The organism is Butyricimonas muris (assembly GCF_046365375.1).
GTDB classification, from domain to species: Bacteria; Bacteroidota; Bacteroidia; order Bacteroidales; family Marinifilaceae; genus Butyricimonas; species Butyricimonas muris.
The window spans coordinates 1-115,343 of record NZ_JBKEIT010000007.1; the positions used below are offsets into that span (position 1 = coordinate 1).

The following is a 115,343-nucleotide window of genomic DNA, read 5'->3' on the forward strand; positions in this document are numbered from 1 at the left end:
CGCACGGGATTATTACTAAATATCTATGGTGATTATTCACTGCAAGGTGGTATATAAATACCTAAATTAAACCGTGTTAGCAGAGAATAAAACAATTCTTTGCTAACACGGTTTAATTTACATTCTCTTTTTCGAATTATTCTTGAAGATATTTATCCGCGATTTTTTTCCAGCGGGCTTTTTGTGCGTCAGTGCCTCGGGTAGTAAGTTGCGACAAATAGTAATTTAATAACCGTTTGTCTGCTTTTACTTTTGGCATCTCTTTCTCGCAAGTAGCCAGAAAACGATCGACATTGCCATTCTTTACCGCTCTACCGATAGCCACAAGCCCGAGCAATGATTTCTCGTTGCTTAGTTTCAAACTTTTCACTTCTTTCGTGATCTCGTCAAATCGGGTTGCTTTGATTGCCTGTCCTTTCGTGGCAAGGATTTCCATGAGTTCCCGTTGTAAATCTTTGCTCAGTCTTGTATCAACAACTTCTTTTCCTGTTGTAGCGTTGAATTTTGCCCGGTTGGCCAACAGGAATTTCTCCGCGTCGGAACCTTTTGGGCTAAGTTCTTTTCTGTCAAAGATAAACCAATAGTCGGGAGATACTTTCTCTTCGTCACTCAAGGTTACAAACAATTCATTTGCCACGTCTTTCGCTGCCGGATCATACAGGTTGAGTAATGTTTGGGCGTAAGAAGCCAGAAATGCTTTGTCCCGGTTTCCTTCATTGTATTTGGTAATGGAAGTTCCGAGAGCTTTTTCATCATCGAAAGATTCTTCTACCCGCTTGATAAATTCTTCACCTTCACCGCCGCCTACAAGTTTGTGGCGGATACTTCCGTCCGGGTTCACGATGACAAAAGTCGGGTAGGCTCTGACACCGAATTTCTTGCCTAATTCCGGACCTTCACCTTTCTCCATGTCATATTTCACGCAAATGAAATTCTTGTTGAAGAAATCACCCACATTCTCTTGTGTGAATACCTTGTTTGCCATGTATTGGCAGGGACCGCACCAGCTGGTATAGCAGTCGATAAAGAGCCTCTTCCGTTGTTGTTTCGCTTTCTCCAAGGCTTGTTCATAAGTCAATTCTTGGAAATATATTCCCGTGTGAGCGGCAATTTTGAAACCCTCGAAAACTGTTTCCAGATACGCTTTTTCTCTTCCGGGAGCGGCATTCTCGATGAATTTATTTCCTAAAGCCGCGATACGGCCGGCTTGCTCTTTCGTTGCTTTGGGTTTGAGCGTGGTGAGAGCTGAAACGATAGACCATACATCGTTGCCGGAATCTTCTCGTGAAGCCAACGAGATGACATTCTCTACATCCCCGTTCACGGCGGCCTCGATCAAGTCAAGTTTTGCCGTTAATTGGTCTTTCTTTTCCAAGTCGAGGTTAGCTAATTCCTGACGGATTTGATTCAGTTGAGCGGCAGGCTCTTTTGCTCCGCGACGCATGGTATTGTCGATAGCTCTGCTATAATTATTATATAGGTATGAATCCACCTTCTCTTTACCGATATTTTTTCTAAAAGTGGCGACATTATTCACGACAAGTTTGAAATTGTCAGAACCGTAACCGTCATTTTCCATGATCGGCCAATATTCTTTTTTCATTTTGTCCTTATCTTTTAGAACGGCATTTAGTTTTTCGCTTACTTCCGTGCTTTTGGCTTTGTCATAGGCGTCAAGTAAGGCAATCTGATAAGCGATAAGTTGTTTCTTGTTCATTTTCCCCTTCTCGTACAACTTGTTCAAGTAGTCGAGAGAGGTTTTCTCATTCAATCCTTTTTCAATTCGGGCGATAAAATCGTCAACCTCGCCACCGCCAACGACAGTATGTTGCATCGTTCCGTCGGGGCGAATAATAAAGAAAGTCGGGTAGGCTCTGACGCCGAATCTTTTTGCCAGTTCGGGACCTTCACCCTTCTCCATGTCAAATTTCACGCAGACGAATTTCGGGTTGAAATATTCTCCCGCTTTCTCTTGTGGAAAAACATTTTCAGTCATGTACTTGCATGGACCACACCACGTCGTGTAGCAATCCATGAAGATGAGTTTATTCTCCGCTTTAGCTTTCGCCAAGGCTTCGTCGAATGTAAGATGCTTGAAGTTCACCCCCTGTCCGAAAACAGTAAAGCTGAACATTAATAAGGTAATAATTGAGATAAGGCTTTTCATAAAATCAATTTAAATTATTGGTAAATGAATTTACAAGGTAGGAAAGAATGCTAAATGCTGTTATCGTTTTGAATGGTATTAACTTATTTTTAAAACAAGAGGAGGTATATCTCATTGTTATAACATTTCTTTAACAAGATCATCTTTGATATGATTTTCAACAAATATTTACCCCCTCCGCTCTCTCCCGAAGATGGGGGAGGGCGGAGGGGGTAAGTATTTGCCGAACTGCAGTTATTTGGACATTTTTTGAATCAGGGCATCCCAGCGGGCTTTTTGGGCATCCGTGGCCTTATCTTTATAGAGAAATTCAAGAATTTTCTTCGGTGTTTGTGCAAAATTCATTTGAGGGAACTCTTGTTCGCAGGTGGCAATGACATGATCAATATCGTTTTTCGTTATAGCCTTCGCGATATTAATAAGACCGAGAAGGTGGCGTTCGTTTTCTAGTTTCAAGGATTTCACTTCTTTCTCGATTTCGTTTAATGTTTTCATATCCTTGTTGGGGATTTTATTGCTGAAAATGAGGTTGAAGATGTATTGGTATTCGAGATAAAAACGGCGCTCAATGGCTTTTTTACCCTGTACTTCCATGAATTTTTCCCTGTTAGCCAATAAGTATTTCCCGGCGACGGATCCCCGGGGACTGCGTTCCACGACTTCAAAAATCCACCAGTAATCGGGAGATAATTTTTCTTCGTCATTTAAGACTTGCATCAAATCGTCGATAACGGAGGAAGTTTTCAAATCCGATGCCTTGATTAAAGATTCGGTGTACTTGATCAGGAATGCCTTATCCCGCTTGCCTTGAGCGTATTTCTTGTTTAAACTGCCAAGAGCCTCGTTTTCATCAAAACTCTCTTCGATTCTTTGAATAAATTCGTCGACAGACCTCGAGCCCCCTACCACCTTGTGGATAACACTTCCGTCAGGATTCAGGATCATGAATGTCGGGTAGTATCGCACCTCGTATTTCTTCGCCAATTCCGGTCCTTCCCCCTTTTCCAGATCATATTTCACGCAAATAAATTTCTCGTTGAAATAATCCCCCGCCTTCTTTTGCGGGAAAACAGCGTTGAGCATCATCTTGCAAGGACCGCACCACGAAGTGTAGCAATCCATAAACACGATTTTGTTTTCAGCCTTTGCTCTTGCCAGTGCCTCGTTAAAAGAGATGTCTTGAAAATGAACCCCTTCTTGGCAAAAAGAAGGAATACCGAGCATCATAAAGGCAAATAGTAAAAAGAGATTTTTCATGATTCTATCGTTTAATGTTATTCATGTGTATAAATTACATGCCTACGACAGAATAATTCTCTTTTTGGGTGACAATAATCCTGTTTTATTTTTCTAAATATTTTGGAGAACGATATTACTTCTTCGTTGCAAAAAACTTGCGGTGAAAAAGCAATAGCATTAGCACGCCTATCGTGATATACGAGTCTGCCAAGTTGAATACCGGACGGAAGAACACGAAAAACTTGTTGCCCCAGAACGGAACCCACTCGGGCAGAAAGCCCTCGTAAAGCGGGAAATAAAGCATATCGACCACTTTCCCGTGCAGGAACGAGGAATAACCTCCGCCCTTCGGGAATAAAGTAGCCACTTGGGAGTAGCTGTCATTGAATATCATCCCGTAGAACATACTGTCGATGATGTTTCCCACGGCACCGCAGAAAATAAGCCCGAAAGACAGAATCACTCCGGTCGGGGCTTTTTGTTTGATCAGGTGTCTCAAGTACCATGCGATGCCGACAACGGCAACTAAGCGGAATACGCTTAAAACGGTTTTGCCCCATTTGCCGCCCCCGAGTTCCATCCCGAAAGCCATCCCGTTATTCTCTATAAAGTGGATTTTGAACCAGTCCCCGAAGACACTGAATTCATCCCCGATCATCATGTGCGTTTTAATCCAAATCTTCACGACTTGATCGATGATCAAAAGGGCGATAATAAAAATAATTAGCTTTTTCCCCGTGCTCATTCTTGTAAAATATTAAAAAAGCGACTCTCGATCGCTTGTAACGATCAAGAGTCTTGTCCCATTTTGGCGTCCATGCTCAACGTGGCGTGGGGCACGGCGCGTAATCTTTCTTTCGAGATCAACTTCCCGGTTACCCGGCAAATTCCGTATGTCTTGTTCTCAATTCTAACCAATGCAGCTTCCAAATGCGCGATAAATTTCGCCTGCCTTTGGGCTAAACGTCCGGCTTCCTCTTTCGAGAGCACGGATGCACCCTCTTCCAATACCTTGAAAGTGGGGGATGTGTCGGCAATGTCATTCCCGTCGCTTCCGGAGATCGAGGCTTTCAAAACCTCGTAATCTCTTTTCGCCTTTTCGAGTTTCTCAAGAATCAATTCTTTGAATTCCTGCAACTCTTCGTCCGAATATCTGGTCTTCTCTGACATAGTTGTAAAGTTTTTGTCTAAGTTAATAAAAAAATCCGTTCTGCAACCTTCCTGCTGCTAAAATATCCGTTTTTACTCGTTATAGCCCTCGGAAGTTACATTTTTTGAATCTTTATGAAAGTATGTATATCGTCGATTTCGATGATCTGCACATCTTCATCGGCTTTGTCTGCCAGCGTAACGTTCTCTGCCAGAACCTGACTGGCGATATACTCCTTGAAATTCTCCACGGCATCGTTAATGTCTTTATGCTTGCCGATTTGAAGATCTATTTTGTCCGTCACGTTGAAATCTTTTTCCTTTCTCAGATTCTGAATCCGGTTGATCAACTCTCTGGCGATACCTTCCTCGCGCAATTCTTTCGTGATGTTGATATCCAGAGCCACCGTCAAGCGTCCCTCGTTAGCAACCAGCCAGCCCGGGATATCTTCCGACATGATTTCCACGTCGTTCAGTGTCAATTCCAGGCTCTCCGTGCCTACTTGCAAAGAGTAAGTACCCTGTTTTTCAAAATTATAGATATCATTCTGGTCCATTTCTGCCACGAGAGCGGAAATCTGCTTCATGTACTTGCCGTATTTCGGGCCTAAAGTCTTGAAGTTCGGTTTGATCTTCTTGATCAATATCCCGGCGGTATCGGTTATGTACTCGATCTCTTTCACGTTCACTTCCGACAGGATGATATTTTTCACGGCATCCAATTGCGCGGTCATCCCCTCGTCCAAAATCGGGATCAACAACTTGCAAAGCGGTTGGCGGACGCGGATTTGAACTTTCCTTCTCAACCCGAGTACCATGGAGGATATCTGTTGAGCCATATCCATCCGTTCTTCCAGTTGCTTGTCTATCATCGTGTCGTTAGCGACGGGGAAATCCGTGAGGTGAACGCTTGTCGTGTAACGTCCGGTGACACTGTTCAAATCCTTGAACAGGCGATCCATGTAGAACGGCGCGATGGGTGACGACAGGATAGCCACGGTTTCCAAGCAGGTGTACAGTGTCTGGTAAGCCGACAACTTGTCCGTGGTTTGTTCCCCTCCCCAGTAACGTTTCCGGGAAAGACGCACGTACCAGTTCGACAGGTTCTCGATCACGAAATTCTGTATAGCACGTCCGGCTCTGGTCGGTTCGTAACTCTCGTAAGCCTCGGTAACTTCCTTGATCAAGCTATTGAGTAAAGAAAGTATCCAGCGGTCGATCTCCGGTCTTTCGTTGAACGGAACTTCCGGCTCGGCATACGTGAAGTTGTCGATGTTGGCGTACAAGGCAAAGAAACTGTACGTGTTGTACAACGTACCGAAAAATTTGCGCTTCACTTCTTCCACCCCGGCGATGTCGAATTTCAAGTTATCCCACGGTTGTGCGTTAGTAATCATGTACCAGCGCAAGGGATCGGAACCCTGTTTCTCGATCGTGTCGAAGGGGTCGATGGCGTTGCCCAACCGTTTCGACATCTTGTTTCCTTTGGCATCCAGTACCAGCCCGTTGGAGATGATATTCTTGAACGCCACGGAATCGAACACCATGGTGGCGATAGCGTGAAGCGTGAAGAACCATCCGCGGGTTTGATCCACTCCCTCGGCGATAAAGTCGGCAGGGAATTTGATATGATTGTCTATCAACTCTTTGTTCTCGAACGGGTAGTGCACCTGCGCGTAGGGCATGGCTCCCGAGTCGAACCAAACGTCGATCAGGTCTTTCTCGCGGTACATCGGTTGTCCCGTGGGCGATACCAGTATAATGTCATCCACGTACGGGCGATGCAAATCTATTTTATCGTAATTCTCTTTCGAGTAATCTCCTGCTTTGAAATCTTTGAACGGGTTTTCCTTCATCACGCCCGCTTGTACGGCTTTCTCCATTTCTTCCATTAATTCCTGTACCGAACCGATGCATATTTTCTCGGTTCCGTCCTCGCTTACCCATATCGGGAGCGGGGTACCCCAGTAACGGGAACGGGAAAGATTCCAGTCCACGAGGTTTTCCAACCATTTGCCGAAACGCCCTTCACCCGTGCTTGCGGGTTTCCAGTTGATCGTTTTGTTCAGTTCGATCATCCGGTCGCGTACCGCCGTGGTCTTGATAAACCAAGAATCCAGCGGGTAGTAAAGCACCGGTTTATCCGTGCGCCAGCAATGCGGGTAGTTATGCTCGTGTTTTTCTACCTTGAACGCTTTGTTCTCCCGTTTCAACAGGATACTCAGGTCTATATCCAGCGTGGGATCGTTGTCCGTTAATTCCGGGTCGTACGCGTTTTTCACGAAGCGTCCGGCGAACTCCCCGTACAAGTCGATATTCACGTTGTTTTTCAAGAAATCGGGGTCGATTTCACTCGGCAGGAACAAACGTCCCCGCTTATCAACCATCGGTTGTTTGTTACCTTCCTTGTCGATCAGCATCAAAGGAGCGATGCCTGCCACTTTGGCAACCCGGTCGTCGTCCGCACCGAAAGTCGGGGCGATATGCACGATACCGGTACCGTCCTCCGTGCTCACGTAATCACCCAAGATTACGCGGAATGCGTCGCCCATGGGTGTCATCCACGGTAACAATTGCTCGTAACGGATGCCCTCGAGTTCCGGTCCTTGATATTCGGCAACAATCTCGTAAGGAATAAGTTTATCTCCCTCCTTGTAATCACCTAGGGCAATATCCTCCGCTTTCTTGTTAAAGTAAGCGCTGAAGCGGTCTTTCGCCAAAATAAGGGTTACAGGGCGGAATGTATACGGGTTGTAAGTTTTCACTTCCACGTACGTGATAGCGGGACCTACAGCCAATGCCGTGTTGGACGGTAACGTCCACGGGGTAGTTGTCCACGCGGTGAAGTACACTTCGTCGCTATGTGCGAACAGCTTTTCCGATTTCTCGTCCCGTACCACTTTGAATTGTGCTACGCACGTGGTGTCCTTCACGTCCCGATAGCATCCCGGTTGGTTCAGTTCGTGCGTGCTCAACCCGGTTCCTGCCGCCGGGGAGTAAGGTTGTATGGTGTATCCCTTGTAAAGGAATCCTTTTTCGTACAGTTGTTTCAACAGGTACCACAAGGTTTCGATATACCGGTTGTCGTAGGTGATGTACGGGTCTTCCATGTTTACCCAGTATCCCATCTTGTCGGTTAAGTCTTCCCACTCGCGGGTGAATTTCATCACGTCCGCACGACATTCTTTGTTGTAGTCTGCCACCGATATGGTTTTCCCGATATTCTCTTTCGTGATACCGAGTTTCTTTTCCACGCCCAATTCAACCGGAAGCCCGTGGGTATCCCATCCCGCTTTCCGTTCAACGAGAAATCCTTGTAAAGTTTTGTACCTGCAAATAATATCTTTAATCGTCCGTGCCATTACGTGGTGAATACCCGGCATACCGTTTGCCGAAGGGGGACCTTCAAAAAAGACAAACGAGGGATGCCCCTCTCTAATCTTCAAGCTCTCCTCGAACGTGTGTTGAGCTTTCCACTCTTTCAGGACGTCTTTGTTTACCTGAGAGAGATCCAATCCTTTGTACTCTTGGAATTTTTTGTCCATCGTGACTCCTAACTTTTTAGATATTATTATTGCACGTTTAAAAAATCAAGTTGCAAATATACCATTTTATTTAGAAAGTAGAAATACTGATAGGAATTGATGTCTTTTTTTACTCGATCGCGATATCGACACGTGCAATTTTCTTTTTTCGGGTGATTCACGAGAGATTATTCTCTAATAGTCTGGAATACAGTAATGAATCCCGTATCAATAGTGTATCACTTCCGGTTCACTTCCGTGTAAAACGCTATTAGTTCCCTATTAAAACGCTATTAAAACCCTATACTATAATAGCGTTCTTATAGTGAATTAAAAGGACTACTAAAGTTTTATAAGTACTATTCATCCGAAAGTGATACGGAATTGATACTGCATTTATAACTGTATTGGAGAGGTTTTCCCTGTTAATTCAGTATCTATAGCCCTAGTGTGTCATTTTATCTTCCATGGAAGATAAAATGTCATAATTCATTGTTTTTATTTTCTATAAGGATAAAATGTGCGTGAAAAGTTTTTTATGGTATCAAAATGGCGTATTTTGTAGTTTCTGGCGTTAATCAAATGTTGGGATGAAACTATTTGTAATAGCTGTTGTTTTGAGTGCTTTGTTTGATTTAACAAACGTTATGAGGGTGTCAAAAATCATTTTCTATTAAAGTTAGGATGAACAATGATGTTGCTTTCTTGAGACTTAATGTATCCATAATCAGTATTCTGGTTTATTGAAGAATATTACAATTCCGCTTGCGGGAAGAATTGGAAAATAAGTGTCGGGAGCTGTTTTTTCGTGTTTTGCCCGATTTGAATCAAGGGTTTGAAATGGGTGGGGTATTTTTGTACCATCGGGTAGACGGTGACGTACCCGTGGCGGAACCAACGGTCGATGATGACGTGCGAGAGGTTTTTTTCTTTGAACGTGTTGAGCAGGTCTTCCGGGGTGGCGTATTGCGGGAAACTGGTTGATTTCCGACCTCCCGAGAAGAGGTAGAATAATTCCGGTTTGCGACAGGCGATGCGGGCGTCTTCCGGTAAGTTCTTTTTGCACCAGTTGATGGCGTATATGTATTCTACGAAAGCGGCGTCGGCAATTTTTTCGTTCCAAACTTTATACGTGGCGAAATTTTGCTGTGGTTTTAGGGCTTTGGCGTAATGCGGGAACAGGAAAAGGGATACGATGAGGACCATTCCCCCGGTGGGGATTAGACGTGTGAATTTTGTTTCCGGCATTTTCTTCACAAGCAAGCGCAATCCTTCCACGCAGCCGTTCAGGAACAGGAAGATGAACAACGGAATGATGCCGATGAAGTAACGGTGTCCGGCGTATTGTTCCGGCCAGACCATGAGTACTGCCATGGTGATGCCGATGTACAGGAAGAGCAGGAGTTTCATGTGGGGTAAGGCTATTAATCCCAGAATCATGAGAATGACGATGCATGTGCCTTTGATGAGGTCTGTTCGGGTTACTTTTTGGTCAAATGCGGGTTCGTCGGAGATGACGGCAGTGGGTATCCATTTCCCGATGTAGCTGACGAGATTGTTTTGCACGCGTTCTGTCCAGTCGGAGAATGTTTCCATGGTTTGCCCCTTGGGCTTTTTCTTGAAGTCTTTGAGGTAATCGCTTTGAGTCACCCCGATGCTTTTGTTTCTGAAATCCCACGCGGTTTTAGCCCCGGCGAAAGTGGCAATAATGATGCATAGAGTGAGCAGGTTGCTTGTTAGAGCTCGTTTGTTGAGATGAATGATTTGCGCGTCGCTGTTCTCCCGTTTGCTTTTTAGCCATTCGAGGGCTTTTTGTCCGCAAACGAGCAGCATGTAGAGTATGGCGGCGATAATGATGGATGTTCCCATGGTGCGGACGAAGTAGATGTAATTCAGCCCGATGATAATTCCCGCGAAATAGAGTATTTGCCGGCGGGGACGGTCTTTGCTGAAAAGGCGGTCCGTGTCGAGAAGGCTGAAGAGGTAGAGTACTCCCATTGTCAGGAAGGTGAACAACATTTCGCTCATCACGATGGTCGAGTAGCGCAACATGGCTTGCTGCATGCAGCATAACAGGCAGGTCAGTAATGCCAGAAGCAAATTGCCTGAAATCCTTTTCGTCAGGAAGAAAAGAAGCAGGATGGATAAGCCGAAAAGAACGCCGTTCGCTATTTTCAGTGCCGTGTAGGATTTGAAAAACAGCAGGATAAGTGCCGTGAATAACGGGTAACCCGGGGGAAAGTGCGAGTGGGGGCTTTCTTCAAGGAACATGATGTTGGTGTATCCCTGCCCGGAGGCGAGGGCTTTGCCGAGGGCGTAGTAGTACACGTTGTCACCGTTTAAGTCCGGTTTGAAGTCAAATATTTGTATGTAGTTGAAGACGAATACACAGGTGATGATACCTAAACAGTAATATATTAACGTTCGGGGTTGTATGTTTTTGAATATATTCATGATTGTGGTGTTTATTCGATTGAATGTTTGTTCGCGAACCGTATTTTTACCAGCACCCAGATGGCTATCAACCCGTCTTTCCAGTTGATTTTTTTGCCTTCCTCGATGCTACGGGGATAGTAACGGATAGGGAGTTCCGGTATTTTGTATCCCCGGCGGCAGACGATTGCCGTGACCTCGGGGCAGAACTCGAAGCCCGTGGATTTTAAGGGGATGGAACGCAATAGTCCCGAGTCGAACATCTTGTAGCAGGTCGGCTCGTCCGTGAGGTGTTGCCCGTACAGCAGGTTCGTCACTAGGGAGAGGAGCCGTCCGCCAAGGTAGAAGCTCTGGTAGGAGTGTTTGTTCGTTTTGTTCAGGAAGCGTGAACCGTAAATGACTTTTCCGTCGTTCTCTATCATCCATTCCAGTAGCGGGTTGTAATCTTCGGGGTTGTATTCAAGGTCAGCGTCCTGAATGATTGTCCAATTGCCCGTGATTTTTTGGATTCCCGCTCGAATTGCAGCTCCTTTTCCTTGATTGTGCGGCTGTTTGTGATAAACGAAAGTGCAGTCCGGGTAAGTTTCTGTAAAACGCAGGATTTCTTCTTCCGTGTTATCTTTGGAACAATCGTTTACAACAATAATTTCTTTACGAATATCATGGACGAGGCGGGTATGATGTACTTTTTCCAGTAACCGGAATATGGTACTCGCTTCGTTGTACGCGGGGATGATGATGGACAAGGTCTGTTGTTTCATGAACGAGAGTGAATTGGTTCCGACATATGGTTTCTCAACACGAATTGGGCGGTTGTCCGGCTTCGTTGTTCCACAAGTGACGGGCGGTCGCCTATGATTTCCCGGATGGCGTCTTCCGTGTAGTGGCGTATGGTTATCAGTTTGACATCCTGATTGTAACGTACCTCGAATTCTTCTTGCAATTGTTGCAGAAATTCATTGAAGATGGCCGTGTTGCAGTCTATGCAGAACGAGAAGCTGATGGCGGAGTTTTGCATCAGGTTCAGCTTGAGTTTGTATCGCGCAAGTATGGCAAAGATGTGACTGAGTTTTTCTTCGGCGATGAAGGAAAAATCTCTTGGAGTGAGGGTTAGCAGGCATTGATTCCCCTTGTTGATGTATATGGGGGGGAGTTTCAGGTGCTCGTCTATTTCCTCGATGATTGTTCCGCTTGATTCCGGGTGCAAGAATGATTTTACATACAGGGGAATTTGTTTGTTCTGTATCGGTTTTATGGTTTTCGGGTGAATGACTTTTGCCCCGAAGTGGGATAGCTCGATGGCTTCTTTGTACGACATTTTGCTGATGACTTGTGCCTTGTCGTATTCTTTCGGGTCGGCATTCATTACTCCCGGTACGTCTTTCCAGATGGTGACATCCTCGGCGTTCAGCAGGTTGGCAAGTAATGCCGCCGTGTAATCGGAGCCCTCGCGTCCCAGCGTGGTGGTTTGGTTGGTACGGGTTCCGGCGATGAAGCCTTGGGTGACGTAGATGGTGGTATTTTTAAAATCGAAAGCCTCTTCGCAGAGCTGCCCGGAGAGTTCAAGGTCGATGTTGCCGTTCCGGTAGTTCTGGTCGGTTTTCAAGTATTTGCGTATGTCGATGAACAGGTTGTCGATATCTTTCAGCCTTAAATAATGGGAAATAATCGTGGTCGAGATGAGTTCCCCGAAGCTGATGATACGGTCGTACTCGTAGTCGTAGCACAGGGAAGATTCGGTATTCAAGATGTTTCCGAGGGAGGTGAATAATTCGTCCAGATTTTTGTAGACCGGAGCATTCAGGGGAAATAACGAGTTGACGATGTCGAGGTGAAAGTTTTTCAATTCTTCCATGATAGCCACTGTTTTACTATCCCGGTGGAAATAAGCATTGCATAGTGTTTCCAACAAATTGGTCGTTTTGCCCATTGCGGAAACGACCACGATGAGTTGCCCGTGTTGCCCGCGGACAATAGAGGATAGATTTTTAACTCCTTCGGCATCTTTCACGGATGCTCCCCCGAACTTGAATACCTTCATGTAATTTCGTGATTTTAAGATTGCGAAACAAAGGTATGTTTTTAAATGAAAAAATGCAATGGAAAGAAAAGTCCATTGTTATGAAATGGACTTTATGAATTGGTAGGAGTAAATGTGAATAAAATTTGACTGAGCTTTAGGATATAAATGTAAAAAATATTAATATATTTGCAAAATACGCTACGATAAAATTCAACCATATATAATGGGGAGTAATATGAAAAATTCAATTCTAATTTTGATTTTGAGTATATTTAGTGTACAAGGTATTGCTAAAAATATACAACATGAATATTCTGTTTCTAGTGATACTCTGAAACTGAAATATAACAGTATTGACTTTATTGGAACTTGGGTTTCAAAAGTAGCTACAAATGATACCGTGGAGATTACACTTGTGAAGAAAGTGATGTACGCGAAAAAGATGAACCAATATTTCGAGGCTATCGTGGGATCTGTTAAACGGATAAAAAATGGTCATATTGTTTTTTATAGAGAAATTAAAGAGAACAATATTGTAGAAGAATCCGGCATTCCGTTAGTGGGTGGAGCATATAGACCTGATGAACTGATATTCACGTATTGGGAAGGAGAACAATCTAACAACAATGGTCTTGCATATCTAACAAGAAAAGATAGCAATAATGCTACTTGGATACTAAAATCTACTCGGGAAAAACAAGGTCTTGACAAGTTCCAAATACCCGGTCTACTAAATTTTACAAGGAAATAATAGTATGTTTAAATAAGATTGACATGGAATTCTTCCGGGTACATGAAAGGTGTTTTTCTTCCATGAATAAATGAAGGCTGTGCATACTGCCTTTCGTCTCGGATTTTATTTCGAGAGGGATGATATTCGTCTAAAAACAGTAATGTTTCCCCGGGATGATCGGTGTTTCGTAATAGAGAGAAAGGTGATCACAGATTTGGTGAGGATTCAGGTTGCCTTCAAAGAAAGTTCTGACTGCTTTTTCACTCTCGAAATTGACTTCTACAAAATGAGAGAACTTTTTTGATAATTCTCTGATCGTGGAAGATTTGCCAACTTGTCTGGCACCCCTTAGAAGCAAGGGTTTCCTTTGTGTGGAATTTTTCTATTCTTCAAGGGTTGTATCGATGGTTCTTTTTATGTATCTCATATTAGTTTTATTTCGAGTGTGTTGCATTAAATCCAAGGTAATAATCATTAATTTTTGCATTAAATCCAAGGTTATTGAAGGTTGGAGATGTTGTCGAGAGAAGTGTTTGAATGTTATAATAATATTAAATCACGGGGAGTTACGTGAAGTATCAGAGAATTAAATTGTATATTCGCGAACGTTTGCCGCTGGATAGTAGGCGGTGGGACACGAGTTCGTGGTGGAGGAATGAATTAAATTCGATTATATATAAACGTGAAATTTAAACAGATGAAGAGAGTTTTAATTGTTTTAGTTGCTTTACTTTCAACGTCAATCGTGCGGGCGGATGAAGGTATGTGGCTGTTGTCCCTGCTCGGGAAAAATATTGAGCAGATGCAGGCACAAGGGTGTAAATTGACGGCGGAAGATATTTATTCCGTGAACAAGGCGTCGTTGAAAGATGCTATCGTGGGTTTGGGTAACGCCGGACGCCCGTTTTGGCATTTCTGTTCGGGTGAGATTATTTCCGACAAGGGATTGGTCTTGACGAACCACCATTGTGGTTTTGGTGTGATTCAAAAGCACTCCACGGTGGAGCATGATTACTTGTCTAACGGTTTCTGGGCATATGATATGAAAGATGAGTTGCCGAATCCCGGGATCACGGCTTCTATCTTGCAACGCATGGAAGATGTTACTGACAAGGTGAATGCCGTTTTGAAAGACGATATGACAGAGGCACAACGTGCTGAGGTTATTGGTGCGGTTTCAAAACAGATTGCGGCGGAAGCCGTGAAAGGTACTAACCTGCAGGCGCAAGTTATCGATATGTTCGAGGGAAATCAATTCTTTTTGTTGGTGTACAAGATTTATCAGGATGTTCGTTTGGTGGGAGCTCCGCCACAGAGCATGGGTAAATTCGGTGGTGACACGGACAACTGGGTATGGCCCCGTCATACTGCCGATTTCTGTATGATGCGTGTCTATACCGGACCGGACGGAGAACCTGCTCCTTATTCTCAGAATAATATTCCCTTGAAACCGAAACATCATTTACCTGTTTCCGCTAAAGGCGTACAGGACGGTGATTTCGCCATGATCATGGGATTCCCCGGAACGACGGATCGTTTCCTGACTTCTTTCGGTCTGAAAGAAACGATGGATGTAACGAACGATATCCGTTATAAAGTGCGTACAGAGAAATTGCGCGTGATGAAAGAAGGAATGGATGCAGATCCGAAAACCCGTATCCAATACGCTTCTAAATATGCATCGTGCGCGAATTACTGGAAATATTCTCACGAGCAGAATATCGCTTTGAAGAACTTGAACACCATGGGTGAGAAGGAGAAGATCGAGCGTGAATTTACAACTTGGATGAATGCCGAGTCTGCTCGTAAAGCTAAATATGGTAATGCTTTGACTTTGATTAAGGAAGGTTATGAAGCTATGCATCCTTACAACGAGGCTATGTCTTATATGCAGGAAGCCGGTCTTCAGGGTGCGGAGAGTCCGTTGTTTGCCGTTCGCGTGACGAACACGCTGAAAGCGTATTTCGACGAGAAAACTCCGGAGATGATTAAAGGACGCATGATGGATGCGATTAAGGATAACGCGACAGAGTTTTTCAAGGATTATAACAAGGATGTTGAGAAGAATTTGATCGCTACAATGCTGAAGATGTACAGCGATAACGTGGCTGAAGAATGGCACCCGGAAGTGATCAAAATGATCAACAAGAAATACAAGGGTAATTACGATAAGTTTGCCAAGGAGGTATCAGAGAAATCAATATTTACCGATCAGGCTCGTTTTGACGCCTTTTTGGCAAAACCCGATATGAAGAAGTTGGAGAAGGACCCGGGATATGTTATGGGTAACTCTTTGTTTGAGACTTACCAGAAATTGGGTGGTTTGACACAAGAGATGCGGACGAATATCGCTAAAGGTGACCGTCTGTTCGTGAAAGGATTGATGGAGATGCAACCTGACAAAGTATGGGCGCCGAACGCTAATTCCACGATTCGTTTGACTTACGGTAACGTGAAGAGCTATAAACCGAAGGATGCCGTATTCTATGATTATTACACCACTTTAACGGGTGTGATGGAAAAAGAAGGTCCGAAAGGCGGAGAGTTCGAGGTTCCGCAGAAGTTGAAAGATTTGTATTATGCAAAGAATTTCGGTCGCTACGGTGCTGACAATATTTCTGTGAACTTTATCACGAATAACGATATCACGGGTGGTAACTCCGGTTCTCCGGTGATCAATGCTTACGGTGAGTTGATTGGTACCGCTTTCGACGGGAACTCTGAAGCTATGTCTGGTGATATCGATTTCGAGGAAAATTTGCAAAGATGTATCAATCTGGATACGCGATATATGTTGTTTATTGTAGACAAGATGGCTAATGCCCAGAACTTGATCAATGAAATGACGATTGTGTACTAATTGAGTTTGAAAGTTTATAAAGTTCATAAGGTTTATAAAGTAACGGGTGTCCTTCGGACTATGCTTATCGGCAACTCAAGTTGCCGTAGACAAAGCGCCCCGCAGGGGTCCAATACTTTATAAACCTTATGAACTTTATAAACTTTATAAACTATAATACTTCATGAACTTTTCTTTTTGAACCATTCTTGCAGGGATTCCATGATGTAGTAGAAGTTGGGCATAAAGAGTGTGCCGACGAGGGATGTCATTAACATACCGTAGAATACTGCGGTGCCGAGAGAGATTCGGCTGGCCGCACCTGCTCCGGTGGAAATGATCAAGGGGAATACACCGAGGATGAAGGCGAATGAGGTCATCAAAATCGGGCGTAAACGTACCCGTCCGGCCTCCAGAGCCGCTTCGCTGATCGGCTTTCCCGCGGCACGATAGTCCCGGGCGAATTCCACGATTAGGATGGCATTTTTTGCCGTGAGAGCAATCAGCAGGATGATACCAATCTGGGTGTAGACGCTGATCGGCAAATTCATTATAAGGCATCCGATGACAACGCCCAAAAGGGCAATAGGCAATCCCATGACAACGGCGAAAGGTGATGTCCAGCTCTCGTATTGAGCGGCAAGAATAAGGAATGCCACGAGGATGGCGAGAATGAATATTGCGGTGGTGGTTGAACCGGCACTTTCTTCCTGATAGGACAGGCCTGTCCACTCGTACCCGAACGTGTTGCCTAATTCTTCTTTGACGACTTGCTCCATGGCGGTAAGGGCTTGACCGGAACTGTATCCCGCTGCTGCCGAGCCGGATATGGAAGCTGCCGCGTAGGTGTTGTACTTGGGTAGTAATTCTGTGCCTAGACGTTGTTCCACGGTGGTAAAGGCGGAGAATGGAACCATGTTGCCTTGTGTGTTTTTCACGTTGAGGAACAACACATCATCGATGACTTCACGGGTGGAAGGCAGGCCTTGGAGATTTACTTGAAAAGTACGTCCGTATTTCACGAAGTTGTTGACGTAGATAGAACCGATGTATGCCGACAATGCGCTGAATACGTCACTGATGGGGATTTGCATTAATTCCACTTTGTCCCGGTCTATGTTCAGGTAATATTGCGGAACACTGGCACTGAACGTGGAGCGGAGCATGGCAAGTCCGGGGTATCGGTTGCCGGCATCGACAAGATGATCCGTGGCTTGTTGCAGGGCTGCCGAACCGTAATTATTGATGTCTTCCAGCATGAGTTGGAAGCCGCTGCTTTCTCCTAACCCGGGTATGGGTGGCGGGGATACGGCATAACTCTGTGCCTCGGGGATTTCCACGTAAGCGAGTTCGTTGAAACGGGTAGTGATGGCATCGACTCCGAGGGCTTTTGCTTTACGTTTGTCCCAGTTTTCGAGCATCACGAAAATGGATGCCGCGTTGGAACTTTGAGCGTTGTCCATCATGGAGAAGCCATTGATGGTGATATAGGTTCGCACCCCGTCGATGTCTTTTAATATGGCTCCGGCTTTGGCAGATGCCTCTTCCGTGCGGGAGAGGGAAGCCCCGTCGGGGAGTTGCATGGAGACGAGGAAATATCCCTGATCTTCGTTCGGAACGAAAGTGGTCGGTCTGTACATGAAGCCCAAGAAGGCAAGTACGGACAAAACGATAAAGATAAACATCGCCAGAGCCGATTTGCGGATAAAGCCCCGTACTACCCACATGTACCCGTTACTGGTCTTTTCGAAGAATTTATTGAATCCCTTGAAAAGGAAGAAACGGGATGGTTTTGCCGGTTTCAAGAATAGCGCGCAAAGGGCGGGGCTAAGAGTCAGGGCGTTGAATCCGCTGATCACGGTAGCGGCGGCAATCGTGAGGGCAAACTGTTTGTAGAGCGAACCGGTGATTCCCCCGATAAATGCCGTGGGAATGAACACGGCGAGCAAAACGAGTATAATGCCGACAATGGCGCCTGAAACCTCTTTCATGGCTTGGGTGACGGCTGCCCGCATATCGGTGTATTTCCCGGTTTCTATCAGTCGGTAGCTATTCTCGACGATGATAATGGCGTCGTCGACTACCAGTCCGATGGCGAGTACCAGTCCGAAAAGAGTCAGCGTGTTGATCGAGAAACCGAGTATGTTCATGAAGGCAAAGGTTCCGACAAGCGAGACGGGGATTGCTATCAACGGGATCAACATCGCCCGCCAGTTTTGCAAGAACAGTAGTATAACGATGAGCACGAGCAGGAATGCGGTACCTAAAGTTTTGTATATCTCTTTGATGGAGGCGTGAATAAATTCCGTGGTGTCGAGTGTGATGTTGAGGTTTACTCCGTCGGGGAGGTAGGACGAGAGGGTGTTTACCCGTGCTTTGATTCGTTGGGAAACGTCGATGGCGTTGGCACCCGGAAGCTGATAAATGGCGATGGCGGCGACAGCACCACCTTTCAACGTGGCACTGGCACTGTATGACTGGCTGCCAAGTTCCACCGTGGCGACATCTTTTACCCGGAGGTATTTCCCGCCGGGGAGAGCTTTGATTATGATATTGCCGAATTCTTCTTCATTGACAAGTAATCCTTGCGTTTCGAGGGTATATTGGAAAGCTACCGGGCTTGCCAAAGGGGGGGCGCCTACTGAGCCGGGAGCTACCTGTATGTTCTGGCTTTCGATAGCGGAAATGATTTCTTCCGGACTGACATCCCGGATAGCGAGTAAATTCGGGTCCAGCCATACGCGCATACTGTAATTGCCGGCACCGAAGGAACCGACACTTCCCACCCCTTTGATTCGGCTTAATTCGTTGACGAGGTTTAACTCCGCGTAGTTGGAGAGGTATAGGGCATCATAGCTCGGGTTGTCCGAGGTCAGGGTGAGGAACATGACCACGTTGGTAGATTCTTTCGTGGTCGTGATACCCAGTTTGGTGACTTCCTGCGGGAGTGCGCTTTGGGCTATGTTTACCCGGTTTTGCACGAGGACGGTTGCCATGTCGAGGTCGGTACCGACTTCAAACGTGACCGTGAGTTTGTATATTCCCGCGCTGGACGAGGTGGACGACATGTATAACATCCCTTCCACCCCGTTCACTTGTTGTTCGATCGGGGTTGCCACCATCTGCGCTATGGTCGTGGCGTTGGCTCCCGGGTATTGTGCCTCCACGACTACCGTCGGCGGCGTGATCGTGGGGTATTGTTCCACGGGTAATGAGCTCAAGGAGATCACTCCTGCCACCACGATAAGGATGGAAAGGACTGTGGCGAATATAGGGCGGTTGATGAAAAACTTGGACATCATAAAGATTGAATTTTAGATTTATGATTTTGGATTTATGATTTACGATTTAAGGAGTCGGCAACGTTGGGTTTCGTGTGGCTGGAATCTAAAATTGTAAATCTAAAATCTAAAATTTTAAAATGGGTTTAATTTTCATTCCCGGACGGATGTTGATGAGGGCTTTGGTCACGTAGCGGTCTTCGGTGGTGATGCCGCTGATGATTTCCCGCATGCCGTCAGGGGTTAGGGTTCCGACTTTTACTTGACGAAATTCCACGGTATCGTCGGGGGTGACGAGGTAGATGTAACGTCCTCCTTGGTTGGTACTGATGGAAGCCTCGGGAATGACGATGGCTTTCGGTACACTCTTGTAAGGTACGACAACTTTCACGTACATTCCGCTCAACAAATCCCCGTTCGGGTTTCTGGCTATTGCCCGTACGGTGATGGTTCCCGTGGAGAGGTCGACGTTGGGCGACCGGTAATCGAGAGAGGCAATCCATGTTTTTTCGGGATTGTTCACGTCTTGTATCGTGACGGGTAGTGCCGACGGACTGTTTTGGGGTAATTGCATGAAATCGGCGTATGCCATATTGAAATAAAGGTACATCTGGTTGTCCTTGTATATGGTTGCCAGTGCCGAATTGTTGGCGTCGGTTCCTACCATATTACCGGGATCGACCATGTTACGGGATATCCGTCCCGTGAAAGGAGCTTTTACCGTGCAATAGGATAGGTCTATATTGGCGGAACTCAATTGTGCCCGCGCATCCTCGTAGGCGGCAACCGCTTCCCCGTAATCCGATTGGGATTGCAGGTAGTCTATTTCGCTGATAGCCTTATTTTTCACGGCTTCTTTCATGCGTTCGTAGGATGCCTTGGCGTATGCCAGTTTGGATTTGCAACTTTCTACATTCGCTTCGGCTTGGGCAACCTTGTCTTTGTAAGGTTGAGGTTCTATCACGAAAAGAGTTTGTCCTTCCCGTACCCGCTGACCGGGGGTGAAGTTGTACGAATCGAGATACCCAGATACGCGGGCAACTAGATTGACGGTCTGTTCCGCTTCCATATACCCCGGGTATTCAAACGTGTAAACCACGGTACGGAATCCCGGATGAGCGACCTCCACCGAGGGAGCCTGAGGTGTTTCTTTTTTTTGCTTGGAATCCCCACATCCCGTTAAAAAGATGATCGGAATAAAGAAGATAAAACTGGATACTTTCATAATAAATATGTATGTTAGTTCGTGTAAATGAAATCTAAAATTATTCCACAGGCCATCCTCCGCCAAGAGCCTGATAGAGTTCTATCAAGTAACGGAGTGACGCTGCCCGCGCTTCCACGAGGGAATTTTCGTAATTCAGCAGGCTCAATTGTGACGTGAGCACATTCTGGTAGCTTGTCAGACCGTTTTTATATTGTTCTATCGCCAGATCCTGTGTTAATTGTGATTGCTGGTAAGCATCGTTCAGGGCGGAGATTTGCGAGAGGGATTTGTTGTAAGTTACCAGCGCGTTGTCCACTTCCTGTAAGGCGGTGAGCAAGGTCTGGTTGTACGAGTTGATCTCTTCATCCAATTGGATTTGTGCTGATTTCTTGGATTCCACGAGGTTACGACCGCTGAATATCGTCCACTTGATAGAGGGTGCAATTTGCCATATCATGTTTTCCTTGTCCGTGAAGTGTTCGAAGTTCTCGGAAGCGTAACCGATGTAACCTGTCACGAGAAATTTCGGCCACCAGTCGGCACGGCTTGCCCCGACAGCCTCGGCCAGTCCGTCGATAGTTCTCTCTGCCGAACGTACATCCGGTCGTTGGCGGATCAGGTTCGCGGGAATCCCGACGGCTGCCGCTCTCGGGTTTTCCGGGAGCGGGTGTGTTCTGAACAGGGAATCCCGAATCTGAACGGAATGTTCCCCGATCAATACCCCGATCAGGTTTATTTGTTGCGCGATAGTTGATTCGATACCCGGAAGGGATGCTTTTGTTTGCAGGTAAAGACTTTTTGCCTGAGCCACGTCGAGCCGGGATGCGAGTCCCACATTTAGTTTGGATTCCGTGAGTTCCATGACCTGTTTTTGGGATTCGATATTCCTTTGAGTCACTTCGAGTTGCTTCTGGGCGCAACGCAGATTGACGTATGCCGTGGACAACTGGGCGGCAAGTGATACCATAACTCCCCGGTAGTCTTCTTGGGCGGCGAGATAGAACTCTTTCTGTGAGGAACTTTCTTTACGGATTCGTCCGAAAACGTCGAGTTCCCAGTTCAAATTGACCGTGGCGCTTCCCACCCGTTCGATGATGTTTTTCTTGTCGGCGCTAAGACTGCTCTTTTCCGGCGCGTAACTACCCGAGAAGTAGATGGTCGGGTAATAAGGACTCCGGTCTACCCGTAATTTGGCTTTAGCCAGTTCTATTTTGCGGATCGCGTTACGGACGTCGTAGTTTTTGATTACCGCTTTGTCAATCAGCGTGTCGAGTATGGGATCTCTGAACAGTTTCCACCATTCGTCGTTCGAGGGAAGTGTCTGTTGCAGGTTCGGGGCATTGCTAGTCCTTTTGTAAGGTTTGTTGACTTGTGGCGGGGCAGCTTTCCCCGCCAAAGTTATAAGTGTGAAAATAATAAATGACAGGATACATCCTGTCCTCGTCATAGCAGCCAGTCTCATAGTGTATAAATTGTGTTAGTCTATTTTCTACTAACTGCTATACGAGAATAAGGAAAAAATGTTAGAACCCGAAATTCATTTCGTCTGTAACAATAACTACTTGGGCGGACGGAGCGTTAAGTATTTTTCGCTCGATTTCCGTTGCCGGGCGTATTTGAATAATTTGCATCGGGTCGACGTTGAATGTTCTCGTGAGTCGATTGTTGACGAGTAATGACGGTTCGGACAGTTTCTCCGGATTGACCGTAAATTCCTGATTTTTGTATTTGTATTTCAAGACGCCGTTGGAATAGCTGATGAATTGTCCTGATTTTTTCAGGGTGTTGATAATCACGTGGGACTTCTTCGCGTTGCCCGGTTCGGTGACCATAATCACGTTGGCGATTTCCTCCGGTATCCCGTTTTTCAAGCTGTCGGCGGCATATTCTACCCCGTCGATCAAGTACGCGAGTTCCGAATTGGTAGCGTTTACTTTGATACGGGTTTTACCGTTCTCGCGGATGACTTCCAGACCGTTGGAAATAGATTCGGACATGCCGTCCATCCCGTTGAACATGCTGCCCATGTTGCGGAATGCCTCTTCTGCACGTTTCATCATATCTTCCATGCTGCCCATATTCCCGAATCGTTCCCGCAGGGTTCCGAAAGGATCTTCGCCGAAGAGCGAATCTCTCTTAACCCCGAATCTCTCTTCCATCCGTTTGAGCAGGTCCATCGGGTTGCCCATCCTCTCGGCGAAAGAACTGCCTTCGGCGGGAGTGTTGATGTATGCCAGTCTGTCAAGTCCTTTCACATTGAGAGCCGCAGCGATCTCATCCACATTATCCAAGTCGATATTTCCCTTTAATTCAATCACGGAGAGCTGTTCTCTTTCTTCGTTCCATAATACTAATGCCGTGATCTGCTCGTTGTTCTGTGTCACGTACAGACGCTCCTGACCGTATACGCCTTGATGGCTGCGTACGAGAGTGTACTTGGACTCGTTTTCCATGATCGGGATTAGTCTTTGGTTGATTTCTTCGACTACTTTAGGGGTTGCCCGTTTTTTGTCAACGTACATCACGTTGATTTCTTTCATGTTATTCAAGGCTTCTTCCGCGGCGATAGACATATCGCTTTGTTTATACAGTTTATAAAGCGATGGGGTTAGCATCGTCACGGTTATGCCTTCCTTGTTACGGAACGCTTTCATCTCTTTGCCTACCTGCGCTTGCAGGGGAAAAACGATGACAAGGCTTACTATACACGTTAATAAACATCTGATCTTCATAACCTGATAATTTTATTGTTATACTGGCACATTCTTTTTTAACCGACAGTAAATTTAATGGAATAACCCGTTCATTATTCCCGGCTTAACGTTATTTACAAAAGTTATACCATTGGGCGAGAAATTTTATACCTTTGAAGCCGAAAACAGATTGTAAATTGTAAATTTTAAATTTTAAATTGAAGATACTCTTGATATTCAATCTAAAATCTAAAATTTAAAATCTAAAATAATATGTTGGGGTATAATTTCGGGATTATCGCTTATCGCGGCGCTATTGGTATTGCTTCTCTGTTTAACGAGAAAGCGGCTTTGTGGGTGAAGGGAAGAAAGGGAATATGGAAACGGATGGAAGCGGCAGGACGGGAAAAAGGACGATTGGTGTGGTTTCATGCCTCCTCGCTCGGGGAGTTTGAGCAAGGACGTCCGGTGATCGAGAAGTTGAAAGAGAGAGAGCCTTACACGAAGATATTGTTGACTTTTTTCTCCCCCTCGGGTTACGAGATTCGGAAGAATTATCCCGGGGCGGATTATATATTCTATTTGCCGACGGATACCCCGGCAAATGCCCGTCGCTTTATGAAGATATGGCATCCCGATGCTGCCGTGTTCGTGAAATACGAGTACTGGTATAATTATCTCCGGGAGTTGCACGAACGTGAAGTGCCGACTTATTTGATATCTGCTATCTTCCGCCGGGAGCAGCCTTTTTTCAAAAAGTGGGGCGGACTGTACCGCCGGATGTTACGTTTCTTTACCCGCCTTTACGTGCAGGACGAGGAATCCGTTAAGTTGCTCGCCTCTATCGGGATTACCCACGTGCAACAGACGGGAGATACCCGTTTTGATCGCGTAAAACAGATCGCGGATGCGGCAAAACGAATCGAGAAAGTGGAAGCGTTCTGTAATGACCGCCGTGCCGTGGTTTGCGGAAGTACATGGCCGGGGGACGAGGAGATTATCATGGATTATATCAATAAACAGGAAGGGGGCTTTAAATGGATTATTGTGCCTCACGAGATCGGGGAGGGGCATATCCGTGATATTCTGAACAAGTGTCATAAACCCGCGGCACGTTACACGGATGAAAATGCCGATGTGACGAAATGTCAAGTACTTGTGGTCGATACTATCGGGGTGCTGTCGTCTATATACCGGTATGGTTCCATTTCCTATATCGGCGGCGGTTTCGGTAAGGGTATCCACAACACGTTGGAAGCTGCGATATACGGAATCCCGGTGATTTTCGGTCCCAAGTATCATAAATTCAAAGAAGCGGTAGACTTGATTGATTGCGGGGGAGCGTTCTCGATCAAGGATAAGGAACAATTCACGTCCTTGCTCGACTCGTTAATAAATAGCCCGGCTATCGCTGAGGCAGCCGGGCAAAGTGCTTTAAGGTTTGTCAATAAACAATTGGGCGCTACGGATGCGATTATTCGCCAGTTAGTAGAATAGGACTTCTTCTTCCGCTTCATTTTCCACTTCGACACCCTTGATCCATGCTTTCAAGGTCTTTAGGATGGCGTCGCGGGTAAGGTTTTCGAAGTCTTTGATACGGCATTTGTGATCCATATCCGCTTTTATGTATTTGGCACACTTGGTATTCTTTTTCAAGTCAACGGCGGTAGCACTCCATGGGTCTATTCCCCCGTAGATAAAGAGCATATTTTCCGCTTTTGTTTGTAGCCAGTTATTTATGTCATGTAATTGTTTCGTGTTGAAAGGCGTATTCTCGTATCCCTTGGGCATAGCGAAGTCAAAGGTGATTATGTTGTCCTTTTCTTCTTTGAAATATTTTTTGAAGGGCTTGATGTTGTACGCGTACATGCCCGTTTCGGTCAGTGCGGCGTAATAGAAGGCTTGTAAATTTTCAATGGATTTGTCATCAAAGAAATCGGGCGAGGATACTCTCACTAGATAGTTGAATATTTTGTTATAGTCCTCTTCTTCCAGTTGGGGCATATCGTTGATATTATTTCCCCATTGCCAGAATGCAAACGGGAATTCTAGAATTGTGAGTTTCAATGCCCGCTCTGCGTCACCGACTTTACGGAATGAATATGCTTTGGTACGAGTTAATTGCTCCATGAGCGGCATGAGTTTATCCAAGTTTTCAAAACATCTCTTTTGAAAATCAAAAATTTGCCATTTGGTTTCTTTACCGCCACCTTCGAGCAAATGTCTGTTTTCCGGGGTATCGCCGAGTTTAGAAAGGAATTTCTCTAAACGGGGGTCCACTTTCTCTAGGTTAATCGGGGCAACATAAGGTACGCTGACTTCCACGTCCTCCGGGTAGAAGTAACGGTGGTAGACGGTGGTCTGTCCGCCTTTGCTGATACCGGTTGATATCCATCTCGTGTCGGGGTATACCTTTTGGCGCAAACTTTGGATGATCTCGTGTTGGTCGGTAGCCGCTTGTTTCAGCGTCAAGTCCGACCAAGGAGTTTCCCCGGCGGGCTTGCTGTTGTTGAAGAAACGGTGTTCTATCGTGAGTTGGTTTGTCTTGAATAATTGCGATAACTCGCTTTCGGTGGGAGAATATATCCCGTATCCTTCCAAGATTGCCACCATGGGCGCTTTGAAGTCCCGATGCCCGAGCAACACCCGTTGTTTGAATGTGCCTTTCGCGGGATTGTTATGGTCGATCGGTTGTTCGTACCAAAACTCGTAATATTCGCTATAGGGAGGAACTTTTAATTCCCGTATATCGGATATCTCTTTGATTTGCTGTAATTTCTGTAATAACGGCCCGTTCGCGAATAACGTTCCGCATGCTAATAATAGGGATACAACAAGTGTAAATACATATTTCATAGGTCAGCTCTTTATTTTTCAGTCTGCAAGGTATGAATTTTATATGAAAAAGATACCTTTGTTACACTATTTAAAAATTAAAAGAATATGAAAAGAATTTTGTTATTAATCGCGTTATCCTTGTGTTTGTGGAGTGTCGCGGAGGCAAAAGCTCCTCAGACCCAACCTTCAAAAGAATATGTAGAGACGTTGAAAAAGATGATCACCGTTTCCGGCGGTGATGCTACGTTCAAAATGGTCGTTCCGCAAATGTTTGCCATGATGAAGCAACAATTGCCGAATGTACCCGAGGAATTTTGGAAAACAGCCGAGGCGGAAATTATGAAAACCATCATGGACGATGTTGTCGGTATGTTGGCTCCGGTTTATTCGAAACACCTGACACAGGCTGATTTGGAAGGTATTATCAAATTCTATGAAACACCCGTGGGTAAGAAAATGGCTGCCGCACAACCGGGAATCATGTCCGAAAGTATGAAAGTAGGGCAACAATGGGGAATGCAGATCGCGATGAAGATACAGGGGATGTTGAAGGAGAAAGGGTATATGTGATTTACGATTTTAAATTTTAGATTTAAGATTGAGGGCTGTCCGCCGCCGGTTCTTGTTTATAAAGAAAGCCGGTGACGGACAGAGTTTTTATCTATTCTTCGCCCCACATGAATACGCTTCTTGCTCCGCTTTTAAAGATAACATGTTTTATTTTACCCATGTCGTTCTTTGTTTTATATAGAACATTGCTTTTCCAGATTCCTACATCTGTTGCGTCAATAAGGTAAAATATTCCATTGTCCAGACCGACGCCTATTCTGTCGCCGTTCATGGCAACTGCGATTGAAGTGATGCTATGCCCTTCAAAGTCAATGTCGAAAAGGTGTGCTTTTCCGGTTTTATCATTCATATCTCTCCAGTATAATTTCTCTTGATTGGCTCCTGCTGAAAAGAAGAAATAAGGAGTTTTTCGGGAAATGGCGAAAACATTATTTCCGTTCAACATATCTCCGTCCGGGAAAGGTATTTCGTAGTCGGGAGCGATGTTGATTGCTCCTGTATACCATACAGCACCTATGCCGAAATTCTGCATATAGTATTGGTTTTCAGTTCTGTCATACAAAATTGAAAATACGCTGTTTTCATAGTCAGCCCAAGGATCCGGGTTTTCATAGCTTGCCGCAAATACAATTTCCCGTGTCATATTATTAAGGTCGGAAAAATCGTCGGGATAATCTTTATGCGAGATAACGGTGGGTTCCCCGCATAATTTGGGTTCGTAATCCGTATCCATGCAGGCTAAATAGCGATGATTGAGTTCGTCAAACATGAGTATACATTTGCTATTCAAATATAAGGTCGGGATGAAATGGCTGATACGCATGCCGCCGCTTGCCCGCATAGGTTCCGCCATGAAGCGTCCCGAATGATATTCTTTTGGGACATCATTCCGACGACTGTATACATTTCCGTCTTCGGAAAGCAAGTAACCGCATATTTCGGGATAAAGGGCATCCTTAGGTACGAAATTGGCGGGATATGTTTCTCCAAGGAATTCCAGCTCCGTGTCAACAGCCTTCGTGAGGGCACTACCGTCTAATTCCACGGAACCGGATTTTTGTAACACTAGGATCTCTCCAATGGACGAATAGTTTGAGCTCCAATGTTCGAGTAATTTTATCGGTTCGGAGCCAAGAGCGGTTCCGTTGACATTTTTGTAGACATCGGTTTCTTCTCCGTATACGATTTCAATAAGATTGCCATCGTCATCCTCTTTCTTTTGTTCTTTGACATAGGAGAGGTAGGATTTGTTATCTTTTTCCGATAATATAAGCCAACCGGCTTGATATGTGCCGGAAACATTTACCATGAATTCTGCCGTGTATTTCATACCCGTGCTGTTATCTTCCACGCGGAAATAACAACGCCGGTTTCCGACAAATTCTTTGAAACTTTCGATATGGAGTTCGGGAGAGGTACTATCTATAACCACACCGTTGACAATCCATTCGTAACTTAAACTTACATTGACGCTATCGAGAGAGAAAGATAATTCGGGAGTTATGTTCAAGGGATCTCCATAGTTAATACTGTTGCTCCATGCGATATTATCTATCGTGATTTTGTTCAGTTCTGAATAGCTATAATTACCTTTATCATCCATACATCCTAAAATCAGGACAGACAATGATAAAATCCAAATATATATCTTTTTCATAGTCTTATTTTTATTTATCCAATTACAGTTACAGTCATCGGTCGACCGTCTTCATCTAAAACGGGACCTATTTCAGGGTCTTCCGCGCACTTTTGCAGGTAGTATTTGAATTGTAGTGCCAATGCCCGTTTTTCGGGCGATTCAAGATTGGACCAATCAGAAACTTTCGTGACGCTCATGAGTGTTTCGTACTTGAGATCAGAATACTTGCCGAGATAAACTTTTTCAATGTCAGAATCCCACCATTCGGGACGAGAGGGAATGGCTGTAAAAATAATTACGGCTTTCCGGTATAATTTCGGTCCCGGGGTATAAGCGTCGGATGCATCCAGATTCACGACGAGCTTAAATCTTTTGTCATCCAGTTTGGGCGTGTAATTCAAGAATAGTTGTGTGGAATCTTTCTGGTGTCCGGCGTGGAATACGGCATCTGTCGGGAGGTCGTAATCTTCTTCTGCCGCGGTTGACAAATCTTTATCCACGGAGAATTTGACAGGTACATCCTTTGTAAAGATATCCCCTCCGGATTCGAGTTTTAACCACACGGGTACTTTATCCTGCCCGGGATAGAAAAAGAATGACATTTCAATACTATCCGAGGTGTAGCTGTTGCGGAAATAGATGTAATGCCCGCCTTCATAATAGGGTGATTCTTCTTCTGTACAACTGCATATCGTGAACAGACAAATGAGTATTACAAGATATTTTTTCATAATCGGTAATTTTATGAATTAGATATTTTCACTGGCGGGAACGGGTAATACGAACTTGGCGGTGATTGCCGGGTTTGTCTTGCCATCCCAAATAGGAAGATTATAATATTTATACAGGAAGAAAAGTTGTCCTTCGCTCATTAACTCTCGTCTTGCGTCTAAAAGCATCGTTTCGATAAATTGACTTTCGGATAATTCAGGAAGAGGTTTTCCGTTACCGCGTTCTTCTCGCAATTCGGCCAGTAATGCTTTTGCTTCATCCACTTTTTTGTGTTGCAAAAAATATTCGCAAGCGATATAATACATTTCGGCTTTTCTTATGACGGGAATGAGCGGACCGTTATCTCTTTCTTTAGAAGGGTCTTCATAACCTACATATTTGGCTGAAATCCGGGTACCTTTGGCTATTTCCGTTGTCATTTTTGAATAGCGGCGGTCGGTAGTTTCGCCTTCGAATAAATCTTCTACATTCCGGATTTTCAGATAACCGTTTTCACCTGTCCATGGTTTAAATGTCTCGGTAACATTTTTGTTGAAAAAAGCCAGAATGATATCTTCCCTACTTTTGGAGTTTCCGTCATAACTTGAACTATATGACGGATATTCCAATCCTTCGAAATCTAGTAAGTATTTCGCTTCTTCATACGCCTTGTCAATTTGTCCGGAGTACATGTAGACTCTTGCCAGTAACGCGGTTACGTTCATGTAATTCATGCGTGTCCCGCGATAACTCCAGAAAATACCTCTTTCTTGGAAATAATTTGCTTTCCCTACTCTATAAAAAGCGTCTTGTATAGCTTTTATATTATCCGGCAGCGTGTCGAATTTAGCCGTTAAGTCTTGGGCTTTTTCCAAATCTTCGATAACTAATTTTAAAAAGTCATCTACCGAAAGTTTAGGACTCCGAATTTCGGGGTACGAGGTGCAGTAGGGAATATATGTTCCGGAAGCTCCTGCCTTGGGCGCCGGGGCAAACAATCTGAGCAGGTCGAAGTGCATAAATCCGCGTAAGGCTAGAGCCTCTCCCAAGATCATATTCTTTTCTTCTTCTTTATACTCGAAGATAGATGGGCTTGCGTGTTCTATGTTTGTGATTACGTTGTTGCAATTCGCTATGCAGTTGTACATGGATTCCCATATTTTAGTAATAACGGGTTTGACGGCACTATGTTCAAATGCGTAATTTTGGGCTTGAACCAGTTCACCACCGTTTAATGTTATTGCTTTTGGATCATATAGTTGTCCGAGGCAATCCATGAATCCCCACGTCATATTTTTACCGTAAAGATCTTCTGTTGAAAGATTCTGGTATATGCCTAGTAAAGCACTTCTGAAACCGTTCCCGTTTTCAAACAATTGACTCTCTTTTATCTGGTCTGAAGCCGATACATCCAGCCAGTTGTCGCAACCGGAGAATCCTATTAGGCAAAGGGCGATATATATTATTTTTTTCATGGTCATGTATTTTATTAGATTAAAGTCCGATTTTTAATGAGAATCCCATGTTATAAGCGAAAGGATAAGAAAGTCCTCTCTCCTGCTTTATTGAAGAAACATGCATCAAATCATTCATGTTGAATTCAACACGTAACGTTTTTAAACGGGCTTTTTTCATCCATGCATGCTCGCTGAAATCGTATCCTAGTGTGAGTGAAGTCAGTTCCAGCCAATTATCGTCCTGCACGAAGCGGGAAACCGGTCTTGTTGTTTCACTGTAATCTTTGATGCTTTTGTATTTTGCGATATCCCCGATTTCATGCCAACGGTCATACAATACGCGTTTATCCGCGTTATAATATTGCAGGTTGACATTCTCAACTTTTGAAACCAACGTGGAGTTGTAGCTTTGTGCCCCGAATTGGAATTTGAATGAAGTGAATAAGGTAAAACCTTTATAACGTAAATTTAAACCGAAATTACCTTCCGCATCGGGTTCCGTATCTCCCAGTACGATTTGGTTTTCTGCCGTGTAGTCGTAAGTGATGCTACCGTCTCTGTTCAATAGCATATCCTTTCCGTTTGTCGGATCGATTCCAAGAGATTGCATTCCCCAGATAGCTGTCAGTGATTGACCTTCTTCGTATTTTAACAAGGGTTTCATCAATTCTTCGTCCGGGGTAGAATAATAATCGTCATAGTGTGAGTTCACCTTGTCGTTGTATTCCTGCAATGCGTTTGATATCTTTTTCAATTTACCTTTGTTGTGCGAAAGATTTAAAAACACAGAGGCAGCCCAATCTTTCGTTCTGACAAAATCACTTCTTACATCAATTTCAAATCCTTTGTTTTCAAGCTTTCCGAGATTTTCTTTGTAAGAATTGAAACCGGCAGAAGAAGGAATAGTAACATCATTTACCATATCTACCGTCTGTTTGTTATACCACGATGCTTTCGCGTAGAAAAGTCCGTCAAATAGCTCAAATTCGATACCAAGGTCTAAAGAATTTGTTTTTTGCCACACCAGATTTTGGTTTCCTAAAGCGATGAGGGAAACTCCGTACCCGGAACTGTACCAATTGTCAAGATTGGCTAGATAACGGGTAGATGCCTCGTAAGGAGCAAAATTAGCAGTACCTAATTGCCCGTAATTACTTCGGATTTTTAATAGGGTGAGGACTTTGTTCCCTTTTAAAAAATCGTAATTATGAATGTTTATGGCTGCACCACCGGAATAGAAAGAACCCCATCTTTTCTTGTCTCCGAATTCCGAGGAACCATCCAGACGATACGTCAAGTCAAGAGCGTATATGTTATTGTAGTCATAGTTTACAGAAGCGAGGAAACCGATATTCCGGGTTGCGTTGTCCGCGAAAGTGGGCTTCTGATAGATTTCTTTTGCATAGGCCGGAGATACCAGATCGCTGGAAGGGAATCCCCTGTATTCGCTTCTTTCCGAATCTGTTTCTTGAGCTCTGGCGTTATAAGTTAATGTAGCGTTTATATTGTGTTTATGTAATTGACGGTTGTAAATTAACATAACGGATAGATCCCAACTTAAGAAATTCCCTCTGGATCTTGTTAATGAACCTCTTAATAAATTGTACGGGTCACTTGAATTTTGGGATTTTTGAGACAGGGGATCCACGAAAACGTCAGATTTTGTCCATTGTTTGGTTACGCCGAAAGTACCTTTTATTTGTAGTCCGTCAATAATATACCAGTTGATACCTACATTATCTTGTAATTCATTATAGGACGATCTGTCATAGTTGCCAAGAGTGGCCTCGTATAGAGGATTGGTTTTATCAAAATCTCCCCATTTGAGTGTTTTACTATAATTGCCGTAGGAATCTTTCATTTCGTTATAGGGTAACTGTCTCGTGTAATCTGCAAAGTTCCCGTAAGGAGATTCTTTGGATTTGTTGGATTTGTAGGCTATATAGTTTTTAATCTGTAGATCCTTATATCTATAATCCAAGGTTAGTCCGGCTCCCATATTATCCCGGAAAGATCCTTTCATAACTCCGTCATTGTTGTTGTAGGAAAGATCCAGCCCGAAACGAATACTTTCCACACCACCTTGAATGTATATGCTGTGTTTGTGGCTGAAGGAGTTACGGAGAGGTTGACCGATCCAGTAGGTGTCAACTCCCCGGGCAACGTCTTCCAGTTTCTGGTAATACGTGTTTTGTGCCGAAAGTTCGTCATAGTATCCGGCAAGCCGTTCTGCTTCCAGTTTTTCTGCCGCATTCATAAGATTATAGTCGGACAGGTCGGGAATGGCGAGGGTGCCGACCATGGAATAATCTACACGGATCTCACCCGGCTTGGGGGCTACCGTTGTGATTACAATCACTCCGTTGGCAGCGCGGGAACCGTACATGGCGGTTGCGGCAGCGTCTTTGAGGATCGTGATACTTTCAATTCTTTCCGGGTCCATGTCGTACACTTTCTCTGCCGTTACTTCGAAGCCGTCCATGATGAAAGTAGGAGTGTTCGGGTTATTTTCTAACGCTTGTTTATCCAGTGCTTTTGTCCCGATACTGGAACGTCCGCGAATGTAAAACTCGGGAACTTTGTTCGGGTTGGAACCCCATTCATTGTTTTTGATGATTCGTAATGAAGGATCGTAGGTAGACAGTGCGGCGATAACGTTTCGTTTGGACACTTTCAAGATATCTTCTTTCTTCAATTGTACGGCACTTCCCGTGAAACTTGATTTTTTGATGTTGGAATATCCCGTAACAATAACTTCGTCCAAACTTTCCTCTTTTTCTTTCAAAACAATTCTGAAGGTTGTCTTGTTACCGGCTTGGACCTCTTGAGTTTCCATGCCGACATAGGTGAAAACGAGCGTAAGATCTTTCAAGTTGGCGGGAATGGTCATTTTGAACAGACCTTTTGCATCGGTACTCGTTCCGATAGTAGTTCCTTTGATCATGACGGTAACACCCGGGATGGAGTCGCCCTTGACGTCTACAACGACACCTTTTATCTCTTTCGCTTTCTCCTCTTCTTTGGTGCGGTTGGTCAACACGAACACATTATCCACGATCTTGTATGTCAGGCTTGTACCTTCCAGACATTTATTCAAAACCTCTTCCAGTGTTTTGTCTGTCATTTCCAAGTCAAACTTTTTATCCGACCTGACTTGTTCGTGATTGTAGAGAATCTCGCATCCGACCACGTTTGTCAGATATTCCAGCGCGTGGAGTAACGTTACGTTTTTCAGGTTGACCGTCACTACTTTGTGCTGTTGTCCGTACAGGTTTTCCCCGGAGATGGACAAGGTAACGAAAAGTTGCAGGCAAAGAATTAGCAGCCCCTTGCATAGCAACTGTTTTAGATGACACTCTTTTTCCATGTTTGCTATTGTTATGTTTGTAATTAAATTAGATAGGGACGAGAGACTGTTTTTCGGGTCTCTCGTCCTGTTATTTGTCAATCTTTTTTGAGAGCTTGGTTGATTTGATGCAGTAGTAAAGCGTAATGATTACGGGTTTCGGTATTACCCGTGTTCTTGGCTTTTTCCAATTGTTGTTTGGTCTTCATCAAAACATTGTAATACACGTGCGCGATACTTGGAAAGTCCGCTTTTACCCGTCTTTGGAATCCAACGCCTTGCACCGGTTCCGGGCTGTCGGCAGATAATTTTGCTTGTTCCGGGACATAACCGTAGAGTTGGAACATCTTTTGATCCAGCCATTGATCCAGCGTCAAGTTATTCGTGATATTCATACTGCCTCTTGCCTTGCCTTTTCCGGCATCCAGTTTGGATTCTTTGATTAGGCTCTTCACGAAAGTCAATTGTGCTTCCCGTTCCCGGCTTTTCAGCGTGACACCTTTTTGTGTGGGTTTCCAAATGTAATCGTATATATCCTGCAAGTACTCCTCTTCCGTGTATGGATCTTCTGATTTCGAGATGCATAGCCCTAAGCCGGAAGCGTTGCTGATAAGATTGCTGATCAGTGTTTGCTGGAAAAGCACTCCGGGATTACCGATAATCGGGATATTTTTGAGCATTTCTTTGTTATCCAGCCACGACATATCTTCCTGTAATTGCAACAGAAATTGTAAAGCCCGCTTTTGTTCTGCTTTCGGTACGGACTGGTAAGTCGGTCGCGGATCGCCCTCGTATTTCTCGTTCAGGTAGATACCACCGATGATAGGAGTGACGTGTCCCATGTAGGTTCTGAATTGATTCAGAATGGCATAATACATCTGATTTCTGAAAGAGAGGTCAGTGTCCGACGCTGCAACCCATTCGTTCAAGTTTTCCATGACGTATCTTAAATTCTTCAAACCGTAGGTGGCGGACTTGATGGCATCGTCACCCAAGTCTTCTTCCAAGGCACTCGGATCATACCGGGACATGATTTGCTGTTTCCCGTACCTGTAAATAGGATCTCCGGCTTTTTCACTGATCCATCTGTCCAGCGTCGGAACTTCCTCTTCTGCGGTTTTCGCCTCGGGGATAGGCTTGTAAATCCATTTTATGGCGTAGTAATCATATTGTCCGATGATAGGCGGTGTGAGTTTTACCCCTTTTTCCAAGTCCCCCGGTTGTGCCACGTAATTGAAGCGGGCATAATCCATGATGGAAGGAGTCGTGCCGTATTTCTGCGTGAAGGTGGCGGAACGCAAAGAGTCCGTGGGGAAGGCATTAGAGGATGCCATATTGTGCATCAACCCGAAACAGTGTCCCACTTCATGACGTGCGACGTAGCGGATGGCGTCACCCATGACCTCTTCCGGCAAGGTGATCTGCCTTACGCTCGGGTCTACGGCTGCCGTTTGCAACATTCTCCACGTGTAAAGAAGACTCACGAGATTGTGATAGATGTACACGGAAGCGTTCAGAATCTCCCCGCTTCTCGGGTCTACCCAAGAGGGACCCATGGCGTTTTCCACGGGAATGGGAGCATAACGGATACAGGTGTATTTAATATTGTTCGGGTCAAATTCGGGATCGTCAACGGGGAACATTTTGGTCTGTACGACATTCTTTAATCCGATTTCTTCGAAAGCACGGTTCCAGTCTTCCACTCCCATGCGGATGTATTTCATCCACATTTGCGGGAAATTCGGGTCGATGTAGAAGATAATCGGTTGTTTTACATCTACAAGCTCTCCTCTCTTGTAGGCTTCCATGTCCTTGGGTTCAACTCTCCAGCGGTGGGCGTAGTAAACGACGTCCGAACCATTGTCGTCATTCGTGAATTTCATTTTCCCCGTGTAGAAAACCCCGATGCGCGGGTCTAGAATCCGGGGTTGCATCGGTTTCTCCGGCAATAGGATTAAGGAGCGTTTCACGAGGGCGGAGAACGGTTTGTCCGTTTGGTACTCGAACATGCCGAGGGCTCTCATGGTTACCCCGAAGGAAAGGTGACTGCTGATTGATACGTTGTCTTCAAAAGCCATGATATCGCCGATAAACGAACGGTCTTTTTTGAAGTTCGTGATACGCTGAATCCAGCCGCCGTAGGTACTCGCGCTGTACGGGTCGAAAGGATCGATCTCGTATAAATCACTTACGAGGAAGTCTGTCACGTCGAACACGACCGCCGATTTATCATTATTCCAGCATTTGACCGGGAACATTTTCGCGATAGCACCGATATTTCCTTTGTCGATGGCTTCTTGAATGTTTTTGTCCTTGGCGTTGGTGACCGAAGCGTTGTAAACATAGCGCATTTGTACGTTCGTGTCTATTTTGGTGAAGTAGATATGCAGGGGTCTGTGCGGCTTCTGTCCCACCAGTGCTTCCGTGTTGTCGCTAATCTCCTCGACGGTCGAACCGAGTAACATTTCCTTCCCGAATAACGAGAACGGAAATTCAAAATAGACCTTGCCGTCGATTTTGTGTAACGTGATCAAGCCCTTTACCGTCTTGCACGCGGGTGTATTGAACAGTTTGTCGTATTCGCTTTGCTTCTTCTGTTCTGTTTTATTCTCTTTCTTCTTTCTCGTTGCGGCTTGCGTACCGAGTGTCGGTATCAAGAAGCAAATGATGAGAAGAGTCATTATCTTGTTCATATCAATTTTTTTTATCATTACTAAAAAGGTTACAGGCTATTTCATCGCTTTGTCAATCCGACGCAACAATAATTGGTAATGATTTCTGGTTTCCAGCGAGGGATGATTTATGTTCTTTTCCAACAGGTTCTTGGTTTTTAGCAACATCCCGTAATAGATGTGTGACACGGAAGGCGAAGTCGTGTAATTAACGGCTTGCAGGAACCCGAATCCGCTGACCTCTCCGTTGTCGTTAGCTTCTTGAGGAGCGGCATATTCAAGTGCGGCGTGTCCGTAATCCTCGATGCTTTTTTGTTTGATATATTCGGGAACTTCGATCGCTTTGAAGGCGTCTGTAATCCCGATCATGATGCTGCCGCCGGAACCGGAACCGCTACTTTTGCTGATTAACGCGGAAACGAAAGCGTCTTGTAACTTACGATCTGCCACTTGGGTTTTTCCGCCTTTTAGTGTTGTAGCCCACACGAAGTTATAAATCTCGTTCAGGTATTCTTCCGGGGTATAGGGATCTTTATCTGTTTTTGCCACGCAGAGGGGGAGTTTGCTTACCCCGTCCACGATGCGGGAAACTACTTCGGATTGGATGTCCGAACTCGGGGAACCGATAAGCGTGAAATTCTTCAACAAATCTTTATTTTCGATCCAGTCGATATCTCTCACTTGTGCCATCATGAATTGTAATGCCCGTTTTTGTTTCTCTTTCGGCACGGCTTCATAGCTCGGACGAGGATCTCCCTCGTATCTTTCCGTCAGGTAAATACCGCCGATATTGGCATACACGTGATTCAAGTATCTCACGTATTGTTGTACTATCTCGTTGTACAAAGAGAATCTGTGCTTGTAGTCTTTGTCGCTGTCGGTAAACCAGTTATTCAAGTTCGACAGGATGTATTTCAAATTCTTGATACCGTATTCGGACGCGATCATGGCGTCGTCGCCTAAATCTTCGGACAGAGAGCTAGGGTCATAATGTGTCCAGATTTGTTGTTTGCCGTACCTGTACATCGGGTCATCGGCTTTTTCGCGCACCCATTGGTTTAATGTTGTCGTTTCCTCTTCGGGAGAGTTGGCGTCTAAAAGCGGAGAATAACTCCATTTGATGAGGAAATAATCGTATTCTCCCAGAATCGGCGGGGTTAATTTCACGCCTCTTTCTTTATCGCCGGGTTGTGCGACATAATTGAAACGGGCGTAGTCCATGATGGATGCCGTGGTACCGTACCTTTGTGTAAATTCGGGATCTCTCAGTTTTTCGACCGGAATGGAAGCCGAGGCTGCCATGTTGTGCATGAAACCAAGACAGTGCCCCACTTCATGACGGCTCGCGTATCGAATGGCCTCACCCATAACTTGCTCGGGGAGAATCTTGTAACGTACATCCGGATCAGCCGCGGCGGTATGGATAAAGCGCCAGTTGTACAGTAAGCTGATCAAGTTGTGATAGATATATACCGATGCGTTAATGATTTCTCCTGTTCTGGGGTCTGTCCATGACGGTCCCATCGCGTTAGCCATCCATGTCGGGGCATAACGTACGCAGGAATATTTCAAGTTGTCCGGGTCAAATTCCGGATCGTCTTTCGGGAAATCCTTGGCGATGATAGCTTTTTTAAAACCGATTTTTTCAAATGCCAGATTCCAGTCCTCTACTGCCATGTGGATGTATTTTTTCCACATATCCGGGAAATTATCGTCGATGTAGAAAACAATCGGCTTTTTCGGTTCCACGAGTTGTCCTTTTTTGAAGGCGATCTCGTCCGATGGTTCCAGTCTCCAACGGTTGGCGTAAAAAACATTAACAGCCTTGTTGTCGGTGTTCGTGTATTGGATTTTAATGGTCGGGAATATTCCTACTCGCGGATCCGCGATACGGGGTCTCGCTGGGATTTCCGGCAAGAGTACGATACTCCGGGTTGCTACTACCGTAAGCGGTTTTTTGTATTCGTAGTAGTTCTGTCCTCCGCGGATATCACACTCGTAAGAGAGGTGGCTCCTCACGAGGACATTATCCTCGAATGCCTTGATTTCCCCGAGGAAAGATTTGTCTTGCTGGAAGCGGCTGCTTCTGACCAGATATCCCCCGTAAGTATTGGCACCGTAATCATCGATCGGTTCGAGGTCTTTGTTATCACCCACGAACAATTTGGTGATATCGAAGACCACCGCCGTGCTGTCCGGATTGTAGGCTTCAACCTTGTAAACCCCGATAATAGCCCCGATGTTGGCTTTCTCGATGGCATTGGCTATGTTTTTATCTTCAGAGCGTGTGATCGAGTAATTGAAAATTTGCCTTAATTGAATCGTGGAATCGATCATGGTAAATTGTATGTGCAACGGCTCTTTGGGTTTTTGTCCCACGATGGCATCCCCGTTATCACTGATTTCCGTTACGGTCGATCCCAGTAACATGTCTTTTCCCAAAAGTTGAAGGGGAAGTTCAAAATACAATTTATTATCGACCCGATGTAAATTGATGAGTCCTTTTGCTTGTGTGTGGTCTTTTTTAAAGAGCTTGTCGTAAGCACTTTCTTTTTTGACAGGAGTTTTTGCCGTTTCTTTCTTTTTCTTTCTGGCAGAAGCCTCTGTTTCAGTTAAGAACGCTACTGTGAAAAAACAGAGCAATAATAACAATTTGTACTTCATGGTAATTTTTTTAAGTTTTTACATACGTGTGATTTATGCACACAACACCCGAATTGATTCGTGTTTCGAATCAATAAATAATTAATAATAAGCTATTTAATTTGTATTATTATATCCTCATAATAGTCACTGTTCGATCTTTTACCTCAAATTTTACATCAGCGGTCAGTTCCAACACGCGGAATGCTTTTGTGATATCGGCATATTTGGGAATGAAACCCGTGAAGTGGTAATCTTTAATGGTTTGATTCGTGTAGAACAGGTTCACATCATACCACCTTGCCAATTTCATCATGACGACCTCCAGCCGTTCGTTGGAGAAATAAAATTTATCATTTTTCCACGATATGGCGTTTCTGGCGTTTGTTTTTTTGATGCTGATGTCGTCCCCGCTTATTTCGAGGGCTTCGTCGGGTTTCAGTTTATAGTTTTTGTTTGCTTTTTTAACTTGTACACTACCTTCCAGCAACACGACCCGCGACACGTCATCATCCTTGTAGTTGGATATATTGAAACTTGTACCGAGTACCTGTACGGCAAAATCTTTTCCTTCCACGATAAACGGGTGTCGCTCATCCCGACTGACTTCAAAATAGGCTTCTCCCTCGAGATACACCCGGCGTTCGGATCGCGTGAAAGTAACCGGATACCGGAGTTTGGAATCGGAATTTAGATGTACTTTCGTCCCGTCCGCCAGCATGACGCTGTATTCTCCCCCTCTGCCGATAACCAAGGTATGGATATTATCAGTTTGGGCGGTTGTATTCTCGGGTGTTCCGGTTTGGTAATATAACGTGGCAGAATCATTCCGGTATTTTGTCCCGGAATTATCCGTTAATTCAAGTTGGCAGTTCTTGTGCAATTGTATCTCTTCCCGGTTCGACACGATGAGGGTGGCTTTGCCCACTCCCGGTTGAATCGGTTTCATGGCAACTACATCTTTTGGCTTTATTTCCGTGCGGCTTTCTATCCGGTAAATAAAATAGGTACCGAGAAGAAGGAGAATGGTTGCCGCGTACCCGAAATAGCGGGATACGCGTCTTCGGGGAAAGGAAGTCACGTGTTTCCATGCCTTGTCCGTGTCAATCGTTTGTTTCAATCGATATTGTTCCAGTATATAGTTTTCGTTTTGTATACGAACGTATAATTCTTGGTTTTTATTCGATTGTTTCAACCAATTGGCGAGAAAGAGTTTTTCTTCTTCCGTGATTTCCTGCCTCATCTGTTTCAAGATCAGTTCGGAAATTTTCTGTATGTCGGATTCTTTTCTCATTTTATGGCGTCTTTTATCCTTAAGACAAAAGAATTGAACCCGCGGGTGACAGAGGGTATTATTTTTTCGAAGATTTTTAAAAACAAGGAAAAATAATGACTAATAAGGGGAACAAGTCTTTTAAATTTTCTTTCAAGAATTTGCGTGCTCTCAGGCGTTGGGTTTTCACCGTGTTTTCTGAGATCTGAAGGGTTTCGGCAACTTTACAAACCTCCATACCGTCGATGTAGCTTAGTTTGAAGACCTTCCGGCATTCTTCCGGAAGTTTCTCGATGGTACTGAATATTTCTTCCATAATCTCGCTTTCGATTCGCTGAAGCAGGTAACTGTTTTCTTCATAGACTTCTTGCTCGAAGTCTTTCATTTTTTCAGTGATATATGCTTGATGCTTCAAGTGATTAATACAAGCGTTATGTACCGAACTGTAAAGGTAGGCTTTGAGTGAGTTTATTTTGTTTATTTTCACCTTTTTATGTAACAAGGTAATGAAAACATTTTGAACGATATCCTCGGCCTCGTCAAAATTATTCAAGATGCGGTTGGCAAAAAGACATAACGCGGGATAAAACGTGGTAAACAGTTGTTTGCTACGTTCATCTGTCGAGAATAAATGCATGTTAGTCTCTTCCTCCATCTCTTTTTGTCTTTTTAATCTTCATTGTTCACATACCATCCCTACATTTGAGACAAATAATATTCACCCGCGGGTGACAACGGTTAAATATTTTTTTCAAAATCGCCTGTCAGAGTCTTGCCTTATAAATTGAAACAATCATTCGGGGCAAAGTTAGAATATTTTGGGATATATCTCTATTTTTGTGTTTTCAAACGGACAGCATGAGCAATTGGTTACGGAAATACGGGCGGCATTACTCGGAAACGGTTAAGATAGGCGTGCCTATCGTGTTGGGACAGCTAGGGGTTGTCGTGGTCGGGTTGGTGGATAATATTATGGTGGGACATTTCAGTACGGCTGATCTGGCGGCTTCCTCGTTCGTGAATAGCGTGTTCAATATCCCGATTCTTTTCGGCTTGGGTTTCTCATACGGGTTGACTCCTTTGATCGGGCAATTTTTCGGTCGGGGGAATAAGTTCCGGGTAGGCGGTCTTTTGCGCAACAGTCTGTTGGCTAATTTGATGATCGGGGTGTTGCTCTCGTTGATCATGGGAGTGGTTTTCTTGAATGTTCATCGCATGGGACAGCCGGAAGAGTTACTGCCGCTCATTCGGCCTTATTTCCTGTTACAGTTAGCCTCGTTGGTTTTCGTGATGATGTTCAACAGCTTCAAGCAATTTGCCGACGGCATCACGGACACGAAGACTTCCATGTGGATCATGCTCTCCGCCAACGTGCTGAATATTATCGGGAACACGATTCTGATTTACGGGACTTTCGGGCTTCCGGCACTCGGCTTAACGGGAGCGGGAATATCCACGCTGGCATCCCGGGTATTCATGTTTGTCGCGTTCGCCGTCTTGTTTTTCCGGCGTTTGTCCTATCGTCGTTATTTGGTGGGGTATCGTCGGACAGCGTATAATTCGGGAGACTTGCGGGTGCTGAATCGTATGGGAATCATGGTCGGTTTGCAAATGGGGATGGAAACAGCGTTATTCAGCATCAGCGGGGTAATGATCGGTTGGCTGGGCACGGTCGCTTTGGCGGCGCATCAGGTGGTAGCCTCTATATCCACCCTTGGATTTATGGTGTATTATGGTGTCGGGTCTGCGGTTTCGATACGGGTAAGTAACTTTTACGGTAGGGGAGATATCGCGAGCGTGAAACGGGCAACCATGGCGGGAATCCACTTGTTAGCTTTGTTGGCTTTGACCGTTTCCATATTCTTCCTGTCGGTACGGGGACATATTGGACTGGTATATACTTCATCGGGAGAGGTGGTAGACTTGGTTGCCGTGTTGATGGTGATCCTCGTTTTTTACCAATTCGGCGACAGTCTGCAAATTATCTTTGCCAATGCCCTGCGAGGCGTTTCGGATGTGACTTCTATGGCTGTCATTTCCTTTATCGGCTACTTCGTGGTCGCTTTGCCCGTTTCTTACATTTGCGGCTTCGTTCTGGATTGGGGTATTGAAGGGGTTTGGACGGGTTATCCTCTCGGGCTCACCCTGACCGGCATTATGCTCTGTTGTCGTTTTTATTACTTTATCAGGAAGAAAAATTTGAAACCTTTTTCCCCAACCTCTCCCTGATTTCCTTGTACCCTTTCTGTTTATCCGAGAAATGTACCGTGTTAATGCCGAGAGCCTGTGCGGCTTTGACATTCGCGGCAAGATCATCTATGAATAGTGATTCTTCCGGTTTCAAGTGATATCGTTTCAATATCAACTCGTAAATCTCCCTGTCTGGTTTAACCATGTGTTCTATCGCCGAGATAATCTGCCCGTCGAAATAGTTGAACACTTCCCGCGTCTTGAGATACTCGTAAAAGTCGAGCGACATATTGGATAGACAATACAGTTTGTAGCCTTGCGCGGACAATAGCCTGATTAACGCTTCTGTTTCGGGAATCGGTACCAGCGAGCGTTTCACGTGTTCCACGAAAGCATCACATTCTTTGGCGGATATTCCGGTGAGCACGGATACTTTGTTCACGAGTTCTTCTCGCTCGAGAATTCCTTTGTCGAATTGAGTCCAATAGTCTTTGAAGAATCCCTTGTTTTTGATGTTCATGATCAACATCGGATTCCCTTTAAATGAGTCGATTACTCGTTCACCGTTCCATTCGACTACCACTCCTCCTAAATCAAAAATAATGTTTTTCATAATCGGCTTATATTTTATTTTACTTTAGAAATCAACAATTATGCCAACAGAGGGAAGTAATGTCCCCGTGTCATTTTTTATATATCGCATCAGGTAGTGCCCCGGACGATCGGGGTCTACCCGGTAGCTTCCGTTCGCGTCCTCTTCCGGGACAAGGAGATCGGGGCTTTTCGTCTTGTGGTTGTATATATTTTGTATGTCGGCATACAAGATAAGCGACCATTTCTTGAAATAGAAGCTCCGGTCAACCCGAATATCCAGTTGATGGAACGAGGATGCCCGTTCGCTATTAAAACGAGAGTAATCGAGATAAGGTTGCTTCTTGGCATCCCACGCTACGATCAGTGAACTTGTTTCTCGGTCGTAGGGAGTGAAGGGAGCCCCATTTGTGTACCTCCATTTCATGCCGACATCCCAAAGCCCCAGTTTGCGGGTGGCGGTGAGCGAAAAGATATGACGGTTGTCCCAGCTACTGGGGATATACTTGGATGTCGGGCGCAAGTTGTGATCCATCTGTTTGAATTCCGAGTAAAAATAGGTATAGGCGGCAGAAGCCACGATGCCGAAAAATTCTTGTGTGCGTATCATGAGCTCCACCCCGTATGCCCGTCCCTCGCCGAGCGACTTCACGGGTTCGTCACCCACGGCAACGTAATCCGTCCCCTTGTTGGCAAGCACGATGCTGTCGGCGAGCGACACGGGATACTTGTCGTAGGTCTTGTAGAAACCTTCCAGCGTGATCTGTGTCCGGGTGCCGGGACGGTACTCTATTCCCGCCGCGTATTGGTTCGTGGCGATATATTTCACCCCGTTCCGTTTATTGACGAACTCCCCGTTTTCGTCCGCGTACCCCATGGTCGTGTAGGAAGGCAATTGATAGTAACGCCCCGTACTCGCGTTGACGAACCATTCCGGCGTGAGCGAGTAGGACAGGGAGAGGCGGGGGGAGAACTGTTTCAACGGGTTGCTCATGCCCGACGTGTAACTGTTCCCGTCTACCCGTGCCCCGAACGACAGGGAAAGGCGTTCGAGGAAAAAACTTTTACTGGCTTGCCCGAACAGCGACCATTTGAAAAACTCGAAATTCCGGTCGTAGCGGATGTTTTGTAACTCTCCTCGCGTGTAGAGTTCCCTTTGTGTCTTGTTCTTGTAGGTGGCGTACTCGATGCCTGCCCCGAAATTCAGTTTCACGTTTTGCTTCGTCAGGCGATTGTGCTCGAAGCGGAATTTATTTTCCGTTTCTCCCGAGGTATAGTCCACCAGTTTCGGTTGACTCTTGTCGTTCCGGCTATACTTCTCGATTTCGTTTTGCAGCGTGCTCCGGCTGAGCACGAAAAGATGATTCCAACGCTTCCCGTAATACTTGTACGTGGCACCCAGCGTGTAACTCCATTGCACGCTTTCCGGCAAATAATCGAGCAGGTATTTCTGGTCATCGTCGGGATCTTTCATGTTTTTATTCAAATTATTCACGTCGTAAGCCCCGATACCCAGAATCGTCAATTCGCTTTTGGGGGAAAGATTCGTTGTCGTCTTGAACTGTACGTCATTGTACACCGGGAGAAAAGGCAACCCGATCATGTCGAACAGGAACTTGAGATAACTCCTTCGCGCGGACATGATAAAGGTCGTTTTCGGGGCGAGCGGACCGTCGAGCGATACCCCGAAATCGGTAGCCCCCAGAGTTCCCCGTACTTTTATTTTATCCGGATTCCCGGATATTTGTTTGAAGTCGAGCAACGAACTCATCAAGTTTCCCCGGTCTGCCGGAAAAGCACCGGAATAAAAGTTCACCTCTTTCACGAAATCAATATTCACGATACTGACCACGCCACCGGAAGCCCCTTGCGTGGCGAAGTGGTTCAAGTTCGGTAATTCCACGTCGTCCAAGTAGAAACGATTCTCGCTCGGACCACCGCCCCGCACGATAAAGTCATTGCGGAAAGCCGGGGATGAAAGCACGCCGGGCATGGATTGCAGCACTTTCGATATATCCCGGTTCCCGCCGGGGTTCTTCTCGATCTCGGCAATCCCGATGCGCTGCAAAGACATCGGGCTCACCGCCGTTTTGCGGAAGGGATCGGCTTTCACTGTCACTTGTTCAAGGCTTACGGAACTCTCCTCCAGCTCCACGTTCACCGTGCGCTCGGAAGCCGTGTTAACCATAAATTCTTCCGATAGCTTCGTGTTATACCCGACACTGCTCACTTCCAGTCGATTGAATCCTAACGGCACATTTTCTATCCGGAAATACCCGTTCTCGTCGGCCGCCGTCCCTATGGTCGTTTTCCAGATCACCACGTTGGCAAAAGGAACCGGTTCATTATTTTTACTGTCAAATACGCGCCCCTTCACGATTCCCTTTTGCTGCGCGTGCGCCATCACGGGGACAAGAAATAATAGGGCAAGAATAAATCGAATAACTGCTTTCATCTGTTTAAATATCGTTATCGCGAATGTAGTTAAAATACATCGACTTATACTATATCTTGCCCCGTTTTCATCGAAAAACCGAATCCTGCCGTATACCGGGCTGAAAAATATTATGACATTTTTTCGTAAAAAAAACGTCATAATATTTGGAGTTTGACAGAAAAGCACTACTTTTGTCCCCGTCTTCAAGCCCAGGTGGCGGAATTGGTAGACGCGCTGGACTCAAAATCCAGTGTCCCTTAAAGACGTGCGGGTTCGATTCCCGCCCTGGGTACAAAAAAATCGAAAGAAAACCCTCTGAATCGAATGATTGAGAGGGTTTTTCTTTTGTGGAAAACTTTGAAAAAGAATGTATTAACGGTATTCGGAAGGGAGTATGGCAATTGGTATAAAAAAAGAGGTTCGTGATTTGACAGCCGGCAATATATCTCTTGGATTATTATGGTTTGCCGTCCCCATGATACTGGGCAATCTATTACAACAATTATATAATATCGCGGATACCCTGATCGTGGGGCAATTCCTCGGGGCAAATGCTTTGGCGGCGGTGGGTTCCGCGTACGCCTTGATGATCTTCTTGACTTCGGTACTTTTAGGGTTGTGCATGGGAAGCGGGGTAGTCTTTTCGCTTCAGTACGGTTCGGGAAATAAGGAAGCGATGAAACGTAGTGCTTTTGTTGCCTTGGTATTGATAGGGGCTGTCACTTTGTTGTTGAATATTATCGCTTTTGTTTGGATTGATCCTATCATGAGATTGTTGCAGGTGCCGGAAGACGTGTACCCGTTGATGCGGGAATATCTGTGGATTATCTTTTGGGGGATAGGTTTCACTTTTATTTATAATTATTATGCTTGCCTGTTGCGTGCCATCGGTAACTCGGTTGTGCCGTTATGGTTCTTGGCTGTCGCTGTTGTGTTGAATATTGTTCTTGACTTGTTGTTTATTCTTTTGTTTGGCTGGGGTGTTCGCGGTGCGGCATGGGCTACCGTCGTCGCTCAAGCCGTGTCGGGAGTCGGGCTCTGTCTTTACGCGATAAAGAAATTCCCGGAATTTCGAATCCGCCGTCAGGATATGCGGATGAAATGGGCGACAGTAAAGGAGATTGCCGTTTATTCCTCGTTGACCTGCGTGCAGCAATCCGTGATGAATTTCGGTATTCTGATGGTGCAAGGTTTAATCAATAGTTTCGGGATCGCTGTCATGGCGGCATTCGCCGCGGCGGTGAAAATTGATTCGTTCGCGTATATGCCCGTTCAGGATTTTGGTAACGCTTTTTCAACTTTCATCGCTCAAAACTTTGGAGCAGGGAAGACGAAGCGTATCCGGGAGGGAATCCGTGTGGCGGTCATTTCGACAATGTTGTTCTGTCTTTTTATTTCCTTGCTCGTGTTCATTTTCGCCCGTCCTCTGATGCTTATTTTTGTTCCCGCGACAGAGTCCGAGATTATCGCGATCGGGGTTCAATACCTGCGTGTCGAGGGGGCTTTCTATTGTGGCATCGGCTGTCTGTTCTTGTTATACGGTTTCTATCGGGGGATAAGAAAGCCGGGAATGTCCGTAGTCTTAACGGTCATTTCGCTGGGAACCCGTGTCGTCTTGGCTTATGTCTTGTCTGCGATTCCGGCAATAGGAGTGGTGGGTATCTGGTGGGCGGTGCCTGTCGGCTGGTTCTTGGCTGATATTGTCGGGATGTGGTACTATCGTAAATGTTTTCACTTGAAATTTCGCGATGTTTCTTTGGAGTGAAAATAGTGAACTTGGAGAAGATTCAATGAAATAAGATATTCTGGATAGTGCTGATGTAGGTTTACTAAAGTTTACGGTAAACTTTTTCAGGACGGGATAACGTGAAGACTCGATGTAAATCAAGAGAGAACACGTGGAGATAAGGGAGTAATAAGGGAACAAAGACGTTTCACCTTCGATACAAAGACGTTTCAAAGACGTTCACGAGCGTCTTTGAACCGGCTTTGTACCGGCTTTGAAGCGGTTTTGTCCCCTATTCTTGACGGGTACACCCCGAAAAATCAGCGGGTTTTGTTTTAAAGAAGATTTTGTGCTCTTGATAAATCTCTTGCGTGTTTCTTAAATAAGTGTAATAATTGTATCCCTATCCCCATTGTGAGCATACGTTCTTTTTTATTTGCCAATAAGTTTTGAGTCCAGTTAAGTAATCCTCCATCACCTATTTCATGTTCTACCCCATTAATAATAATCTTAGCTTTAATTCTAATGCCGTAGTAATAATTATTGTGTGAATCTAATTTGGCAATACGAATATCCAAACCGCTATTTTTATTATAAAATAAGGTATCTGATACCAATTGACTTTTTTCATCATATCCTTTACAGGGTATAATTTCAAAGAATATATTTTCAAACCCAAAGACTTCTTTGCAGACCTTCTGTGTTATGGCTAAATGTTTATGTAATTCAGTTCTTTCAAATTCAAAACTACCCGTATCCATACCGCACGAAATTAGGCACAAAAGAGGAAAATGAGGTGTAAAATTTGGGTTTGAGAAAACCTGAGTTCTTATAACTCTTGATACATTACCAAAATTATATGTTTTCTCAGACAGTTCATTACTTTTCTTTAATGAAGCATAATGCAAAGCTATTGCATTTGTTGGGTCGGACTGAACTTCCGTGTTTCTTAGTGCTGTAAGAACTTTTTTTTGATTTACTGTTGCCATTACACTACTTGTACCTAATTGAGTAACAGGAGATAACTCAATTAATTCATAGTTGTTATTCGCAATTATTTTACAGCATTCCAATTCTTCCTCTTTAAATTCCAGAAAATCTAATTGTGCAGGTTTAGCCAATTTGTTTTTACTGTATTTACTCAATAAGGAAGATGGTGTTTCTTTTGTGGTACGCCTGTCAAACACCTCTAATAGCAAAGAGTTTAACTCTGAACCACTCAATTTATCGGACAGTATATCAACTATTTCATTTAGATTACACCTGCTAATTATATGTTTTATTGCTTCATCTTTCATATATTCATAATGCTATATATGTATTCATTAAATATTCGTCCTTCTTTTATGACGGACAATTTAACAATTGCCTCTTTCTCAAATCCAATTTTCTCTAATACCCTCATTGATGCGACATTATATTCAAAAATATTTGCATATACTCTATTGATGCCTAATTGATTAAAAGCTATTGCAACTAATTGTTTAACTGCTTCTGTTGCATATCCATTTCTCCAATATTGTTCGCCAATCCAGTATCCTATTTCTGCATTAATTCTATAAACATCATTTTGAGGGATTAAACTACAACAACCGACAAACTCATTTTCAGCATAGATACCGAAAACATCTCCTAATGCCCCCTGTTGTAGCTAATTCAATAAAAGCAACGGCATCATCATGAGTGTATGGATGAGGAAATATGTCACGTAAGTTTATAGCAATCTTATAGTTATTTGCTAATTCACATATTATATGAGGTGACACATGTTCAATTTTACGTAATTCTACCATATCAATACATTTATTTTCTCACAAAGATATGCCTATTTGTGAGATGATTAAGTGTAAAAGTGAATCAAAATTCATCGAATTGCATTTTGCACTTAAAATTTGAGCATGATAGCGTATTTTACAAAGAAAGAAATATTTTATTCAGCAACACAATTAGATTATTATTTATATCTTTGTAATAGAGTTATTTGAAGCGATGGAAAAACTCAGTAGACCAAAGTAGTTTGCTCATTTCTATATCGTTACCCATTGTTATACTCTTCTTCTTCAAAAATCTATTATTCAATAGATTACAATCACATTTCTTGTTTCTCTGAACACAACTGTAATAATTGAAAATGCAAAATTGAAAATTATGAGAGAGGTATATGTATTGATTTTTGGACTGTTGCTGTTGGTACAGGCAGGATGTCATGACGTGACGGTCGGGTACTTGGAAACGAGGGATGCCGTGTATCAATCGGACAGTATGATCGTTAAAGCGGAACTTGACCCCGATTGGGACGCGAGGCAGATAGAGTTTCAAATACCGTGGCAAAGCACTTCCATCGAGGGGGTGCAAGGAACCGCACCAATTCACTACTCCATCAAGAGTATAAATAGCGCTCATCCCGAGGTTGCCGATCAATTCACGATGCAAGGAAAAAGCATTATCGAGTTGCCGTGGAATCACACCGTACCACCCGGGCGGTACGTGATTAATATTCGGGTGTCGAACGAAGGATACACTTACGCTCTTGATTCGGTATTCACGGTGGTCGTGAAATAATGTAGGTAAACGGGGGAGTCGAAAGGCTCCCTCTTTCCTTTTATGATTTAAATTATCAAGATGTGAAGGAAAATTTATAACTTTACAGTTAAAATGTTTATAGTGAGATGAATGATAATATGGAAAGAGGTAAAATGAAAGGTTGTTTTGTGCTGATTTTGTTACTTTGTGTGATGAAGCCGGTTTGGGGACATTCGGATCTGATAATGACAAACAAATACGGGAACGTGGAGGTGTGGTATCAATTTGGTTTTAATCGACACGAGGAAAGGTTTAAGGCTCTAATTATCGGTCAGTTGGTGGAGATGCTTTCAAGAGAAATGGATTATAAACAGCCGATTATTTTAAGTTTTAAACATAGTTACGTGGACGATATTGTTCCCCGGTATAAACTTCAGTGCAGACGAGGAAGTACGGGTGATACCCTTTTGTTTAACTTGGAGGCGAAAACGTATAACGCGACGAAAACGCTTCAGCTGATAGAATATGGAATAAAGAACAAGGAAAGTGTTTTTAGGGAACAACGAGACACTACATTTGAGACTCGTTACTGGGGACCTCATACTGAAACTTCTTTGGACAGGGCGAAAATAGATAAGGTTCTGAACCGGAAAGTTTCTTTTTTGGTGAATAAGGTGTTAGCGAATAAGATATACAGGCCGAAAGATGATCATGATAAGGTATCAGAGGGATTCATGTATTATTATCAAAATAATAAATATCATATTTTTTATAAGAAATGGGATGGGAGTGGGCGTGTGTTGCTGGAATTGGATAATATATACCAATTCGGGCAGCTTGTCTATCCTGCTTTTGTATTAAGTAGTAGATGTGGGGTGATTTTTGATACGGATTCGACATTTTATGTGTTGACGAGGGATAATATGTCCAAGGAGGAGGATGCTCGTTATTTTATTTCAAAACGACATACGGTGACGGGGGTGAAAGATGTGCATGAACCGTTTCATTTGGTTGAAATCGGGGAGAGGAATGTTATTATCGGTGTACGGCAATTTTTCAAGCCTGAACGAAATCTCCTTTACCGGGCAAAAGATGATTATTTGATTCAGAATTTGGATACCTTTGTTGACAAGTTTAAAGAAGTTGATAAGTAAAGAAATCCGGAAAACTATTGGATATGGGAAATTTGTTTACGATGCTAACCGTTCGGGCGGATTACGGGCAAAACGCTTTGGTGATTTTGGATCAGACGTGCTTGCCGAACCGGGAGGTTTATCTGGCGTTGAAGACGGCGGAGGAGATTTGGGAGGCGATTTATTCGTTGAAAGTACGGGGAGCCCCGGCTATCGGGGTGGCAGCGGCTTACGGGATTGCCGTGTTGATGCAGGGAGTGGAGGTGACGGATTTCGAGAGTTTCTATCGGGAGTTCGTGAAGGTAAAGAAGTATCTGGCGTCCTCTCGTCCCACGGCGGTGAATTTGTTTATGGCGTTAGACCGGATGGAAGCCCGGTTATTGCGGCATCGGGAAGAAGGGGTGAAGGACTGGAAGCGGGTATTGCGGGAGGAGGCAGAGGCTGTCCGGGAGGAAGACGCTGCGGCTTGCAAGCGAATCGGGGAGTGGGGGTTGTCGTTGCTGCGCCCGGGGATGGGGTTGCTCACGCATTGTAACGCGGGGCATTTGGCGGTGTCCGAGTACGGGACGGCTTTGGCGCCGATTTACTTGGGACAAGAACGGGGATATGCCTTTTCCGTGTTTGCCGATGAGACTCGCCCTCTATTGCAGGGAGCCCGATTGACGGCTTACGAGTTGCAGAAGGCCGGGGTGGATGTCACTTTGATTTGTGATAATATGGCTTCAACGGTGATGAAGCAGGGGCGGGTGCAGGCCGTGCTGGTGGGGTGTGACCGGGTGGCAGCCAACGGGGATACGGCGAACAAGATCGGTACTTCGGGGGTAGCGGTATTGGCGAAATATTACGGTATCCCGTTTTACGTGTTAGGACCTACTTCAACGATAGACATGGGATGTCCCGCGGGTGAACAGATCGAGATCGAGGAGCGTGCCCGCGAGGAGGTGACGGAGAAATGGTATGCCCGGAGAATGGCGCCCGAAGGCGTGAAGGTGTATAACCCGGCTTTTGACGTGACTTCCGCTGATTTGATCACGGCGATTATCACGGAGCGGGGGATTGCTTATCCGCCTTTCGGGGAGACGTTAAGGATGTGGAAAGAAAAGACATTTTGGCATAATAATTAGTGTTTTTAAAGACAAAATGGCAGACGTGGGGGCACGGGGAAGTGTTTCTCGAAATGGAAAAATCCCCGATACTTCTTTTATTTCTTGATTATCAGCGAGATGTAGCGTTTGTTGATTTCATATTTCAATCGTGAAACTTTTGGGCGTGAGTTTCGGTATATACTTTGTAATTTCTAACGCAGAAAGGAGTGATTGAGACTATGAACATGAATAATTATACAATTAAGTCGCAAGAGGCGGTGCAGGCAGCAGTGCAGCTGGCGCAGGAAAAAGGTCAACAGGCGATCGAGACGGGTCACTTGTTGAAGGGGATACTGGAGAAGGGCGAAAATATCACCACTTTTATTTTTAATAAATTGGGTATTAATAGCCGGAATGTTGTCGCGGCGTTAGACCGTATCGTGGATGCTTACCCGAAGGTATCGGGAGGTTCCCCCTATTTGTCCGACGAGGCGAACAAGGTGCTGGAGAAAGCCGCGAAGCTGGCGGGAGAGATGGGTGACCAATATGTTTCATTGGAGCATATTCTTTTAGGCTTGTTGTCGGTGAAAGATCCTGTGTCCGGTATGTTGAAGGACGCGGGTATGACCGAGAAAGAAACCCGGGAAGCGATCAACGAGTTGCGGAAGGGGTCGAAAGTAAATTCCCAATCGGCGGAGGATAATTACGATGCCTTGGGAAGGTACGCTATCAATTTGAATGAACGTGCCCGAAACGGGAAACTCGACCCGGTGATCGGGCGGGATGACGAGATACGCCGGGTGTTGCAGATATTGTCGCGGAGAACGAAGAATAACCCGATTCTGATTGGTGAACCGGGTGTGGGTAAGACCGCTATTGCCGAGGGATTGGCGCAACGTATCGTGAACGGGGATGTGCCCTCGAATCTGGCATCCAAGAATATTTATTCTTTGGATATGGGTGCCTTGATTGCCGGGGCAAAATATAAAGGGGAGTTCGAGGAGCGATTGAAAGCCGTGGTTAACGAAGTGTTGTCTTCCGAGGGGGAAATTATACTGTTTATCGACGAGATACATACTTTGGTCGGCGCGGGAAAATCCGACGGAGCCATGGATGCGGCGAATATACTGAAACCGGCATTGGCAAGAGGTGATTTGCGGGCGATAGGTGCGACGACGCTGAACGAGTACCAGAAGTATTTCGAGCAGGACAAGGCGTTGGAGCGCCGGTTCCAGAAGGTGATGATTGACGAGCCGGACGTGATGAGCGCGATCAGTATTATGCGTGGCTTGAAAGAGCGTTACGAGAATCACCATAAAGTGCGGATCACGGATGACGCGATTATTGCTTCCGTGGAGTTGTCGCACAGGTATATTTCCGATCGTTTTTTGCCCGATAAGGCGATTGACTTAGTGGACGAGGCGGCTGCCCGTCTGCGGTTGGAGATGAATTCCGTGCCGGAAGAGATTGACGAGTTGGATCGTAAGATCAAGCAGTTGGAGATCGAGAAAGAGGCGATCAAGCGGGATGGCAAAAGTAAGAAATTGGACGAGATTCAGAAGGAATTGGCGGATTTGAACCAAGAACGCACGAAATTGCGTGCTCAATGGGAGTCCGAGCGATCCTTGATTGATGAGATACAGAAGAATAAGGACGCGATAGAGCAGTACAAGTTCGAGGCTAGTCGTGCTGAACGCGAAGGCGATTACGGTAAAGTTGCCGAGTTGCGTTACGGTAAAATCAAGCAGGCGGAGGCGAGAATCGAGGAGGTAAAAGCCAAGCTGGCGGATATGAAGCACGGGGAATCGCTGATCCGGGAAGAGGTGACGGAGGATGATATTGCCGCCGTGGTTTCTAAATGGACGGGGATTCCGGTGAGCCGCATGATGCAGAGTGAAAGGCAGAAGTTATTGCATCTGGAGGATGAATTGCACAAGAGGGTGGTTGGTCAGGAAATGGCGATCGCGGCATTAGCTGATGCGGTACGACGGAATCGTGCCGGGTTGCAGGATGCCAAACGACCGATCGGTTCATTTATCTTTTTGGGAACGACGGGTGTCGGAAAAACCGAGTTGGCGAAGGCATTGGCGGAGTTCCTGTTTGACGACGAGTCATTGATGACCCGTATAGATATGTCCGAGTACCAAGAACGTCATTCCGTGTCCCGGTTGATCGGGGCGCCTCCCGGATACGTGGGATATGACGAGGGCGGACAGTTGACGGAAGCTGTTCGGCGGAAACCGTATTCCGTGGTGTTGCTCGACGAGATCGAGAAGGCGCACCCGGACGTGTTCAATATCTTGTTGCAAGTGTTGGATGACGGTCGTTTGACAGATAATAAAGGTCGGGTGGTCGATTTCAAGAATACGATTATCATCATGACTTCAAATATCGGCGCGCATATTATTCAGGATAAACTGAAAGGTATTGACGAGAATAACCGGGATGAGGTGTTAGAGAAGACAAATCGCGAGGTTTACGAGATGCTGAAACAGACGATTCGTCCCGAGTTTCTGAATCGTATTGACGAGATCGTGATGTTTGCCCCGTTGAAGAAGTCCGAGATAGTGGATATCGTGCGTTTGCAGTTTAACGGAGTCAAGAAGATGCTGGGGAATAACGGTATCGCTATCGAGATTTCGGATAAAGCCGTGGAATGGCTTGCCGAAGCCGGATATGATCCGCAATTCGGTGCCCGCCCCGTGAAACGGGTGATACAGCGTACTTTGCTGAATGAGTTGTCCAAGCAAATATTGGCGGAGGAGGTGTCGCGGGACAGCCGTATCGTGGTAGACGTGAAGGATGACAAAATTGTCTTTGAGAATAAGTAAATTATGATACATGTAATGCAGAAGCTTGTAGCCTGATGGTTGCAGGCTTTTGTTTTGGCTGAAATTCTAAGTAATTTTGTTGGTATCTATTTGAATATAAAAGAATGGAGTAGGACGAAAAACTCAAGTATTTATAGCCGAATGCGTTTATTCCCGTGTTCTGCATGGTATTGTCGATGGTGTTGATAATTATTGGAGTGTTGTTTTTGAGATATGGACGTCCTCGGAGTTCCTCTTGGATATGAACACTTTCCTAACGAAGTATCTTTGGAATAACAGCAGTAATTGGTGTCAATGTTGTGTTTGTACTTCGGGTATGTTTAGGAAAGCTCGGGAGAAAGTATGGTACGTAGATTAGCAAGAAAACGGATAGGCAAGATTTGGATACAACAAAGATGGCGGTAAACAAGCAGGAAGAAGGAGAAAAGTCGTCAATGTAGAAACAAAAGAGGGACGTTCCGGTGTAATGGGTAGTTGGGGTTGGATCGTGGGCTTTATAGCTGTAATTGTGATTACATTTGTGGTAGGCGTATATTTTGTAAAGAATTAGTCATTTTTGCAAAATACGAACAAGTTGGAATTAAGTGTTTTTTGTTTTAGAAAATATTTTTTAGATTTGTGTGAAAATTGATTGTATTAATTTTTGTTGAAATATTAATTAAGGATATAAATAAACAGAATATGTTTTCAAGATATGCTAGTATTTTATTTTGCATAGGATTTTTATTCTATGCTAGTTGTGCTTATGAGAAGACACAATCTAGTTATAGTGAAAGAAATGATCGAGTATCATATTATACTTGTTTATATACAGACTCTACATTTCTAGAAAGTGAAGGAAATTTAGAATATCCTTGGGTTATGGATAGACAATTGGGCGTGTACATGGCTGCCCATAAACGGATGACAAGACATTTGAGATTTGATGATACATTGATATGGAATTTTTCTAGTAACGACGTAAAAGTATCTGAAAATATTTATGAGTATATAACAGGATGTTGGCAATATGATAATGAATTATTGAAATCAGGAAAGTTTACTTTGAGATTACTACCTTATGGTTATGCGATGATTAAGATATGTCAATAGTAAATAATTAAAAAATTAAGTAATGAATAAGATTCTTTTATTTCTATGTTTTATTCTTTTATCATGTAGGGGAGAAATAAAACAAATTGAGTGTACAACACCTATTGGCGAATTGTTATTCAGTGAGAGTATGATTGAATGGGGAATAATAAATATGGAGAATAAATATCTAAGAAAAATTAATGTTTATAACCCTACAAAGAAAGATATTTATTTTAAAGTATTAAAAGAACATCCTGAAATAACAGTCTTGCGATGGTGTGGCGGTTCATTACTTTCTGCAGAAGAAGTTTTTTTATTACCAAAACATGGAATTGACTCGCTATTCGTTTCTTTTTATGGGCGTGATACTTCTCTTTTTGGACAATATCATGAAGCTATACATTTTGAAACTAATGGCGAAATTCTTGTAACAGGGTTACAAATGGATGGTGTTATTATTGAAAATTTTAATCAAGATTCATTTATTGCTCCTCCTTGTATATCGATAGAAAGAGATACATTTGAATTTAATCTTTTCCAAGGTAACAATGAATTGATAAAAATTCCTGTGAGAATTAAGAATATAGGAGATAAAGATCTTGTAATTAGAAAAATAGAGTCTACTTGTGGATGTGCGACCCCAAAGATTGAGAATCGACTAATAGCCAATGGACAATATACTACACTGCATATTGATTACCAACCTCAAGCACAAATTGGTTCGTCCGTTCAAAAAATACGTCTTATCACAAATGATCCACGGACACCTTTAAAAATGATTGTTATTAAAAGTCATGTTAAATCTAAAAATTAGTTTTAATGAAAACATTATCTACTTACTTTTTTTCTGGTATAATATTACTTGGATTAATTATGTTGTTAATAGGATGTAATGAATCAATGGAACAACAAAAAATTTCTTATGCTACTTTATATGCTGATTCTGTTTATTTGGGTTTCGAGGGTGATTTGAATAATCCCCGTGTAATAGATGAACATTTAGACGTGTATCTCCTTGCTCACCAGAGAATGTTAAATCATTTGAAATTTAATAACAATTTATTGTCTTGGGATGTTCAAGATGGTGCAGATTTGAAAATATCAGATAATATATATAATTATTTAATAGATTGTTGGAATCAAGAAAATCAATTGCTACAATCTGGAAAATATCAACTTGAACTAACTTCTATTGGATATAAAATTTTACTACGAGAAAAAAATATTCAATCAAGAGCACCGTGGCGTCCTGTTACAGTATATAAAGGTGAAATCCATTTCAATGATAATTTTATGTTTTGTTATACGTTACATGCTAATTATTATAATTTTGAATATACATCGGAATTTTTTAATTTTGCAAGCTCTCAATTAAAAAAAGATGGTTATGGTATTGCCTCACTTCAAGGAATCAAAAATAAAGAGAATAACCTGTATGATGCATATTATATTTCTAATTGTTGTCCAGATGAACCTGGTGATGAATTCAAGTGTCACTCAAATCAAATAATAGGGCCATACCAGAATATAATCGAAAATGAAACTACACATGTGGTAGAATATATAGGTGCTGTAAAAAATCCATACCATAAACATATTACTGCATTTATTTTGCATTATATTTCAGATACTGAACAATAAAACTCCCCGATAGATTGTTACTGGGCTTCTTGTTAAAGCAACATAGCTAACAAGAAATAGCGATGTTTTCTTTAGTATGTCGCTAATACATTAATAACAGATGAGGAAGATTAGCATGAAAATCTCTCCCATTTTTAATTTTCATTTAAATTTTTGTATATTCCGTGGAGGGATAGATATTACCTTAGATAAAGAGAGAAAATTGGTTATAAAGTTATGACCGTTCCTAAATACGTTCCTATAAAATCAAAAACCTCTGATTTCAGAAGGTTTTTGGTGTAAAATGTACTCGAGGCGGGACTTGAACCCGCACAGCCGCAATGGCCACGGGATTTTAAGTCCCGCGTGTCTACCGATTCCACCACTCGAGCAACTTGGAGCGAAAAACGGGACTCGAACCCGCGACCCTAACCTTGGCAAGGTTATGCTCTACCAACTGAGCTATTTTCGCATAATTGCTTGCAAAATTTGACAGGAACGCTTTCCATTTTTGCGATTGCAAATATAGGGCAATTTTTAATACGTGCAAAAGGTTTTAGGAGAAAATGCGGCAGATTTTTTTAATTGATTTCTTAAAATCTGTTATTCATGGAGTTATTCGGGGATGAGATGAAGAGTTGTGATGATTTTTTTCTTGAATTGATTGTTCTCGGGAGTAGAATGATTATATTTGTCGAGTTTTTAAGACAAAAACAATGTCAGGTACAGGAAGCAAAAGAGGAAAAGGTTCATATTTTGTTTCCACGATCAGTATTTCTCTAGTGCTGATCGTGGTGGGTATGCTTGTGTTTATTTTGTTGAATGCCCGGTTAATATCAGATCACGTGAGGCGGAATATCGGCTTTGCCGTTATCGTGAAAGACAACACGAATGAGGCGGAGATCAAGCGGGTGCAGAAGATTTTGGATACCCGTCCTTTTGTTTATTCTTCCACTTATATCACGAAGGAACAAGCGGCGAAATCCTTTAAAAAGGAGATGGGTGAGGATTTCGAGGCAATACTGGGAGGAAATCCCTTGTTGCCGTCAATAGAGATCAGGTTGAATCCCGAATACGCGAATAATGATTCGTTGGCTGTGATCGAGAAGGGGTTAGCCCGGTTTGATATTATCCACGAGGTATATTATCAGAAATCCATGATAGAGAGTATAAACGAGAATATTCATCGCATTACTTTGCTGTTTTTGATCGTGGGTGCCGTGTTGGTGTTGATCTCGTTCACGTTGATTCGTAACACGATTCATTTGGCGGTGTATTCCCAGCGATTGTTGATCAAGACAATGCAATTGGTCGGGGCGACGCCGTTCTTTATTTGCAAGCCTTTCGTGTATGGCAGCATGTGGCGGGGATTCTTTGGTGCGTTGATTGCTAACCTGATTTTATTGGGAGCTATATTTGTCGTGCAGGAGAAAGTGAGTAAAGTGATTAATATCATGCACATGGATGTTATTGTTGTTATGGTCGGATTCGTGATGCTTTCCGGGGTGCTGTTGTCGTTCTTCTCGGCATGGTTCTCGGTGCGGCGGTATTTGAACAAGGATTTGAACACGTTGTACGCGTAAATTAAAATAAAGTATATGGCAAGAATTTTAAACGAAAAAAAAGACGGATTCCCTATCCCGAAAGAAAATTACAAGATGATTCTTATCGGATTCGGTATTGTTGTAGTCGGATTCCTGTTGATGATGGGTGGGGGAGCGGATTCTCCCGAAACGTTTAATTACGATATCTTTAGTTTCAGAAGAATCACGTTAGCCCCGATCGTTGTGCTGTTCGGTTTCGGTTTCGTGTTTTGGGCAATCATGCGGAAGTCCAAGGAAAAAGAGGAGAAATAGTATTAATATAAATTGAGTATTGAGTGTGCGTGCATTTTCAATTTTCAATTTTCAATTTTTAATTAATAAATGGAGTGGTTTCAGGCATTGGTTCTTGGAGTGATCCAAGGATTGACAGAATTTTTACCGGTAAGCAGTTCCGGACATTTGCAGATATTTAGTGCCTTATTTGGCTTACAGGGAGAGGAGAATCTGACGTTTGCCGTGGCGGTGCACGCGGCAACGGTTTGCAGTACGATCGTGGTCTTGTGGAAAGAGGTTTCAATACTTTTCAAAGGATTCTTTACTTTCAAGTATAACGATGAGATGGCCTACGTGTTGAAGATTTTTCTTTCAATGATTCCGGTGGCTATCGTGGGTTTTTGTTTTAAAGATTACGTGGAAGAGCTATTCGGTTCCGGGTTATTGGTTGTCGGTTGCATGTTGTTGGTGACCGCTTTGTTGTTGGCATTTGCTTATTATGCCAAACCGCGAGTGAAGGAGAAAATATCATTTATGGATGCTTTCGTGATCGGAATCGCTCAGGCTTGTGCCGTGTTGCCGGGTTTATCCCGTTCCGGTTCGACGATTGCCACGGGTATCCTGTTGGGAAATAAAAAAGAAGCGGTGGCGAAATTCTCCTTTTTAATGGTGTTAATCCCTATTCTGGGAGAGGCATTTCTTGATTTGATGAAAGGCGGATTCAGTGCTTCTCAAAGCGGAATCTCCACGGTTTCTTTGCTGGTAGGGTTTGTTGCCGCTTTCGTGTCGGGATGCATTGCATGCCGTTGGATGATCAATATCGTGAAGAAGGGTAAATTGATCTGGTTTGCGATTTATTGCGCGATTGCCGGTATATTGACGATTGTATTGGGATAATGAAGGAGTGGGGAAATATACGTTTTAGAGAGGGAGATGATTTTCGGGCGGGGGCTGTCCTTGTGGTGGATAAACCGTTGCGTTGGACGTCTTTCGATGTGGTAAACAAGATTCGCATCTGCCTGCGTAAAGGGTACGGGAAAATCAAGGTGGGACATGCGGGGACGCTGGACCCATTGGCGACGGGAGTTGTGATTGTTTGCGTGGGGAGAGAAACAAAGAATATAGAGGAGTACATGGGGCAGGAGAAGGAGTATGTAGCGGAAATAACTTTCGGGCACACGACGCCTTCTTATGATTTGGAAACATCTTTTGATGCGGAATTTCCGTATACACATGTCAATCGGGAATGTCTGGAGCAAGCTGTTCGTCAGTTTGTCGGGGAGATAGAACAATTCCCACCTTCTTATTCGGCGGTTCGTGTCGACGGGGTCCGTGCTTACGAGATGGCTCGCAGGGGGGACGAGGTTGAAATGAAAAGCCGGAAAGTGACCGTGAGGGAGATTGAAATATTGAAAGTGGAGTTTCCAATAGTGGAGCTTCGGATTGTTTGCAGCAAGGGGACTTATATCCGTTCTTTGGCACACGATTTGGGTAAAGCTTGCGGGAGCGGCTCGCATCTTTCCGCTTTAAGAAGGACTCGTGTAGGGGACTTTCGGGTGGAAGACGGATTTAAAATGGATGAAATTATTGGAATTTTAGGAGAAAATTTGTAATTTAGCAGGATTTGGTTAATATATAAAATTGTTCAACATGAAACTATCAAAGTTTAAATATAAGTTGCCACCGGAGTTAATCGCTTTGCATCCGGCTAAGAATCGGGATGAGGCTCGTTTAATGGTATTGGATCGAAAAACCGGAAAGATTGAACACAAGATTTTCAAGGATGTGATTGATTATTTCGATGAAAAAGACGTGTTCGTGTTTAACGACTCCAAGGTATTCCCGGCTCGGCTATATGGAAACAAGGAAAAGACAGGTGCGGAGATTGAAGTATTCCTGTTGAGAGAGTTGAACCCGGAATTACGTATCTGGGATGTACTGGTTGATCCGGCGCGGAAGATTCGTATCGGTAATAAGCTGTACTTCGGGGAAGACGATAGTATGGTGGCAGAGGTGATTGACAATACAACTTCCCGCGGGAGAACTTTGCGTTTTTTGTATGACGGGGAGTATGACGAGTTCAAAAAGGAGTTGTACGCGTTGGGTGAAACTCCGCTTCCCCGGTTTATCAACCGGAAGGTGGAGCCGGAGGATGCCGAGAACTACCAGACTATTTTTGCCAAGAACGAGGGGGCTGTTGCCGCTCCCACTGCCGGGATGCATTTTAGCCGCGAGTTGATGAAACGTATGGAGATCAGAGGTATTGATTTCGCTTATATCACGTTGCATGTAGGTTTGGGTAATTTCCGGGAAGTGGATGTCGAGGATTTGACAAAGCATAAGATGGACTCGGAGCAAATTATCGTGGGGCCGGAAACCGTGAAGATCGTGAATGACGCGAAAGACGAGAAGCATAAAATATGTGCCGTGGGAACAACTGTCGTGCGTACTCTGGAGAGTTGCGTGACGACGAAAGGACGGTTGACGGAGTTTGACGGCTGGACGAATAAATTTATATTTCCGCCGTATGATTTCAGCGTGCCGGATGCGTTTATTTCCAATTTCCATTTGCCTTATTCTACTTTGTTGATGATGGTAGCCGCTTTCGGGGGATATGAACACGTGATGGAGGCTTACGATGTTGCTGTCAAGGAGAAGTATAGATTCGGCACGTATGGAGATGCCATGTTGATTATATGATAAGGTATATATAGACAAATAGAAAGACGGTGTGCTGAAAGGTATGCCGTTTTTTTGATAAAGAGGAAAAAATTTGGAAGCAAAGGAGTTATTGAAACTTTTTCAGGCACATCCTGTTGTCCGGAAGATTACCCGGCGTTTGAGCGAACGCCCGGGAATAAAGATAAAACTGGAAAACGGGATCGGGTCGATTGTTTCGTTTGTTGCCGCTAGTGTCGAGCAGGAGATGAAGAGTCTTCAATTGTTCGTGATGAACGATAAGGAGGAGGCAGCCTATTTTTATAATGACCTGTTGACTTTTTTTGACGAGGAGAACGTGCGTTTCTTGCCTTCTTCTTATCGTCGGGTCGGTAATTTCGAGGATAAGGATAATGATTCTATTCTGGTTCGCACGGAAGTATTGAATGCTTTAACGGCAAAGCAGGTGAGCATGGTGGTGACTTACACGGAGGCATTGGCTGAAAAAGTGGTCAGTAAGACCGTGCTCGCGGATATGTCGATGCCGGTTGCCAAGGGGGAGAAATTATCTATTTCTTTTCTTGAATCTTTGCTTTCCGAGTACGGGTTTGAGCGGAGTGATTTCGTGTATGAACCCGGGCAGTTTTCAATCCGGGGAAGTATCGTGGATGTCTACTCGTTCGCGGAGGAACGCCCCGTGCGAATAGATTTTTTCGGGGACGAGGTTGAAAGTATTCGTTATTTTGACGTGGAAACGCAGTTGTCGGAGCAATTGATCGAACGGGTGGTGATTGTTCCCGATTTGAGCGAGGCGACGGGGAAGGACGAGAGCGTGGGTTTGATGGAATTTTTGGGGAAGGATACCACGTGGTGGATGAAAAATTCGTTGTTGGTTCATGATCGGATTAACACGTTGAGGGAGGAAGATGCCGGGAATGTGTTGATTGATGCCGGAGATTTGTTTCACTCGATCGAGAGCAACAGCGTGATCGAATGGGGGCCGGAACTCTATTTCCGGGGAGATGTACTTCGTCTGGAGGCAGAGGTGCAACCCGCGGTGAACAAGCAGTTTGATTTGCTGGCGGAACATTTGTCGGATAAGCAACAGAATGGTTATTCCATTTATCTTTGTTCGACGAATGACATGCAGTTGCAGCGATTGAGGGATATATTCTCGGATAAAGGGTATGCGGTTAATTTTGTCCCGGTGGACGGTACGGTACACGAGGGATTTAGTGATGCCGATGTCAAGATATGCGTGTACACGGAACACCAGATTTTCGACCGTTACCAGAAATATCGTTTGAAGACCACCCAGATACGCAAGGGACGGGAAGCGATCACGATCAGTGAATTGCAAAACCTGCATCCCGGTGATTACGTGGTTCATATAGATCATGGAATCGGACGGTTCGGGGGATTGACAAAAATAAATAATGACGGTAGGGAGCAGGAGGCAATACGCTTGGTGTACAAGAATAACGCCGAGTTGTACGTGAGCCTGCACTCCTTGCATAAGATTTCCAAATACAAGGGGAAGGACGGCGAGCCGCCTGCCGTGAGTAAATTAGGCGGCGAGGCATGGAATAAGCTGAAACAGCGTACGAAATCAAGGGTGAAGGATATTGCCCGGGAATTGATCGCTTTGTACGCTAAACGTCGTAGAGAGGAGGCTTATGCTTTTTCAAAAGACAGTTTTTTGCAGGATGAACTGGAGGCTTCTTTCATGTACGAGGAGACTCCCGACCAGATGAAGGCGATTCAGGCGGTGAAGGAGGATATGGAGAAACCTCACGTTATGGATCGTCTGGTGTGCGGGGATGTCGGCTTCGGGAAGACGGAAGTTGCTATCCGGGCGGCATTTAAGGCGGTCGCGGACAGTAAGCAGGTGGCGGTACTTGTGCCGACGACCGTGTTGGCTTATCAACATTACAATACTTTTAAAAAGCGTTTGGAGGGAATGCCTTGTCGGGTGGAGTATATCAGCCGGATGAAGAAGAGCGCGGATATCAAACGGATTTTGAAAGATCTGGAAGCGGGGAAAGTGGATATTATTATAGGAACTCATCGTCTTACAAGTCTGGACGTGAAGTTTAAAGACCTTGGACTGTTGGTCGTGGACGAGGAACAGAAGTTCGGGGTAGCGGTGAAAGAGAAGTTGAAGCGTTTGAAATTGAACGTGGATACGATTACCATGACGGCAACGCCAATCCCGCGTACGTTGCAATTCTCGTTGATGGGTGCCCGGGATATGTCGATTATACGGACTCCGCCGCCTAACCGCTATCCGATCGTGACGGAATTGCACCGGTTTGACGAGAAGATTATCAAAGATGCTATAACGTACGAGGTGAGCCGTGGCGGACAGGTCTTTTTTATTCATAACCGGGTGGATAATATTCGGGATATACAATATATGATTCATCGTTTGATCCCGGGTATTAAAAGTTGCGTGGGGCACGGGCAGATGAGTGGCGAGGAGTTGGAAACCGTGATGCACGATTTTATCCGGGGGGATTACGATGTGCTGATAGCGACGACTATTATAGAGTCGGGATTAGATATCCCGAATGCAAATACGATTATTATTAATCAGGCACAAAACTATGGGTTGAGTGACTTGCATCAATTACGCGGACGGGTAGGGCGTTCTAACCGGAAGGCCTTTTGCTACTTGTTGGCCCCGCCTTTGGAGTTGGTGAACGCGGACGCCCGAAGGCGGTTGAAAGCTATCGAGGATTATAGCGGGTTGGGAAGCGGCTTCAATATTGCCATGCAGGATTTGGATATCCGCGGGGCGGGAAATATATTGGGTGGCGAACAATCGGGTTTTATAGCGGAAATCGGTTACGAGGCTTACCAACGTATTCTGAACGAGGCATTGTTGGAGTTGCGGGATGAGGAATTTCCGGAATTGCAGAAAGAGCAGGCTGACGAGCCGACGGCTTTCACGACGGATTGCGTGATTGACACGGATTTCGCATTGTTGATACCGGATACTTACGTGGAAAACGTGAGCGAGAGGATTCGTTTATACCGGGAGTTGGATAATATCACGGACGAGAGTGCCTTACAGCGTTTCGAGATCGAGATGCGGGATCGGTTCGGGGAAATACCTTCAAAGGTTAGCGGGTTAGTCGAGGTTGTGCGGATTCGTCAGAAATGTGTCGATTTGGGTATAGAGCGTCTGATGGTGAAGAATAATAAAATGGTCGTTTATTTTATCAGTGATCAAGATTCTCCGTTCTATGCTTCGCCGGTTTTCAGTGAATTGCTTAAATTCGTGCAGAAACAGGTTATTTCTTGCAAGATGAGTGAAAAGAATGATAAATTGAGTCTGATTTTCACGGATATAAAGGATATTAATAAAGTGTCGGCGATTATCCGGGAGGTTTGGGAGTACGTTTATGAAAGTTGAAAGTGATAAACTATAAAATGGAAAATTAGTGAATCTGATCGTTGATATAGGAAATACGCGTACCAAATACGCCGTTTATGATGACGGGGATTGGGTTGTTTGCGGCATGGGCGTGCCGGAAGCATACGAATTGGCGTCCGCTTATTTGCACCGGGGGCAGGAAGTGAATATGATCTTGTCGAGCACGGGATCAATATCCGAAGAAGTACGGGAGCATTTGAAGAGCGTTTCTACTTTTTTCTGCGAGATGTCGCCGGAAATGGATTTACCGATCAGATTGGGATACGATACGCCGAAGACTTTAGGCGTAGACCGGATTGCCGGGTGCGTGGGAGGTGTCGTGTTATTTCCGGGAAAGGAATTATTGATTATCGATTCGGGAACGGCTATCACGTATGATTTCGTGAGCGCGGATGGGGAATTTCGAGGTGGGAATATTTCCCCGGGGTTGGGGATTCGTTTCCGTGCCTTGAACGAGTTCACTGTGAGTCTGCCGTTGGTGAAATGTGATGTGAATCACGGCTATATAGGGAAAAATACACATGATGCCATCTTGAACGGCGTGATGAATGGTACACTTTTTGAAATAAGAGGTTATATAGATGAGATTTACCGTGATAATCCCGATGCTGTGGTGATTATTACTGGGGGAGGAAGTGAATATTTGAAAAAAACACTGAATAGATCCGTCTTTTTTGAGGATAAACTGGTAAACTTAGGTTTAAACAGAGTTTTAGAATATCAAAAACGGTTAATAGGCAGTGAAAAATTAAGGATAGATTTCCGTATTTGAAAAATAGTGGTAATTTTGCAAACGTGTTCAAGTTGGAACACATGCTGTGATGAAAAATACTAATTCGAACTATAACTTAAAATAAAGGGATGACCATGAAAAAAATTGCTGTACTGGCATTAGGAATGTGCTTATTCACTATCGGGACGAAGGCGCAAACGTTGGAGTCTAAATTTGGGCTGGATAGCGCGAATACCATTTTGAATGCCTCTCTTTACACTGAATATTTTAAACAGAAAAATTACGAGGAGGCTTTAGCCCCTTGGAGATACGTGTTTTTGAACGCTCCGGCATTCCAGTTGAATACTTATGTACGCGGTGAGGCAATCATAGAGTATATGATTAGAAAAACCAAGAAGAAGGAGTACGTGGATACTTTAATGATGGTTTTTGATCGCCGTAACCAATACATGAAGAACAATCCTAACAACAGGGAAGGAATTGTATTGGGGAAAAAAGGTATGGCCCAATTTAAATATGCTAATGGCGACATAAACATGATTAAAGATGCTTTCCACAATATGATGAAATCATACGAGTTGGAAGGAAATGATGTTCCGCCTAAGCAAGTTCACATGACTTTTCAAGTCGCTTGTGATTTAGCCAAGGAAAATCAATTGACAAAGGATGATTTTATTAACCTGTATATTGATTTTGCCGATTTCGTGGATAAGCAAGCCAGTTCGGGAGAAAAAGGTTGTGATGATTATCTGGTATGTAAGGCGAATCTGGAAGCCATGTTTATTGATTCCGGATTGGCAGACTGCATGACTTTGAACGACTTGTTGGTTAAAAAGTACGAGGCAAACAAAGATAGTCTGAGTGTATTGAAAGATATTTACAAGTTACTGAAAAAGCAAGACTGTACGGATTTACCGTTGTATGCGACTATCGCGGAAAGTATCTACCACAAGGAGCCGAGTGCTGAAGCCGCATACGGTTTGGCTGTTATGTTCTATCGTAAGAATGATATTCCCAAATTCGAACAATACTTGAAAGAAGCAATTGACAAAACAGATAACGAAACGGATCGTGCCGATTATAATTTGAATCTGGCTCAGGTGTATCTGTCTACCAAAAGAGATTACCAGCAAGCAAAGAAATATGCTTTGGCAGCTTTGAAGAGTAATCCGAACTTGGGACAGGCTTATCTGACTATCGGTTTGGCTTATGCTTCTGCCAGCAACAATTACGAGGGAGATGAATTTGAGAAACGTACTGTATTCTGGGCTGCTGTTGATAAATTCGTTAAGGCAAAACAAGTTGATCCTTCAGTTGCAGAAAAGGCGAATGAGTTTATTTCCAAGTATTCTATTTATTTCCCGTCGAAAGAAGATGCATTCTTCCGTTCTATCACGGCAGGTGCTAATGTGAAAGTGGGCGGTTGGATTAATGAAACAACGACAGCTAGATTTAAAGAATAATATATGATATTTCGATATCGTGCTTTAGGAATAATGATAAGAAGCATTACCGCCCTTGCTTTGGGGGCGGTAATGCTTTTCTCGTGCAAAACGGACATCAAGGAGGTCAACGCTATCAATACACGGGCGGGATTGCCCGAAATGTCCGGGGAAAACATGGAATTGTTTTATTCCGATTCCGCACGACTGAAATATCGGGTAACGACACCGCTTTATAACAAGTATAACGAGGAAAACAAGAAATATGACGAATTTCCGAAAGGGATTCATGCCGAGTTGTACGAGAAAGACGGAACGATGATCGGTTCCATCACTTCGAAATATGCGAAGAAATTGGAAGAGGAGATGTTGTGGGAATTGCGCGATGATGTTGTCGTGATTAATGATAAGGGTGAGAAGTTGGAGACGGAGCTTCTTTATTGGGATATGAAGAAGGAGATCGTTTACTCCGACCGCTATTCCCGCTTAACGGCGGACGAGAATATTATCGAGGGGAACAACGGATTCAAGTCCGACCAATCGTTACGGAATCCGGTCTTTAATAAAGTGACCGGGGTAATTGTAGAAAAACAACAGCCTTAAATGTCAGTATTAGTAGCTATATTAATTTGTCTGGTGTTGTCTGCTTTCTTCTCTGGAATGGAGATTGCATTCATGGCATCCAATAAGTTGCTTATAGAGATTGATAAATCGAATAAGGGTATCACGCAGAAGGTGATAGACCTTTTTATATCCAATTCAGGAATGTATATTACCACGATACTGGTGGGTAATAACGTGGTAATGGTCGTGTATGGTATTTTTATGTCCGATTACCTTGATCCTCGTTTGGAAAGTTATGGTATTTCACTGGGATTGAGATTGATACTGGTAACCTTAATCTCTACTTTAATTATGTTGGTATCGGGCGAGTTTTTGCCTAAAGCGGTGTTCAGGTTGCGTCCGAATTTGTTTCTTCGTGTTTTTGCAGTACCTGTATTTATCTTTTATATCCTGTTTTTCCCGATTTCTTATTTCTCGGTATGGTTCGGGGGACTGTTGTTGCGGATATTTACGGGGCGTAAATTGGCGAAAGAGGAGAATCGTGCTTTCGGCAAGATAGACTTGAATAATCTGATAGAGGAGGGGGAAACTGCCGGCGTGGAGAACGAGGATGAACATGATATCAAGTTGTTCCGTAACGCCTTGGATTTCTCGGAAATCAAGTTACGGGAATGTATCGTGCCGCGTCCGGATATCGTGGCTTTGCCCATAGACAGCAGTCTGGACGAGTTGCGGAACCGATTCGTGGAAACAGGGCTTTCCCGGATATTGATTTATCGGGATTCTATTGATAACGTGATTGGTTACGTGCATTCCTCGGCACTGTTTCATCACCCGGAAACCGTGAAGAAAGCGGTGAGTAAGATCCTGATTGTGCCCGAAACCATGTCGGCATTGAGATTATTGAATCTTTTCACGAAGGAGCAGAAAAGTGTAGCCGTGGTCGTGGATGAATTTGGGATTACAGCCGGAATGGTGACGATAGAGGATATCATGGAAGAAATTTTCGGGGAGATAGAGGATGAACACGATCGTTTGAATTTGAAAGAAGAGCAATTAAGTCCGAATGAATTTATCTTTTCCGGTCGTTTGGAAGTGGATTACTTGAATGAAAAGTATGATTTGGAACTGCCGGAAGACGAGGAATACGAAACGTTAGCCGGATTGATCCTGTATTATAACGAGGATATTCCTGAAGAAGGAGAACAAATAGAGATCGAAAATGCCGTGTACGAGATATTGAGCGTAAAGAGTGCGCGGATTGAAGAAGTGAAAGTAACCGTATAAAGTACAGATATAAAAAAGGAGCTTTTCTAAAGCTCCTTTTTTGTATGTTTCAGCATATCATCAAAATGCCGGATATTGTCTTCATGCTCCCGATGACAAATCATGAGTACGTCTTTGTTTTCGGCAATGATAATATTCTCGATGCCTTCGATAATCACTTTCTTGTCGCGGGGGACATTAACGATACACCCTTTGGAATCCGTGAATAGCACGTGTTCGCTATTGGATACGTTATCGTTTTCGTCTTTCGGGCTGATTTCGTGGAACGAATGCCATGTTCCCACGTCAGACCAACCGAATTCCCCTTTCATAACATATACTTTCGAAGATTTTTCCATGATGCCGAAGTCGATAGAAATATTCCGGCACTGGCTGTAAATATGTGATATGTTCTCTTGTGAATCCGGATTCTCCGCGTTCTTGTATTCTTGCTCAAACAGCAGGTAAATGTCTTCCAAGTAAGTTTTAAATTCCCCGATAATATCTTTTACTTTCCACACGAATATTCCGGCATTCCACAGGAAGTCCCCGGATTCCAAAAAGACTTTTGCAAGTTCGATATCCGGTTTCTCGGTGAAAGTCTTTACTTTGGAAATGAATTCGGAGAATTTGTTTTTTTTGATCTGAATGTAACCGTACCCGGTTTCCGGTCTGGTGGGTTTGATACCGATTGTAAGTAAGCCCCCGAATTGCTCGATAAAGGAGAGTCCTTTCTGGATATTATCAATATACACGAGGTCATTACTGATAAAATGGTCGGAAGGGACAACAACCATATTGGCGTTCGGGTTAATACGGGCTATCCGGTAGGCAGCGTAAGCGATACACGGGGCAGTATTTTTACCAAACGGTTCTTTGAGGATATTTTCGGTTGGAATCTCCGGGATCTGTTCTTTGGTCAGGTCTTCATAGGCTACACCCGTTACGATGAAGATGTTTTGGGTATCAAAGATCTGGTTTGCTCGTTCGAATGTTTGGCGAAGGAAGCTTTTCCCAACGTTCAGAATGTCACAAAATTGTTTCGGGCAAGCCTTGGTACTCACGGGCCAAAAGCGTTTTCCCAATCCTCCGGCCATAATAACGCAATACGAGTTCTTGTTCATTTCTAGTTATAAGTTTAAAATTAAATTTCATCTTATTGTTGTCGAAATTAGTAATAAATCCGTGAATAATTTCTATTTTTACGATAAAATTTGAAGAAGGAGGTTCAGGAGGGTCTTATATAAGGAGTTAATGCCGATGAAAGCTTTAAATAGGATAGGGGAGTACATATTATTTATGGGGCGAATTTTTACCAAGCCCGAAAAGAAGAGGGTGTACCTGAAGGAATTAGTCAACGAGTTGGAAAAACTGGGACTGAATTCAATCGTGTTGGTCGCTATTATTTCTTTTTTTATCGGGGTCGTGTTGACATTGCAGACGGCCTACAATATGTCCAGTCCTTTGCTTCCCCGTTACTTGATTGGATACTTGACGCGGGAAACTTTGTTACTGGAGTTTTCCTCCACGATCGTGAGTTTGATACTAGCGGGAAAGATCGGGAGTAATATCGCTTCCGAGATCGGGAGTATGAAGATTACGGAACAGATAGAGGCACTAGAAGTGATGGGAGTGAATACCGTGTCTTATCTCGTGGGACCTAAAATCGCGGCGGCATTGGTGGTGAATCCGATACTTTATATATTCAGTGTTTTTATCGGGATTATCGGGGGTATCGCTTCAGGTATCGCTACCGGGGTTGTCAATTACGATGACTATATTCACGGGTTGCATTTCTCGTTTAATCCTTATTACGTGACTTATTCCATTATTAAAACGTTGTTCTTCGCCGTGATATTTACTTCTATACCGGCATTTTACGGGTATAGCGTGCAAGGCGGAGCCTTGGAAGTCGGTAAGGCAAGCACGAAAGCGGTAGTAGATAGTAGTATCGCCATCTTGCTTGTGAACGTGATATTAACCAAAATATTGTTGTAATGATACAGGCGGAAGGAGTATGTAAATCATTTGATAAAAAAGAGGTATTGTCGGATATCAGTGCCGTGTTCGAGCCGGGTAAGGTGAATATGATCATCGGGAAGAGCGGTTCGGGGAAGACGGTGTTGTTGAAATCTTTGATTGGTCTGCATACCATTGATGCCGGAAGGATCTTGTATGACGATCGGGATATCACGGTGATGAATTCCAAACAGTTGAAAGAAATCAGGAAAGAGTTGGGAGTCGTGTTTCAAGGAGGGGCGTTGTTTGACTCGCTAACCGTGTTGGAAAACGTGAAGTTCCCGCTGAATCTGTTCTCTGCAATGTCGGAAAAGGAAAAGATAGAACGCGCTATATTTTGTTTGAAGCGTGTGAATCTGGAGAACGTGGAAAATTTGTACCCGGCAGAGATCAGTGGTGGTATGAAGAAACGGGTTGCCATAGCGAGAGCTATCGTGTTGCAGCCGAAGTATTTGTTCTGTGATGAGCCTAATTCCGGGTTAGACCCTTTGACATCGATCGTGATCGATAACTTGTTATCGGAGATCACGCACGAGTATAATATGACAACTGTAATCAACACGCATGATATGAACTCGGTATTCGAGATCGGGGAGAAAGTCTTGTTTATCCACGAGGGACATAAGGAATGGGAAGGTACAAACGAGAACATTATGTACTCTGATAACAAGGCGCTGAACGAATTTCTCTTCTCTTCGAAACTAAACAAAATGGTACGGGAAAAATTAAGACGAAAATGCTAAAAATAAAGAGAGATATGAAGCATATTGTATGGGTATTCATGATTGCCGTTTCTGTAATCGCCTGTTCGAAAGAGGTAGCGTTGAATAAAAACCAGTTTACGGCTCTGTTGATAGATATGCATATGGCAGACGGGGCATTGGAAGTAGCCAAATTCGAACGTCGTAATGAAAAAGATAATTATTTGTACTATAACGATTTGTTCAAGAAATACGGGATTACCCGTGCGGATTTCGATTCCTGCCTGAATTATTACACGAGAAATTCCACGGAATTCAACAGGATATACGACGCCGTTATCGACACACTTAGTCGGCGGCAGACTCAGAAGATGCGCTTGTTGAGCCAGTTCACCAAAAATGACACGGTGAATTTATTCCCGGGCTACACGATGATTGTTGCCGATACCCTACGACCGGACTCCACCCGTGTCGGGGCGCCCAAGAAAGATTCAATCGTTTACGGGGAGCGGGTAGTGGAAGCGGACACGGTGCATTTCGATAAACGGAATCAATTCATATTGATTGAGGTGGATAGTATTGTCCCCGGCATGTATCATTTCTTCACGACATTAAAATGGAATAAGCGCGTGCAGGGCAGAAGTGCCAAGATAGAATCTTATTTTCTTTCTGCCGGTAGCGATACGCTGAAAGTGATGGATGTCCCTGTTTCCACGTATGATACTATCCGGAGTCGGGAATATAAATGGGAACATTACGTGAAGGATTCCATGTACAATAAATTGGTTATAAAGATTGTAGATACCAAGGATGTTAAAAACGCGAAAGTAAAAACCAAGGAAATTGACGGTTGGGTGACGAAAACCCGCTTGAACCGGGTGTACGTGGGGGACAACAAAAAGAAACAATTGGAAGAGGAATACAAGCAGAGAGAAGAGATGATGAAGGCGGCTTCCAAAGCCAATTTGCCCAAACGGGAAAGACCGAATGCAAGAAAATGAAAAGATGAATCTCAGAAAAATAGCAGCTAATTATATATTGTTACCCGGTTTTGAATTAACGCGTAACGGGTACGTGGTGTTGGAAGAGGGGCAGGTCACGGATGTCGTGGACACCGGGGGAGAAATAAAAGAAATACCGTGTCTTGAGTTTTACGGGGGAATGATTGTAGCCGATTTTGTCCGGGATGAAGTCGAGTGGCAGGAGGGTGATGATATACCGGCAAAGATAAAGGATTGTTATTCTCGTAAAAGCGGCAAAGGTTTGGCGATTATCCAAGGAGCGGACTTCGCTCGTTTCTCGTGGTTGAAAGACACCCGAATCAATCCATTAAGATAAGTTTAAATCAAAATAGATGAAGGATGAATAAATTCGTATTGACCATTACTTTTTTATTAGCAGGCTTCATGATACAGGCGGGACCGCTTTGGATGCGTTACCCGAAGATTTCGCCTGACGGGAAGCAGATTGTGTTTAGTTACAAAGGGGATATTTACGTCGTGTCCTCGGATGGCGGGGAGGCTAGACAGTTGACCACTCATCCGGCACATGAATCCCATCCCGTTTGGTCGCCTGACGGGAAGCAGATAGCCTTCACGAGCGACCGTTTCGGGAATTTCGATATTTTCGTGATGCCTGCCCGCGGTGGAGAGGCTCGTCGGGTTACGACTAATTCCTCGCGCGAGATACCTTATACCTTTACCCCCGACGGGAAAGAGATTGTTTACGGGGCGCAACTTCAAGACCCGGCACAAAGTGCCCTGTTCCCCAGTGGCTCGTTGACAGAGCTATATGCCATTCCGGTTGAAGGGGGACGTCCCCGTCAAGTGTTGGCAACCCCGGCGGAAGCGGTCTGTTTCTCGAAATCCGGTGATATGTTCTTGTATCATGATTGCAAGGGTGGGGAGAATGAATGGCGGAAACACCATACCTCTTCGATTACCCGGGATATTTATCGTTATGATATAAAAAGCGGTAAACACACGCGGCTGATAGAACGGGCGGGTGAAGACCGTTCCCCCGTCTTGTCACCCGACCGGCAAACCGTCTACTTCCTGAGCGAAAGGGGTGGTTCTTTCAACGTGTATTCTTTCCCTCTGGCTAATCCTGCCGATGTGAAAGCGGTGACATCTTTTAAAACGCATCCGGTTCGTTTCCTGAGTATTGCCGACAACGGTCGTCTTTGTTTCGGGTACGACGGCGAGATATACGTGAAGGATGTTCAAGGAAATCCCAAGAAAGTGAAAGTCGATATTATTGGCGACGAGGGAAAGAATAATGTTGCTTCTTTGCGCTTTACCTCAGGTGCGACAAGCGCGGCGGTATCCCCGGACGGGAAACAGGTGGCGATGATTATTCGGGGCAACGTGTTCGTGACTTCGTCCGATTACACGACCACTAAGCAGGTCACGGATACCCCGGAGCAGGAGAAATGGTTGAGTTTCGCCCCGGACAACCGGACGATAGCTTATGCCAGCGAACGGGATGGAGTCTGGAATATCTACACTGCCAAGATAGCCCGTGACGGGGAAGCTAATTTCCCCAACGCGACGTTGATAGAGGAAGAGGCCTTGTTGCCCGCTTCGACAAAAGAGCGTTTTGCCCCGCAATTCTCCCCGGACGGCAAAGAATTGGCGTTTATCGAAGACCGCACGAAACTGATGGTGATGGACGTGAAGACCAAGAAGGTCAGACAAGTTGCGGACGATAAATACCAGTACCGCACGGGTGACGGTTTCACTTACACGTGGTCGCCCGACGGCAAGTGGTTTGCCGTGGAGATTATCGGTAATCGGCATGACCCGTATAGTGATATCGCTATCGTGAAAGCGGACGGGAGTGGCGAAACGATTAACTTGACGAATAGCGGTTATTTTGACAGTAATCCCCGTTGGGTACTGGACGGGAATGCCATCCTTTTTGCCAGCGAGCGTTACGGGATGCGTAATCACGCTTCATGGGGTTCGTTGCAGGATGTGATGATTGTCTTCATGAATCAGGAGGCTTACGACAAATTCCGTTTGAGCAAAGAGAGTTACGAGTTGATGAAAGAGGAGGAGAAGTTGTTGGCGGCAGCCGGGGCGAAAGAGAAGAAAGAGGATAAAAAGGAGGATGCCAAAGCAGACAAAAAAGAGAAGAAAGATATTGTCGTGGAACTGAAAGGCATTGAAGACCGGGTGATGCGGCTGACACCGAATTCATCCTCTCTGGGTGATGCTATTTTGAACAAAGCGGGGGACAAATTGTATTATATGTCGTCTTTCGAGGGCGGGTATGATTTGTGGGTGAGCGACCTGCGGGCAAGAAGTACGCGTGTCATGCACAAGTTGAACAGCGGTTGGGCTTCCCTCGAAACGGATAAGGACGGCAAAGACTTGTTCTTGTTGGGTAGCCGGGGAATGCAAAAAATCAATCTGGCTTCCGAGAAGAGGACGCCTGTTTCTTACGTTGCCGAGATGAAAATGGACTTGGCGGCAGAGCGGGCGTATATGTTCAACCGGGTACGCCTTCAAGAGGCAAAGCGTTTTTACGTGAAGGATATGCACGGCGTGGATTGGGCGAAAATGACGAAGGAGTACGAGAAGTTTTTACCGTATATTAATAACAACTACGATTTCTCGGAAATGTTGAGCGAATTGTTGGGAGAGTTGAACGTGTCGCACACGGGTTCCGGTTATTTTGCCCGTTTGGAGGGTGACGCCACGGCAGAACTGGGATTGTTCCTGAGCACGGATTACAGGAAAGACGGTTTGCTGATTGACGAGGTGATAGAGAAAGGACCTTTCGATAATGCCCGTTCCAAGGTAAAAGCCGGGATGATTATCGAGAAAATAGATGGCGAGGAAGTGAAAGCGGGTGAGGATTATTATCCTTTGCTGAATAACAAGTCGGGCAAGCGTACGTTGGTGTCAGTCTATGACCCTGCAACGAAAACCCGTTGGGATGAGATTGTTATCCCGATTAATAAATCCACTCTCAACGCTTTGCTTTACAGGCGTTGGGTGAAACAGCGGGCTGCCGATGTGGATCGCCTTTCGGGCGGACGGTTGGGATACGTGCATATTTCCAGCATGGACGACCCGAGTTTCCGTTCCGTGTATTCCGATATCCTCGGTAAATACAATGACCGGGAAGGTATTGTCATAGATACGCGCTTTAACGGGGGCGGACGCCTGCACGAGGATATCGAAATCCTGTTCAGCGGTAAGAAATATTTCACGCAAGTGGTTCGCGGTCGGGAGGCTTGTGACATGCCGAGTCGTCGTTGGAACAAACCGTCAATCATGCTGACTTGCGAGGCGAATTACTCGAACGCGCACGGCACGCCTTGGGTGTACAAGCACCAAGGCTTGGGACGCGTAGTGGGAATGCCTGTCCCCGGAACGATGACCAGCGTGTCATGGGAATTTCTGCAAGACCCCACGCTGTATTTCGGTATCCCTATCGTGGGCTATCGTCTCCCTGACGGAAGTTATCTCGAGAACCAACAATTGGAACCGGACGTGAAGATTGCCAATTCACCGGAAAAGATTATCAAGGGTGAAGACGAGCAGTTGAAGAAAGCGGTGGAAGAGTTGTTGAAAGATATTGACAGTAAGAAATAAAAATAGAGCGGCAGACCAAAGGGATAAAGGTCTGCCGCTTCTTTTTACAGGAGAGGTCTAATCTCTCCGTCTTGCATGATGAATAATGATTTATGGTCGTTTAGTTCAGAATATAAAGGGTAAGCCGCATGTCTACGCTTGCTTAAATGATTCACCGCTTCCGGGGTGAACCGTATTTTTGTACCCTCGGGGAGATAAACCGTGATATCCACGTTCTGCGCTCTCCATTTACTGTTCAATTGGGCGTAATTGTCGAATCGTAACGTGTCGTTGGTGTACTTGTAATCGAAAGTAATGTCTTCCTTTTGCGGGTTGTTCTCGTGCGTGGAGTACCGGATGACAATACTTGCCGTGTTGCCGTGCGAGGGGCGGATGGCAAAGTAGGGAGAGAACAAATTACCCTCGTGCAGTTGAAGCACTCCTCTGTTCCGGTAGAAGTCCTTAGGTACGATATGTCGTTTATCCACTTGAATCGTGAGCGTTTCACATTTGCCCGGCTGAATAGTTTCCTCGTAAGTGTTCGTGCGGGGAGTCCATGTCGTTCCCTCGCTGATGGCGACGATAATAAGCAATGTCAGACTGGCAAGCCATAAGCCTAGGGCAGAAAAGGCGATCGCCTTGTTGTTGCTCTTGAAGGAGAACAACAATTTGATCGCCGTGAAAATGATCATGATTATAGGAATTCCAAAAAGGAAAAGTATGCCGATTTTGCCCAATATAAGACTGGCGGGCGAGAGTGCGTAAGTTATTCCCATGTAACTTTCTCCCCACGGGAACCAATGAGGTAAGAACAAGGCGGAGAGCAGGCAAAATAAGAAAAATATACCCCCGCAAAAAAGTCCTATCCCGATGATGATAGCGAGCACCTTCCCCACGATGAGCATCGCGTCCGAGAAGCCTTCGCCGACACGGTTAGCGTATTTGGCACCTTTGCCGTGTTTGACTTCTTGATATTCTTCCTTGATAGAACGCTCTATATTGGAAACATTGATGTCCTCTCCTTTCATTTCCAGTTTTTGCTTGGATGTTTTTGCCTTGGGCACGGCAATCCACAGGATAATGTACACGATAAAGAATATCCCGTAATAGAACGTCATGATGATAAAACATACCCGAAGCAGCAGGGGCGATATACCCCAGTAAGCTGCCATTCCCCCGGCAACACCCCCGAACACGCGATTGTCCGGATCCCGGTATAGTTTTTTGGTTTGCTTTGGTGTTGCGGGCTTTTGTGGTTCTTCGTCTTCATCTATGATATCATTCGGGGCGCCCATGGTGGCAATCACTTGTTCCACGTCGTCGATGGTAACCACTTCCCGGTATTGTCCTTTCAGGTATTCCGTGAACAATTCCCCGATACGGTTCTCGATATCTTCCATGATCTCGTTGCCGTCTTCTTCACGGGAGTAATGCGTCTTGAGCGTGTTGATGTATGTTTGCAATTTATCCAGGGCATCATCATCAATGTGGAAAATCTTCCCGCTTAGATTGATTGTATAAGTCTTTTTCATGATTTAAAATTTAGTTGTTAGGGTTTTCCTTGATACTGTCCACGGCGGAGGTCAGTTCATTCCAAGAGTTTTCCAGTTCTTTGAGAAATTCCCGTCCTTTTTCCGTGATACTGTAATACTTGCGGGGTGGACCTTGTTGTGATTCTTCCCAGCGATATGAAAGCAAACCCGTGTTTTTTAAACGGGTCAACAAGGGATATATCGTGCCTTCGACAACGATCATCCGGGAGGATTTCAACCTGCTGATGATGTCCGGAACGTAAGCGTCCCTTTGCGAGATTATCAGCAAGATACAATACTCCAGAATCCCTTTTCTCATTTGAGCCTGCGTGTTCTCGATATTCATATCTTGATTTGTTTAGTTTTGCATGGCAAAGATATAAATAAAAAATAGTATTATGCAATACATAGTACTATAAAAATATCGATTATTTTTTTGTCATGACAAACGTTTTCGTTGATTTTCCCTGAAAATAAGGCGATAAACTGAATATTATCATTTAACTTTGCTCTCCGTTTAGAAGTTGAAAACAAGAATAAATAAAATAGATATGAAAAAAGTATTATTGATGATATTGGATGGTTGGGGTATTGGTAAGCACGACCATTCAGACGCTATCGGGAGTACTCCCACGCCGAATATCACGGGATTGGCGAGCCGGAATCCTCGTTCGTTACTTTACACGAGCGGAGAAAATGTAGGTTTGCCGGACGGGCAAATGGGAAATTCCGAGGTGGGGCATTTGAATATCGGTGCGGGACGGGTTGTCTATCAAGACTTGGTGAAAATCAACCGGGCTTGCCGTGACCATTCGATAGCTCAAAATCCGGAGATCGTGAAAGCGTTCACTTACGCTCGCGAGAACGGGAAGCAGATGCATTTCATGGGTTTGGTATCCAATGGGGGCGTGCACAGTTCCTTGGATCACCTTTTTGCCCTTTGTGATTTGGCAAAAGAGTTTGGGGTGGAGAAGACTTTCGTTCATTGTTTTATGGACGGGCGCGACACCGATCCCAAGAGCGGGAAAGGTTTTATCGAGGAACTGGAGAATCACACGAAACAATCCGGCGGGCGAATCGCTTCTATCATCGGGCGCTATTACGCCATGGACAGGGACAAACGTTGGGAACGCGTGAAAGAGGCTTACGATTTGATCGTGAAAGGCGTGGGAACCCCGGCAACCGATCCCGCGGCAGCCATGCAGGCTTCCTATGACGCGGGCGTAACCGACGAGTTCGTGAAACCGATTGTGTGCGTTGACGAGGCGGGTAAACCGTTAGGCACGATACAAGAGGGTGATGCCGTGATCTTCTTTAACTTCCGCAACGATCGGGCAAAGGAGTTGACCATCGTGTTGACTCAGGAAGATATGCCGGAATACGGTATGAAAACCCTGCCGTTGCATTATTGCACGATGACTCCTTACGATGCTAAATTCAAGGGATTGCATATCCTTTTTGATAAAGACAACGTGGTGAACACGATCGGGGAATATATATCCGCTCAAGGGTTGAAGCAATTGCGCATCGCCGAAACGGAGAAATACGCGCACGTGACCTTCTTCCTCAATGGCGGGCGGGAGGAACCTTTCGAGGGAGAATCCCGTATTCTGGTGCCTTCTCCCAAGGTGGCGACTTATGACCTGCAACCCGAGATGTCCGCTCCTGCCGTGACGGAGAAGATCGTGGAGGTGTTAAACCAAGGAGAGGTTGATTTCATTTGTTTGAATTACGCTAACGGCGACATGGTGGGACACACGGGAGTGTACGAGGCAATACAAAAAGCTGTTGCCACGGTGGATGAATGCGTGGGAAAAACAGTTGCCGCCGCCCGTGCCAACGGCTACGACGTGCTTATCATTGCCGACCACGGGAATGCCGACAATGCCGTGAACGAGGATGGGACGCCCAACACGGCACACTCGCTGAACCCCGTGCCGTGCATCTGGGTGACCGATTCGAAATGCGACCATTTGCGGGATGGAGTGTTGGCAGATGTTGCACCCACCGTGCTGGCTATCATGGGACTTCCCCAGCCTAAGGAAATGACGGGTAAATCCTTATTAGTTTAAGTATATCGAATTCCATTTTTGCAACTAGTGGAAGGGGAGGTAAGTTAGCGTATGTGTTGACTGCCTCCCTTGTTTATTTTCAGTCGGTACGTTGACCGATAGGGTGTTTTTTCTCCTTTTTTCGAGGAGAGTTTCGGGTGTGTTTCATTATTTTATTGTTTTTGAAATAGATAATACGATGTATTTTCGCCTTATTAAATTTTATTCAATTTCAATTAAAATACTATTTTTACACCTTTAAAATAGGCTTTGAATAGGAGATGAATGGGAGTTGAATAGGAGATGATATAAGGCAAGTATAAAGAATATAAAATAATAATACATGTTATTTAACTAAACTCTGCTTAAACACGAGAGAAATAAGGGTGAGATTATTGTAACTTTGAAAAAACATTTTCAATTTTGCATTTTCAATTTTCAATTAGCACATGATACAGATAGGGGATACGATTATAAGCCTCGATATTTTCGAGAAGAAGTTTTGTTGTGATTTGGCAGTATGCAAAGGAGCTTGTTGTGTGGAAGGGGATTCCGGGGCTCCATTGGAAGAGGGGGAAGCGGAGCGGATTCGGGAGAATTACGAGAAGATTCGCCCGTACATGAAGCCGGAAGGGCTTGCCGCCGTGGAGGAGCAAGGTTTCTCGACGATTGATGTCGAGGGTGATTTGGTGACCCCGCTGATCGGGGGACGGGAGTGCGCCTACGCGATAGAGGAGGGGGGAAGTTGCTGGTGTGCTATCGAGAAGTCGTGGAGCCGGGGCGAGAGCAGTTTCCGGAAACCTATCTCGTGTCACTTGTACCCGATACGGGTGAAGCAGTACCAGAATTATGAGGCGATGAATTACGATCAATGGTCGATATGTGCATGTGCAAGGTTAAAGGGTGAGCGAGAGGGAGTTCCGGTCTACGTGTTCCTGAAAGATGCCTTGATCACGAAATACGGGGAGGAGTGGTACGAGCAGCTGTGCTACGCCGCTCGGGAGATCGAGACGGGAAAAATTAAGTTCCGACGGTAAAATTTTTGTAGCTTTTTCTTTGCGAGAAACGAAAGTTGTTCTATCTTTGCAGCGCAAAAGCAAAATGGTGGATGTAGCTCAGTTGGTTAGAGCGTCGGATTGTGGTTCCGAAGGTCGCCGGTTCGAACCCGGTCTTCCACCCGCGAGAAAGCGGAGAATGAAAGTTCTCCGCTTTTTACATATCATCTAACGTGAAGCAAGTCGTTTCTATCTCGTGTTTGAAGAATAGTTTTGTACGAATCGCTTCGACTTTTTCTTGAAATAGTTCGGGTTTGAAATTCTTGCGTTGACGTTTTACCTCGGCAACGAGTACTTTTTTTTCATGGGCGTAAATTGCCACGATATTAATTTCATGCTGTTCTTTGTCTTTTCCTTTGGATGCTTCCCACCATGAACCGATATTGCTATATAATTGTTTCTCTATGAGTTGCTCCCTGAAGTATTTTTCCAGCATGATCCCGGAATAAGTGGGGTAATCATTTTTGACGATCCCAGCGAGATCATTTAAAAGCCCGGATTGTATATAGCTTTGATATTTTACGATATAACGAAACCAAAACCGTAAGAAATTATCCGAAATCTCGTAACGAACGGTCTGCGAACCTTCCTTGGATAGAATCGGGCGTTTTTTTGCTATTACCTTGTAATCTTCTTCAAGACGTTGTAATAAACCACCTGCGCTCGTGTTGCCGATGGATTCGGATATTTCCGCCGAAGTGTTTCTGCCTGAGGCGATGGCGGAAAGAATGGCGTAATAATTTCCGTATTTTTTGCCGAACTCTTGGATTAGCAATATATTCCCCTCTTCAAGGAATATCGAGTTTTCTTGAAGAAGACAGTCGACCATATCGTTTATCGTGTAGCATCCTTTGTCAAGTAGGATTTCAATATATTTGGGAACTCCCCCGGTAAAAGTGTATAAAGCTAGCAGGTCGTCGTTAGTGTATTTCGGGTTGTAGTCTGCCAGAATCTTTTTGATGATAGAGGGAGTAAATGATTTTAATTTGACAATGTTGTCGCAGCGACCGTATAACGGTTCGCGGTATTCCATGAATATACGGTGCATTAGAGTATAAACCGAACCGCTTGCTATGAAGTTTACACGTGTTGTGTCTTTGTACCTATCCCAAACATCTTGCATCCCGCTGTAAATGGCAGGGTTGATGTAAAAAAACTCTTGAAACTCGTCTATTACAAGGTTGAAAGATAGATTTTTTCCCAAGTTCATGAGCATCTCGAACAACCCCACGAAAGAGGATATTTCAGCAGGGATGAATGTGTCTAAGGATTTACTCGCGGTTTGCGCGAATTGTTGGCACAGTGCCGCTTCATTGTTTCTGCTTACGAAAAGATAAACCGTGGGGGTGCCCTCGCAACTTTTCAATATAAGTTTTGTTTTCCCGATCCGTCTGCGTCCGGTTATTGCTGTCATCTGTGAATGATTGTTGAAAGCAATTTCCCTTGTCCGGGCAAGTAATTCCAATTCTTTTTCTCGATTGTAAAATTTCATAGGGTTCTCTGTAATGTCATTATTTTCGCCGCCGCGAATTTCGCCACGGCGGAATTTGAAGCAAAGGTAATATAAAAGAGAAACAGAAACAAATTTCGCCACGGGTAATTTCGCCACGGCGGAATTGTAAGACTGTATTATAAACTGTAACTTTTTATTCGTTTTTTGGTATTAAGCGGAATTATGTCTATTTTTACACAATCGTTGACGAAACGATGGTTTAGAGTATAAATCATTAATAATTAGGAATAAATAGATGGCAACAGACAAATTTTTGTGGAGACACATAGGGCCGCGTCCGGAGGATATCGAGGATATGCTCAAGGTGGTCGGTGTCAGTTCTCTTGACGAGTTGATAGAGCAAACCGTACCCGAATCAATCCGGTTGAAGAATCCGCTGGATTTACCGGCTCCTCTTACCGAGTTCGAGTTCTTCTCTCGGATCAAGGCGGTAGCTTCAAAAAATAAATTGTACAGGACGTTTATCGGACAGGGATATTACGACACGATTACACCTGCCGTGATCCAACGGAATATTTTGGAAAATCCGGCATGGTATACCTCTTACACTCCCTATCAGGCAGAGGTTTCTCAGGGACGTCTGGAAGCGTTGTTGAATTTCCAGACGATGGTAGTCGAGTTGACCGGGATGGAGATTGCCAACTGTTCGTTGCTGGACGAGGCTACGGCTGCTGCCGAAGCTATGACCATGATGTATGGTTTGCGCGGTAAGGAGATGAAGAAAGCCGGGGCGAATAAATTGTTCGTGGATAACCAGATATTCCCGCAGACGAAGGACGTGTTGGTTACCCGTTCCGCGCCGCAAGGAATCGAGTTGGTTTACGGTGACTATGATACATTTGAATTTACACCGGATGTATTCGGTGCTATCGTGCAATACCCTGCCGCTAACGGGGAGGTACGGGATTATAAGGCTTTTGCCGATCGTGCACACGCTAACGGAACGTTGGTGACTGCTGTCGCTGATATGATGAGTCTCGTGTTGCTGACTGCCCCGGGAGAATGGGGTGCCGACGTGGCAGTGGGTACTACCCAGCGTTTCGGTATCCCGATGTCTTACGGTGGACCTCACGCCGCTTACATGGCAACGAAAGAGGAGTACAAGCGTAATATCGTGGGGCGTATTATCGGCGTGACGATCGATGCACAGGGAAATCATGCTTTGCGTCTGGCTTTGCAGACTCGCGAACAACATATCAAACGGGAGAAGGCTTCTTCCAATATCTGTACTGCCAAGGCGTTGAACGCCACGATGGCGGGATTCTATGCCGCTTACCACGGGCGTGAAGGACTGGAGCGTATCGCTCGTCATATTCACTCGGCGGCAGTGACTCTGGCAGAAGAAATCCAGAAGTTGGGTTACAAGCTGAAAGTGGAGAAATTCTTCGATACGCTTCGTTTCGAGTTGCCGGAAGGTGTAACTCAAGAGGCGGTGCGCGATGCCGCTTTGGAGCAGGAAATAAACTTGTTCTATTGTGATTGCGGGTGCGGAAAAGTGGTCGGTCTGTCTACTGACGAGAAAATCAACGAGGAGGAAATCAACACGTTGATCGGTATCTTTGCCAAGGCGGCAGGGAAGACAGCCGAGCGTGTCGAGTTTATTGACGACCGCACGGTGTTGGAACCGGCGATGTTGCGTGAGGACGAGATTTTGACGCAATCTGTGTTTAATATTTATCACTCGGAAACTGCGATGATGCGTTACATGAAGAATCTGGAGAGAAGGGATATCTCTTTGGCTACTTCCATGATCTCATTGGGTTCTTGCACGATGAAGTTGAATGCGGCAGTGGAGATGTTGCCTATTACTTGGCCGGAGTTTGGCGGTTTGCACCCGTTTGTTCCGCTTTCTCAAGCAGAGGGGTATCAACAGATGATACGTGAAACGGAGGATATGTTGTGTAAGGTGACCGGTTTTGCAGGATGCAGTTTGCAGCCTAATTCCGGTGCAGCGGGTGAGTACACGGGGTTGATGGTGATTCGCCAATATCATATCGCCAGAGGGGAAGGGCATCGGAACGTGATTTTGATTCCCTCTTCCGCGCACGGAACTAATCCCGCGTCAAGCACGATGGCGGGTTTCAAGATTATCGTGACGGCTACAGACCCGGAGGGTAATATTGACGTGGAGGATTTCCGCAAGAAGGCTATCGAGCATCGTGATAATTTGGTGGGTGCTATGATTACTTACCCGTCGACTCACGGTATTTTCGAGGAGTCTATCAAAGAGTTGGCGGATATTATTCACGAGAATGGCGGTTTGTTCTACATGGACGGGGCTAACATGAACGGGCAATGCGGTTTGACGAACCCCGGTACGATTGGTGCTGACGTGTGTCACTTGAACTTACACAAGACGTTTGCTATGCCTCACGGCGGTGGCGGCCCCGGTGTAGGTCCTATCTGCGTGGCTTCTCACCTGGTGAAATTCTTGCCGTCGCACACGATGGTGAAGACCGGAGGCGAGGAAGGTATCCATGCTGTTGCTGCCGCTCCTTACGGTTCGGTGGGTATGTTGCCCGTGACTTACGGTTACTTGCTGATGTTGGGTGCCGAGGGATTGGAAATGGTAACGAAGATGGCTATCTTGAACGCCAATTATCTGGCTTCTTCTTTCGAGAAGTTGGGCTTCAAGATTCTGTATAAAGGAAAGCAAGGTCGTGTAGGGCACGAGATGATCTGGGATTGTAACATGTTCAACAAAGAGTACGGTATTTCCGAGTTGGATATCGCGAAACGTTTGATGGACTTCGGGTTCCACGCTCCTACTTTGTCGTTCCCTGTTCACGGGACGTTGATGGTTGAGCCTACCGAGAGCGAGCCGAAAGAAGAACTGGATCGCTTTATCGCGGCATTAACCACGATTCGTGAAGAGATGATCGAAGTGGGCGAGGGCAAGGCTGACAAGACGGACAACGTTTTGAAGAACGCGCCTCACACGCATAAAGTGTTGACCGCCGATGAATGGTCACACGCTTACCCGCGTAGCAAAGCGGCTTACCCGCTGGCTTGGGTGGCAGAGAACAAGTTCTGGCCGCAAGTAGGTCGTGTAGACGACGGTTACGGTGACCGTAACCTGATGTGTACTTGTGACCCGCTTGAGTCTTACACGGAAGAAAATTAATTTTCAGGTTATTATAGCGGGAAGCGTTCCATGAGGTGTTTGGAACGCTTCCTCTTTTATCTTTGTCAATGGGAGACGATGCATTGAATCAAGAGGAATTATTGGATTTGCTGGCACGGAAAGATAACCGGGCTTATCAACACTTGTATCGAATTTATTACGTGGCGTTGAAAGCTCTGGCGAATTATTACGTGAAAGATAATGATGTGGCGGAGGACTTGGTTCAAGATGTATTTATCTCGTTGTTGGAAAGCGGGTACAAATTCAAAACGGAGAACGAGGTTAAATATTTCCTGTATAGTTCTCTGAAGAATAAATGTATCAGCCATTTCAGGAAACAGAAGGTGCGGGATAAATATTACAAGGAAGTTTTGTCCTCGCAAACGGAAGAAGAACACTTTTGGGATAAAGTGTTGGAAGAAGACGTGTATGCCCGTCTGATGGCTGCCGTCGATACATTACCGCCTCAATGCAAAATGGTAATGATGTTGACTCTTGAAGGGTTGAAGATCGCGGAGATAGCTGAAAAGATGGAGATTTCGGTGGATACCGTGAAAGAATATAAAAGTAACGGGAAGAGAAAATTGATTTCTCGTTTGAAAGATGCTGATTTGATTTGTCTGGTTAGTTTGATTTGGTTGTAACGTTCGTTACGAATAAAATCGTATATTATTTTTTATTTTTCATCCCCCCTTTTGGAAAGGATGTGCGTTTTATATATGAATGGACAGGGAAGTAATGTTTGTGTCTATTGATAAAGTATAGATTATGGATTCAAAGAAAGAGATATTATTTGAAATATCAAGATTGATATCCAAGAGTTTGGCAGGGAAGATCACGCGGGATGAGCAAGCGAAGTTGGATTCTTGGAAGAGGGCGTCGGGGCATAACAAGATGCTGTTTGACCGAATTTATTCGGACGTGGTGGCACGGGAAAAGATTAGGCAATACCGGGGAGCTGACGTGCAGACGGCCTTTGATTTTTTCGTGCGGAGGAGGAAAGTTTTGGGCGACCGGAGGCGGAGAGTAAGACGAATGGTGCGATATGCGGCGATGTTACTGTTGCCTTTAGGGGTGGCTTTGTTCTACTTTAACCGGGAAGAGGGAGAGATGATGCCGAAGGAGAACCAACGGGTAGAAGTGGCGGTAACGGGGCGGAGAGTTCCCACGTTGACCCTTTCTAACGGGCAGGAGATGGTATTGTACGGGGAAGGTATTCTTTTGGATGAGGTGCAAGGGATACAGGTGCGGGAGAACGAAGCGGGTGGTTTGGAGTATTGTGTTCCCGATTCGGTGAAGGGGGAAACGGTGTATAATACATTGGAAACTCCGGTTTTGTGTGATTATAGTTTCACTTTGGCGGATGGAACAAAGGTGTGGTTGAATGCCGGTTCCAAGTTGCGCTACCCGGTGGCTTTCGGTGGCGACGAACGGGTGGTATATGCCTCGGGCGAGATGTATTTTGAAGTGGCTAGGGACGAGAGTCATCCTTTCTTCGTGGAAATGGACGGGGTACGTGTTAAGGTTCTTGGTACGTCTTTTAATGTCAACGCGTATAAAGGGGATAGGCTCGTGGAAGTGACTTTGGTTAGCGGGAAAGTGGAAGCTTACGCGGGGGAGCGGTGTTACGAGTTGAAACCGGATGACCAGTTGCGTTATGATCGCGAAAGGAATTACGTGGAGATGGCTGTGGTGGATGCGGGAGATTTCATTGCTTGGAAAGACGGGCAGTACGTGTTCCGGGGAAAGAAATTGGCTGATGTAGCCCGGATATTGGAGCGTTGGTACGCGGTGGAGATTGTGCTGGAAGGGAGTGTGGGAGAGTCGATATTCACGGGCGTGGTGAATAAAGAAGAAAGTTTTGATGCTTTTGTTCAGCGATTGGGGGAGACGTCCTCTTTATCGTGTAGAATGGAGGGTAATAAATTATACGTTAGGTGATTTTTATCATGTTTAATTTGAAGTTAAAGCAATTTGTATGAAAAGGATTTTAGTATTAGGATGTTTGATAATGTCGTTTGTCGGGCTTTTCGGGCAGAGTGAAACGATAAGCGAGGATTGCGTGATTCGCGGTGTATTGGATGGAGTTTATAAGGGTAAGAAGGTGTATTTGGTGGAAGAGAAGGAGATTAATGGGGAGTCGTGGGTTGTGGATAGTTGTGATGTCGTTGATAATCAATACACGTTTGTCGTTAAAGATTGTAGCGTTCCGAGGATGTATTTCGTTAAGAGTGGTGATCCGGAGTGTTTGAGTCCGATTACTCCTGTTTGGGTGGAAAGAGGAACGGTTCGCGTGAAAGCTAATTCGCAGTTTTTTTTGAATTCTGATGTGGTTGGTACGCCGAATAATGAGATTTTTAGTGCTTATAGGGCAACGCAAAAGTTTCATATGGATAGTGTTAGTCGGGCTGCCCGTGTTGATATGTTGCTGAACCGGAACCAATCGGATGAGGCGAGGGCCAGAGATTTTAAGGCCCGTACGGATTTTCATAATAGAAGAAATTTGGAGTTGCAGGAAGAATTGGTAAAACGTTATTCCGATCAGGCAATAGCTCCTTTTATGATTTTTTGGGAGATGCGGGCGAATGTTTCTTTGGATGAATTAAAGAAGTTGAGAGCCTTGGTCGATCCGAGTTTGAACGAGCATCCTTACACGAAACAGTTGGATGAATATATTCGATTGGCTGAGTTTAAGGTGGGAAGTGATATGCCGGATTTCAAATTGCCTGATAAGGATGGTAATTTATTTAAATTGAGTAGCTTGAGAGGGAAATACGTGTTGATTGATTTTTGGGCATCGTGGTGTGGACCATGTATGAGGGAAATGCCTAACGTGGTGAAACTTTACAAGGAGTGTAAGGGAAAGAATTTTGAAATCGTGGGGGTATCTTTGGATCAAAAGAGAGATGCTTGGCTAAATGCGGTAGAGAAAAATAAAATGAAGTGGATTCAAGTGAGTGATTTGAAATCGTGGGGAACGCCTCCCGTGAAATTGTGTAACGTGACGGCAGTGCCTTATACCGTATTGATTGATCCGCAAGGTAAAGTTATTGCGTTGGATCTTAGAGGTGAAGAGTTGATTAAGAAGGTAAAGGAAGTTTTAAATAAATAATAGGGTATGAGGTATTTGTTGTTGACGGTATTTTTATGTGGGTTGTTCTCTTGGACGTGTAACGCGAAAGGGCGTCCCACGGTAGTGAGTGCGGAAATATACGGTTATCAGGGAGATAAATTACATTTTGATTTTCTTGAGAAGGATGGGATTAATATGGAGTTTCCGTACAAGGACGGACAGTTGATGGAATTCACGGTGGATTTGGATGATATTACTACATTGAAGCTGAATACTTTTATCGAGGTGTTTTTGCAACCGGGAGATTCTATTCATTTGAAGGTTACTTATAAAGGGCGGAGTTATGATAAAGTGGAATTCTCGGGAACTCCAGCGGCAGTGGCGGTGAACACGAAGGTATACGAGAAAGAGATGTTACAGCGTGAACGGCGTTACAAGACGAATATTCCGGCGATGCTGGTGACACAAGTTGATGCCAAGAAGTTCCACGAGGCTACCGTGCAGGAGTTGAAGGATGAAAAAGCTATTTTGGATAAGGTAAAGGGTGAGATTACGCCAGAGATGTATAATATGGTATTATCGAGTATCGAGGGTACGCTGTTGACTAATCTGATTACTTATCCTTACGCTAGTGCCGAAGTGCACAAGAAGAAATTGGAGGATTGTATGACTGCCGATTATTGGAGTGTATTGAAAGAGTATAAGTTGCGTAATGATAAAGCTTCATTGAGAAATAGGGCTTACATGTGTATGTTGTCGCCTTATAAAGATTACGTGAGAGAACGGGAAGCCCGTGCCGCAGGCAAAGAGTATAAGGCTCCGACTTCTATTGAGGAGCAATACAAGGATTTGGCAGCTTTTTACGAGGGTGCGTTGAGGGATACGGCGCTTTTCGTGTTCTTATATGATGCGGTGGCAGCAAATAAGGATTTTGATATGGTCGAGAAGTTGGTGAAAGATTATTTGAAGAAGTATAATAAGGAAAAAGAGTACAAGAAAATATTGAATCAAGTGATGCAATAGGCTTAAAATATAGAGGGAAATATATTCGCACTATATTCCCCTCTAGAATAGATTTTAATTTAAAGCCTCTAAACTAAAAACAATACAAAACTATGCAAAAAAAGAAGTGGATCTGTAGAGATTTAATTATTAAATTGGTTTGTTGTGTTTTTTTATGTGTATTGTTCTCTATACAGAATGTTTTTGGACAGGAACAAGAGTATAAAAACACGAAGATTACTATGAACGTGAAGGATATGAAGTTGAATCAGGTGTTGGACACGTTGGCTTCGGCGGCGAAGGTGAGATTCTTTTATAATCATTCACAGATTGATGTTGATAAGCGTGTTTCTTTCGATGTGAAAGATAGGACGTTGGACTACGTGTTATTGCTTGTGTTAGGCGATCAGTCGGTTGAGGTGGAATACCAGATGAACCGGGTCGTGGTTTTGAAATACAAGAAGTCCGCACAAGGGGTGGTCGTTTTTAAGATTCGAGGGACGGTAATAGATGCGGCAACGAAAGAAACGTTGCCCGGGGCGAGTATTATTCTCAAGGAAAACAAAGCAATGGGTGTTGTGACGGATATTGACGGGAAGTTTTTTATTGAGGTGCCGGAGGGGACTTCTGCCTTGTTGGTGTCTTTCGTGGGATACGAGGAGGAAATTGTTCCGGTGACGGGAAATATGGAGAACGTGGTGATTAAGTTGACCGAGAAGCAGACAGAACTGGAGGATGTTGTGGTGACGGGTATGGCTCCTCGTAAGGTGGAGAGTTTCTCGGGTGGTTACGTGACGGTAAAGGGAAGCGAGTTGAAGAAACTTAGTCCGAATAATTTGTTAAAGGCGCTTCAAGTGTTTGATCCCAGTTTCCGTATCTTGGAAAATAATCGGGCAGGGTCGAACCCGAATGCAATGCCGGAGTTCCGTTTACGGGGAGATGTGCAATTGGGTAACGGGGGAGTGGATGCGAATAGTATGGAGATGATGATGGGTGATTATTCACAACGCCCGAATATGCCGCTTTTCGTGTTGGACGGTTTTGAAACTACATTGCAGCGTATAGTGGATCTTGATCCGGAGCGGGTGGAGTCGATCACAATTTTGAAGGATGCGGCAGCTACCGCTATTTATGGTTCCAAGGCTTCAAATGGAGTGGTTGTCGTGGAAACGAAGAAGCCGCTTCCGGGTGCGTTGAATATATCATACAGCATGAATATGGGTATATCCGTTCCCGATTTATCGGATTATAATTTGATGAATGCGAAAGAGAAATTGGAATACGAGCGACAGGCCGGGGTGTTCACGACCACGAGCCAATTGAATTATTATAATTATTATAAGGCAGAAATTCAAAGAGGAGTAGACACGTATTGGTTATCGGAGCCTTTGCGTACAGCTGTAACACATCGCCATACGCTATCCATGGAAGGTGGTGACGAGGCATTGAGGTATAATTTGAGCTTGAATTATTCGAGAGAGCCGGGTGTGATGAAGGAATCGGGCCGAAATACTATGGGGTTAGGATTGTCACTTCAATACCGTCGGGAAAAATGGAATATTCAAAACCAATTAACATTGTCGAACGTGAGGGGTGATAATTCTCCGTACGGTTCGTTTAGCCAGTACACGAGATTGAATCCTTATTACCGGAAGACGGATGAGAACGGAAGATACACGAGTTTCTTGGATCAAAAGATATTGCCGGGAGAGGGAGGTGGAACCGTGACAGTGGTAAATCCGTTGTATAATACTTTGTTTAAATACAAGGATTTTACAGAGAATTTTAATGTGGTGGATAATTTCACGATAGAGTGTGCTATACAGGAAAATTTCCGTGTGTCGATGGGAGCTTCCATAACAAAAGGTATTTCCCGTATGGAAAAGTTTAAATCGATGAATCATACTGATTTTATCCCGCAGGAGGATCTAACTAAAAAAGGTTCGTACGAGAAGAATACGGGAGATAATGTGGCGTGGAGTGTGAATGCTTCCGTGAATTATAATTACACGAAGGATAAGCATTTGTTGAGTTTGTTTGCGCGTTGGAATGTGGATGAATCAAAGAATAACAGTGTCAATTTACAAGCATTCGGTTTCCCGAATGATAATATGACTGACTTTTTGTTCGCTTACGAGATGGATGATCGGGTAAGAGGTTCCGAATCAACTTCCCGTACAGTAGGTTTGATAGGGCAAGTGAGTTATATGTATGATATGCGCTTTGCTGTTGATTTTAGTGTTCGGGGTGACCTTTCTTCCCAATTCGGAGCGAACACGGGTATGGCTCCTTTCTGGGCTGCCGGTGCTCGTTGGAATATACACCGGGAAAAATGGTTTCAGAATACATTAATATCTAATTTGGTTGTACGAGGTTCGTATGGAGTCACAGGTTCTCAAAGTTATTCCCCGTATCAGGCGAAAGAAACTTATACTTACGACGATTTGTTGTTCCCGTATCCTTCTTCGGATATTTTAGGTGCTCAATTGAAAGGAATAGGTAATCCGGATTTGGGATGGTCCACGACGAAGAACCGGAGTTTGGCTCTCGAGATTGGGTTGTGGAATAGTCGGGTGAATGCATCATTCTCGTATTATAATAATTACACGGATGAGTTGTTGTTGGATTACAATATAGCGCCTTCAACCGGTTTTGCGTCAAAGACGATGAACGTGGGTGCGGTTGAGAATGAAGGGTATGATATTCAGTTCAGCGTGATGCCTGTTCAGGATTATGAGCGGCAGATTCAATGGAGTGTTTCCGCAAATGGCTCGCATAACAGAAACGTGATCAAGAAGATTTCGAATGAGATGAAGGCGATGAATCAAAAGAATCTGGAGAAGAAAGACGGTTCTCCGGAAGCTATTTATGAAGAGGGGAAGTCCACGACACAGTTGTTTGTTGTTCCATCCTTGGGAATAGATCCGGCAACGGGGCAGGAAGTGTTTTTGACTCGTAACGGGGAAAAGACTTATATTTGGGATCCGCTCGATAAGATTGCTGTCGGGGATCAGGAACCGAAATTGAGAGGTGCTATTTCTTCCGCGTTCACGTATAAGAATTGGAGTGTTGCTTTAGCTTGTACTTACGAACTGGGAGCATGGTGGTATAATCAAACGTTGGTGGATAAAATTGAAAATTCCAGTGCGGCGTATAATGTGGATCGTAGAGCGTTATCCAGTCGTTGGAGTCCTGAAAACCGGAATGCCCGTTATAAATCAATGTCGATTGTCAGCCAGCAAACGGGGATGAGCAGTCGTTTCGTTCAAAAGCGTAATGAGTTGTCCTTTACATCTTTGTCTGTTGGTTATCGTTTTGACCCGAAGAATTTTAAGTTCTTGCAGGCTTGCCGGATAGCAAGTGTGTCATTGAATGCCACGATGGAGGATTTAGGACGAATTTCTTCGATCAAGACGGAGCGGGGGTTGGATTATCCTTTTGCCCGGATGTTTAACGTGTCCTTGTCGGTATTGTTTAATTAAAATGTGGAGGAGTACAAGATGAGAAATATATTAGTAGTTGCAATTTGTACCGTTTCATTGTTTTTATCGTCCTGTCAGGATTGGATAGATGTGAACCCCAAAACGGATATCGAGGCAGAGAAATTCTTTACTTCGGAGGATGGTTTTAAAAGTGCATTGACGGGTTTATATAGTATGATGACTCTTGAAAAATCGTATGGTAGACAAATGACATTCGATTTTGTAGAGAAATTGGTACAACGATATGATAATTATGCCCCGGGAGCTGTTACGGATGAGGAGCGTGCGGCAATATACAAGTATGGTGAGACTACAAGTTCTAAAAATGCCATAGCCGATATTTGGTTGAAATTGTATAACGAGATAGCGAATATCAATAATTTCCTGCAATATCTTGAAACGAACGGGGATGTTATTTTGACGGAAGGTTATCGAGATTTGATGAAGGGTGAGGCTCTTGGGTTACGGGCTTTCCATTATTTCGATATATTGCGTTTGTGGGGGCCGATTTATTCGTTGGATTCCACGAAGTTATGTATCCCTTTCCGGGACAAGTTCGATTCGGAGAGCGCTCCTATGATGGCTGCTAATGAAGTTGTTAAGCGCATTGTTGCAGATCTTCAGGCGGCTGAAGAGTTGTTGAAAAATGATCCGATGAATTACGAGCATGTGGCTGAAGAGCCTTTTATCGGGCAACGCAAGCATCGTATGAATAAGTTTGCGGTGAAAGCGATGTTGGCACGTGTATATCTATATCGGGGAAATAAAGAGTTGGCTGCACAGTATGCTCGGGAAGTGATTGAAAAATCCGGCTTAGAACTTGTTCGGAATAATCAGCAGGATGTTTCTTTATATGGAGAGACCGTTTTTGGTCTTGCCATGTATGATATGGAGGAGAAATTGAAAAATTACTGGGTGAATGGTTCCTCTTATGATGTGCAGTATTATATTACGGGAAATAATGCAAACGGATTGTTCGAGATTAACGAGGGAATCGGTTTGAATGATATGCGTTATCGTTCCGGGTATGGTTTTAATCATACGGCTAGTAATCTTTTGATGTGTCGCAAATATCTTGGTGAGGGGTTGTATGGAGAAAAAATACCTTTGATTCGATTAGCCGAGATGTATTATATTTTGGCTGAATCTGTGGCTTTGTCCGAGTGTGGGCAATATATTAATACGGTGAGAACTACTCGGGGTATTTCCAGAAGTAATAATTTGGGAACGGATGTGACGGAGGAACAACGGTTGGAGGTGTTGGATAAGGAGTACCGGAAGGAGTTTTTCGCGGAAGGACAGTATTTTTATTTCTTGAAAAGACATAATAGGAGTACGTTTTATCGTTGTCCCGTGGAGAACTTTTCTGCTTATGTTCTGCCGGTTCCGGATGACGAGAAAACTTATGGAGAAGCCGAGTGATTTAAAAATGTAAAGAATTGGTTATGAGAAAGTATATATTATATATAGGTTTTTTGTTGCTCTCTTTTGCATCGTGTCAGGAGAAAGAGATTATCAGTTATTCGTTGGAGCGAGATGGGCTGCAATTTAATTATGACACGAATGCTTTAAGGGTTACTGTTGATTTCATGAAAGAGTACGTAACGGATACGATGCGGTGGGGACCGGGTGATAACGATTATTATTTGGAGCCCAAGTATTCGGGAGATTCTTTGTTAAAAAAAGGTGTGAAGTTGAATTTGTATTTGATGGGACGTGCCGCAGATTATGATCGGGAGTTTCGATTGAAAGCTAAGGTCGGAGAGGGAGAAGATCCAACGGCAGTTTCATTTTTGGAGTTTGAACCTTCATATGTGTTTCGTGCCGGACAGTTAAAGGATACGGTAGAGGTGTACGTGTTGAATCCAAAAGTGCGGAAAGAATTTACCGTGAGCATCGTGTTCGACGTGGAGAATTCGGATCCTTCTTTGGAACTGGGGGCAGCGGAAAAGGATGAATATCGTGTACGGTTGATTAATCGATACCCGCAACCGAGAGAATGGGATGATGATGTTGTAGGAGAGTATACGGAAGATAAATATGCATTTATGGTTACTATTTTGAAGACCTTGTATAACCCGTATGCTAATTGGACTGAGGACCTTAAGACTTTGAATGAAGCGTTGGCGGAATATAAGGCTTTACACCCGGACGAAGAGGTGGATTTTTCGTTCCCGGAACCGCCGGCTCCACAGTGGTGGAATTATCCTCCTCATTTAGCTATATTGGGAGAGTATTCTATGGCTAAACATACTTTTATGCAGGAGGTGCTTAGTGCAACAGACTATGAAAGTTTTGTCTACTGGTATGCGGAGTGGGATGCGGTTAGGTTAAATCAGTTGTTGAGAAATGCTTATGAGCAATATAACACAGAGCATCCGGATAATCCGTTGCCGTTCGAGCAGTTCCCGGTATTGTAAGCAAAGAAGAATGTCTATGAATTTGTAAAATAGGAATATGATGAAGAGAATAATAGTTATATTGAGTTTTGTCACGTGGCTTCTTTGTGGATGTTATGATGATAAAGGAAACTACGATTACAAGGATATAAACACGATTGAAGGGCTTACCTTCGATCCCGTGCCAGAGGTTGTTACGGAAGGGACTTCGTACCGGTATACTTATCGGCAACCGATTCAAGAGGAGTTGTCTGTTACTTATTCTCCTGTTTTCTCTCAGAGTGAGGTCGAGGGGGAAGAGAATATGGAGTATTTATGGGTGGTGAGTTATCGTGAAGGTAATGAAAATGTTACAGATAGTGTCTTCACGAAGGAATTAACACTTACTTATCCGGTTCGGAAATCATCCAGTTATAATGTTAAGTTCCGATTGACGGATACAAAAACCGGAATTAGTGCTTACCGGGATTTTACGATGGGAACAAGATTACCTTTTGTACATGCGTGGTTCGTGTTGAATGGAGAGGAAAACAATCGGAAATTGTCCACGGTGGAGGATCCGGATTCCACGCATGCGATTATTACTTTGGATGCTTATCGGGAAACTTGGGATGTGGAGCGGTTTCAGAAAGCGAGTTCATTGATGTTTGCGGGACAAGTTTCTAATACTCGAGATATGGAACGTCTTTACGTGGTTCAGTCTGATTCAGCATCATTTATGCTTCCTTTTGCCTTGGAAGATGCTAAGGCTTCACGGAATTTATTCGCTCCGGGATTAAACCCGACTAATCTGGCGTATGGAGTTTCCCATGTATTGTGGAGGAATGCTATTGTTGTCGATGGTGCCGGAAAATTTTATCATTCGGGTGCTAGTGGATTCTATTTTGCGGGTTTGGCAGAGGATAACGTACAGAACTATGTGATAGATAAGATTTATATGTCACAATCCGGTTTCGTGACGGTGTGGGATAAGGTGAATCGAAAATTTATGTCCTATCGTCTGAATGGAATGAATGGTTGTTATAATTTTGGAGTGAGTGAAGATATCTATCCTCAAGAGGCTGTCGAGTATAATCTGGAAAAATTGACTCCATTTCCTGTAGAAGGACTTCAAGAGGTAGATAAACAAGGTGTTACTCATAATATGGAGATATTGTGGTTGGGTAAAGGAATTTCGGTAAATTCCAGTGAAGAAGGTGCTACGGCAATAGGTGTGATGAATGATACTTGTTATTTGTTGAAAATAGAAGCTAGTAGTAAAGGAGGTAAATCGGCAAAGGCGGATGAGTCCCCGATAAAAGTAGTTCGAGAAAAATTAGGTAAGTTAGGTTTTAACGGAAATACATGTTTTGCCACAACGGTTGCATTCATGGACCAATTTTTATACACGGAGGAAAGTAAAGTTTATTTGTTTAATGTCGTAACAAAAGAAAAAGTGGAACTTTATGATGCAGGAAATGTGATTACCCGGTTGAAATTCAGGTCTGATTCGGAGGGGGATTTTCAGTATGAAAGTGAACCCTACAGGACGTTGGGTGTCGTGGTAAATGCAGGAGGACAGGGTGAATTGCATGAAGTTGTATTGAGTGTGGGGGGTGATTATGTTGACTCGCACGTGTTTACGGGGTTTGGTGTGATTAAAGATGTTGTTTACACGGCGATAACCAGAAGATTGAATTAATTATGTGGAAGTTATTTGTATTAGGTTGTTTATTTTTCCCCGGGATTGTTTTCGGGGAAAAGAAAAAATTCACGATTAACGGAGCAATTCCGGAGATGCCCGAGGGAAAAATGATTGTAGTTTCACAAGAGGTAGGGCGTGTGGATACCTTGGGGCAAGGTGATATCGTAAGTGGTAAATTCGTGATTGAAGGTGAGTTGGATGAGCCTCGTGTAGCTTTGATTTATGTGGCTGGTTACGGTGGCGGTTTTGTATTTATTTTGGACACGGATGCACCTTACGAGATGGAATTGTTTCAATCCGGAAAGAGTGTGATTAGGGGAGGAAAGTTGCAAAAAGAGTTGAACGTCTATCAAGAAGCCGTGACTGAGGAAAATCAAAAGATTCGGAAAGTAAAGATGGAATTGGAAGAGGCTTCTGCCGCCAAGCATTTTAGAACGGTGAACGAACTGAAAGTAAAATTGGAGCAATTGACTGCAGAGGCGCAAAAACGACTTGGTGTTATCTTGGAAAGAAATAAAGACAATGTACTGGCGGCTTATGTGCAGACTGCGGGCATGGAACGGATGGATTTGAACGGATTGAAAATGTGTTATGCCGGATTATCGGATAAGGCAAAACACACGGGGCCGGGGAAATTGATGGCTGCGCGTATTCGGGCGTTAGAGGGCGTGGAAGTAGATGCCGTGGCTCCGAATTTTACGTTGCCTACTCTAGAAGGGAAGGAGATTGCCTTGTATGAGGTAAAGGGAAAATTGAAAATCATCGATTTTTGGGCTTCGTGGTGCGGACCCTGCCGAATGGAGAATCCGAATATGGTGAAGTTATACAACGATTTTAAAGAGAAAGGGCTTGTCGTGGTAAGTGTTTCTTTGGACGAGAAAAAAGACAAATGGGAAGAGGCGATTAAAAAAGACGGTCTGACATGGTTGCACCTTTCGGATTTGAAAGGTTGGCAAGGTGATGTGGTAAAAATGTATAACATCAATGCCGTACCGACCATTCTGGTGCTGGACGAGAATAATCGGATTATTGCCAAGAATCTTAGAGGGGAAAAGTTAAGAGCTTTGGTGTCTGAGAGATTAGAATAAAATTGGTGTTCTTGTTGAGAGAAATTGTTCAGAAGAGGATGAACTCTAAGTTTTCATCCTTTTTTGAACAATTCCGTTTTTATATGATTCCTGTTTTGTTATCTTTGTATGTGTTTGTGTAAAATATATTAATTGCTAAAAAAGAAACAATGCGAAGATTATTGTTATGTGTGGTACTCGTTCTGTGGTGTACCTTATCGAAAGCACAATACGAGGGAATGGAGTATTATTGGGAACAGGATTCGGCAGTGAAAGCAAAATTGGAACGGTGGCAGGATTTGAAGTTCGGTTTTTTTGTACACTGGGGACCTTATAGTCAGAAAGGATATTGCGAATCGTGGACGATTTGTTCGGAAGATGTGGATTGGATTCAACGGGACACGACGATTTCTTATGACGAGTATTACCGGAATTACGTGGATTTGAAAAAGACGTTTAACCCGGTGAAGTTCGATCCGGATAAATGGGCGGAATTGGCAAAGGAAGCGGGAATGAAGTATTTCGTGTTCACGACGAAACATCATGACGGTTTCTGTATGTGGGACACGAGGGAAACGGATTATAAAATAACTTCTAAAGAATGTCCTTATCACACGGCGGAGAAAGCGGATGTGTTGAAAGAGATATACCGGGCTTTCGGGGAGCGGGATTTCATGATCGGGGCGTATTTCTCGAAACCGGATTGGAATAGTCCTTATTATTGGTCGGAACGATGGCAACATGGCGACCGGAACGTGAATTACAAGATCAAGGAACACCCGTGGATGTGGGAAAAGTTCTGTAATTTTACTTTTAATCAAGTGAAGGAATTGATGACCGGATACGGTCCCGTGGATATTCTTTGGCTAGACGGTGGTTGGGTTGCACCCGAGAACCGGGGACAAGACATCGGGTTGGACAAGATTATTGATATGGCTCGGGGGTACCAGCCCGGATTGATTGCGGTAGATCGTTGGGTGGGTGGAAAATACGAGAATTATCGTACCCCGGAACAGAAGATTCCCGAGAAGCCGTGGGATTACCCATGGGAAACCTGTATGACTATGGCGAATCAATGGTCGTATCTGCCGGGGGATAAATATAAATCTACCAGAGAGTTGGTTCATAACCTTGTGGATATTGTCAGCAAAGGGGGAAACTTCCTGTTGAACGTGGGAGTAGATGGTAATGGTGAGATTCCGCCGGAAGGAATAAAGATCATGAAAGAGCTCGGGGCTTGGATGAAAATTAACGGGGAAGCCATTTACGAAACCCGACCGATAGCCCCGTACAAAGAAGCGAAGATTTGTTACACGAGGCACAAGAGTAACGGGAAGATTTATGCCATATACTTGAATGACGAGGATGAACCGAATCCGCCTTCCCGGATTATGCTTTACAGTATAAAGCCGGAAAAAGGGACAAAGGTTTCGTTGTTGGGATACAAGGGTAATTTAAATTACAAACGGGTAGGCAATGGAATACTCGTAACCTTGCCGGCTTCATTCGTGAAGAATCCGCCATGTGGTCACGCGTGGAGTCTTTGTATATTTTAAAACCCGTTCAATTGCATCGTGGCGGTCGGGATAAGCAAAATAAACCCGATGACGATCAAAAATAAGATAAACTTCCAGAAGAATTTTACCCAAACGTCATAAGGTATACGTGCGATACCCAAAGCCCCGATCAGAACCCCGGAAGTGGGGGTGATCATGTTGGTAAAGCCGTCACCGAATTGGAACGCCATAACGGTAGCTTGTCGGGATAACCCGATCACATCGGAGAACGGTGCCATAATCGGCATGGTTAGGGCTGCCTTTGCAGAACCGGACGGAATGATGATATTGATCATCGTCTGGATGAGATACATGATGCCTAACGAGAGTACCTTCCCCGTTTCGTTCATGAGATTTGCCAATGAATGAAGAATGGGATCAATGATATGCCCCTCCTGTAAGATGATAATAATTCCCCCCGCGAGTCCCACAACCAACGCCGCGGAGAGAATATCTTTCACTCCGGCAATAAAAAGTTTTACAATGTTATCGGCATTCTCCTTTGCGGCGAAACCGGATAAAATACCCATGGCCAGAAATAATCCGGATATTTCGGGTAAGTACCAACCGTAGCCCATGACTCCCACGATCAAGAAAAGAATCGTGAAGCCCAGAATAGTCAATATAAAAAAGTGATAGGATTTTCGTAGTGAGAAAAAACCGATCAACGCAAATAATATGGTTAGGACGGGGAGTACAAAGGTGGTCAAACTGGAGTGTTCTCCGATAGATAACGTGGTGCGGGGGAAATAGAACGAGAAAATGGCAAGTCCCGAAAGGATAAAAAGATAAACCATCCAAGAGGAGGAATAGGTTTTATATTCTATTTCTTCGGTGGTAGCTACTTTCTCTTTACGCCAGTGACTGTCGAGATTGTAGACTAATGATGCTTTCGGGTTCTTTTTCACCTTTGCCGCGTAACGCAGTACCCAAGCGATCATAATCACGTTGAGAATCGCCCAACAGAACAAGCGATATTCAAACCCGGAAAATAACGGTAAGTCGGATAGCCCTTGTGCTATGCCTATCGTGAACGGGTTGAGAATGGCCCCGGCAAAACCGACATGAGCGGCAACGTACACCATGCATACGCCCGTGAGGGAATCGTACCCCATGGATATCGCCAAAGGAACGATGATAATAACGAAAGCCAGTGTTTCCTCGCTCATGCCGAATATGGCACCGAAACTACTAAAAAGTAGCATAACCATCGTGATAATAATATTGTTTACACCTAGTTTGCGTATAATCCCGATGTGTTCCAGTTTTCGCGTGGAACGCAGGAAAGAGAAAATCCCCACGTCAATTGCCTTACTGTTGTTCATGATCCAGAAAGCTCCGCCGATGATCAATATAAACGCGATAATACCCGCCTGCTTCTCGAACCCGTTGAAGAGTGCGGAGAATACTTGCCATGTCTGCGGGCTCTTGGCAACCTCATGAAATGAATCGTTCACGATAACCGTGCGTTCCACGCCGTTTACATCGACGGTTTCCCGCGCGTATTCACCCCCCGGAATAATCCATGTCAGGATAGCACAGATGATAATAATCGAGAATACAATAGTGTAAGTGTGCGGAACTTTCTTTAGCATAAGTGGTATTTTTGATTGAGGTTTCAAACATACAAAAAAAAGAGAAGATTTTAATTATTTTTGCGGTAGGATAATAAACAAGTAGATGATAACAGAAGAAAAGCAAGATAAAGTATTCACCCGGGATTTTTTCCGGAAGGTGGGGAAAGCGATACATGATTATCACTTGATTGGTGACGGGGATCGGGTACTCGTGGGCATATCCGGGGGAAAAGATTCCTTGGCGTTGTTGGAGGTATTGGCGATGCGGGCAAAGGATCCGAAGCAGGATTACACGGTGATAGCCGCCCATATTGCCGTCGAGGATGTGTCATACGAGGTGGATAGCGATTACTTGCGAGCCTTTTGTGAACGCTTGGGTGTGGAATACGTGTATCGGACAATTCGGTTGGATATGACTGTAAACCCGAAGAAACCTGCTTGTTTCGTGTGTTCGTGGCATCGGCGTAAAATGCTTTTCGATATTGCCAAGGAATACGACTGTAAAAAACTGGCTCTCGGGCATCATCGGGATGACGCGGTGGAAAGCCTTATGATGAGCATGATTTTTAACGGAACGATTTGCAGTATGCCGCCCCGGTTGGAGATGTTCAAGAATACTTTCACGTTGATTCGTCCGTTAATTTATCTTTCCAATGACGAGACTTTGCGCTATGCCGAAATGCGACAGTTCAAGAAACAAAAGAAGCATTGTCCTCACGAGAAAGCGACAAATCGGAATGCGGTGAGTAAATTGATTGACCGGATGGAAGCCGTATCTCCTCATGCCCGGAGTAATCTTTTTGCCTCGATGCGGAATATACGTGAGGAATATCTTCCTTGAGCATTTGGGGTGATAGACTTTCTATCAGATATATATGACGTTTTTTTTGTTTATAAAATATTTGCGGGGAAAAATTGTTTAATTCAAAAAAAGGTCATAAATTTGTCATCAGGAGGTGAGGAATTCTGAACGAATGGAATTCTTTACTAGATAAAGGCACTTATTGGAGGATAAGTGTCATTTATTTTTTTATATACGAATTTAAGATTTTAATATTATATGCTATGACAAAGAAGGTATCTTATGTAACTAAAGAAGGGCTGAAAAAATTGCAGGAAGAGCTGGACAATCTGCAAAACGTGGAGCGCCCTAGAATCTCCAAAGCAATCGGTGAAGCCATTGAAAAGGGAGATATCTCCGAGAATGCAGAGTATGACGCGGCGAAGGATGCTCAAGGTATGCTTGAGGCAAAGATCGCGCAGCTTCAAGATACAATTGCCAGTTGCCGGATTATCGACGAATCCCAAATCGACACCTCAAAAGTGCAGATTTTGAACAAGGTGACTATCAAGAATATGAAGACAAAAGCGACAATGACTTATATGTTGGTGTCCGAGAGTGAGGCTGACTTTAAGGCAGGGAAATTGTCTATCACGACTCCTATTGCGAAGGCTCTGATCGGCAAAAAGCTGGGTGATAAAGTTGAAGTACAAGTGCCGGCAGGAATGATGGAATTCGAGATAATGGACATCTCAATTTAATTGAAAATTAAAAATGAGCGAGAGAATTTGTGTGTGTGAAATCTAAAATCATAAATCTAAAATCGTAAATTAATACATGGCTTCAATTTTCACGAAGATTATAAATGGTGAGATCCCGTCATACAAGGTGGCGGAGGACGAGAACTATTACGCATTTTTGGATATTGCGCCGATGCAAAAAGGGCACACGTTAGTGGTGCCGAAAAGAGAAGAAGATTATATCTTCGACTTGACAGATGATGAATTAGCGGGTTTGATGGTATTTGCCAAGAAAGTGGCAAAAGCTATCGAGAAAAGTGTACCGTGCAAGCGCGTTGGTATTGGTGTGTTAGGGCTGGATGTCCCACATGCTCACGTGCATCTGGTTCCATTAGTGGAGGGAAACGAATTGAATTTCAGTAACCCGAAGAAACAATTCCCGAAAGAGGAAATGGAAGCTTGTGCCAAGTTGATTCATAGTAACTTGTAACATTATTAGACAATTTATTATCGGGGACGCATTTAAACGTCCCTTTTTTTGTAATATGGAAAAGAAAAAATTATATAACGCCTACGAGCAACACGAGGGATACAATTGTTTCGGCTGTGCGTCCGGTAACGAGCATGGGTTGCGATGCGAATTCTACGAGGAGGGGGAGTATATTACTTGCTACTGGACTCCCCGTCCCGAGTTTCAAGGATTTTTTCATGTTTTGCATGGAGGAATCCAAGCTACTTTAGCGGATGAGATCGCCTGCTGGAACATTTTCGCCAAGGTACAGAGCGCGGGAGTTACTATCGCGCTGGATATGAAATATCGTTCAACCGTGTACACGGATCGGGGCGAAATTTTCATGCGTTCCCGTATCGTGGAACAGAATGCCCGTGTTGCCAAAATGCATGTCGAGATATTCAATGCCGACGGCTCCTTGGGAAGTGAAGCGGAAGTTACTTATCGGATTTTTCCTGAAAACGTGGCCAAAGAGCGTCTTGGGTGGACGGGTATCGAGGCTTTTCATCAAAATTAATTTTATATAGGGAAAATATGAAGTATAAAAACGTGGTTTGGGATTGGAACGGGACATTGTTGGATGACGTGAAGATTAGTGTAAATACGATTAACCGGATGTTGAGAAAAAAACGGTTGAATGAACTGACCGTGGAGGAATATAAATCCATATTCGGTTTTCCGGTGAAGGACTATTACGAGGGAATCGGTTTCGATTTCAAACATGATGATTGGGAAACTGTTTCTCTTGATTTTGTCGACACTTACGAGGAGTTGGCAAAAGATGTCGTGTTGACTCCGGGGGTAGTATCTGTATTATCGGGATTGAAAGAAATGGGTGTACGGCAATATATATTGTCGGCTTTGCAGGAAAACTTATTGGAAGATATGCTGGAACGTTTCGGTATCCGCAATTATTTCGAGGGTGTGTGCGGGTCAGATAATATTTATGCTGACGGTAAGATTGCCAGAGGTGAAAGAATGTTGGACGTGTATCCGATAGAGCCCCGTGAAACTTTAATGGTGGGAGATACGCTACATGACGCGGAAGTTGCCGAGGCACTAGGCTTTAATATCAGGCTGTACGCCGGAGGGCACAATAGCGCTGAACGTTTGCGAGAAAAAGGAATTGTATTGGAACGGATGGATATGTTGTTACACGAAGTTCGATAATTGAAATGAAAAAGCCTATAAAGTCAGACTGAGTTCTTTTGACTTTATAGGCTTTTAATCTGTTTTTTATTTCCCCTCTAATGCTCTGTTCAGAGAGAACAACAACATCCGGTAATGTTCCCGTGTTTCTCCTGTCGATGTGGGGATTTTACTTTCAAGTAGCGTTTTCACTTTATTTGCCATGGTAAACAAATACTGCTTGGAATTGTCAATCGCTTCTACATCCACCTCGTCTTGCCAGTTATAGCCATAACCAATGCCGTGCAGGCGTAGCTGTTCGGCAACGAAGCTGTCCCCGTGCTCCCGTTCCATAGACTTCAACGTTTTGTAGAATTTCCGAACCATACCCGATTCGTCCAGCCCATAGTTCTTCAACTCGTCCAGAGAGGTCAGGAAAAATTTCCCTTTCTTTTTCATGCTATTCCCGACAACATCATTGATCATCACGATAGCGTTCGTTTGCAGCAATTTATCCCCGTTCGTCAACGCTTTTCCCCGGATGGTATTTTCCCATATCCCGTTATACAAGTCGTCGAAATACGCTTTCAACGTGTAAGGATCGTCCGACACGTGGGCAGAAAGAATTACCCGTTGATAAGAGGACAGCAGACTTTGAGCAAGCACCGATCTCACGACATCCGCCTCGCTGATCCGAAGGGTCAACTTCTTGCTCAACGGTTTATTGTACAGCCAGTCGCAATCCCGGAATTGTTTCAACGCCCATTGTAAAGAAGCTTTTTGCACTTCTTTCGGCACGGAACGGTAACGGTCACCCGAGGTTCCCTCTTTCACGTCAGTCAAGTAAATACCACCCACGTTATACATCACGTTCGTGATATACCGGTAATATTGTTCCATCAACTGTTCCAACAATTGTTGCTTGTGCGAGCCGTCCGGGTCATCCGCGATCCACTCGTCCATGTGGGATAAAATATATTTCAGGTTACGGATGCCGTAATCTCCCGCCTTCATCGGGTCATCACCTAAATCTTCCTCGATGGCACTTGGGTCATAGCGTTCCAGTAATTGTTGCCGTCCGTAACGGTAGCACGGGTCTCCGGCTTTCTCGTCGAGCCATGATTCGAGTACGGGGACTTCCTCCCGTGCCGTGCGGGCTTCCGGTATCGGTTGGTATGCCCAGCGGATTAGGAATTCGTCATAAATTCCCAAGTCGGGAGGTGTAAGTTTCACGCCTTTATCCCCCGGTTGCGCTACGTAATTGTAACGTGCGTAGTCCATGATGGAAGGAGTGGTCCCGTATTTTTGCGTGAACGTGACGGAACGCAACGAGTCCACCGGATAGGCAGCCGATGCGGCCATGTTGTGCATGAACCCGAGGCAGTGTCCCACCTCGTGTGCTACCACGTAAGCGATAGACTCTTTCACGATCTCATCCGGCATCTTCTTGTCGCGTACGGACGGGTCTATTTGTGCTGTCTGGATAAAACGCCATTGGTTGATCAATTGAATCACGTTGTTGTACACTAGTACCGATGCGTTCACGATCTCTCCGGTTGTCGGGTCTATCCACGAGGGGCCCATGGCATTGGCTGTGGTTGACGGTATATACCGGATACAGGAATATTTCAAGTTATCCGGATCGAAATTCGGGTCATCTTTCGGGAAGTCCAATGCCCGCACTGCGTTCTTGAACCCGATTTTCTCGAAAGCCTTATTCCAGCGTTCCGTTCCTTCCTTTATCGGTTGTTTCCACAATTCGGGAAATGCGTCATCCACGTAAAACACGATCGGTTTCACGGGTTCAACCAATTCTCCCCGTGCATACGCTTCAGCATCTTTCGGTTCCAATCGCCAGCGGTGGATCATGGAATAAATCCCCACTTCGTCTTGTTCCGTCGAGAAATGTTGTTTGTCTGTCAGGAATATCCCGATACGGGTATCGGCGATACGGGGACGCATTTTCTCTTCCGGCAACAATAGCAGGGTACGGGTAACTTGTATACTCGTGGGTTCGTCCGTGCGTATCGTGAAAATACCGAATACCGTCATGGTCACCTTGTAGGCTAAGTCCGTCTTTATCGTGGCGTTATCCTCGAAAGCTTTGATTTCCCGCAAGGCTTCTCCCTCGCTGTTAGGACTGGATTTGATAGAGATAAATCCACCGTAACTCTTGGGTAAAGAGGGTAACATATCATTATGGCGGGCAAAGAAATCCGTCACGTCGAACACCATGGCGGTGCTGTCGTTATTATACGTTTCGATTTTAAATCTTTTCAATACCGGATCGGTAAGACTCCGCTCCAATGCGATCTTCATCCCCTCTTCCCGCTCATTATAGGTTGCCTTGGTATTAACCCTCCTCAGGTAGATAGAGCTGTCTGTTCGCGTAAATTTCACGTGCAGCGGGTCTTCCGGCTTGTAACCGACTTCACAAAGCAGGTTGTCGCTGGCACTGGTTAACGTGGAGGCCAGTAACATATCCCGTCCAAGGTACACCACGGGTAACTCGATATAGAGTTTTCCCCCTACCTTATGCAAGGAGATAAAATCTCCTTTTGCCGTTACGCGCCCGGCTTTCTGTACCAGTTTGTCATATTTACTGGTTTTTACTACTTCTTTTTCTTTCTTTTTCCTGTCTGCCGCGTTCATCTCTCCAAAAGAAAGTAAGAATAAACCGGAGAGTAGCGCCGAAACAATCTGTGTTGTTATTTGTTTCATATTATTCAATATAATCTAAAATATTTGTTTGTCTTGCGTTATTCTTTCACTTTTGCAAAACGGAATACTAGAGGGAACATTTCCATATCACCTTCAAACATTTCGTAGGTATCATACAAAAATTCGATAGGCTCATATTGCAGTATTCTGATCTCCAATACCTCACCGCCTTCCACGAGACGCATACCTATGGTGGTTTCTTCTTCTTTTACTTGGTTGGGTGAGAAATGAAGATTCACCTTATCACATCTGACAGAAGTAACTAAAGCTAGATCGGTAAGTGTTTCCCATAAATATTCCTCCCCTGTGGAACCGATATGGATTTCTGTGTCCCTGAAATAATTCCGTAAATCACCTGTCATGTGTACTTTTATCATATCCATTCCGTCTTCCGTGACAAATTCCAGAATATCCGTCGCAGAATTATTGGTGGGTAGGGCAGTCAGGTCGTCCGGGAAATCTCCTCCAACGAGCATTTCCATATAATCTTGACACATGAAAGCGGAATAAGTCCATTTCCCGGCTAATTTATTCATGGAGAGCGGGCCTACTATGGGAATTTCCATTTCGTTATAATTCCCGAAGTAGAAACTTTCGTCCGGTAGGGTCAGAGCTAACTCGAGTCGGTCGTGCCCTTCTTCTACCAGTAGATAACGGACTTTGATCTCTGCTTTGTCTTCGCCCGGCTTTATCACGAATGCATGCACGTCACCCTCTATCTCGTAATGGACTCCTGCTTCCGCCGTGGTCCCGTTGCCAATCACGAACGGGATTGAAAGAGGTTCGGTAGAATTGTATTTACCCGTGACGGCTCCGGCCACGGTTACTTTCACGATAAGTTCGTCTTCTAATTCCCGCCAATCTCTCTCGAATGAAATAATCATTTGTTCTTTGGTTTCAATCGGGATAATGACAACTCTTTTATCGCCCAATTGAAATCCCGCCACGGGTTCCAGTTCTAAACGGATTTCCCTGTCCTCGTTGTAATTTTCTTTCGGCTGGATTTGTATTTTTGCTCTATCTTGTCCGGCTTCCAGTACAAACTCGTCTGCGCTCAGTTCGTAATCTTCCCCTCTGACAGCTGAGCCTCCAACCGTGAATTTAACCACGGTTTGTTCCTCCACGGCACCATCGGCTCTCAATTCCACTTCAAGAGCGCCGTTCGCCTGTAATATATAAATTGATCTACCGAAAGACAATGATGCATCGTCATTATTATCGTCATGACAAGAGAGCATCCCGTATGTTAGTAGAGTCAATAAAAATATCCATATATTTTTCATGATATTTTATTTTTCTGTTAAATACTATCGTATTGCGTTATTGTATTCTTCTTTTCTCTCTTTGATGATTTCTCGGTCAGCCTCTGTCAGTACCTTACCTTTCGGCAATATATACCGGGAAGTAACCAAGCCTTCTTTGGGAGGAAGATCGTCCGTGTCATTGCATCCGGTCAAACCGAAGAACAAACATATGGCCAGTATAAATAATATTTTTTTCATGATTACTTTATTTTTGATTGTACACTTAATCTTCGTACCCTTCATTTTGAATCAGGTCGGGTAGTAATTCTATATCTTTTTTCGGGAGGGGAGCCGTGTAGAGATATTTACTGGTAATATATTTTTTCCCTTCTGCGGTTCCCCAGAACTCCGGTCGTCCGTTACGTTTTAGTTCAAACCACCGGTCTCCTTCCATGAACAATTCCTTGCGGCGTTCGGAAAGGATCACTCGCATCAGTTTGGATAGCGTCTTTCCGGTAGCATTAACTTGGATAAGGTCATTGTCTCCGATTTCCGGCAAATTGTCTTTCGTGTAGGCTACATAGTTCTCTATACGTTTGGAACGCAATAAATTCAAATATTCCAAAGCGTGGGATTCATCCTCTTGGTGCAAGTAACTCTCTGCCAGCATCAGACACATCTCTGCACTTCGTACATTGGCGCACACGTTTTTTTGAGCCAGACGTTGTTTGTTAAATGACAGTTCGTAACGGATATCCTGTTTTCCGTCCGTGAATAATTCCACGAGCTCTTTGCTCACCGGGCGATATTTGCGGTCTTCTAGTGCGAAACCGTATGTCATATCGGATACTCCCATTCCTCCTACTGTATAAGAACGGATGAGAACGTTTCCTTTTTTCTCGTTTTTACTTTGAATCATATCCACGTATGCCTGTCCTGCCAGTAAGGGGTATTTTTCAAGTAATTCTTGTGCCAAGGGAATTACCTTGTCCCATTTCTGGGCCCAGAAATAAAGTTTTGCCAAGTAGGCTTTTGCCACGTCAGACGTGAAAATCCAAACTTCATCTTTAACGTTGTAATCTATAGCCGCTAAAAGATCTTTTTCTATAAATTCGAAAGTTTTTGTCCAGCTTGACCGTAACGGGCGTTCTTCCATATCAAAACTTTCGACTAGCGGTAATCCGAGTAACTCGTTTTCGCGAGATTTGTCATATGGTTCACAGAAAGTGCGCAGCAGATTGTAGTAACATACCGAACGGAGACAATATGCCGTGCCTAACACGTTTTTTTCTAATGTTTCATTTCCGTCGTTTAAATTGTCAATGACAATGTTACAATCACGAATATACCCGTACAAGTATTCATATCCGTCAGAGATGTCGTTCAGTCCGTCTCCCACGTAGGTTTTTAGGGCTCCTCCTTGCGGGTAAAAAGTCAGTTTAGCATCTAGGTTATCAGAGTACATTTCGTAATCCAGAATAGATTTAGCATCTCCTAGAATGTAGTTTTCCATGGCTCCTTCGACACGATTCAAGTGGAGCTCAAGCATTGCCCGAAATTCTTCGGCAGTCTTTGGCAATATCTTTCCCTTCGGTTTCACGTCCAAATATTCCTTGCACGAGAAACAAATGAATGTAAGGAAAGCGATGATGTATATATTATACTTTTTCATTTTTCTCGAAATTTAATTGTTCTGAAGCTTGTATTAAAATCCCAAGTTTAATCCAAAAGTGACAGATCTTGTCAAAGGATAAGTTGTCGTTGGGGTTTCCGGGTCTATTCCCGAGTAATTCGTGAACGTGAAGAAATTATTCAAGGTTAAGGCAAAACTCAATGACGAGATCCTTAATTTTCTTGTCACGTTCTCAGGTAAAGTGTATCCTAGCGTGATGTCTCGAATTCGGGCAAATGCCACGTTTTCAAGATAAACTCCCCGGGTGACTTCCGTGTCGGTTACGTTATAATAATTCAGATTTAACGGTTCACCGTGATAGTCAATAATCCGGGGGTATTTTACTCCTGTCCTGTTAGTTTTGGTCCAGCGGTTCGTGGCATCTTTTTTCACGTTAAGATGATTTCGGTATAAATCGTTGTAATATGTTTGTTGCGATTCTCCGCTGCCCGTTAATGCTTGGTAGCTTGCCGGGGATTTCAAGTCTTCCCGGATTTTGGCGTCAAGCACGAAAGTTCCACCGATACTTAATGACAGGTTTTTGTATGCACATCGCAGGTTAAATCCTCCTGTGTAAGGAGCATTTTTTGTTCCGGCGTAAAAAAGGTAATTATCCGCATCATGTAAATCGGAGCCTTTATTGATAATGGCATCCGGACGTAATTTGAAGATGTACAATCCGGTTTCAGGATCAATCTCTTCCACTTTGCCCACGAAAATAGAATTGAGCGGGAAACCTTCACACAGATTCCCGTCCACGTATCCGTTCGGGGATTTGTAGTCAAGTACCTTATTCCGGTTCCAAGCGATGTTTCCGGAGAGGCGTACTTTTACGTCTTTTGTATCCATGATTAAAAAATTCAATGTGGCTTCAAGACCTTTATTTTCGATCACGGATGTATTATATCCTTGTTGCGTGAAACCTGTTGAACTTAATACCCGCACGGCTGTCACGACATCTTTACTCTTTCGGTAATATCCTTCCACGAGACCGGTGATCCGATCATCCAGTAAACCGAAATCAAGGGCTGCTTTTATGTCCCGTGTCTTTTCCCAGCGTAGATTAGGGTTCGGGGCGTTGGCAACTCTTCCCATGCGTAACATTTCATTTCCATACTTGCGGTATTCCTTGTCATAAGACATAATCAAACGGGGACTGTAAGTTTTGCTGATATTTCCGGTATACCCCCCCGCTACACGGAGAGTCATTCGGCTCACGATAGGTCTTAAGGATTGCATGAAATTCTCTTCTCCCAAGTGCCATGCAAACCCCAGTGACCACGTGGGATTGAATTGCTGGTCGTTACCGAAATTGTTTGACCCGTCCGTGCGGAACGAGAAACTGGTCACGTACTTCTGCTTGAAATTATAGTCCAGAGAAGCGAAGAATGAGGCGAAACGATTTTCCTCCTCCGTCTGTCCGGATAAACCGTCCACGATCTGGGCGAATATTTCCATCTGGGAATAGTCAATTTTGTCGCCTGTTACCGGTTTTGATGGTAACGGGATAGAAGAATTTCCTGTTACAGGATCGTAACCGTAGCGTTTTTCAAAGATACTTTTCGCCAAATCTCCACGTATCTCTGCACCTCCGAACGCCACCAGTTGGTGGTTTATGCCCAAGCGGGCAGTGTAACTCAAGTATCCCCGGGCGGAATAATTCGTGTTATTGGCGGATGTTTGATAAATTGATCCGTATGTTTTGTCTTTCTTGCTTTGATCAAAGGACAAACGGTCGTTATAGGCAGCGTATGTATCAGGACCGTTTATGTTGTCGGTCTTGTAGTTCGCGAAACCGTATGAAAACAAACCGTTAAATTTTAATCCCTCGATAATCGTGTATTCCAAGTTGAAACGAACCGTTGTGGCAAAATTATTCGCTTCACTGGAAGTTTCATTTAATTCTCTTAAAACGTTCAACCCGTTAGGTGGTAAGTTATTCCAATCCCTGCCGTTTATTTTGGACAAATTGCCATAAGTGAAATCAGCCCGATAACTGCCGTCCTCGTTATAAGGAGATTCATAAGGATTTGCGAAGTATGCATACCGGAAAAGATCCACTGTCCCGGAATATCCTTTGTATTTTTGTTGTGATAGATCGAGTCCGATTTCCATCTTTAAACGCTCACTGGGAGTAAGTGAAAGTTTGGTGTTTAACGTGTATCGGTCATAACCGGTTTTCTTAACCAAACCGTTATCTTTCGTGTATCCGAGGGAGGCGTAATACGCGACTTTGGGTGCACCCCCGGAGAGGGAAAGGTGGTGGCTTGTAGACACAGAATTCCTGAATAGTTCGTTGAACCAGTCCGTTGAATGTTTTCCCAGTTCTGCAATGTAAGCATCTTGTTCTTCTTTTGACATGGGTTCAAAGCCTTCTTCGTCCCAATACTTGTTATTTTTGCCTAATTTGCCGGCTCTTAACATCCCCACAATCCCGACAACAGGATATCTTTGTTCACCGGAATTGAAACGCTCTGCGGCAAATTCATCCCACAATTCTTGTTCCCATGCCAGTTTCTCGGGAGCATTCATTAAGTTGGGGTCATGTTGCGGTTTCAAACCCACGGAGATATTGGCGGCGTAATTTACTTGCATTTTCCCGATTTTCCCTTTCTTGGTTGTCACCACGATAACTCCTCCGGCTGCTCTTGAACCGTAAATTGCGGTAGCGGAAGCATCTTTCAGAATCGTGATGTTTTCAATATCATTCGGGTTTACTCCTCCGATACCATTCACGAAAATATCATTAAAATCTCCCGTTTTGATTTGGCTGGTTTTGTTTGTCGGGAAATTCCATTGCATCGGAACCCCGTCAATCACCCATAAAGGTTCTGCATCACCGCTTAACGTGTTTGTTCCTCGAATCCGAATTCGTGAAGTTTCTCCCGGGCGTCCGGATATAGCCATTACGCTGACTCCGGCTACTTGACCTTGTAGTAGATTATCAATACTTGGGTTTGCTTTATTGGCAAATACTTCCATCGGGACTACTGCGACGGATCCCGTGGCCTGTCGTTTCGTTGTTACTTGAAACCCGGTTACAACAATTTCATCCAGTTCGTCGGATTTTGTTTTCATCGTGATGTTTAATTCTTGGGAATCTTTAGGAATATCCATTTCAAGAGTTTCCATCCCGATAAATGAGAATAATAACTGAGTTACTCCTCCCGGGACATTTATAGAAAACCGTCCGTCAATATCCGTGGCATTCCCCACTGTAGTACCCTTGATTAAAACGGTCACTCCCGGCAGGGGTTCCCCTTTCTCGTCTCGAACCACTCCGCTGATTTTACGGGATACTTGTTTTTGAACTGTTTTCTCGGTGATGACAATAATCTTCTCGTGAATTTCATATTGTAAATTTGTCCCTTTGAGTACACGTGTCATCACGGTATCAATCGGGGTGTCTTTCACGTCCAGCGTGATGTCGTTCACCTCGCTGATGATTTTTTCATTGTAAATGAAATTAATACCGGATTGTTTTTGTATCTCCTCCAAAACTGTGACCAGCTTCACATGCCTCACGTTTAGTGTGATTTTTTGCGCCTGAGCCGTTACCGTAGAGGGTAGAGAAGTTAATCCCAGTGTCACCGACACCAGAAAAAACAGACTTACCAATTTGTTCATTTCTTTGTCAATAAAGGTTTAGTAATGTTTGTATTCTTCTTTTTCTTCTTTTTGCGTTAGACATTTTTTCCTCACGGATTTAGTCTGCAACCGACCTATCCTTTCCTTCTTATATGTACAACTTGATCAAGCAATTCAAATTTCACGGGAATGGTCATCTCCAGTACATCCAACAAAGTTTGTAACGGTTTGTTACGATAGATATCACCCGTGTAATATTCTTCCCGGTACCCCGCGTCATAAATGACTTTCACGTTATAGTAACGTTCTACTTGTTTCAGAATTTCCGACAGGGGAGCGTTTCTGAAACAGAACATATCATCGATCCATGCGGTATAGGCTTTTAGTTCTGTATTCGTGATTCGGATTTTACCGATCGTGTCGATCATTGCCACTTGTCCCGGTACCAGTCGACAAGGTTCTCCTGTCATTCCGGAGACTTCTACCGCACCTTCCACCAAAGCTGCCGAAACATAGCCGGCATCGGCGAAGGTATTCACGTTAAACTTCGTGCCTAGTACACGCACTTTCAGTCGGTCGGTATTTACGGTGAAGGGTGCCTGCCCGTTCTTTTTCACGTCAAAAAAAGCTTCTCCCTCTAAACGCACCTCCCGCGTGTTACCGGTGAAAGCAACCGGGTACGTGATTTTACTGTCGGCATTCAGCCATACCCGTGTGCCGTCACTCAATACAAGGTGAAAGGAGGTTCCCCTGGGAACGATCAATGTATTGAACTTGACTTCACGTGACGTGTCGGATGGGGTATAAATGAGTGTATTTTGCTGTATATTGGCGATGGCTGTTCCCATCTCGACGGTGTCGGGGTGACAGGGTGTCGAGAGGTCAACTTGACGTCCGTCCGACAACACGAGGCTCACCCCCGCGGGGAGTGGTTTCATGGACGAAATCATGACCGGTTCCGTCTTGTTCATCAT

General features: G+C 44.4%; 83 protein-coding genes and 4 tRNA genes (1 of these 87 running past the window's edge). 48 read left to right on the forward strand and 39 right to left on the reverse strand.

Annotation, left to right across the window (positions count from 1 at the left end; all coding sequences use genetic code 11):
* Window positions 1–136 precede the first annotated feature (136 nt).
* From ACK8P8_RS12465 to ACK8P8_RS12500, 8 genes are all read right to left on the reverse strand, one after another.
* Complete coding sequence (locus ACK8P8_RS12465) at window positions 137–2,167, reverse strand: thioredoxin family protein (protein ID WP_369859624.1); 2,031 nt, start codon at window positions 2,165–2,167, stop codon at window positions 137–139.
* Window positions 2,168–2,401: 234 nt separating this feature from the next.
* Window positions 2,402–3,424 (reverse strand): thioredoxin family protein, encoded by a 1,023-nt coding sequence (locus ACK8P8_RS12470; protein WP_369859625.1) that lies wholly within the window; start codon window positions 3,422–3,424, stop codon window positions 2,402–2,404.
* Window positions 3,425–3,539: 115 nt separating this feature from the next.
* Complete coding sequence (locus ACK8P8_RS12475; RefSeq protein ID WP_099291152.1) at window positions 3,540–4,151, reverse strand: lipoprotein signal peptidase; 612 nt, start codon at window positions 4,149–4,151, stop codon at window positions 3,540–3,542.
* A gap of 44 nt (window positions 4,152–4,195) precedes the next feature.
* Window positions 4,196–4,576 (reverse strand): TraR/DksA family transcriptional regulator, encoded by a 381-nt coding sequence (locus tag ACK8P8_RS12480; RefSeq protein WP_018338122.1) that lies wholly within the window; start codon window positions 4,574–4,576, stop codon window positions 4,196–4,198.
* Window positions 4,577–4,671: 95 nt separating this feature from the next.
* On the reverse strand, window positions 4,672–8,100 hold the full coding sequence (gene ileS / locus ACK8P8_RS12485; RefSeq protein WP_369859626.1) for an isoleucine--tRNA ligase: 3,429 nt from the start codon (window positions 8,098–8,100) through the stop codon (window positions 4,672–4,674).
* Between the two features lie 732 nt (window positions 8,101–8,832).
* Window positions 8,833–10,533 carry a hypothetical protein gene (locus tag ACK8P8_RS12490; RefSeq protein ID WP_369859627.1) on the reverse strand — a complete coding sequence of 567 codons (1,701 nt, stop codon included), beginning with the start codon at window positions 10,531–10,533 and terminating at the stop codon, window positions 8,833–8,835.
* 11 nt (window positions 10,534–10,544) lie between these two features.
* On the reverse strand, window positions 10,545–11,273 hold the full coding sequence (locus ACK8P8_RS12495) for a glycosyltransferase family 2 protein (protein ID WP_369859628.1): 729 nt from the start codon (window positions 11,271–11,273) through the stop codon (window positions 10,545–10,547).
* Entirely contained in the window at window positions 11,270–12,553 is a 1,284-nt protein-coding gene (locus ACK8P8_RS12500) for an aspartate kinase (protein ID WP_369859629.1), read from the reverse strand. Before ACK8P8_RS12500 ends, ACK8P8_RS12495 begins: the two co-directional genes overlap by 4 nt.
* Window positions 12,554–12,770: 217 nt before the next feature.
* Here ACK8P8_RS12500 and ACK8P8_RS12505 point away from each other — a divergent pair, with 217 nt between their 5' ends.
* A complete protein-coding gene (locus ACK8P8_RS12505) occupies window positions 12,771–13,286 on the forward strand; it encodes a DUF6705 family protein (protein ID WP_369859630.1) in 516 nt (171 codons plus the stop codon).
* 130 nt (window positions 13,287–13,416) lie between these two features.
* On the opposite strand, the gene ACK8P8_RS12510 is transcribed toward ACK8P8_RS12505, so the two are convergent.
* Window positions 13,417–13,626, reverse strand: coding sequence for a hypothetical protein (locus ACK8P8_RS12510; protein ID WP_369859631.1), 210 nt, complete (start codon window positions 13,624–13,626; stop codon window positions 13,417–13,419).
* A 339-nt stretch (window positions 13,627–13,965) separates the two neighbouring features.
* Between ACK8P8_RS12510 and ACK8P8_RS12515 the strand changes: the two genes are divergently transcribed.
* Window positions 13,966–16,128: a S46 family peptidase gene (locus ACK8P8_RS12515; RefSeq protein ID WP_099291145.1), complete on the forward strand. Its 2,163-nt coding sequence runs from the start codon at window positions 13,966–13,968 to the stop codon at window positions 16,126–16,128.
* A gap of 161 nt (window positions 16,129–16,289) precedes the next feature.
* Here the strand turns inward: ACK8P8_RS12515 and ACK8P8_RS12520 are convergent, their stop codons facing one another.
* The 4 genes from ACK8P8_RS12520 to ACK8P8_RS12535 form a co-directional block, all read right to left on the reverse strand.
* A complete protein-coding gene (locus ACK8P8_RS12520) occupies window positions 16,290–19,409 on the reverse strand; it encodes an efflux RND transporter permease subunit (protein WP_369859632.1) in 3,120 nt (1,039 codons plus the stop codon).
* A 106-nt stretch (window positions 19,410–19,515) separates the two neighbouring features.
* Window positions 19,516–20,613, reverse strand: coding sequence for an efflux RND transporter periplasmic adaptor subunit (locus ACK8P8_RS12525; protein ID WP_099291144.1), 1,098 nt, complete (start codon window positions 20,611–20,613; stop codon window positions 19,516–19,518).
* Between the two features lie 40 nt (window positions 20,614–20,653).
* Window positions 20,654–22,057, reverse strand: a complete 1,404-nt coding sequence (locus ACK8P8_RS12530; RefSeq protein WP_099291143.1) for an efflux transporter outer membrane subunit — start codon at window positions 22,055–22,057, stop codon at window positions 20,654–20,656.
* Window positions 22,058–22,118: 61 nt separating this feature from the next.
* On the reverse strand, window positions 22,119–23,327 hold the full coding sequence (locus ACK8P8_RS12535; RefSeq protein WP_369859633.1) for a DUF4252 domain-containing protein: 1,209 nt from the start codon (window positions 23,325–23,327) through the stop codon (window positions 22,119–22,121).
* Between the two features lie 234 nt (window positions 23,328–23,561).
* On the opposite strand from ACK8P8_RS12535, the gene ACK8P8_RS12540 reads away from it, so the two are divergent.
* Window positions 23,562–24,785 (forward strand): 3-deoxy-D-manno-octulosonic acid transferase, encoded by a 1,224-nt coding sequence (locus ACK8P8_RS12540; protein ID WP_369859634.1) that lies wholly within the window; start codon window positions 23,562–23,564, stop codon window positions 24,783–24,785.
* Here the strand turns inward: ACK8P8_RS12540 and ACK8P8_RS12545 are convergent.
* Complete coding sequence (locus ACK8P8_RS12545; RefSeq protein WP_369859635.1) at window positions 24,774–26,144, reverse strand: S28 family serine protease; 1,371 nt, start codon at window positions 26,142–26,144, stop codon at window positions 24,774–24,776. The genes ACK8P8_RS12540 and ACK8P8_RS12545 overlap by 12 nt on opposite strands.
* Before the next feature lie 87 nt (window positions 26,145–26,231).
* On the opposite strand from ACK8P8_RS12545, the gene ACK8P8_RS12550 reads away from it, so the two are divergent.
* Window positions 26,232–26,696, forward strand: coding sequence for a DUF2059 domain-containing protein (locus ACK8P8_RS12550; RefSeq protein WP_099291140.1), 465 nt, complete (start codon window positions 26,232–26,234; stop codon window positions 26,694–26,696).
* A gap of 91 nt (window positions 26,697–26,787) precedes the next feature.
* Here the strand turns inward: ACK8P8_RS12550 and ACK8P8_RS12555 are convergent, their stop codons facing one another.
* From ACK8P8_RS12555 to ACK8P8_RS12590, 8 genes are all read right to left on the reverse strand, one after another.
* A complete protein-coding gene (locus ACK8P8_RS12555; RefSeq protein WP_369859636.1) occupies window positions 26,788–28,353 on the reverse strand; it encodes a PKD-like family lipoprotein in 1,566 nt (521 codons plus the stop codon).
* A 14-nt stretch (window positions 28,354–28,367) separates the two neighbouring features.
* Complete coding sequence (locus ACK8P8_RS12560) at window positions 28,368–29,066, reverse strand: DUF4843 domain-containing protein (RefSeq protein ID WP_186974729.1); 699 nt, start codon at window positions 29,064–29,066, stop codon at window positions 28,368–28,370.
* A gap of 18 nt (window positions 29,067–29,084) precedes the next feature.
* Complete coding sequence (locus ACK8P8_RS12565) at window positions 29,085–30,521, reverse strand: RagB/SusD family nutrient uptake outer membrane protein (protein ID WP_369859637.1); 1,437 nt, start codon at window positions 30,519–30,521, stop codon at window positions 29,085–29,087.
* A gap of 19 nt (window positions 30,522–30,540) precedes the next feature.
* Complete coding sequence (locus ACK8P8_RS12570) at window positions 30,541–33,870, reverse strand: SusC/RagA family TonB-linked outer membrane protein (protein ID WP_369859638.1); 3,330 nt, start codon at window positions 33,868–33,870, stop codon at window positions 30,541–30,543.
* A 77-nt stretch (window positions 33,871–33,947) separates the two neighbouring features.
* Complete coding sequence (locus ACK8P8_RS12575) at window positions 33,948–36,542, reverse strand: zinc-dependent metalloprotease (protein WP_369859639.1); 2,595 nt, start codon at window positions 36,540–36,542, stop codon at window positions 33,948–33,950.
* A 36-nt stretch (window positions 36,543–36,578) separates the two neighbouring features.
* Window positions 36,579–39,185 (reverse strand): zinc-dependent metalloprotease, encoded by a 2,607-nt coding sequence (locus ACK8P8_RS12580; RefSeq protein WP_303178548.1) that lies wholly within the window; start codon window positions 39,183–39,185, stop codon window positions 36,579–36,581.
* A 109-nt stretch (window positions 39,186–39,294) separates the two neighbouring features.
* The gene (locus ACK8P8_RS12585; protein WP_099291133.1) at window positions 39,295–40,458 is read right to left on the reverse strand and encodes a FecR family protein; all 1,164 of its coding nucleotides are present in this window, start codon (window positions 40,456–40,458) and stop codon (window positions 39,295–39,297) included.
* A 76-nt stretch (window positions 40,459–40,534) separates the two neighbouring features.
* Window positions 40,535–41,092 (reverse strand): RNA polymerase sigma factor, encoded by a 558-nt coding sequence (locus ACK8P8_RS12590; RefSeq protein ID WP_099291132.1) that lies wholly within the window; start codon window positions 41,090–41,092, stop codon window positions 40,535–40,537.
* Between the two features lie 203 nt (window positions 41,093–41,295).
* On the opposite strand from ACK8P8_RS12590, the gene ACK8P8_RS12595 reads away from it, so the two are divergent.
* Window positions 41,296–42,666, forward strand: coding sequence for an MATE family efflux transporter (locus ACK8P8_RS12595; RefSeq protein WP_227216877.1), 1,371 nt, complete (start codon window positions 41,296–41,298; stop codon window positions 42,664–42,666).
* Here ACK8P8_RS12595 and ACK8P8_RS12600 read toward each other — a convergent pair.
* On the reverse strand, window positions 42,623–43,240 hold the full coding sequence (locus ACK8P8_RS12600; protein ID WP_369859640.1) for an HAD family hydrolase: 618 nt from the start codon (window positions 43,238–43,240) through the stop codon (window positions 42,623–42,625). The two genes, ACK8P8_RS12595 and ACK8P8_RS12600, sit on opposite strands and share 44 nt — an antisense overlap.
* A 24-nt stretch (window positions 43,241–43,264) precedes the next feature.
* Window positions 43,265–45,673 (reverse strand): TonB-dependent receptor, encoded by a 2,409-nt coding sequence (locus ACK8P8_RS12605; RefSeq protein WP_369859641.1) that lies wholly within the window; start codon window positions 45,671–45,673, stop codon window positions 43,265–43,267.
* A 189-nt stretch (window positions 45,674–45,862) separates the two neighbouring features.
* Between ACK8P8_RS12605 and ACK8P8_RS12610 the strand changes: the two genes are divergently transcribed.
* Both ACK8P8_RS12610 and ACK8P8_RS12615 read left to right on the forward strand, forming a co-directional pair.
* A tRNA-Leu gene (locus tag ACK8P8_RS12610) sits at window positions 45,863–45,947 on the forward strand.
* 102 nt (window positions 45,948–46,049) lie between these two features.
* On the forward strand, window positions 46,050–47,420 hold the full coding sequence (locus ACK8P8_RS12615; RefSeq protein WP_227216880.1) for an MATE family efflux transporter: 1,371 nt from the start codon (window positions 46,050–46,052) through the stop codon (window positions 47,418–47,420).
* 296 nt (window positions 47,421–47,716) lie between these two features.
* On the opposite strand, the gene ACK8P8_RS12620 is transcribed toward ACK8P8_RS12615, so the two are convergent.
* Window positions 47,717–48,679 (reverse strand): hypothetical protein, encoded by a 963-nt coding sequence (locus ACK8P8_RS12620; RefSeq protein ID WP_186974720.1) that lies wholly within the window; start codon window positions 48,677–48,679, stop codon window positions 47,717–47,719.
* Entirely contained in the window at window positions 48,676–48,999 is a 324-nt protein-coding gene (locus ACK8P8_RS12625) for a GNAT family N-acetyltransferase (RefSeq protein ID WP_227216936.1), read from the reverse strand. The genes ACK8P8_RS12620 and ACK8P8_RS12625 overlap by 4 nt, the downstream gene beginning before the upstream one ends.
* Window positions 49,000–49,529: 530 nt before the next feature.
* Here ACK8P8_RS12625 and ACK8P8_RS12630 point away from each other — a divergent pair.
* From ACK8P8_RS12630 to ACK8P8_RS12660, 7 genes are all read left to right on the forward strand, one after another.
* Window positions 49,530–49,943, forward strand: a complete 414-nt coding sequence (locus ACK8P8_RS12630) for a hypothetical protein (protein WP_303178540.1) — start codon at window positions 49,530–49,532, stop codon at window positions 49,941–49,943.
* Window positions 49,944–50,050: 107 nt separating this feature from the next.
* Window positions 50,051–51,058 carry a hypothetical protein gene (locus ACK8P8_RS12635; protein ID WP_369859642.1) on the forward strand — a complete coding sequence of 336 codons (1,008 nt, stop codon included), beginning with the start codon at window positions 50,051–50,053 and terminating at the stop codon, window positions 51,056–51,058.
* 23 nt (window positions 51,059–51,081) lie between these two features.
* Window positions 51,082–52,161 (forward strand): S-methyl-5-thioribose-1-phosphate isomerase, encoded by a 1,080-nt coding sequence (gene mtnA, locus ACK8P8_RS12640; RefSeq protein WP_369859643.1) that lies wholly within the window; start codon window positions 51,082–51,084, stop codon window positions 52,159–52,161.
* Between the two features lie 200 nt (window positions 52,162–52,361).
* On the forward strand, window positions 52,362–54,953 hold the full coding sequence (clpB, locus tag ACK8P8_RS12645) for an ATP-dependent chaperone ClpB (RefSeq protein ID WP_227216884.1): 2,592 nt from the start codon (window positions 52,362–52,364) through the stop codon (window positions 54,951–54,953).
* 681 nt (window positions 54,954–55,634) lie between these two features.
* Complete coding sequence (locus tag ACK8P8_RS12650; protein ID WP_369859644.1) at window positions 55,635–56,045, forward strand: hypothetical protein; 411 nt, start codon at window positions 55,635–55,637, stop codon at window positions 56,043–56,045.
* A gap of 22 nt (window positions 56,046–56,067) precedes the next feature.
* Window positions 56,068–56,841, forward strand: a complete 774-nt coding sequence (locus ACK8P8_RS12655; RefSeq protein WP_227216886.1) for a DUF1573 domain-containing protein — start codon at window positions 56,068–56,070, stop codon at window positions 56,839–56,841.
* A 5-nt stretch (window positions 56,842–56,846) separates the two neighbouring features.
* Window positions 56,847–57,668 (forward strand): hypothetical protein, encoded by an 822-nt coding sequence (locus ACK8P8_RS12660; RefSeq protein WP_227216887.1) that lies wholly within the window; start codon window positions 56,847–56,849, stop codon window positions 57,666–57,668.
* 286 nt (window positions 57,669–57,954) lie between these two features.
* On the opposite strand, the gene ACK8P8_RS12665 is transcribed toward ACK8P8_RS12660, so the two are convergent.
* Together ACK8P8_RS12665 and ACK8P8_RS12670 are read right to left on the reverse strand one after the other, a co-directional pair.
* Window positions 57,955–58,039, reverse strand: a tRNA-Leu gene (locus tag ACK8P8_RS12665).
* A 4-nt stretch (window positions 58,040–58,043) separates the two neighbouring features.
* Window positions 58,044–58,119: transfer RNA gene (locus ACK8P8_RS12670), tRNA-Gly, on the reverse strand.
* 244 nt (window positions 58,120–58,363) lie between these two features.
* On the opposite strand from ACK8P8_RS12670, the gene ACK8P8_RS12675 reads away from it, so the two are divergent.
* From ACK8P8_RS12675 to ACK8P8_RS12720, 10 genes are all read left to right on the forward strand, one after another.
* Window positions 58,364–59,230 carry a cell division protein FtsX gene (locus tag ACK8P8_RS12675; RefSeq protein WP_186974715.1) on the forward strand — a complete coding sequence of 289 codons (867 nt, stop codon included), beginning with the start codon at window positions 58,364–58,366 and terminating at the stop codon, window positions 59,228–59,230.
* 15 nt (window positions 59,231–59,245) lie between these two features.
* A complete protein-coding gene (locus ACK8P8_RS12680) occupies window positions 59,246–59,503 on the forward strand; it encodes a DUF3098 domain-containing protein (RefSeq protein WP_099291125.1) in 258 nt (85 codons plus the stop codon).
* Between the two features lie 69 nt (window positions 59,504–59,572).
* Entirely contained in the window at window positions 59,573–60,361 is a 789-nt protein-coding gene (locus ACK8P8_RS12685; protein WP_099291124.1) for an undecaprenyl-diphosphate phosphatase, read from the forward strand.
* Window positions 60,361–61,077 carry a tRNA pseudouridine(55) synthase TruB gene (gene truB / locus ACK8P8_RS12690; RefSeq protein WP_227216888.1) on the forward strand — a complete coding sequence of 239 codons (717 nt, stop codon included), beginning with the start codon at window positions 60,361–60,363 and terminating at the stop codon, window positions 61,075–61,077. The genes ACK8P8_RS12685 and truB overlap by 1 nt, the downstream gene beginning before the upstream one ends.
* Before the next feature lie 37 nt (window positions 61,078–61,114).
* Complete coding sequence (gene queA, locus ACK8P8_RS12695; RefSeq protein WP_099291122.1) at window positions 61,115–62,164, forward strand: tRNA preQ1(34) S-adenosylmethionine ribosyltransferase-isomerase QueA; 1,050 nt, start codon at window positions 61,115–61,117, stop codon at window positions 62,162–62,164.
* 73 nt (window positions 62,165–62,237) lie between these two features.
* Window positions 62,238–65,540, forward strand: a complete 3,303-nt coding sequence (gene mfd / locus ACK8P8_RS12700; RefSeq protein WP_369859645.1) for a transcription-repair coupling factor — start codon at window positions 62,238–62,240, stop codon at window positions 65,538–65,540.
* Window positions 65,541–65,568: 28 nt separating this feature from the next.
* On the forward strand, window positions 65,569–66,333 hold the full coding sequence (locus ACK8P8_RS12705; protein ID WP_099291120.1) for a type III pantothenate kinase: 765 nt from the start codon (window positions 65,569–65,571) through the stop codon (window positions 66,331–66,333).
* Between the two features lie 95 nt (window positions 66,334–66,428).
* Window positions 66,429–67,757 carry a tetratricopeptide repeat protein gene (locus ACK8P8_RS12710; RefSeq protein WP_369859646.1) on the forward strand — a complete coding sequence of 443 codons (1,329 nt, stop codon included), beginning with the start codon at window positions 66,429–66,431 and terminating at the stop codon, window positions 67,755–67,757.
* Between the two features lie 3 nt (window positions 67,758–67,760).
* Window positions 67,761–68,339 carry an LPS export ABC transporter periplasmic protein LptC gene (lptC, locus tag ACK8P8_RS12715; protein ID WP_227216891.1) on the forward strand — a complete coding sequence of 193 codons (579 nt, stop codon included), beginning with the start codon at window positions 67,761–67,763 and terminating at the stop codon, window positions 68,337–68,339.
* Window positions 68,340–69,587, forward strand: coding sequence for a hemolysin family protein (locus ACK8P8_RS12720; RefSeq protein WP_227216892.1), 1,248 nt, complete (start codon window positions 68,340–68,342; stop codon window positions 69,585–69,587). It abuts the gene before it with no gap.
* Between the two features lie 26 nt (window positions 69,588–69,613).
* Here ACK8P8_RS12720 and ACK8P8_RS12725 read toward each other — a convergent pair whose 3' ends face one another.
* Window positions 69,614–70,690, reverse strand: coding sequence for a mannose-1-phosphate guanylyltransferase (locus ACK8P8_RS12725; protein WP_099291116.1), 1,077 nt, complete (start codon window positions 70,688–70,690; stop codon window positions 69,614–69,616).
* A 175-nt stretch (window positions 70,691–70,865) separates the two neighbouring features.
* On the opposite strand from ACK8P8_RS12725, the gene ACK8P8_RS12730 reads away from it, so the two are divergent.
* The 5 genes from ACK8P8_RS12730 to ACK8P8_RS12750 are packed head-to-tail and all read left to right on the forward strand — an operon-like array spanning window position 70,866 to window position 76,890.
* Window positions 70,866–71,564, forward strand: coding sequence for an MlaE family ABC transporter permease (locus ACK8P8_RS12730; protein ID WP_369859647.1), 699 nt, complete (start codon window positions 70,866–70,868; stop codon window positions 71,562–71,564).
* On the forward strand, window positions 71,564–72,328 hold the full coding sequence (locus tag ACK8P8_RS12735) for an ABC transporter ATP-binding protein (protein WP_227216893.1): 765 nt from the start codon (window positions 71,564–71,566) through the stop codon (window positions 72,326–72,328). The genes ACK8P8_RS12730 and ACK8P8_RS12735 overlap by 1 nt, the downstream gene beginning before the upstream one ends.
* A 14-nt stretch (window positions 72,329–72,342) precedes the next feature.
* Window positions 72,343–73,287 (forward strand): DUF4296 domain-containing protein, encoded by a 945-nt coding sequence (locus ACK8P8_RS12740; RefSeq protein WP_369859648.1) that lies wholly within the window; start codon window positions 72,343–72,345, stop codon window positions 73,285–73,287.
* Window positions 73,288–73,291: 4 nt separating this feature from the next.
* Entirely contained in the window at window positions 73,292–73,624 is a 333-nt protein-coding gene (locus ACK8P8_RS12745) for a hypothetical protein (RefSeq protein ID WP_292271267.1), read from the forward strand.
* A 23-nt stretch (window positions 73,625–73,647) separates the two neighbouring features.
* Window positions 73,648–76,890: a S41 family peptidase gene (locus ACK8P8_RS12750; RefSeq protein WP_369859649.1), complete on the forward strand. Its 3,243-nt coding sequence runs from the start codon at window positions 73,648–73,650 to the stop codon at window positions 76,888–76,890.
* A gap of 44 nt (window positions 76,891–76,934) precedes the next feature.
* Here ACK8P8_RS12750 and ACK8P8_RS12755 read toward each other — a convergent pair whose 3' ends face one another.
* Entirely contained in the window at window positions 76,935–78,401 is a 1,467-nt protein-coding gene (locus ACK8P8_RS12755; RefSeq protein ID WP_369859650.1) for a PspC domain-containing protein, read from the reverse strand.
* Window positions 78,402–78,411: 10 nt separating this feature from the next.
* On the reverse strand, window positions 78,412–78,747 hold the full coding sequence (locus tag ACK8P8_RS12760; RefSeq protein ID WP_099291111.1) for a PadR family transcriptional regulator: 336 nt from the start codon (window positions 78,745–78,747) through the stop codon (window positions 78,412–78,414).
* Between the two features lie 205 nt (window positions 78,748–78,952).
* On the opposite strand from ACK8P8_RS12760, the gene gpmI reads away from it, so the two are divergent.
* The 3 genes from gpmI to ACK8P8_RS12775 all read left to right on the forward strand — a co-directional run bounded on the left by gpmI (window position 78,953) and on the right by ACK8P8_RS12775 (window position 81,631).
* Window positions 78,953–80,473, forward strand: a complete 1,521-nt coding sequence (gpmI, locus tag ACK8P8_RS12765) for a 2,3-bisphosphoglycerate-independent phosphoglycerate mutase (protein WP_369859651.1) — start codon at window positions 78,953–78,955, stop codon at window positions 80,471–80,473.
* Between the two features lie 428 nt (window positions 80,474–80,901).
* Window positions 80,902–81,489: a DUF3109 family protein gene (locus tag ACK8P8_RS12770; protein ID WP_369859652.1), complete on the forward strand. Its 588-nt coding sequence runs from the start codon at window positions 80,902–80,904 to the stop codon at window positions 81,487–81,489.
* A gap of 66 nt (window positions 81,490–81,555) precedes the next feature.
* Window positions 81,556–81,631 (forward strand) — tRNA-His (locus tag ACK8P8_RS12775).
* 33 nt (window positions 81,632–81,664) lie between these two features.
* On the opposite strand, the gene ACK8P8_RS12780 is transcribed toward ACK8P8_RS12775, so the two are convergent.
* A complete protein-coding gene (locus ACK8P8_RS12780; protein WP_369859654.1) occupies window positions 81,665–82,999 on the reverse strand; it encodes an ATP-binding protein in 1,335 nt (444 codons plus the stop codon).
* A 256-nt stretch (window positions 83,000–83,255) separates the two neighbouring features.
* Here ACK8P8_RS12780 and gcvP point away from each other — a divergent pair, with 256 nt between their 5' ends.
* The 11 genes from gcvP to ACK8P8_RS12835 all read left to right on the forward strand — a co-directional run bounded on the left by gcvP (window position 83,256) and on the right by ACK8P8_RS12835 (window position 100,407).
* On the forward strand, window positions 83,256–86,144 hold the full coding sequence (gcvP, locus tag ACK8P8_RS12785; RefSeq protein WP_369859655.1) for an aminomethyl-transferring glycine dehydrogenase: 2,889 nt from the start codon (window positions 83,256–83,258) through the stop codon (window positions 86,142–86,144).
* A gap of 68 nt (window positions 86,145–86,212) precedes the next feature.
* Window positions 86,213–86,788: an RNA polymerase sigma factor gene (locus ACK8P8_RS12790; protein WP_369859656.1), complete on the forward strand. Its 576-nt coding sequence runs from the start codon at window positions 86,213–86,215 to the stop codon at window positions 86,786–86,788.
* Between the two features lie 124 nt (window positions 86,789–86,912).
* The gene (locus tag ACK8P8_RS12795) at window positions 86,913–88,085 is read left to right on the forward strand and encodes a FecR family protein (protein WP_227216900.1); all 1,173 of its coding nucleotides are present in this window, start codon (window positions 86,913–86,915) and stop codon (window positions 88,083–88,085) included.
* A gap of 37 nt (window positions 88,086–88,122) precedes the next feature.
* Window positions 88,123–89,256 (forward strand): redoxin domain-containing protein, encoded by a 1,134-nt coding sequence (locus ACK8P8_RS12800; protein WP_369859657.1) that lies wholly within the window; start codon window positions 88,123–88,125, stop codon window positions 89,254–89,256.
* A 6-nt stretch (window positions 89,257–89,262) separates the two neighbouring features.
* Window positions 89,263–90,240, forward strand: coding sequence for a hypothetical protein (locus tag ACK8P8_RS12805; protein WP_099291104.1), 978 nt, complete (start codon window positions 89,263–89,265; stop codon window positions 90,238–90,240).
* A 221-nt stretch (window positions 90,241–90,461) separates the two neighbouring features.
* Window positions 90,462–93,701 carry a SusC/RagA family TonB-linked outer membrane protein gene (locus tag ACK8P8_RS12810; RefSeq protein ID WP_410025963.1) on the forward strand — a complete coding sequence of 1,080 codons (3,240 nt, stop codon included), beginning with the start codon at window positions 90,462–90,464 and terminating at the stop codon, window positions 93,699–93,701.
* An 18-nt stretch (window positions 93,702–93,719) separates the two neighbouring features.
* Window positions 93,720–95,123, forward strand: a complete 1,404-nt coding sequence (locus tag ACK8P8_RS12815) for a RagB/SusD family nutrient uptake outer membrane protein (RefSeq protein ID WP_099291103.1) — start codon at window positions 93,720–93,722, stop codon at window positions 95,121–95,123.
* Window positions 95,124–95,146: 23 nt separating this feature from the next.
* A complete protein-coding gene (locus tag ACK8P8_RS12820; protein ID WP_369859662.1) occupies window positions 95,147–96,121 on the forward strand; it encodes a DUF4843 domain-containing protein in 975 nt (324 codons plus the stop codon).
* A gap of 37 nt (window positions 96,122–96,158) precedes the next feature.
* The gene (locus ACK8P8_RS12825) at window positions 96,159–97,781 is read left to right on the forward strand and encodes a PKD-like family lipoprotein (RefSeq protein ID WP_369859663.1); all 1,623 of its coding nucleotides are present in this window, start codon (window positions 96,159–96,161) and stop codon (window positions 97,779–97,781) included.
* A gap of 2 nt (window positions 97,782–97,783) precedes the next feature.
* A complete protein-coding gene (locus ACK8P8_RS12830) occupies window positions 97,784–98,872 on the forward strand; it encodes a redoxin domain-containing protein (protein WP_369859664.1) in 1,089 nt (362 codons plus the stop codon).
* A 149-nt stretch (window positions 98,873–99,021) separates the two neighbouring features.
* Window positions 99,022–100,407 (forward strand): alpha-L-fucosidase, encoded by a 1,386-nt coding sequence (locus ACK8P8_RS12835; RefSeq protein ID WP_369859665.1) that lies wholly within the window; start codon window positions 99,022–99,024, stop codon window positions 100,405–100,407.
* On the opposite strand, the gene ACK8P8_RS12840 is transcribed toward ACK8P8_RS12835, so the two are convergent.
* Entirely contained in the window at window positions 100,404–102,002 is a 1,599-nt protein-coding gene (locus ACK8P8_RS12840; RefSeq protein WP_186974687.1) for a YfcC family protein, read from the reverse strand. The two genes, ACK8P8_RS12835 and ACK8P8_RS12840, sit on opposite strands and share 4 nt — an antisense overlap.
* Window positions 102,003–102,087: 85 nt before the next feature.
* Here ACK8P8_RS12840 and ACK8P8_RS12845 point away from each other — a divergent pair, with 85 nt between their 5' ends.
* From ACK8P8_RS12845 to ACK8P8_RS12865, 5 genes are all read left to right on the forward strand, one after another.
* Entirely contained in the window at window positions 102,088–102,825 is a 738-nt protein-coding gene (locus tag ACK8P8_RS12845) for a tRNA lysidine(34) synthetase (RefSeq protein WP_369859666.1), read from the forward strand.
* Between the two features lie 224 nt (window positions 102,826–103,049).
* Complete coding sequence (gene greA / locus ACK8P8_RS12850) at window positions 103,050–103,526, forward strand: transcription elongation factor GreA (protein WP_186974685.1); 477 nt, start codon at window positions 103,050–103,052, stop codon at window positions 103,524–103,526.
* A 76-nt stretch (window positions 103,527–103,602) separates the two neighbouring features.
* Window positions 103,603–103,995, forward strand: a complete 393-nt coding sequence (locus ACK8P8_RS12855) for an HIT family protein (protein ID WP_186974684.1) — start codon at window positions 103,603–103,605, stop codon at window positions 103,993–103,995.
* A 55-nt stretch (window positions 103,996–104,050) separates the two neighbouring features.
* Window positions 104,051–104,533: a PaaI family thioesterase gene (locus tag ACK8P8_RS12860; protein WP_099291094.1), complete on the forward strand. Its 483-nt coding sequence runs from the start codon at window positions 104,051–104,053 to the stop codon at window positions 104,531–104,533.
* 17 nt (window positions 104,534–104,550) lie between these two features.
* A complete protein-coding gene (locus ACK8P8_RS12865; protein WP_369859667.1) occupies window positions 104,551–105,186 on the forward strand; it encodes an HAD family hydrolase in 636 nt (211 codons plus the stop codon).
* Between the two features lie 66 nt (window positions 105,187–105,252).
* Here ACK8P8_RS12865 and ACK8P8_RS12870 read toward each other — a convergent pair whose 3' ends face one another.
* The 6 genes from ACK8P8_RS12870 to ACK8P8_RS12895 form a co-directional block, all read right to left on the reverse strand.
* A complete protein-coding gene (locus ACK8P8_RS12870) occupies window positions 105,253–107,865 on the reverse strand; it encodes a zinc-dependent metalloprotease (protein ID WP_410025964.1) in 2,613 nt (870 codons plus the stop codon).
* 38 nt (window positions 107,866–107,903) lie between these two features.
* Window positions 107,904–109,148, reverse strand: coding sequence for a Calx-beta domain-containing protein (locus tag ACK8P8_RS12875; protein ID WP_186974680.1), 1,245 nt, complete (start codon window positions 109,146–109,148; stop codon window positions 107,904–107,906).
* Window positions 109,149–109,172: 24 nt separating this feature from the next.
* Window positions 109,173–109,367: a hypothetical protein gene (locus ACK8P8_RS12880; protein WP_186974679.1), complete on the reverse strand. Its 195-nt coding sequence runs from the start codon at window positions 109,365–109,367 to the stop codon at window positions 109,173–109,175.
* Window positions 109,368–109,392: 25 nt separating this feature from the next.
* A complete protein-coding gene (locus ACK8P8_RS12885; RefSeq protein WP_186974678.1) occupies window positions 109,393–110,781 on the reverse strand; it encodes a RagB/SusD family nutrient uptake outer membrane protein in 1,389 nt (462 codons plus the stop codon).
* 33 nt (window positions 110,782–110,814) lie between these two features.
* The gene (locus ACK8P8_RS12890; RefSeq protein ID WP_369859669.1) at window positions 110,815–114,408 is read right to left on the reverse strand and encodes a SusC/RagA family TonB-linked outer membrane protein; all 3,594 of its coding nucleotides are present in this window, start codon (window positions 114,406–114,408) and stop codon (window positions 110,815–110,817) included.
* A gap of 95 nt (window positions 114,409–114,503) precedes the next feature.
* Window positions 114,504–115,343, reverse strand: the 3' portion of a protein-coding gene (locus tag ACK8P8_RS12895; RefSeq protein WP_369859670.1) for a FecR family protein. Its footprint extends 303 nt past the window's final position; only the last 840 of its 1,143 coding nucleotides appear in the window; its start codon lies off the right edge, out of view — the gene reads right to left on this strand; its stop codon occupies window positions 114,504–114,506.

Coding starts and splice junctions, on each gene's coding strand:
- ACK8P8_RS12465 (WP_369859624.1), bottom strand. CDS start 2,167: ATGAAAAGCCTTATCTCAATTATTACCTTATTAATGTTCAGCTTTACT.
- ACK8P8_RS12470 (WP_369859625.1), bottom strand. CDS start 3,424: ATGAAAAATCTCTTTTTACTATTTGCCTTTATGATGCTCGGTATTCCT.
- ACK8P8_RS12475 (WP_099291152.1), bottom strand. CDS start 4,151: ATGAGCACGGGGAAAAAGCTAATTATTTTTATTATCGCCCTTTTGATC.
- ACK8P8_RS12480 (WP_018338122.1), bottom strand. CDS start 4,576: ATGTCAGAGAAGACCAGATATTCGGACGAAGAGTTGCAGGAATTCAAA.
- ileS (WP_369859626.1), bottom strand. CDS start 8,100: ATGGACAAAAAATTCCAAGAGTACAAAGGATTGGATCTCTCTCAGGTA.
- ACK8P8_RS12490 (WP_369859627.1), bottom strand. CDS start 10,533: ATGAATATATTCAAAAACATACAACCCCGAACGTTAATATATTACTGT.
- ACK8P8_RS12495 (WP_369859628.1), bottom strand. CDS start 11,273: ATGAAACAACAGACCTTGTCCATCATCATCCCCGCGTACAACGAAGCG.
- ACK8P8_RS12500 (WP_369859629.1), bottom strand. CDS start 12,553: ATGAAGGTATTCAAGTTCGGGGGAGCATCCGTGAAAGATGCCGAAGGA.
- ACK8P8_RS12505 (WP_369859630.1), top strand. CDS start 12,771: ATGAAAAATTCAATTCTAATTTTGATTTTGAGTATATTTAGTGTACAA.
- ACK8P8_RS12515 (WP_099291145.1), top strand. CDS start 13,966: ATGAAGAGAGTTTTAATTGTTTTAGTTGCTTTACTTTCAACGTCAATC.
- ACK8P8_RS12520 (WP_369859632.1), bottom strand. CDS start 19,409: ATGATGTCCAAGTTTTTCATCAACCGCCCTATATTCGCCACAGTCCTT.
- ACK8P8_RS12525 (WP_099291144.1), bottom strand. CDS start 20,613: ATGAAAGTATCCAGTTTTATCTTCTTTATTCCGATCATCTTTTTAACG.
- ACK8P8_RS12530 (WP_099291143.1), bottom strand. CDS start 22,057: ATGAGACTGGCTGCTATGACGAGGACAGGATGTATCCTGTCATTTATT.
- ACK8P8_RS12535 (WP_369859633.1), bottom strand. CDS start 23,327: ATGAAGATCAGATGTTTATTAACGTGTATAGTAAGCCTTGTCATCGTT.
- ACK8P8_RS12540 (WP_369859634.1), top strand. CDS start 23,562: ATGTTGGGGTATAATTTCGGGATTATCGCTTATCGCGGCGCTATTGGT.
- ACK8P8_RS12545 (WP_369859635.1), bottom strand. CDS start 26,144: ATGAAATATGTATTTACACTTGTTGTATCCCTATTATTAGCATGCGGA.
- ACK8P8_RS12550 (WP_099291140.1), top strand. CDS start 26,232: ATGAAAAGAATTTTGTTATTAATCGCGTTATCCTTGTGTTTGTGGAGT.
- ACK8P8_RS12555 (WP_369859636.1), bottom strand. CDS start 28,353: ATGAAAAAGATATATATTTGGATTTTATCATTGTCTGTCCTGATTTTA.
- ACK8P8_RS12560 (WP_186974729.1), bottom strand. CDS start 29,066: ATGAAAAAATATCTTGTAATACTCATTTGTCTGTTCACGATATGCAGT.
- ACK8P8_RS12565 (WP_369859637.1), bottom strand. CDS start 30,521: ATGAAAAAAATAATATATATCGCCCTTTGCCTAATAGGATTCTCCGGT.
- ACK8P8_RS12570 (WP_369859638.1), bottom strand. CDS start 33,870: ATGGAAAAAGAGTGTCATCTAAAACAGTTGCTATGCAAGGGGCTGCTA.
- ACK8P8_RS12575 (WP_369859639.1), bottom strand. CDS start 36,542: ATGAACAAGATAATGACTCTTCTCATCATTTGCTTCTTGATACCGACA.
- ACK8P8_RS12580 (WP_303178548.1), bottom strand. CDS start 39,185: ATGAAGTACAAATTGTTATTATTGCTCTGTTTTTTCACAGTAGCGTTC.
- ACK8P8_RS12585 (WP_099291133.1), bottom strand. CDS start 40,458: ATGAGAAAAGAATCCGACATACAGAAAATTTCCGAACTGATCTTGAAA.
- ACK8P8_RS12590 (WP_099291132.1), bottom strand. CDS start 41,092: ATGGAGGAAGAGACTAACATGCATTTATTCTCGACAGATGAACGTAGC.
- ACK8P8_RS12595 (WP_227216877.1), top strand. CDS start 41,296: ATGAGCAATTGGTTACGGAAATACGGGCGGCATTACTCGGAAACGGTT.
- ACK8P8_RS12600 (WP_369859640.1), bottom strand. CDS start 43,240: ATGAAAAACATTATTTTTGATTTAGGAGGAGTGGTAGTCGAATGGAAC.
- ACK8P8_RS12605 (WP_369859641.1), bottom strand. CDS start 45,673: ATGAAAGCAGTTATTCGATTTATTCTTGCCCTATTATTTCTTGTCCCC.
- ACK8P8_RS12615 (WP_227216880.1), top strand. CDS start 46,050: ATGGCAATTGGTATAAAAAAAGAGGTTCGTGATTTGACAGCCGGCAAT.
- ACK8P8_RS12620 (WP_186974720.1), bottom strand. CDS start 48,679: ATGAAAGATGAAGCAATAAAACATATAATTAGCAGGTGTAATCTAAAT.
- ACK8P8_RS12630 (WP_303178540.1), top strand. CDS start 49,530: ATGAGAGAGGTATATGTATTGATTTTTGGACTGTTGCTGTTGGTACAG.
- ACK8P8_RS12635 (WP_369859642.1), top strand. CDS start 50,051: ATGAATGATAATATGGAAAGAGGTAAAATGAAAGGTTGTTTTGTGCTG.
- mtnA (WP_369859643.1), top strand. CDS start 51,082: ATGGGAAATTTGTTTACGATGCTAACCGTTCGGGCGGATTACGGGCAA.
- clpB (WP_227216884.1), top strand. CDS start 52,362: ATGAACATGAATAATTATACAATTAAGTCGCAAGAGGCGGTGCAGGCA.
- ACK8P8_RS12650 (WP_369859644.1), top strand. CDS start 55,635: ATGTTTTCAAGATATGCTAGTATTTTATTTTGCATAGGATTTTTATTC.
- ACK8P8_RS12655 (WP_227216886.1), top strand. CDS start 56,068: ATGAATAAGATTCTTTTATTTCTATGTTTTATTCTTTTATCATGTAGG.
- ACK8P8_RS12660 (WP_227216887.1), top strand. CDS start 56,847: ATGAAAACATTATCTACTTACTTTTTTTCTGGTATAATATTACTTGGA.
- ACK8P8_RS12675 (WP_186974715.1), top strand. CDS start 58,364: ATGTCAGGTACAGGAAGCAAAAGAGGAAAAGGTTCATATTTTGTTTCC.
- ACK8P8_RS12680 (WP_099291125.1), top strand. CDS start 59,246: ATGGCAAGAATTTTAAACGAAAAAAAAGACGGATTCCCTATCCCGAAA.
- ACK8P8_RS12685 (WP_099291124.1), top strand. CDS start 59,573: ATGGAGTGGTTTCAGGCATTGGTTCTTGGAGTGATCCAAGGATTGACA.
- truB (WP_227216888.1), top strand. CDS start 60,361: ATGAAGGAGTGGGGAAATATACGTTTTAGAGAGGGAGATGATTTTCGG.
- queA (WP_099291122.1), top strand. CDS start 61,115: ATGAAACTATCAAAGTTTAAATATAAGTTGCCACCGGAGTTAATCGCT.
- ACK8P8_RS12710 (WP_369859646.1), top strand. CDS start 66,429: ATGAAAAAAATTGCTGTACTGGCATTAGGAATGTGCTTATTCACTATC.
- lptC (WP_227216891.1), top strand. CDS start 67,761: ATGATATTTCGATATCGTGCTTTAGGAATAATGATAAGAAGCATTACC.
- ACK8P8_RS12720 (WP_227216892.1), top strand. CDS start 68,340: ATGTCAGTATTAGTAGCTATATTAATTTGTCTGGTGTTGTCTGCTTTC.
- ACK8P8_RS12725 (WP_099291116.1), bottom strand. CDS start 70,690: ATGAACAAGAACTCGTATTGCGTTATTATGGCCGGAGGATTGGGAAAA.
- ACK8P8_RS12730 (WP_369859647.1), top strand. CDS start 70,866: ATGGGGCGAATTTTTACCAAGCCCGAAAAGAAGAGGGTGTACCTGAAG.
- ACK8P8_RS12735 (WP_227216893.1), top strand. CDS start 71,564: ATGATACAGGCGGAAGGAGTATGTAAATCATTTGATAAAAAAGAGGTA.
- ACK8P8_RS12740 (WP_369859648.1), top strand. CDS start 72,343: ATGAAGCATATTGTATGGGTATTCATGATTGCCGTTTCTGTAATCGCC.
- ACK8P8_RS12745 (WP_292271267.1), top strand. CDS start 73,292: ATGAATCTCAGAAAAATAGCAGCTAATTATATATTGTTACCCGGTTTT.
- ACK8P8_RS12750 (WP_369859649.1), top strand. CDS start 73,648: ATGAATAAATTCGTATTGACCATTACTTTTTTATTAGCAGGCTTCATG.
- ACK8P8_RS12755 (WP_369859650.1), bottom strand. CDS start 78,401: ATGAAAAAGACTTATACAATCAATCTAAGCGGGAAGATTTTCCACATT.
- ACK8P8_RS12760 (WP_099291111.1), bottom strand. CDS start 78,747: ATGAATATCGAGAACACGCAGGCTCAAATGAGAAAAGGGATTCTGGAG.
- gpmI (WP_369859651.1), top strand. CDS start 78,953: ATGAAAAAAGTATTATTGATGATATTGGATGGTTGGGGTATTGGTAAG.
- ACK8P8_RS12770 (WP_369859652.1), top strand. CDS start 80,902: ATGATACAGATAGGGGATACGATTATAAGCCTCGATATTTTCGAGAAG.
- ACK8P8_RS12780 (WP_369859654.1), bottom strand. CDS start 82,999: ATGAAATTTTACAATCGAGAAAAAGAATTGGAATTACTTGCCCGGACA.
- gcvP (WP_369859655.1), top strand. CDS start 83,256: ATGGCAACAGACAAATTTTTGTGGAGACACATAGGGCCGCGTCCGGAG.
- ACK8P8_RS12790 (WP_369859656.1), top strand. CDS start 86,213: ATGGGAGACGATGCATTGAATCAAGAGGAATTATTGGATTTGCTGGCA.
- ACK8P8_RS12795 (WP_227216900.1), top strand. CDS start 86,913: ATGGATTCAAAGAAAGAGATATTATTTGAAATATCAAGATTGATATCC.
- ACK8P8_RS12800 (WP_369859657.1), top strand. CDS start 88,123: ATGAAAAGGATTTTAGTATTAGGATGTTTGATAATGTCGTTTGTCGGG.
- ACK8P8_RS12805 (WP_099291104.1), top strand. CDS start 89,263: ATGAGGTATTTGTTGTTGACGGTATTTTTATGTGGGTTGTTCTCTTGG.
- ACK8P8_RS12810 (WP_410025963.1), top strand. CDS start 90,462: ATGAACGTGAAGGATATGAAGTTGAATCAGGTGTTGGACACGTTGGCT.
- ACK8P8_RS12815 (WP_099291103.1), top strand. CDS start 93,720: ATGAGAAATATATTAGTAGTTGCAATTTGTACCGTTTCATTGTTTTTA.
- ACK8P8_RS12820 (WP_369859662.1), top strand. CDS start 95,147: ATGAGAAAGTATATATTATATATAGGTTTTTTGTTGCTCTCTTTTGCA.
- ACK8P8_RS12825 (WP_369859663.1), top strand. CDS start 96,159: ATGATGAAGAGAATAATAGTTATATTGAGTTTTGTCACGTGGCTTCTT.
- ACK8P8_RS12830 (WP_369859664.1), top strand. CDS start 97,784: ATGTGGAAGTTATTTGTATTAGGTTGTTTATTTTTCCCCGGGATTGTT.
- ACK8P8_RS12835 (WP_369859665.1), top strand. CDS start 99,022: ATGCGAAGATTATTGTTATGTGTGGTACTCGTTCTGTGGTGTACCTTA.
- ACK8P8_RS12840 (WP_186974687.1), bottom strand. CDS start 102,002: ATGCTAAAGAAAGTTCCGCACACTTACACTATTGTATTCTCGATTATT.
- ACK8P8_RS12845 (WP_369859666.1), top strand. CDS start 102,088: ATGATAACAGAAGAAAAGCAAGATAAAGTATTCACCCGGGATTTTTTC.
- greA (WP_186974685.1), top strand. CDS start 103,050: ATGACAAAGAAGGTATCTTATGTAACTAAAGAAGGGCTGAAAAAATTG.
- ACK8P8_RS12855 (WP_186974684.1), top strand. CDS start 103,603: ATGGCTTCAATTTTCACGAAGATTATAAATGGTGAGATCCCGTCATAC.
- ACK8P8_RS12860 (WP_099291094.1), top strand. CDS start 104,051: ATGGAAAAGAAAAAATTATATAACGCCTACGAGCAACACGAGGGATAC.
- ACK8P8_RS12865 (WP_369859667.1), top strand. CDS start 104,551: ATGAAGTATAAAAACGTGGTTTGGGATTGGAACGGGACATTGTTGGAT.
- ACK8P8_RS12870 (WP_410025964.1), bottom strand. CDS start 107,865: ATGAAACAAATAACAACACAGATTGTTTCGGCGCTACTCTCCGGTTTA.
- ACK8P8_RS12875 (WP_186974680.1), bottom strand. CDS start 109,148: ATGAAAAATATATGGATATTTTTATTGACTCTACTAACATACGGGATG.
- ACK8P8_RS12880 (WP_186974679.1), bottom strand. CDS start 109,367: ATGAAAAAAATATTATTTATACTGGCCATATGTTTGTTCTTCGGTTTG.
- ACK8P8_RS12885 (WP_186974678.1), bottom strand. CDS start 110,781: ATGAAAAAGTATAATATATACATCATCGCTTTCCTTACATTCATTTGT.
- ACK8P8_RS12890 (WP_369859669.1), bottom strand. CDS start 114,408: ATGAACAAATTGGTAAGTCTGTTTTTTCTGGTGTCGGTGACACTGGGA.